The sequence below is a fragment of the Pseudomonas sp. MF6776 genome, assembly GCF_016613125.1.
GTDB lineage: Bacteria > Pseudomonadota > Gammaproteobacteria > Pseudomonadales > Pseudomonadaceae > Aquipseudomonas > Aquipseudomonas iridis.
The window spans coordinates 1-115108 of record NZ_JAENSQ010000004.1 but is presented as its reverse complement, the minus strand read 5'-3'; the positions used below and the strand labels follow the sequence as shown (position 1 = coordinate 115108).

The window sequence follows — 115108 nt, the reverse complement described above, 5'->3', positions numbered from 1 at the left end:
GCTCTTACATGGGAATGCGTTTCCTGTAGGAGCTGCCGAAGGCTGCGATCTTTTGCTTTCAAGGCCCAAAATTCAGGGGCCTTAGGGGTGTTCTAGGATTTTTGCTCTAAAATGACTGCTAGAAAGTCTTGAGTCATCAATGTGACTGTAGGGGCCGCTTTTGGCTCTAGTCGACCCTCGGCAAAGCTGCTACTCTCGGCGCGCTTTGTGACTTCTCGGCCTATATACAAGCCAGATTCACCAATACAAAACACACACCAATAATAATCGCATCAAATGCGGTGAAGAATTCGCGTTGCTGAGGAGTGGGCTTCCATGATCGAAGACTTTTGGAAGGATAAATACCCGGCTGGAATTGCTGCCGACATCAATCCAGACGAGTATCCGAACATTCAGGCAGTGTTGAAGCAATCCTGCCAACGCTTCGCCGACAAACCGGCTTTCAGCAACCTGGGCAAGACAATCACCTACGGTGAATTGTATGAATTGTCCGGCGCGTTTGCCGCGTATCTGCAACAGCATACCGATTTGCAGCCCGGTGATCGAATCGCCGTGCAACTGCCCAACGTTCTGCAATACCCGGTGGCCGTTTTCGGTGCCATCCGCGCCGGGCTGATCGTGGTCAACACCAACCCGCTGTACACCACGCGGGAAATGGAACACCAATTCAACGACTCCGGTGCCAAAGCGCTGGTGTGCCTGGCGAACATGGCGCACCTGGCCGAAGCCGTGGTGCCGAAAACCGGCGTCAAACACGTCATCGTCACCGAAGTCGCCGACCTGCTGTCGCCAATCAAGCGCTTGCTGATCAACAGCGTCATCAAGTACGTGAAGAAAATGGTCCCGGCTTATCACTTGCCAAAAGCCGTCAAGTTCAACGACGTGCTGAGCAAGGGCCAGGGTCAGCCTGTGGCAGAAGCCAACCCGCACAGCGGTGATGTGGCGGTGCTGCAATACACCGGCGGCACCACCGGCGTGGCCAAAGGCGCGATGCTGACCCACCGCAACCTCGTCGCCAACATGCTGCAATGCAAGGCGCTGATGGGTTCCAACCTTAATGAAGGTTGCGAGATCCTGATCACGCCGCTGCCGCTGTACCACATCTACGCGTTCACCTTTCATTGCATGGCGATGATGCTGATCGGCAACCACAACATCCTGATCAGCAACCCGCGCGACCTGCCGGCGATGGTCAAGGAACTGTCGAAGTGGAAGTTCAGCGGTTTCGTCGGCCTGAACACACTGTTCGTGGCGCTGTGCAACAACGAAGGTTTCCGCAAGCTGGATTTCTCGGCGCTGAAAGTCACCCTGTCCGGCGGCATGGCACTGCAACTGGCCGCTGCCGAACGCTGGAAAGCGGTCACCGGTTGTGCGATCTGCGAAGGTTACGGCATGACCGAAACCAGCCCGGTGGCCACGGTCAACCCGATCCAGCACATCCAGATCGGCACCATCGGTATTCCGGTGCCATCGACCCTGTGCAAAGTCATCGACGATGCCGGTGTCGAGCAGCCGCTGGGTGAAATTGGCGAGCTGTGCGTCAAGGGCCCGCAGGTGATGAAAGGTTACTGGCAGCGTCAGGACGCCACCGATGAAATGCTCGACAGTGACGGCTGGCTGAAGACCGGTGACATCGCGCTGATCCAGCCGGATGGCTACATGCGTATTGTCGATCGCAAGAAAGACATGATTCTGGTTTCCGGTTTCAACGTGTACCCGAACGAGCTGGAAGACGTGTTGGCAACCCTGCCGGGTGTGTTGCAGTGTGCAGCCATCGGTGTGCCGGACGAGAAGTCGGGCGAGGCGATCAAGATTTTCATCGTCGCCAAACCAGGCGTGACGCTGACCAAAGAACAGGTGATGGAGCACATGCGCGCCAACGTCACCGGTTACAAGGTGCCGCGCTCGGTGGAGTTCCGCGATGCGCTGCCGACCACCAACGTCGGCAAGATCCTGCGCCGCGAACTGCGCGACGAAGAGCTGAAGAAGATCAAGGCGAAAAACGCCGCGTAAACAAGAAGCCCCGCAGATGCGGGGCTTTTTGTTGGTGCAGACTGTAGGTGTGCGTTGCCTGTGATGGCGTCTTCGCGAGCAGGCTCGCTCCCACTTTTGACCGTATTTCAACTGACGGAGCGCGGTTGAATGTGGGAGCGAGCCTGCTCGCGAAGCTTTGGCTTTTTCTGTTACTGACGAAACGGCGCGAAATTCACGTTAGTCCCCGTCGGACGCATGTCCTGCAGATACGAATCCTTGTCCGCACTCAATTCCAGGCTCAACGCAGCCTTGCGCTTGCCTTCATTGCGAATCACCAGCCCTTCGAGCTTCTCACGCAGAAACACGGTCGGCACTTTCAGGTGCAGCAGTTCGTCGGTAGCCGGTGTGTGCATCAGCAGATGAATCCACTCGTACTGACCGACGGCCAGACGCGCCACCGGCAGGTCGAACCACCAGATGTTGCGGTTACGGTTCAGTTCGGCGAAGTGGCAGTTGTTGACGCCGAGCACGGCACCGCCCAGTTCCTGGTTTCTACGGGCAATGGCCAGCTTTTTATCGAGTTTCATAACATTCCTGCGGGATCGGTTCTCTGGCGCACGGCGCCCATAGGTGCGCATTCTCGGGGCTGGGCGAGTAAACATAAAGCCCAACCTGCACGCTGCGACGAAATGAGCCGCTAAAAATAAATGAAACTTGGCGCAAAAGCGGCCTGTCAATGATTACGTAATGACTTTCCCCTAACTGCACCAAGGAGAAACACCATGAGTAGCACAGGCGATAAAGTAAAAGGCATGGCCAACGAAGCAGTCGGCAACGTCAAGCAAGGCATCGGTAAAGCTACCGACAATGACAAAATGCAGGTCGAAGGCAAAATCCAAGAGAAGAAAGGCGAAGCCCAGCAAGCTGTTGGCAAAGCCAAAGACGCAGTGAAGAACACTGTCGACAAGGCGTGATCCGGCCTTGAACGAAAGACACGAGCGGCCATCCAAGGATGGCCGTTTTTGTGTCAAAAGCCTGCGGTTATCCTGCAAGGGTCGCCAAACAGGCTACCGTGATGTAAAAAACGGCCCCTGAGTCGCCACGACTTCAACCTGTATTGCGGCGAAAGGAGACGCGAATGATTTTTCCGGACATGAAAGGTCTGCCCCTGCACCGGGTGATGGTGCGCACGGTCACTGAATTCATCGACGACGAGATGTCGACCTACGCCTCGGCACTGGCCTACCAGATGCTGTTCTCGCTGTTCCCGTTCATCCTGTTTCTGATTGCCCTGATCGGTTTCCTGCACCTGCCGGACTTCTTCTCCTGGCTGCGCCTGCAGTCGGAGCTGGTGCTGCCGCCGCAAGCGCTGGAGCAGGTCAACCCGGTAATTGATCAGTTGCAGCAGTCCAAGGGCGGCTTGCTCTCGGTGGGTATCGTCATTGCCCTCTACACCGCGTCTGCCGGTGTGCGCCTGATGATGAGCGCAATGAACGCCGCTTATGATGTTGTCGAAGGCAGACCTGTCTGGAAGCGCTTCCCGTTGTCGATCGTCTACACCGTCGGCATTGCTGGCATGTTGCTGGTGGCGGCGGCGCTGATGGTGCTGGGGCCGCAGGTGATGGGCTGGATCGCCGCGCAGGTGGGGCTTGAGGAATTTATCGTCACCCTGTGGACCATCGCGCGCTGGCCGGTCATCGTGATTCTGATGATGGTCGCCGTGGCACTGATCTACTACGTGATGCCGGACGTCAAACAGGAATTTCGCTTCATCACGCCGGGTTCGGTATTGGCCGTGGTGGTGTGGATCATTGCCTCGTTGGGCTTTGCGTTTTACGTCAAAACCTTCGCCAACTACAACGCGATGTATGGCAGCATCGGGGCGATCATTGTGCTCTTGCTGTACTTCTACATTTCCGCTGCCGTGCTGCTGCTCGGCGCGGAGATGAATGCGGTGATCGAGCACATGTCGAGCGAAGGCAAGGACGCGGGCGAGAAAGTCCCCGGCGAACTCGATGAAACTCCCAAACAACACGTCTCGGGCCTGGGTCGCGATCACTCGATCAAGCCGGACACTGACGAAGCCAGATCATGATTCGTGAAATTCTTAAAATGGGCGACGAGCGCCTGCTGCGTATCGCCCCGCCGGTTCCGCCCGAAATGTTCGACAGCCCTGAGCTGTGGCAACTGATCGACGACATGTTCCAGACCATGGAAAGCGTCGGCGGTGTCGGCCTGGCCGCGCCGCAGGTCGGTGTCGATCTGCAACTGGTGATCTTCGGTTTCGAGCACAGCGAACGTTACCCGGACGCTGAAGCGGTACCGCAGACCATCCTGATCAATCCGCTGATAACGCCGCTGAATACGTTGACGGAAGAAGGTTTTGAAGGCTGCCTGTCAGTGCCCGGTTTACGGGGGGCGGTGGATCGCTTTCAGCTGATTCGCTACGAAGGCTTTGATCCGAAGGGCGAGCCGATTGTGCGGGTCGCTTCAGGTTTTCATGCACGGGTGGTGCAGCATGAATGCGACCATTTGATCGGCCGGTTGTACCCGTCGCGGATTACTGACTTCAGCAAGTTCGGTTTTACCGAAGTGATGTTCCCCGACCTTGATCCCGCAGCGGACGAATAAACCGAGTCCACAAATAATCCCCTGTGGGAGCGAGCCTGCTCGCGAATGCGGTGCATCAGTTGCAGAAACTGGTCTGACACACCGCTTTCGCGAGCAGGCTCGCTCCCACATTGGTTTTTATCCGCTTCAAGGGTTCAACCCCATCGCAATCATCGGTTTGCTCCGCGCATACCGGCTCAACCGTTCCGCCATCGCCTGGGGCAGGGCGGGGTCGACACTGAACCCGCGTCGCTCATAAAACCCGCGCAAATCCGGATGGCAGAATAGCCACACCGGCTCTGTTACATCCTTCACCGCAATGCTGATCAACTGCGCAGCAACCCCCTGCTCACGGCATTGCGGATCAACAAACAACCCCGTCAACCAACGCCCACCCGCCACCGGCCGCAGGCATAGCGCCGCAACAATGTCGCCACGTCGCGCCACCCACAGCTGCGCCTCGCGCACGGCTTTCATCGAAGATTGGTGGCGGCGGTAAAACTTGTTCATCAAGGGCCATAACGATTCGTCGAGCAGGCTGTACTGGGTGTCGGGCATGGGATCGGACTGGCGGTGGAGGAGGCGGCGATTATAAAAGAACGTGCGTCACTGGATAGGTGTATACCTGAGCCTACAGTCATGTGAGTGGAGTCATCATCATGTCCAAAGGTATGGATTCAAAGAAAGCCGCGAAGAAGAAACCGGCCAAGACCGCGATTGAGAAGCGAGCGGAGAAAAAAGCCAAGAAAGTAGACGTATTCGGTCACTGATCACGCCATTCGGGAGCCCGGTTCTCGGGCTCCTGCCTCTATCAGAAATAATTTGCCTATATCTCGCTTGCCATTGCACAAAAGCCTCCTGGAGGCTTTTTTTGTTTCTGGCTGAACCGATTTTTGTGCAAAAAATGCCAGATACTGGCCGACTAGTGGCCTTGCATCAGGCTTTGCGCTGGCTATGCTGACCCATAACTAACTATGTCGACCGTCGTGCCAGGCATGCCGAGTGCATAGGGTTAGTTCGTGATTCATGCTGCCAGAGTGCGCAACCCGAGGCACCGACACTGAACCAACAAGGAGCGTTATCTAAATGGACTTTCTTCAAAACGTTAGGGCTGGCCCTCAACCGGGCTATCAAGAGAAGGATGTCTTGATTAGAGCGTTGCTGCATGGACGCTCCGATTAATCATCATTTATCACCTGACAACTTCCTCCCGTGGAGGAATGCGTGTGCCTGTTCTGTGGAACGTAGTGGTGGATTCTGAAAGACCTGAACTTTCATCAAATCAAAAGAACGCGCGGAAGGTGATACAACCATGTTCAACCTACATCACAAGGCTGACCTGAAGGAAATCGAGCGCTTCAGCTGTGCCTTGACTGAAGCCAATGCCAAGTTGGCAGCGATCAGCCGTTCGATGGCGATGATCGAGTTCAGCCCCGATGGCATCGTTCTGGATGCCAATGAAAACTTCTGCAAGACCATGGGTTATGGCGCCGAAGAAGTGCGCGGCAAACATCACCGGATCTTTTGCGAAGAAGCGTTTTATCGCAGCGAGGAGTACGCGAAGTTATGGCGCGACCTGGCCCGGGGCGAGCCGATCAGCGGGACGTTCCTGCGTTTGGACAAGAGCGGCAAGGAGGTCTGGCTCGAAGCTAGTTACATGCCGGTCTATGGCCAGGACAAACAAGTAAAAAGTGTGATCAAAGTGGCGTCGGACATTACCGCGCGGATCAATAAGGAGCATGAAGAGGAAAGCATGCTGGCGGCGATTGGTCGCTCGATGGCGGTGATCGAGTTTACGCCGGAGGGCAATGTGATCACCGCCAACGAAAACTTTCTGAAGACCACGCAGTACACGCTCAACGAAGTCGTCGGCCACCATCACAGCATGTTCTGCCATCGGGCCGAAGCCGAGTCGGTGCAATACAAGGCATTCTGGGCCTCGCTCAATCGCGGCGAATATCACTCCCATCGCTTCGAGCGCAAAAACAAGTCCGGGCAGATGGTTTACCTCGAGGCTTCGTATAACCCGTTGTTCGACGCCAAGGGCCGCTTGTACAAAGTGGTCAAGTTCGCCAGCGACATCACCCATCAGATGACCACGTTGCAGAACGCCGCGGAATCGGCCCACAGCACTTCGGTGCAAAACGACGCCTGCGCGCAAAAAGGCTCACAGGTCGTGCAGCAAACGGTGCAGATCATTCAGGACATTTCCCGCGATCTCAACGAAGCGGCGGTCAGCATCGATGCGGTCAGCAAGCAATCGGACATCATCGGCACCATCGTTCAGACCATTCGCGGAATTGCCGATCAGACCAATTTGCTGGCGCTCAACGCGGCCATCGAAGCGGCGCGGGCCGGCGAACACGGGCGGGGTTTTGCGGTGGTCGCGGATGAGGTGCGCAGTCTTGCTGCTCGCACCAGTCAGGCGACGCTGGAGATTGTCGAGGTGGTGCGCAAGAACCATGATCTGTCGCTAAGCGCGGTATCGAGCATGCAATCGAGTCTGAGCCGCACCGGGCTTGGGGTTGAATTGGCGAACGAGGCGGGCGAGGTGATTCTGGAAATCCAGCAAGGCTCGCGGCATGTGGTAGATGCGATCAGCCAGTTCAATGAGACCCTGCAACTGAACTAGCACCGCATAAAAACTGTAGGAGCTGCGGCACGCTGCGATCTTTTGATCTTTAAATTCCAGATCAAAAGATCGCAGCGTGCCGCAGCTCCTACATCATGTTTCATGCTGCCTTGAGGTCAAAGTGCAGCAAGAAACTTGTCGCCTGTCCTTGACGTCACTGCAGTGGCTGACGATTTATGTCGCCGCCGCAGAATCCGGCAACGCCGAAGCAGGCAGACCAAACACCCGATCAAACAGCCAGTTGAAGGCAAACGTGTAGCAAGGGATGAAGATGATCAGCGCCAGATCCAGCAGGAAAGCCTGCACCAGGCTGATATTCATCCACCACGCGATCAACGGAATCAGGAACACGATCAACGTCAGTTGAAAACCGATTGCGTGGGCGATGCGTCGTTTTACGGTGCGGGTGCGTGATTGCTGACGACTTTCCCAGTGCTCGAACATCGAGGTATAGATGAAATTCCAGGTGACGGCGATGGTCGTGATGATCACCGCCAATGGCCCGGTGCTGCCCGGCGAGGTGCCCGACAACAGCGCAAGACCAAGGGCGGAAAAGGTCATGCCGATCACTTCGTAGAGCGACACATAGACCAGTTTGCGTTTGACGCCTTGCATGCAGATTTGCCTCTTTCTTGCCATTTGTTGGCCAGTGGGACTGGCGGAGACGGCGAAAGATAGCTTCAATAGGGCTGACAGAAAAAGTCAGAAGCTTTCAGTTCTATTGATAGGTTGATCCATTGAATTTCAACAGCGACAGCATTGAACTGTTCCTTGCGGTGATTGAACGCGGCTCGTTTTCCGCCGCCGCCCGCGCATTGGGCAAAGTCCCATCGGCCGTGAGCATGGGTATCGGCAACCTTGAGGCCGAACTGGGTTATTCGCTGTTTGATCGCAGCCATCGCGAACCGCAACCGACGGCAATGGCGCTTTCACTGGTCCCTCATGCCCGGCTGATCGCCGGGCAGCTCAAGCAACTGCAAGTACACGCGGTGGAGTTGTCATTGGGGCTGGAGAGCAAGTTGTCGATCGGCGTGGCTGCGGACATCGACCGTCGGCGTTTGCTGGCGGCGATCAAGGCTATTGCCGAGCGCCATCCGCTGCTCGACATCGAAGTACTGACGGCGCCGCAGGATGATGTGCTGGCGATGCTGCACAGCGGCCGCGTCAGTGTGTGTCTGGCGTTCGCCGGGTTGAGCATGAACGTGCTGGAGCGCTTTCAGTTTGTCGGCAGCGAACGGATGATCGCTACACTGGCGGCCGACAGTCCGCTACTGCAGGGCCAGGATCTGTTTCTGGAAGACCTGGTGCACGTACGGCAAATCTTCGTCGCCAGTCGTGACTTGCCGATCAGTGAGACGCGGCCATTGGTGGCTGAATCTCACTGGCGCACCGATACGCTGGAAACAGCGATGGAGATGGTCCAGGCGGGATTGGGCTGGGGCAATTTCCCGCTGTCGGTGGTGCAGTCGCGACTGGATGCCGGGCGTTTGAAACGGCTGAATTTTCGCAATATTGAAAATGGCCTGGTGCTGCCGGTGCACGCGGTTTGGCTCAAGAGCCAGCCGCTACAGAAAGGCGCATTGGCCCTCGTTGACCTGCTCAGTCACTAGAGACGGTGGAGATCCAATGTGGGAGCGAGCCTGCTCGCGAAAGCGCCGTGTCAGTCGTCAATTGCTTATCTGACACGACGCTTTCGCGAGCAGGCTCGCTCCCACCGGGATTGTAATTCAACCTTGAATTTTGCGAACACCACAAAACCTGTGGGAGCTGGCTTGCCAGCGATAGCGGTGTATCAGCCAGAAATGTATCGACTGACCGGACGCCATCGCTGGCAAGCCAGCTCCCACAGGAATTTCAGGGGTTATGTGCTTTCGCGGATCTTCAGTTCGAAGCCCATGTCTTCCACCGGCCGTGCCACCTTGTTCCCGGCCATCAACGTCAGCATCTGCTCCGCCGCGCGCCGGCCAATCGCCTCACGCGGTGTGTTGATGCTGCTCAGGCGCGGCACCATGTACTCGGACATCGGCAAGTCGTTGAAGCCCAGAATCGCCACTTGCTCAGGGATTTTGATGCCGTGGCGCAGCGCCTCCAGCAATGCGCCCTGTGCCAGATCATCGTTACCGAAGAAGATCGCATCGACATCCGGGTGCGCCGCGAGCAATTGCAGAAACAACTCGCCACCCAATCCCACTGACGAAGCGCGAGGCGTCAGCACTTCCAGATCCGGGTCATAACGCCCGGCCTTCTGTAACGCTTTGCGAAAACCTTCGCCACGCAACAACGTGCGCTGATCAAGTTGCGCACCGATGTAAGCCAGACGTTTGCGCCCTCGCGAGAGCAAATGCTCAGCCGCCGTTTCGCCGGCGCTGAGCTGGGAGAAGCCGACGCAATTCACTCCGGCGGCGCTGTCCAGTTCCATCATGTACACGCAGGGAATATTGCTGGCCTCGATCATCCGCCGCGAACTTTCGGTGCGATCAAACCCGGTCAGCAGAAACCCGCGCGGCTGATACGCCATGTAGTTGCGCAGCAGGTTTTCTTCTTCATCACGGGAGTAGTGGAAGTTACCGATCAGCACTTCAAAGCCTTTGGGCGTCAAAACCCGATGAATGGCTTCCAGCGTATCGATGAACAACAGGTTGGACAGTGACGGCACCAAAACCACCACCGAATGGCTCTGCGCCGAGGCCAGGGCACGGGCGGCAGGGTTGACCACGTAGTTGAGTTCGAGGGCGGCCTTGCGGACTTTGTCCACCAGTTCGGTGGCCACGGTGCTGACCCCGCGTAAGGCACGGGAAGCGGTAATCGGGCTGACGCCGGCAAGGCGAGCAACTTCATTAAGGGTGGGACGGCCGGTGGTGCGGGTATTTTTATCGTTTTTAGGAGTGGTCATCGGGCGGCTTGCCAAACAAAAATCAAGGCACTAAGGTAGCGCTGTCCTGATGCAGCTGCAAATGCGTAAGCGAGGTCCTGCCTGATCTTCGCTTTTTGGTGTTGGGAACAAACCTGCTGCAACCCAAAAAAACGACAAGAAGGCGTCGGCAACTTCTATCTGTGCACTAGAGTCATAGCTTGCAAAGGTAGCGCTGTCTGCGCGCTGAGGTGTTTCATGAATCATCCCATCACCGCCCTGGTCATCATGGGCGTTGCCGGTTGCGGCAAGACGTGCGTCAGCGAGGCCCTGTGCCAATTGAGCGGCGCCACTGCCATTGAAGGCGATACTTTCCATCCGGCCGCGAACATCGAAAAGATGAGCGCGGGGATCCCCCTGAACGACGACGACCGTGCCGGCTGGCTCGACAGCCTGTGCGAGGAGCTGCGTCGCGTTGACGCCTCGGGCCAGCGCCCGGTGCTGACCTGCTCGGCCCTCAAACACAGTTATCGTGAAGTTTTGCGCAGTGCTCTGCCGGGCCTGGGCTTCGTGTTCCTTGAATTGACCCCTGAAGTTGCCGCCGAGCGTGTGTCCCATCGTCCGGGCCACTTCATGCCGGCCACGCTGATCGAAAGCCAGTTCGCCACCCTCGAATCGCCCAAAGGCGAGCCGTTGACCCTGGCGTTGAACGCTTCGATCCACAGCGTCGAAGAACTGGCAGAGCAAGCTCACGTCTGGTGGCAGGCCAATGGCCTGAAACAGGCGGTATGAGTGTGTTCATGCAGACAGCGCTGTCCTTACGACTTCTGATTAACCCGCTTTAATAACAACAACAAACCAGGAGACACCCCCAATGTTTGGCATGTCCCACGACGCCTACCTGCTGCTTGATGCAGTGGTCACGGTGATCGGACTTATCATCCTGATCACCAAGTTCAAGATTCACCCTTTCATTGCCCTGACCATCGCCGCCGCATTCCTCGGCCTGACGTCCGGCATGCCGATCGGCACCATCATCAAAGCGTTCCAGGACGGCTTTGGTGGCGTGCTCGGTTTTGTCGGCATCATCCTCGCGCTGGGCACCATGCTCGGCAAAATGATGGCCGAGTCGGGCGGGGCAGATCAGATTGCCCAGACCCTGATTCGCGCGTTCGGCAAGGACAAAGTGCAGTGGGCAATGATGTTCGCCGCGTTCCTGGTGGGCATTCCGTTGTTCTTCGAAATCGGCTTCGTGCTGCTGATTCCGCTGGTGTTCATCGTTGCCCGCCGCACGGGCGTGTCGATCATCAAGATCGGTATCCCGTTGCTCGCCGGCCTGTCCGCCGTGCACGGTCTGGTGCCACCGCACCCGGGCCCGCTGCTGGCCATCGGCGTGTTCGGCGCTGACATCGGCAAGACCATTCTCTACGGTCTGATCGTTGCGCTGCCGACTGCAATCATTGCCGGGCCGATCTTCGGTACGTTCATCGCCAAGCACATTCCGGGTCACCCGAATCAGGAGCTGGTCGATCAACTGGCCCGCGAAAACGATACCGCTGTCCTGCCGAGCTTCAGCATCACCCTGATCACCGTGCTGCTGCCGGTGTTCCTGATGTTGCTGAAAACCTTCGCTGACGTGGCGTTGCCGGACGGTAACTTCTTCCGCACCTGGATGGACATGATCGGTCACCCGATCTCGGCACTGCTGCTGGCATTGCTGCTGTCGCTGTACACCTTTGGCTACAAGCAGGGCATCGGTTCCAACCAGATCCTCAAGTGGCTGGATGCGAGCCTGGCGCCAACCGCCGCGATCATCCTGATCATCGGTGCCGGCGGTGGCTTCAAGCAGATGCTGGTCACCAGCGGCGTGGGCGATGTGATCGGCCACATGGCGGTCAGCGCACAGATCTCGCCGATCCTGCTGGCATGGCTGGTGGCGGCGGTGATTCGTATTGCCACCGGTTCGGCAACTGTTGCGACCATCACTGGCGCGGGCATCGTGGTGCCGGTGGTCGGGATGGTTCCTGGCGTCAACCGTGAACTGCTGGTGCTGGCCACCGGTGCCGGTTCGTTGATCCTGTCCCACGTCAACGACGCCGGTTTCTGGCTGGTGAAGCAGTATTTCAACATGACCGTGGCCGAGACGTTCAAGACCTGGACGGCGATGGAAACCATCCTCTCGGTGGTCGCGTTGGGCTTTATCCTGCTGTTGTCGATGTTCGTTTAACAGCAAATGCCAAACACAAAAAAACCGCAGCGATGCGGTTTTTTTGTGGGTGATGATTCGTGACACAGACAAAACCAATGTGGGAGCGAGCCTGCTCGCGAATGCGATGTGTCAGTCGATATGGATTTCAGCTGACTCGACGCTTTCGCGAGCAGGCTCGCTCCCACAGGGAAGGTGTCAGGTGCTGGATTTCGGGGCTAACCCATCCGCCCGGAACATCCCGCGAATGCCGCGTACAGCCTGGCGAATGCGGTCCTGGTTTTCGATCAGCGCGAAGCGCACGTGATCATCGCCATACTCACCAAACCCCACCCCCGGCGAGACGCAAACCTTGGCCTCGGACAGCAGTTTCTTGGCGAATTCCAGCGAACCCAGATGCGCATAAGCCTCAGGGATTTTCGCCCAGACGTACATCGAAGCCTTCGGGTTTTCGACCATCCAGCCCAGTTCATGCAGGCCTTTGACCAGCACATTACGGCGCTGGCGATATTGCTCGGCGATGTCTTTCACGCACTGCTGATCGCCTTCCAGCGCAGCAATGGCGGCGACTTGCAGTGGGGTGAAAGTGCCGTAGTCGTGATAGCTCTTGATCCGCGCCAAGGCGTTGACCATTTCTGGATTGCCGACCATGAAACCGATGCGCCAACCGGCCATGTTGTAGCTCTTGGACAGGGTGAAAAACTCCACCGCGATGTCTTTGGCGCCCGGCACTTGCATGATCGACGGGGCTTTCCAGCCGTCGTAGACGATGTCGGCGTAAGCCAGATCGTGGATGACCAGCACGTCGTATTGCTTGGCGAGGGCGATCACCCGTTCGAAGAAATCCAGTTCCACGCACTGCGCAGTCGGGTTCGACGGGAAGCCGAGGATCATCATCTTCGGCTTCGGGATCGAGCCGCGAATCGCCCGTTCCAGTTCGTCGAAGAAGTCCACGCCCGGCACCAGCGGTACAGAACGCACCTGAGCGCCGGCAATTACCGCGCCGTAGATGTGAATCGGGTAGCTGGGGTTTGGCACCAGTACGGTGTCGCCCTGATCCAGGGTCGCCAGCATCAGATGCGCCAGGCCTTCCTTGGAACCGATGGTGACAATGGCTTCGCTTTCCGGGTCGATATCGACCTCGTAGCGTTGCTTGTACCAATTGGAAATCGCCCGACGCAGACGCGGAATGCCCTTGGACGTGGAATAACCGTGGGTGTCGTCACGCTGGGCGACTTGCACGAGTTTTTCGACAATGTGCGGCGGCGTGGCCCCGTCGGGGTTGCCCATGCTCAAGTCGATGATGTCTTCACCACGACGCCGCGCGGCCATCTTCAGCTCGGCGGTGATGTTGAAAACGTAAGGGGGGAGTCGATCTATGCGCGCAAAGCGGCGCGGCGAACCTTGTTCAGCCATTGTTGCCTCGGATAACGTAAGCGCCCGGAACCGTCCGAGCGACGCTGGTCACTGCGGTGACCTGTTGGCGAAGATAAGGGCTGCGATGGCAGACTGTCCAGCCTGCGCGTAAACAAATTTTTCCAAGGAAATCGGTTGATGGAATTCACCAGCGGCTTTTTGCTGAGCCTCTCGCTGTGCCTGGATATCGGCGTGGCCAACATCGCAATGATCACGCTGGCCATGCAGCGCGGTTATTTTCAGGGCTTCGCGCTGGGCCTCGGCACCTGTGTCGGCGATCTGATTTACGCGGTGCTGGCGCTCGCCGGGATGACCGTGTTGCTGCAATACGAAACCGTGCGCTGGGTGCTGTGGATCGGCGGTTCGGCACTGCTGATCTACTTTGCGGCGAAGATGATCTATTCGGCAATCCATCACGAGGCGCTACTGGCCGAGACGGCGGAGGTAGGGCAGAACTCTCATCGCAAGGAATTCTTGCGGGGGATCTTCCTCGCCATGTCCTCGCCGAGCGCGATTCTCTGGTTCGCTGCGGTAGGAGGCACGTTGATCGCCCGCTCGGGCGGGGGCGGGCCTTTGAGTTCGGCGTTGTTTCTCGGTGGGTTTCTGTGCGCCGGGCTGTTGTGGTCGGCCGGTTTGTGCTTCGCCGCAAGCCATGGTGGCAAGCTCCTGGGCGATAAGCTGCTGCGCTACTCCTATATGGCATCTGCAGCGATATTCTGCTATTTCGCGGTGTACGTGATCGTATCTGGCTACAACGAGTTTGTCGGGTCAGGTGCGGCCGAGGCCCTGCATACGCTCTGATGTTGCGAATCGGGTTTGGCTTCTATACTCCCAGCCGAACCCACTTTTTTCGTTCCAGGAGTCGAGTCATGGATGAGCAAACACGCGTCGAAGTGGCAGAACCTCGCTTCGAACATGGACAATTCCTGCTGATAGCAGGGCTTGGCGGACGATTTACTCAGGACACCACCGATGGCATCCCCGAGCTGTGGGAAAAATTCATCCCGCATCTGGGCAAGATTCCGGGACAAAAGAACGAAGTGACGTTCGGCGTCTGCTGCAATGCGGACGGCAAGGGTGGTTTCGAATACATCGCCGGGGTCGAGATCAGCAAACTCGATGACCTGCCGGATCAGTACCGTTGGATCGAAGTGCAACCGCAGGATTACGCGGTGTTCGAGCACAAAGGTTCACTGGATCAGTTGCCAGAGACCTTCCAGTACATCTGGAAAACCTGGCTGCCGCAGTCCGGACGCGAAGCCGCCGATGCGCCGGAGTTCGAACGCTACAGTGAGGATTTCAACCCCAAACTGCATACCGGCACGCTGGAAATCTGGCTGCCGCTCAAGGCCTGACGCACGTTGACTGGACGGATCGGCGATCCGTCCATCAACGCTTTCAGCCGCGCTTGCCCTTGCCCACACGTCGCGCCCGCAACAGGTCGATGCCCAGGGTTATAAAGCCGAATGTACTGATGCCCAACACCATCAACAGGCCGATTTCTACGCTGCTCATAAACGGTTTCCCCCAAGGGTAATCAGAGACACACCACAGAAATAGCCGCCCGCGAGGCGCAAGAAAAGCGCTTATACGCAGGCTTTACGCCGCCCGCGCGGATCGATATGCAGTCCTTATTCCTTTATGCTTTGCGCACTTTTCCCGCTGATTTCCGAGCTGCCATGAACACCGTTATCCGCAACGTCACCGCCACTGACCTGGATCGCTGCTACGCCATCGAAACCGTTGCCTACGAAGGCGATGAAGCCGCCACCCGCGAAAAGATCGCCACGCGCATTGCGACCTGGCCGGAAGGCTTCATCGTTGCCGAGGTCGATGGCGAGGTCGCCGGGTTCGTCAACTCGGGCGCGGCGTTCGATGTGCAGATGTCGGACGAGGCGTTCAAGGAACTGATCGGGCATGATCCGGCGGGGCCGAACGTGGTGATCATGTCGGTGGTGGTACACCCGGATTATCAGGGGCAGGGCCTGGCCAAGCGCTTGCTGGCCGAGTTCATCGAGCGCATGCGCGGGATGGATAAAGCGACGATTCATTTGATGTGCAAGGAAAAGCATATCCCGCTGTATGCCGGGTTCGGCTTTGCCTACATCAAACCGTCGGAGTCGGATCACGGCGGGATGGCGTGGCACGAGATGATTCTGACTCTGTAAATACTTCCCCCTATAGGAGCTGCCGAAGGCTGCGATCTTTTGATCTTGCTTGTAAAAAACACGATCAAAAGATCGCAGCCTTTGGCAGCTCCTACATGGAGGGGCGTGGTGCGTCAGTAAAGGCTATCGCGGACCCTGATCGGCGCTTCGCGGTCGTACGTGTCGGCGTCGAATTGCCCATCGTTCAGGCGTTTATGAAAGGCGCCAGCCGTGGGCAGTGCCGAGCGCGGCAGATGCGTTTCCGGGTTCCACGCGTCCGAGCGCACAAACGCTTTCGAACAATGGAAAAACGCCGCTTCCACCGTCACCAGCAAAACCGTTTTCGCCGGTTTGCCGTTCACCGCAAAACTCTCCAGCAACGTCGGATCAGCGCTGATGGTGGCCGTGCCGTTGACCCGCAGTGTCTCGCCAATCCCCGGAATGATGAACAGCAGCGACACCCGTGGATCGTGCAGCACATTGCGCAAGGTATCGATGCGGTTGTTGCCCGGGCGGTCCGGCAGGGCCAGCGTGCGTTCATCGACGATCCGCACAAACCCCGGGGCATCACCGCGCGGCGAATTGTCGAGACCATCGACACCCACCGAGCTGACGATCACCAGCGGCGAGACCCGCACCATCGCCTGATAGTCTTCGTTGAGAAAAGTGATCTGCTTGCGCACCGCACGTTCGTGCGGCAATCCGTAAATAGCTTCCAGTGCTTCGATTGAATCGATCATCGTGCATCCCCTCGATGACTTAAAAAAACAGACCCATGCGCCGCTCGTAACCGATTCGGCCCTTGTACGCTTCGCCGCTGTCGACGTAGCCGTGTTTGGCGTACAGCGCGATGGCAGCCTCGTTGTCGGCGTCCACCGACAGTTCCAGTCCCTTGATCTCCGGCCAGGCCTGGCGCGCAACCTCGGGCAACGCATGCAGACACGCCTTGCCGTAACCCTTGCCCTGCGCCCGGCGATCGACCTGCAACGCATGCAGCGTGGCGCTGTGTTCATCGGCCCATGCCGGTAACACCGGCGGACGCTTGAGCAGCAGGAACGCCACCGGCACCTCATCGGCCAGCAGTGCAAAACCCTTCACGCCAGGGCCGGGTTTCGACAGCAAGGTGTGCAGGGCGCCGTGGATGTCGCCGGAGAACTTGATTTGCTCGGGGTGGATTTCAATCGCCTCGACTTGCTCACGCTGCTGGGCGTTCAGGCTGTCGTACGGCACGAGTTGGGCTGACACGGGAATTTCCTTTTTCCTACAAAGATGAGCCTCGGATTCTAGCGACTTTGCTTCCTTCGGAATTTTTTTGTTTCGCCTGTCGATCTGCCGACGTGCCGAACGACTAAGGGTGTCTTTCCAACAAAAATCACGGAGAACACCATGAACGCACAAGCTGACATCCAAACTCTGATCAATACCTACCGCGACGCCGTCATGACCAAGGACGTGGAGAAAGTCATGGCGTTGTATGCCGATGACATCGTCTCGTTCGACGCGATCAAGGCCCTGCAATTCAAGGGCAAACCGGCCTACCGCGCGCATTGGGTGGACTGCATGCAAATGTGCCCCGGGCCGCACATCTTCGAGTTTCAGGAAGTCGTCATCGAAACCGCCGACAACATCGCCTTCGCCCACTGGGTCGCCAATTGCGGTGGTACCAACGAGAAGGGTGAAACCCAAAGTTGCTGGATGCGCGTCACCGCCTGCTATCGGCAGGTCGGCGGCGCGTGGCGGATTGCCCATGAACACTGGTCGGCACCGTTTGATCCGATGAGCGGCGCCACGCTGTTCGATGTGCAACCGTGATCTTCAGCCATAGTTGATCCGTTCGAATCAGGAGAGCGCCATGAAATATCTATGCCTGGTCTACAGCGATGAACGCCTGCTGCATTCGTCGCCCGACAGTCCCGAAGACGCTGAATGCTGGGCCTATGCCGAGTCGATTCAGGGCAGCGGGCGGATGGTTGCCGCCGAGGCGTTGGAGTCGGTGCAGACCGCCACCACGGTGCGAATGCGCAACGGCAAATTGTCGATCACCGATGGGCCGTTCGCCGAAACCAAGGAGCAACTGGCCGGCTTCTACCTGATCGACGCCAAGGATCTCAACGAAGCGATTCAGGTCGCCGGGAACATCCCGGCAGCCCGAGTGGGCAGCGTTGAAGTGCGCCCCGTGCGGCAGTTGAATGTCTGAGGTCGCGGCGCGGGTCGAGCAGGTGTATCGCGAAGACTCGCGGCGGATTCTGGCGACATTGATCCGCCTGCTCGGCGATTTTGACCTTGCCGAAGAAGCCTTGCACGAGGCGTTCTTCGTCGCGGTCGAGCGTTGGCAGTGTGACGGCGTGCCGGACAATCCGCGCACCTGGCTGGTGTCGACCGGGCGCTTCAAGGCAATCGACGTGCTACGCCGCCGTGCACGCTTCAAAGCCTCGCAGCCATTGTTGCTGGCGCAACTCGAAGAGCTCGAAGATGCCGACTGGAGCGACGAAGACGTGGAAGACGATCGCCTGCGGCTGATCTTCACCTGCTGTCACCCGGCGCTGGCGGCGGATGCGCAAGTGCCGCTGACCTTGCGTGAAGTCTGCGACCTCACCACCGAGGAAATCGCCCGCGCCTTTCTCTCGGCGCCGGCGGCCATTGCCCAGCGCATCGTGCGCGCAAAAGCCAAGATCCGTGACGCGAAAATCCCTTATCAAGTCCCCAGCCTGAGCGAACTGCCCGAGCGTCTGGACAGTGTGTTGCGGGTGATTTATCTGGTGTTTAACGAGGGCTATTCGGCGTCGATGGGTGCTGAGCTGACTCGCGAGGACCTGACCCGTGAAGCGATCCGGCTCGGGCGACTGCTGATGGAATTGTTGCCGGAGCCCGAGGTGATGGGGTTGCTGGCATTGATGCTGCTGCACGAGTCCCGGCGTCCGGCGCGCACTTCTCCCGATGGCGAATTGGTGCTGTTGGACGATCAGGATCGCTCGCAGTGGGATGCTGAGTTGATCGCTGAAGGTTGTGCGTTGGTGGAACGGGCGCTGACCACACGACGATTCGGGCCGTACTGTCTGCAAGCGGCGATTGCCGCCGTGCACGCCGAGGCGCCAACCGCCGAGGAAACCGATTGGCAGCAGATCGTCGGGCTGTATGACGTGCTGTTGCGGGCGATGCCTTCCCCGGTGATCGAGTTGAATCGCGCGGTGGCGGTAGCCAAACGAGATGGGGCGTTGGCGGGGTTGACGTTGATTGAAGAGATTCTGGATCGCGGCGAATTGCAGGACTACCACTTGGCGCATTCGGCGCGGGCGGAGTTTTGTCGGCAGTTGGGCCGGGTCGAGGAGGCGCGGGTGGCTTATTTGCGGGCGTTGGAGTTAACCCGGCAAGAGCCTGAACGGCGGTTCATCGAGGCGCGCTTAAACCAACTACCGACACCCAACCCCCTGTAGGAACTACCGAAGGATGCAATCTTTTGATGTTGATTTTCTTCAATCAACAACAAGATCAAAAGATCGCAGCCTTCGGCAGCTCCTACATGGGTTGCAACTGTAGGAGCTGCGGCACGCTGCGATCTTTTGATCTATTCCAGCATCTTGCTCAGCAACCAGCTCCCCGCCGGCCCCGGCGGATATAGCCGCGACCACAAGGCATCGACAAACACCGGTTTCGGCCAGCCGCGCACTGTCAGCTCCACCAGCGTGCCATTGCCGAAACGCCCCACCAGCCAGCGCGGCAACGGCGCCCAGCCGAAACCCATTTCGGCCATTTCCATCAGCATCAGATAACTCGGTGCCGACCACACCCGGCCCTTGGCGCGACTGTCGTAGGGATTGACGATCGTCGCCAGACGCAACTCGCGATGCTGCTCCAGGATTGGCTGGTCGACGTTTTCCAGTGTCGCCAGCGCATGTCCGCGACTGACGAACAGGGCGATATCGGTGCGCTCGGCCACAGTCGAGGTCACCAGGTCCGGCGGGTAATTGTCCTGCATCTCGGCAAACGCCAGATGCGCCCGACCGCGCTGCACCAGTTCGATCAAGTCATCGCATTCGGCAATCAGGCATTCGAGTTCCAGATCCGGATAGCGCTGTTCAAAACCGAACAGCGCCGCTTCGAAACGCGCGGATTGATAAGTGTCGGAAATCGCCACGGTCAATTTCGGCTCAACGCCTTGGGACAATTGCCGCGCGGTCATTTCCAGGCGACTGTTGGCCGTAAGAATCGCCTCGGCGCGTTGCAGCATGACGTGGCCGGCAGGCGTCAGCGTCGGTTTGCGGCTGCTGCGATCAAACAACACCAGGTCCAGATCAATCTCCAGACTCGCCACCGCCGCACTGATCGTCGACTGACTGCGCCCGAGTTTGCGCGCCGCCGCCGAAAACGATCCCTGGGTCGCCGCTTGGACGAATGCCAAAAGCACTTCTTGCGATGCCATGAACTATCGCCTTAATCGATGGTTATTGGTTTTGAAGTATCGATGCGAGGATGGATCATGGCAACCATCTTCACTCAAGGAGTCAGGCCATGACTGCCCAAAAATCCATCACTGAACGCATCTTCCAGGCTGTTGGTTTCGAATTGCTGGCGATTCTGATCTGCACGCCACTGCTGGCGTGGATCATGAAAAAACCGATGCTTGAAATGGGCGCGGTGACGGTGCTGATCGCGATGCTGGCGCTGGGCTGGAACGTGGTCTTCAACCGGTTTTTCGACCGCATGCTCGAGCGCATGAATGTTGCCCACAACGCCTGGGTGCGGGTCGTTCACGCCTTGCTGTTCGAGGGTGGTTTGATCGTGATGGGTGTGCCGCTGATTGCCTGGTGGCTGTCGGTCAGCCTGTGGCAGGCGTTCTTGCTGGACATCGGCGTGTTGCTGTTTTTTCTGCCGTACACCTATGTGTATCACTGGGGCTACGACGTACTGCGCGAGCGCTTCCTGATGCGCAACGCCTGCCAGGGCTAACCCTCATTTTCGTGTAGGAGCTACCGAAGGCTGCGATCTTTTGATTTTGATCTAAAAAAGATCAAAAGATCGCAGCCTTCGGCAGCTCCTGCAGTGGGATTATTTCGGTTAGAAGATCTGGGTGAACAGCCAGTAGAGGCTACCCGACAGCAGGATCGCCGCCGGCAGCGTCAGCACCCACGCCATCAGCAGATTACGGATAGTCCTCATCTGCAATCCACCGCCATTGGCGACCATAGTCCCGGCCACGCCCGAGGACAGGACATGCGTCGTCGAAACCGGCAAACCAAACGTGTCCGCTGCACCAATAGTCAGCATCGCCACGGTTTCCGCCGAGGCGCCTTGCGCGTAGGTCAGGTGGGTGTTGCCGATCTTCTCGCCCACCGTCACCACGATGCGTTTCCAGCCGACCATGGTGCCGAGCCCCAATGCGATAGCAACGGCGATCTTCACCCACAGCGGGATAAACCGCGTGGCGTTGTCGATCTGTTGCTTGAACAGTTGCAGCTTGCCTGCGGTGTCGGCGTCGAAGTTGCCGACCTTGTTCTTGTCCATCAGGCGAATCGATTCGCTGGCCAGGTACATGTCATTACGCACGTTGCCCATCGCCTCGGCCGGGACTTTCGCCAGCGAACCGTAGCCTTTGACTTCCTCGCCGATGTGCCCGGTGAGGGCGGCGAGGGCGGGGATCAGTTGCGGCGTGGCTTCCTTGCTGCGCACGTAATCCGAGAGGATCGGGCGCGGATCGGCAGGTGCCGGCTGCGGCGCACTTTTCACCAGGGCTTGTTGGGTGACTTGCGCCACGGCGGCGAACTGCAGCGATTGTTCTTCGGGCATGGTGCGGTTCAATGCATAGGCCATCGGCAAGGTGCCGACCAGAATCAGCATGATCAGGCCCATGCCTTTCTGGCCGTCGTTGGAGCCGTGGGCGAACGATACGCCGGTGCACGTCAGGATCAGCAGACCACGAATCCACCATGGCGGCGGGGTGTTGCCTTTCGGTGCCTTGTACAGCGCGCGGTTCTTCACGAATGCGCGCAATGCCAGCAGCAACAGCGCCGCACAACCGAAACCCACCAGCGGTGAAAGCAGCAACGCATAACCAATCTTGGTGGCCTGCGCCCAATCGACACCGCTGGTGCCGTCGCGGCCATGCATCAAGGCATTGGCCACGCCGACGCCGATGATCGAACCGATCAAAGTGTGCGACGACGAGGCCGGTAAACCCAGCCACCACGTGCCTAGGTTCCACAGGATCGCTGCGATCAACAGGGCGAAGATCATCGCGAAACCAGCAGACGAACCGACCTGCAGAATCAGCTCCACCGGCAGCAGTGCGATGATGCCGAATGCCACCGCACCGCTCGAAAGCAACACGCCGAGGAAGTTGAAGAACCCCGACCAGACCACCGCAACATTCGGCGGCAGCGAGTGGGTGTAGATCACCGTAGCCACGGCGTTGGCGGTGTCGTGGAAACCATTGACGAACTCAAAACCCAGCGCAATCACCAACGCCACGCCGAGTAGCAGAAATGGCGTCCAGGTGGTGACCGTCGTGCCGAGCTCCTGCACGTCGTGCATCAGACTGTAGGCGGTGAACAGCATCCCCATGGCCAGCACTGCGAAAAACAATACGTAAGTGAACGGGCTGGTTTTCTTGTCGAGGGAGGGCCTGCCGCTGGCGGCGGACGATGGGCTGGCGGTCAGGGAGGGAGTAGCCATGAGAGGACAATCCTGAGCGAGGGAAGGAATGTTGCCCATGATCGTTGCAGAATGTTACAGAGAGACTGCCTCAGGTCAGTGTTTGGATGAATCGCTGGAGGCAAAGTCAAAAGATCGCAGCCTTCGGCAGCTCCTGCAGTGGCAGTGTAGGAGCTGCCGAAGGCTGCGATCTTTTGATCTTAATAATCTCCACGCTTACGAAACGCCCACCGCCCCGCAATCACCGTAAACGTCGCCACCAGCGCGACCAGTATCCAGAACCCATGCGCGTCCTGCGACAGCGGCACGCCGCCGACATTCATCCCGAAGAAACCGGCAATGATGTTGATCGGCAGCGCCAGCACCGTCACCACGGTCAGGGTAAAGAGCGTGCGGTTGCTCTGTTCGTTGAGGTTGGCGGCGATTTCTTCCTGCAACAGTTTGATGCGCTCGCCGAGGGCCGTGAGGTCATTGATGATCAGCGCAAACTCCTCGGTGGATTTGCGCAGTTCCTTGACGTCCTCCTTCTGCAACCACGGCGGCGGGCGGTTGAGCAGGCGCAGTAACGAACCCGGCTCCAGTGCCAGCAGCCGTTGCAATCTCACCAGCACTCGGCGGTTGGCACCGAGTTCGGCGCGGTTGGTCGACAGGCGCGAGGAGAGCAACTCGTCTTCGACCGTATCAACGCTCATGCTGGTCTTGCGCACGATCTGCGTCAGCACTTCGCCCTGATCGCGCAGCAGGTGCACGAGCAATTCCGAGGGCGAACGAAAACGCTCGCCGGCCTTCACCGACGAGCGCAATTTATCCACCGAGTGCAGCGGTTGCAGGCGCGCACTGACGATCAGTTTGCTGCGCACGCACACCCACAACGTCGACACGTCCGACGACACCATGCTGCTGAGGTTGAACACCACATCGTTGACCACTGCCAGCAACGCCGAGTCAACGTGCTCGATGCGCGTCGAGCGCGAACCTTCGTGCAGTGCCTCGAAAAATTCTTCGGGTAATTGCAGATGGCTTTTCATCCAGCGTTCGCATGCCGCGTGGGCCAGGTTCAGATGCAGCCAGAGGAATTCGCCGCTGTCGTTGTCGTCTTGCAGGCAACGCAATGCAGTTGTCGAGTCGACTTCGCGACCCCGTTCGCCGGGCAGGAAACGAAAGCCGTAAAGCAAACCGAACAGGTCCGGATCGCGATGGCTGATATCGAGGCTGTGGTTCATGGAGGCTCGCTGCGAGGAGGGCGCTGGGCGGGATTTTCAGATTCACCTGTGCCGAATCATCGCAATGTCACATGACGTTTGTGTGATAGCTAAATGACGTCAAATCAAAGTGTTACCGGCGGTCGGGATTTGTTCAAGAAGCGCTCTGGCGCGCCGATCTCAGGTGAGTTAGGTTGCGCGCCACTGGCCGTTGGCCGAGGTTCGCCGACAGGGATGTCCAGCAATATTTCACGCCTTTTGCTGGCGTGCCTCATCCCTGTCCTGAGTATCTGCGATGCTGCAAAAATCCCTGAGAGCGCAAATTCTCGCCCTGCTGAGCGGCAGCCTGCTGGCGGTCTTGTTGATCGCGCTGGCGTGTTTCCATTTCCTCTCGAATGGCGTGCAAAGCTACAGCCAATTGATTGCCGGCCCGTTGCACACTTCGCAATTGATCGATGAAGCCAACCTGCAATTCAAGGTGCAGGTACAGGAATGGAAAAACGTCCTGCTGCGTGGCAAGCAGCCGGCGGATCTGGCCAAGTATTGGAGCCAGTTTGAAGATCGCCAACGCGATGTGCAGAGAATCCTCGGCGAACTGGCCAGCCAGAAAGGCATTGAGCCAAGCCTGAAAACCCGCATCGAACGCTTGCAGGAAGAGCATCGTCAGTTGGCAGGCGCCTACCAGAAGGGCCGTGATGCCTATGTCGCCGCGGGTGGCGATTCTGCTGTCGGCGACGCCGCTGTCAAAGGTGTCGATCGCGCTGCCAGCGATCAGATGAGCGAGCTGGTCGCCGAATTGCGCAAGCAGGGCACCGAGCAGTCGGCGCTGATCAGTGCTGATGCCGATCGCACCGTATGGCTGGGGCTGTTGGTGATGCTCGCTTCGGGTCTGTTGATCGGGCTGTTGAGCCTGTGGCTGGTCAACCGTAACCTGGTCGAACCGATCCGCAAACTCATCGACTACGTCACCCAACTGAGCCGCGGCAAACTGGCCGAGCGTGTGGTCAGCGACCGTCAGGATGAGCTGGGTAACCTCGCCGCCGCAGCCAATACCCTGCGCGACTTCCTCGCTGATACGTTCACCCGTTTGCAGCGCAGCGCCAGTGATCTGGACAGCGCCAGCGGCGAATTGAACGCCATCGCCACGACCATGGCCGGCGGCACCAACGAGCAGTTCAACCGCACCGACCAGGTGGCCACGGCGATGAACGAAATGTCCGCCACCGCCCAGGAAGTCGCGCGTCACGCCGCCGATGCCGCGCGAGCCGCCGACGATGCCGACCAGTCCGCCCAGCAGGGTGAAAAGGTCATGCAAAGCACCATTCACTCCATCACGCTGATGCGCAGCGAAATCGCCACCACCGCCACGGTCATTCGTCGTCTCGAAACCGACAGTGGCCGCATCGGTAAAGTGCTGGAAGTGATTCGCGGCATCGCCGAACAGACCAATCTGCTGGCGCTCAACGCTGCGATTGAAGCGGCGCGTGCCGGTGAGGCCGGACGCGGTTTTGCGGTGGTCGCTGACGAAGTGCGCAACCTGGCGCAGCGCACGGCGGAGTCGATCATCGAGATCAACCAGATCATTCAGAGTGTGCAGACTGGCGCGATAGACGCGGCGCAAGCCATCGATAGCGGCCAGACCCGCAGCGACGAAAGCGTTGAGCAAGTGACGCAGGCAGGCGCCATGCTGGAACGCATCACCCACGCGGTGGAAGCGATTCGCGACATGAACCGTCAGATCGCCACGGCCGCCGAAGAGCAGACTTCGGTCGCCGAGGACATCTCGCGCAACCTGACCGAAATCACCTCGATTGCCAGCACCAACCTGGACAACGTGCAGCGCACCGAAAGCGCCAGCCAGAATCTGCACGGCCTGTCCGGGCAACTCAACGAAGTCACCGCCCGCCTGAGCGCGTGACGCCATTTCCCCTCACCCTGGCCCTCTCCCGGGGGGAGGGGGGACGATCTTTCTTGCGACACATCATCCAGGCCAGACCCCAGACGTAAAAAAGCCGCACGATCTTTCAATCGTGCGGCTTTGGTTAAACGGTGTATCAAGTGTCTTGCTTGTTGCTCAACACTTTGCCGGTGGTGGCGTCGAAGTCGACATCGAACTCTCTGCCATCAGCCATTTTCAATTCAACTTCATACACGTAACCGTTGAAGTGGTTGTCCAGGTCAGTGTCAGTGATGGTTGCACCCGGATGCAGTTTCAATGCCTCGGCGTTCATCGACTCCAGCGACTTGATCTTGCCGGACTTGACCAACTCAGGGATCTCATCAACGCGAACATCAGCCTGAGCGATACCAGCGGTGAGGGTCAGGGCAGCAGCGGTAAACAGGGCAGTCAAAGTTTTCATCGGTTCGTTCCTTGGGTAAATCGTTTAAGTGGGCTCAGGTTAACCACCGCAACTTAACTCACCCTTAAAACCCCGCATCGTTCGCAGATTGCTCTTGTGGGAGCGAGCCTGCTCGCGATGCGGATACCTCGTTAACTGATCAGAACCCGTTGTTCTTCAACACCTGATCAACACTACCGGCCGCCGGGCGTTTGTAGAACTTCAACAGTTCACTGGCGCGGTTGGTGAAGATGCCGTCGACGCCTGCGGCCATGACTTTGTCGAAGTCCACCGGTTCATCGACCGTGTAGACATGCACCAGCATTCCTTGGTCGTGGGTGTACTGGTTCATCCACGGTTGCACCAGATCCGAATAGCTCTGGTCGCCCCCTTGGGTGAGCTTCGCCGAAGGGCCTGTGCCGATAGCGCCCTGAGCCTTGGCGTAATCAACCCATTTTTTAAATTCAGCTTCGGATTTCGGCTCCTGCTTGCCGTAGAAAGCGTTTTTGTCTTTCTCACCGGACTCGGCAAACGTCACCTTGGATTTCGGCTCGATGCTGCCTTCGCCGACCCACAGCAGCAGAATCTTCGGCACTTGCGGCATTTCCTTTTGCAGCAGTTCGAGGCTGTTTTTCTCGAAGGTCTGCAGAATCACCTTGCCTTTGCCCTGACCGACACCCAGCGCACTTTTCGCCAGTTTCGAGCCGGCCGGGCTGAGCCAGCCGCGATCCTGCAGTTTCTCCTTCAGGTCTTTTTCGAGGCCGGGGAACAACTGCGGCTCTTTGGTCTCGATGTACAGGCCCGGTTTGTGCTGCGGATTGGCTTGGGCGATGTCGATGACTTCATCGAGAGTGAGGATCTTCAGCCCGGCGTAGGACGGGCGCGCGCGGTCCGGGTATTTGGTGTTGTACCAGGTGCCGGCATCGAGGGTTTTCAGCTCGGCCATGGTGAAGGCGTTGGCCGGGCTGTCCTTGCGATCCGGGAATTTGCTGGCGACGTCGGTGGTGCGCTGCAGATTATCGTCGTGCAGCACGAACAACACGCCGTCCTTACTGCGTTGCAGGTCCATTTCCAGATAGTCGGCACCGAGGTCACGGGCTAGTTTATAGGCGGCAGCGGTGGATTCCGGTGCATCGAAGGACGCGCCACGGTGAGCGATTACCGCCGGGTGCGGGATGCCGTGAGCTCCAGCCACGGCGTTCGGATCGCTGTGCGTGGCGGCATGCGCCTGACTGAGGCCGAGCAACAGGCTCAGCATGAGGGCGCTTTTGGTGAAAGTGGCGGGCATGGTCGAGGTCCTTTCGCAGGGCATTTTAAAAGACGTACCTTTTAACAACTGAATCGATTGCATGCTATCGCCAGACCGACATAAACCTATTAAAAGCGATATTTCCTGCACTTTTGTGGTGCTGTTTGCAGTACGCTTGCCCTCGGCAGACGTCCCGGCAGAGGGCGCGCCGTTCAGTTGTCCTGCGTGTAAACCATCGATCAACATTTCGTGAGGTTTACCATGCGCATCACCTCCCAACTCATCTGCCAGGCGGCCGACGACCTCAAAGGCTTCGTTGGCCTCAACCGCAAGACCGGCCAGTACATTGTGCGTTTCAGCGAAGACTCATTCGGCATGGACGTGGCGGATGACGGCATTATCCCGACCAGCGAATTCGTCTGGGCCCCGATTTCGCCCACGACCATGACGTTGAAGCGTGAGCTGATTCAGCTGCTGCTGGATCAGAATATCGATGGCCGGATCAACATCACTGAGCCGTTGCGGGTGTATATGAGCAAACGTGAAGTGCCGGAGATTGAAGCGGTGCGGAGTTTGGTGCGGGGCTGAGGTTTTTGCTGTGGCTTTCAGGGCCCCATCGCTGGCAAGCCAGCTCCCACAGGTACGGCGTGATCTTCAGAGCGACACCTAACTTGTGGGAGCTGGCTTGCCAGCGATGGGGCCTGTGAGTACATCGCAATACTCACTGGCCAAATCGATATTCTCGCTCCACCCGACACCCCCGCGTATGAAACGCCGAATACCAGATCGACCGCCCACGTTGCTGAATAAATTCCGCACATCGTGGCCATTATGCGCTGGCCGGCCACATTGGACGATGAACCAGGGCAGGCCTTGCGTTTGCCCTGATCAGCGCTGTAGGTTCTGGCACACGTGAGCGTGCAATTCGCTGGTCAGGCCTTCGATGCGCTCCGTGAGGTTTTTCGTCATTTCGGTAAGGCGGGTGTTTTGTTCAAGCAACGCCAGCAATTGCGCGGAGTTCTTCGCCGCCTCAGCCTGACGTTCGGTATTGGCCTGTGCCAGCGCTTCACGGTGCTGCGCATCGGCGTCGGCCTGCGCTTTGTCGCGTGCGGCCTGACGGGTTTGTGCGAGCAGGATCAGTGGCGCGGCGTAGGCCGCCTGCAGGCTGAAGGCCAGGTTCAGCAGGATGAACGGGTAGACGTCGAATTGAGTCACGCCCCATACGTTGAGGCCGATCCACACCGCAACAATCAAGGTTTGCGCGCCAAGGAACAGCGGCGTGCCGAAGAACCGCGCAAAGGCTTCGGCGCGCAGGGCGAAGGCGTCGTTGCCGAAAGTCGTGTTCAGGTGGGCGTGGGGGCGGTGGAAGCGCAGGTGATCAATGGGGGCGGGGGATGTTTCCGTTTTTTCGTTATTCATGGTGTGCTCGGCAGGACTTCGGACGTGCCGTCACTATAGCTCTGCGTTGTGGCGGCCGGCCTCTTCGCGGGCAAGTCCGCACAGGTTCAGCAGTCGTACACAGCATGTGTGATTGACTCATTCCCTGTGGGAGCGGGCTTGCCCGCGAAGGTCGCGACTCGGTCTATCGCTCCTGCACGACCCTCAATTGGGCGCCCGCTCATTGGCAAACATGCTCACCGCCTGCACCGCTTCACTGGCGCCATCACGAATCTGCAAGATCACCGTACCCGCCTGATCCGCCAGTTCCACGCCCTGGGCCGCGCGATCGCGGGTGCCGTCCATGCTCTTGATCGCCTGGCGGGTTTCGCTCTGGATCAAACCGATCATGTTGGAAATTTCCGCTGTGGAGCCGCTGGTACGCGCCGCCAGTTGCCGCACTTCATCGGCCACCACCGCAAAACCACGGCCCTGTTCACCGGCGCGCGCCGCTTCGATGGCAGCGTTGAGCGCCAGCAAATTGGTCTGGTCGGCAATCCCGCGAATGGTGTTGACGATGGCCGTGATCTGCTCCGAGCGTTCACCCAGGTGGGCGATCAACGTCGAAGACGCGGCAATGTCTTCAGCAATTTCGCGCATTTCGCTGGCCGCTTGTTGAATGACCTGAGTGCCTTGTTCGGCGACTTTCCGCGTCTCGACCGAGATGTGATAGGCGGCGCTGGCACTGCGTGCGTCTTGCTCGTGCTGTTCGACCCTAGCGGTGACGTCCGAGGCGAATTTCACCACTTTGCACAAACGGCCGGAGGCGTCGTAAACCGGGTTGTAATTGGCCTCCAGCCAAACGGTCTGGCCGCGCTTGTCGATGCGTTCGAACTGGCCCTGAAAGAACTCCCCCTGATTCAACCGTCGCCAGAAATCCTGATACGCGCTGCTGTTGACCAATTCTGCGGTGCAGAACAAACGGTGATGTTTGCCCTTGAGCTCGGCGAGTGTGTAACCCATGCGCGTCAGAAAATTCTGGTTGGCCGTAATAATGCTGCCGTCGAGGTTGAATTCAATCACCGCCATCGCCCGGTCGATCGCCTGCAACTTGGCGTTGGCCTCGCTTTCCTGCTGCACCTTGGCCGTGACGTCCATCGCGTACTTGACCACTTTCACCACGTGTCCGGCGGCATCCTTGATCGGGTTGTAACTGGCTTCGAGCCAGACCGATTCGCCTTTGCTATTGATGCGTTCGAACGTGCCGGACTGAAATTCACCTCTTTTCAGGCGTGACCACAACTCGCTGTACTGAGCACTGCGGCCAAACTCAGGCGTGCAGAACAGACGATGGGGTTGGCCGATCGCTTGTTCGGCGCGGTAACCCATGGTTTTGAGGAAGTTGTCGTTGGCGCTCAACACCACTGCGTCGAGATCGAATTCGATCACCGCCATGGAGCGGTTGATTGCATCGAGCAGGCCGTTCTGTTGAGTGAGGGTCTGTTGAAGGTCGTCGAGGGCTGATTTGTGGCGATTGAAAAACATGGCGCATACCTGGAAGTAGGGGAAGACGGGGTTTTGTCCCTGTTTCCGCGGGGCAGACCAAGCTGAGGGTTATTGGCATTGGCTGCAAAGTGCCAGCATCCAGGCTGACCAATGAATCTTATACAGACTTATAGGTTCTGTACAAGAAACTGCTGCTTCGAAATTGTACGAACGTGCTCAGATGCCAAGCAGACTGGCGTCATTTGAGGCCGGATCGCTCATCGCCACGCCGATGGTGTTGCGGCCGGCATGCTTGGCTGTGTACAGCGCCTTGTCGGCGGCATCCAGCCAGACAATCGCATCGCAATACGAAGGCTGAAACTGCGCCAGACCGATACTGAGGCTGACCCGCAGTTGTGGCACATCGGGATGGCGATACTGATCCAGCGCCTGGCGTAGTTGCTCCATCAGTGCTTCAGCCTTGTACAACGGCAGGTTCGGCAGAATCACGCAGAACTCATCGCCGCCGTAGCGTCCGGCCGGTTCATTTTCGACCAGCAGACGTTTCAACTCGCGACTCAACTGTTGCAGCACGGCATCGCCGACGATATGCCCGTAGCTGTCATTGATGACCTTGAAATGATCAATGTCGATCAGCGCCACAATGGCTTGGCTGTTGTGCTGGTGACATTGTTGAAACTTCAGGTGCAGCACATCTTTCCAGGCCCCGTGATTGAGCAATCCGGTCAGGCTGTCAGTGCGGCTCAGGGCGCTGAGCGCGCGTTTGTGTTGGGCCAGTTTGATCGCCAGTTGGTAACAGACCATGCCCAGTGCCAGCGGATAAAGGGTCAGCATCGGCAAGCAGGCCAAGACCTGGATTTGCGTCATGATCGGGTTGAATTTGAAGCCCAGCAGCATTGCGCCGAGCAGCACGCCGGCCACTTGGGCGAGAGCGCCGAAGACGAACAGGCGACGGCCACCGGCCGCGACATTGTTCATGGTCATCATCGACAAGACGGTCACGGTGGCCAGCGGATTGAACTGGAAACACGCGACCCAGAAGCCGCCACACAGCGAGTCGTACAACAGGTTGCGGCGTTCGGCCTGATAGGGAAATGCCGAGTGGGTCGACATTTGATAGGCCACGTGCGGCCAGATAAATCCGTTGAACACCAACAGCGCCCATAGCCAGGTCGGCGTGCTCAGCGGATACAGCGCCGCGGCGACGCTGAAAAAACCGACACCCAGCCCAATGGCGCGTGGCAGGTAAATACGTCTGGAGAATGACAAGCCTTTGCCGCGTTGGTTTTCCATGATGTCCTGCGCCAGATCGCCCTGAAATACTTTGCAGTATTTTTATCGAATTGACCGTTCGTCGGTCATTGGCGGACATTGTCATTTATTCCAGCGGAAATAATCAGTGTCCTTTCGAGCCATTTGATTTGGGGTATGCGCAGGGGAGGGTCGATCTAGAGCTGATAGTGCGCCAGAAACATCTCCAGAGCCGATTCGGCCACGGTGTTCTGCATGGCCTCATCGAGCGGTGGCCGCCCCATGGAAATCTGTGGCCAAAAGCCGAACGACTTCAGCAGACCCTGCAACTGTTGCGCGGCAAAATCCGCATCAACGGCTTTCAACCGGCCATCTGCCTGGGCGGCACGAATCCATACCGTCAGGCCTTCTTCCCGCTCTCCCATGCGGGCCACCATGTTCTGCGCGCGTTCCGGGGAGTGAATGGTCGCGGCAATTGCCACGCGAGCCAGGCTCAGAAAATTGTCATCAGCCAACAATTGCAGTTTGGCCAACAACATCTGCCGCAACTGATCCCGCAGCGGCTGATCGGCTCGGTAAATGACCGACTGCTCGGCGCTGATCCGCGCCCACAACTGGTTGAGAATTTCGGCGAAAAGCTCTTCTTTGCTGGGGAAATGGTTGTACACCGTGCGCTTCGACACACCGGCAGTCGCCGCGATTTTGTCCATGCTGGTGATCTCGAAACCGTTGGCACGGAATTCAGCAATCGCCGCTTGGATGATGGCTTCGCGTTTGCGGTCGGTGAGGCGCTGTGGAGCTGTCATAAGTACGCTTCGGCAGGAAAAGGGTGAAGTTACACTTGGCAGTTTACTTGTCATCTCGTTTGATGCAACCTAGAAACTACACCGTCGAGTGTAATGTTGCGTTAATCCTCGCAACCTAAAAACAGACCGTTCGGCTAATGCGTGCGTGCTTTGGCCATTTATCGTCCCACCGAGGAAAACCGTGAATCGCGCGGGTTTTCTGGAGTCAATCAGTCATGGCCAATCCAGTTTCCGTTCCGGATAAAACATCCACGCCTGAAGCCTCTCGACAGGATCAGGGGCTGTTCCGCAATCATGCGCCGGTGCAACGCGAAGGTGTGCGCAAAATGCTGCGGATCATGTGGAACATGATTTTCCACAAACCGAGCAACACCCGACCTGCCGCGGCAATCCCGGTGCAACCCCTGACCCGTGAAGATCTGCTGGCAGCGCCAAACCACAGCGTCTTTCGCCTAGGTCACTCGACCCTATTGCTGAAGATGCAGGACAAATTCTGGATCACCGACCCGGTCTTCGCCGAACGCGCCTCGCCCGTGCAATGGGCCGGCCCGAAGCGTTTCCATCAACCACCGATCAGCCTCGACCAGTTGCCACCGATCGAGGCCGTGATCCTTTCGCACAACCACTACGACCACCTCGATTACGAGGCGGTGCTCAGGCTGGCGGTCAAAACCAATCTGTTCCTGACCCCGCTGGGCGTCGGCGACACGCTCATCAAGTGGGGCATCGACGCGAACAAGGTGCGCCAGTTCGACTGGTGGCAAGGTACTGAAATCGCCGGTGTCCGCTTCATCGCCACTCCGTCGCAGCACTTTTCCGGTCGTGGCCTGTTCGACGGCAACAGCACCTTGTGGGCGTCATGGGTGATGATCGACGGCGATACACGAATCTTCTTCAGCGGCGACAGCGGCTATTTCGACGGCTTCAAACGCATCGGCGAACAGTTCGGCCCGTTCGACCTGACATTGATGGAAACCGGCGCCTATAACGTCGAATGGCCCCACGTGCACATGCAACCCGAACAAACCCTGCAAGCCCACATCGACCTAAAGGGCCGCTGGCTGTTCCCGATCCACAACGGCACTTTCGATCTGGCGATGCATGCGTGGCATGAACCGTTCGACCGGATACTGGCGCTGGCCTGGGAGCGCAGCATTTCGATCACGACGCCGCAAATGGGGGAGGCGTTCAACATCAGTCAACCGCAGCGCGGCAATGCCTGGTGGTTGGGGATTGAAGGGGAGAGTGAGGGAGTTGTGCAAAACGCCTGATCCCCTTCAGTCGGTGCTGATGTTGATTTTCGTGGTGACGAGGAATCTATCTCGTCGCCACAAACCCTCACTCAGCCATCGCATATTCCCCATGCCCTGCTGATTCCGAAGCCATCGCGTTCAAACTCGCACTACGGCCCGGCGCAAACCCGGGAAAGAACACCAGCCCCCGCGACTCAAACCGGTAGGCCAATGCCAGGCGTGCCGCATCCGCCACTTCTTGCTGCGCTTCAAACCGTTGAATGTCGTCTACCGAAACTTCAGCCTCCCGCGATAGCTGTTCCACGCTCCAGCCCAGCATTACTCTGGCCTGCACGCAGTGCGTCGGGGTGAACTGGAAAAGGGCAATGCGTTCAAGGATGTGGTTCATCGCAAGAGAGGCCATGGTGTGCTCCGGGCTCAAGAGTGCTGATTGAAAATGTACTGTGTTTTTGTACAGTTGTTTTCGGTCGGGATCAAACGGATTTTTTGATTTTGCCTAATTTGCCGCCTCCAACCAGACGGACGGTGGCTGACCAAGGATGCGCCTGAACATCGTCGAAAACGCTGCGGGGCTTTCGTAGCCGAAGTCCAGGGCGATCCGAGTCACCGTTTCACCCGCCGCCAACCGTGCCAGTGCGAGCACCACGCAGGCTCTTTGCCGCCATTCGCTGAAGCTCATTCCGGTCTGCTGGCGAAACACTCTGTTGAAGGTGCGTAAGCTTATGTGTAACTGCTCGGCCCAATGTTGTGGCGACTGATGGGCGTTGGGCTGATGCAGAAAGTTCTGACACAGCGCGAGTAGTTTTCCGTCGTTCGGCAACGGAATGTGCAGGGGCAAAGGAGCACTGCGTGTAACTTCGTGCAGCAACAAATCGATCAGCAAACCGTCTCGCCCACTCGGGTCGTAGGCCTGCGGAACCTCCACCGCTTCCATGAGCAGATGGCGCATTAACGGTGACACGTCGATAACCTGACAGCGTTCGCCCAAATCAACCGCTCCCGGTTCGATGTACAAACTTCGGGTACTCACCCCAAGCATCAACACCTCATGCGCCACCCCCGGCGGAATCCACACCGCCCGTTGCGGCGGCACCACCCAGTTGCCGTCATGGGTGCTGACCTGCATCACTCCCGTCGCGCCGTAGAGCAATTGCGCTCGACGATGCGTATGAAATGGCAGTAGATGGCCGTGGGAATAATCCGTACCGATCGCCACCACCGGGCGCGGTGTGTCATCCAGCAAATTGATTGAAACATTGCGCATCGAACGGCACCCAGCGGTTGGCGTAAACACAAACATTATTGGCTGATTTGCTGAAGCAGGCCAAACCATGTCGCTCTATCGTCGACCGCTCCCCATCACCGGAAGACGCGTCATGTTCTACCTCCTGCTTACCCTCTTTGGCTGCCTGACCGGCATCACCGCCGTGCTCTTCGGCTTTGGTGGCGGCTTCGTCGTTGTACCGCTGCTGTACCGCATGCTCACCGCCAGTCACGGGGCCGACGACCCCATCGGCCAATCAGCGATGCACATTGCCGTCGCCACTTCGACCTGTGTGATGATCGTCAACGCTCTGATAGCCACCGACAAACACCGCCGCGTCGGCAATCTCATTCGGGATTACCTTTGGCCGTTGGGCGGGTTCATCGGATTGGGCGCGATCCTCGGCGCGATCGCCGCCGTTTGGGTCAGCGGCGAAGTCATCCGCTATGCGTTCATCGCCTACCTTGGCGTGACCATCGTTGATTGCCTGCTGCGACGCGGATTTCTCACACACGCTAAAGACGTAGTCCCACGCCGATTGGGCAGGATGGAAACGTCCGGCGGCGGTGTAGGCATTGGCGCCATCGCGACGTTTCTTGGCGTAGGAGGAAGCGTCATGACCGTGCCTCTCCTGCGCCGCAGCGGGTTAAGCATGTCCCAGGCGACGTCCATGGCCAATCCGCTGAGCGTGCCGGTGGCAGTGGCCGGGACCCTGACGTACATGGCGCTGGCCGGTTTCAGCGAGACAGATCTCGGGCCGTGTTTCATCGGATATGTGGATCTGCTGGCGTTTGCGCTGTTGACGGTGGGGTCGTTACTGGGGATTCGATTGGCGACGCGATGGATCGGGCGGATACCGGATCGGGTGCATGCGTGGGTTTATGTTGGATTGTTGATAGTCGTGATGCTGGGGATGCTGCTCAAGTAGAGCCTCGATTCCTGCGCGCATCCTCTGCATACTTCGCAGCCTCATTCATTCAGGGATCGACTCATGCTCAAGGGACTGCTGCGCCTGGCGCCATACGCCGCGGCGCTGTTCACACTGATTTCCACCGCCCATGCTGAAGATGGCCGACGCGTGTTCACCGGTATGTTGGGCAAGACGGCGATTGTGGTGGAGCTCAATACCACGCAGCCGGATGAGGTCACCGGCCGCTACTTCTATGAGAAGTATCACCGCGACCTGGCCCTCAGTGGCTCGCTGCAGGACAGTACGCTGAGTCTCGTCGAAGGCAATAACCGCTACGGTGACGACAAGCCATTGCCAACCTTGAAACTGCAAGAAACCACCGAAGGGTGGCAGGGCGAATGGCAAAATCCTCAGGGCAAGAGGCTTCCGGTAAAACTCACTGAGGCCAAACTTCCTGCGCCGAACTCAACAACTTTGCCGTTCATTGCCGCGCTGCCGAATGGCGAACCGTACGAGTACTTGCGCTTACAAGGGCTCAAACTCAAACCAGCGAAGAAAGAAAACTTCATGGGCTACGAACTGCAATGGTGGACGGAGCCTGAGACGAAGATTTCGCTGTTCAGCGTGGAATCCGGATTGTCGAAAGATGATCAACAACGAGTGAACCAGCAGTTGCTCGGACGCCTCTGGAATGAAGTCATCAGCTACCACAGCTGTCAGCTGCAAGGCGGAGAGCACGTTGAGTTCATGCAGCAGGCCGAACCTAAAATGATCTCGCCAGCCGTGGTCAGCTTGAACATATCCACCAGCTATTACTGCGGCGGCGCGCATCCGGATTTCGGTGATTCCCCGCTCAACATCGACGTTAAAACCGGCCACCCGTTGTCGCTCGAAGATGTGCTGTGGGTCGGTGAGGGCAAGCCACTTCTGCATGCCGAGCGCGACAGCCTGGGTGACAAACCTCTGAGCAAGGCCGAAAGTGACGCGCGTTATCAGTATGAAAGCAAAGAGCTGGTGCCATGGATCATCAAGCAACTCACCGCCCTGTACCCAACAGAAATGAAGAAGCCGACACAAGAAGACGACTGCGACTTCACGGATGAAAGCATCTGGGGTTCTTCGCCGTGGTTCTTCACCGAGAAGGGCTTATACCTGGGCGCCTACTTCGCTCGCGTACAACGCTCTTGCGATAGACCAGACTGGTCGATCCTGCCGTACTCCGTCGTCAAACAACACCCCGGTGCCGTCAAACTGCAACTGCCCCAAGGCTAACCGTCACTCCAGCCCCGGCGCTTCACGAATAATGAAGTGATCTAGGTTCTCGATATTGGCATTGAAGACCTCGAAAGGCTTTTCGGGGTTCTTCTTGCCCGGCACCTGCTTCAACTCCGGCGTCACACCATAGAAGAAACAGAACAACGCCTTGTCGCTATCAGCGGCGTGCTTGATCTCTTCCAGAAACGCCTTGCGCTTGCGGTAGTTGTCGATCAGCTTCTTGTTCAGATAAACACTGACCGCATACGGCTTCTTCTTACTGTCCTCCGGCTTCTTGAACCAGACCTTGTCTTCGAAATCGATCCGGAAACTGGCGCCGCTGTGAAAGTCTTCAATCTTCTTGATCCGCCCCCAGTAAATCAGCCCCTTGTTGTCCGTCAGATATTCAATCTTCTTGAAGAACGAACTGTACGGCGCCGAATGCTCACCGACCTTCAACGGCATCCGCTTGAGCAACTCCTTGTCCGCGAAGTTCGAAACAAAGCACTCCACCGGATGCGCGAAAACACTGGTCTTGTCCGGCGCCGACTCGCGACTTGCGGACTCTTTACCACTGTCCGCCGTCACTCGTACCGGATCATCGCGCAACACATCCGCAGCTCCCGCTGGCGCGACGGGCTTGCGCACATACTCACGCCGAGTCAGCAGCAACTCTGATGGGAAGTGTTCCTCACGACCCTCATCCGCCTCGCCATCTGCCGTCTCAACCCCCGACGCCGACGCCTTCAAACTCACATAAGGACAACCCACCACATGCTGCGTCGTGGGCAGATTCTTGAAGTGCGGCGTGCGCACGTAATTCACATTCTTGGCGTTGAACGTGCCCAACTCGTTGGAGGCCTCGAACGCAGAGCGACAGGCATCGTTGGGGCACTGGAAATGTTCTTTTGCGGAATCGAACGCCACCGTCTCGTCGAAATTGAGATCGCGAACGTCATAGATCGACAACTTGTCGTCGAGGCTGAGGCAGTAGGCGAGATCGAATTTCATGGTGGGGCTCGGATCCTTGAGTGGGGGAGGGTATTAATAGCGGGAGGTGGGGCGGGTTACCAGTAATGGATCTCGCCACCCAGCACCAACAGAACAGCCATAAAACCGAGATTGCCAAACAGGAAGGGCAGAATCGTAATGACGATTTGAATCACAACCGCGATTTTAAATCCAACGGACAAGCCATAACGCTTCCAATAGATGACATGCAACACCATCGTCAAAGCGTTGGCCACCCAGACGGCACCGATGGCCATGATTTCGTTTTTTTGGGCGATGCGCAGGGCCATCATCAGCAGGCCGAAAAAGATGATGAGGAATGAGACGACCAAGAGTCGGGAAGGGGTATTTTTGATTGAATTGTCTAAATGCTGCATGTGGTGTGTGCCCTTGAATTGGAGATGGTCGGATCTCCTGTGTCCTTCCTTATAGTTCCTTTGTAATCTTGGAATTATCGCTACCAGCGATGGCTCCATTCTCCCAACCTAAGGTGTATTGCTAGCAATGTTGAAGGCTGGGAAAATAGCGATCAGACTCGATCGCTATTTGAAAGCTCAATTAGTGGGGGGGTTAGGATTGTTGGAACTGTTTTTTAACTTGGCCGACTCGTACGTCAGTGCACGGGGATATAAAACGCCAAATACCACGGAAGCGATTTTGCTCGCTAGAAGGGGGGGGACCGCGTTTCCGACTTGGTGAAACTGTTTAGTCCTATTGCCTTGAAAGAAATAGTTATCAGGAAATGTCTGAAGTCGCGCTGCTTCCCTCACCGTAAGGCTTCGGCACTGTTTCGGATCGTAATGAATGAAGTAGTGGCCATCCTTAGATATATGGCTTGTTACTGTAGTTGCCGGTTGATTCTCCAATTGCACTCTGAAGCGATCGTTGAATTTGCCCGATTCCCAATTTTTATGGGCTGGAGCCAGGCCCGGAAGATTGAACTGCTGATGGCCTTTGGGGGAAACTTTATAAGCGCGCGCATAAACACTTGCGAACATGTATCTCTTCAAGTCCGAAGGCATGTGCCCACGAGCATCGTGGTTCAACCAATAGTCCAACTTTTCGTCACGATACCAGTGATCTAGCTTGTTTATACCTGTCTTGCCGTCATTTTTTCGACGTGGCACCCGGAGTGCGCCGACGTCATATAAAGAAGAAATTGTACTGTCTCGTGTAATTTTTAGTTCAGTTGCAAGCTTTGGGTCTGTAATGGAATCTACTTGACTCCTGAGTTCGTCCAGCTGATCTATAATGACTTTATACCAAGCCTCACTATTGTCTTGTTGTTTGGTAAGTCGGCTTCGAAGTTTTGGAAGATCATTGATTACGTGCTTGGTGGTGATTTGTTCTTCGAACGAAATACGTCCGTGATCAGGAATGCAACCCTGTTCGTCCAGCGCGATGCCGAGAAGAATCACTCGATGTCGTGCCTGAGGAATTCCATGCTCTTCAGCTTTAATAATGAATCCCCGAGGATCCACTTTTTCAATATCATCACCTGGATGGAAGGCCTGCCCAGTTACCAAAGAGCATATGCAGTATTTTTTTCCTGGAGATGCGTCGCCCAATGCTTTGTGCGGATCGGTGAGGTCTTGGAGAATCTGAGTAAAAATACCTTCTCCACCAACTTTGGAGGATAGGATCCCTTTAACGTTTTCCATTACGAAAACAGTAGGCTGTCGTTCTTTGATGATCCTGAGATATTCTTTGTACAGAAAATGACGATGATCATCCTCAGCGTTATAGTTCGCTTTGCCTTGGTTGCGAGATCGGCCAACGAGTGAGTATGCCTGGCACGGCGGACCACCGATAAGTACCCAAGGTCGGTTTACATCAAGTTTCTCTTCTAGTATTTGATCCAGCTCTAGATCACCTAGCTTTGACCCCAGAGTGATGCAGCGAGCTTCTGCTTCAGCTTCGAGCCATTGAGGCTCACTGGCGGCAGAAAATGGGCTCGGGCTGCGGCCATTGCAAAAATCATAATAGTCAGATAAATGATCTGGGTTTTTCAGCTTTAAAAGTCGGTAGAACGCTCTGAGTCTAAGAGTCTCACGGGCTACAGGATCCATCTCGGCAGAAACCACGATCTCAAACCGTTGTCCATTACCAGAGGATGCAAAGCCTTCGCCTAGGCCGCCAGGACCAGCGAAAAGGTCAACTATCTGGATAGGCTTCGAAGGCTCAGAGTCGCATTCGAAAGCGGGGTCTCGCTCTAACAGTAAATTCATTTGGGGTTCTGTCATGGACATCGTCAGTAAAGAAGTCAGGTCTCGCATGATGGCTACAATCCGTGGTAGCAACACATCTCCTGAGATGAAGGTCCGCAAGCTACTGCACAGGCATGGCTTTCGGTTTCGACTACATCCTAAGGAGCTCCCGGGTCGGCCAGATGTGGTGCTTCCACGTTATGGGCTTTGTATTTTTGTTCAAGGTTGCTTCTGGCACAGACATCCTGGATGTAGATATGCCACCACTCCCAAGACCCGAGAAGAGTTCTGGCGGGCAAAATTTGACCAGAACGTGAAGCGCGACCTTAGGAACAAATTCGAGCTTCTTCAGCGTGGCTGGCGGGTTTTCGAACTCTGGGAGTGTGGTATCCGAAGGCCCGAAGCAGAAATTAACTGGATTCCGGACGCGGTACGGGATTGTAATCAAAAAGACGTCTCATGGCCCACCTTTCCTGGCTAGAATGATCGATGAGCCAGATCTATCCAGCATTTAATTTCTCCTCATAGGGAGTGGAGGCGTCTGGGAGGAATATCCAGGTTTTCGCCTTTCCTTTAATTTAATCTCGTCGCAAATTTCAGTTTCTTATATAGCGGCTATGGGGATGTTTTTTAGAGTCAGTCGATTGCAAAACGTACAGTTCTTCGCTCTTCCTCTAGTAATCCGATGTTTTCTATTCGCTCAAGCAGATATCTTAATGCGTTCCGCTCGTTGGACGTCAGGCCAAACTCTGACTGTAGCAGTGAATGCAGCGCCGCATTAGATTTAGGAGAGAGTAAATTCCAACGTTTTGCCTCTTCTAATACTCTCGTCGCTGCTGCAATCAGCGTTGTGGCAGGTATGTCGTCGAGCTTAGATTTTTTTGAATTTATTATTTCAGTAATCTTTGATTCTTTGTTTGGCTTTATAGATGTTGTTGTGGGCGTTTCGAAAATCGTGTCAAAAAAAGTTGCTAGCTCATCGCCTGAAAGCTCATCCAGACATCTGATTTCATTCCTCACGCGAATTTTGAGCATCGCCTGCCGAGTCAGGCTTTCCATTGGCCCCTTGCCGTGATGTAAAGATGCTCGAACCCACGCTTCAGCTATTCCGAGAGCCAACATAGGATTAGCGCTCAAGCTAGGTCGCTCAGTGATCTGCACAAATGCGTCCTCGGTAAGTTTCTCAAGCAATGCCCACCGGTCGAGACTTGTCCGGCCTCTATCAAAAATTTTCCCACGCATCCAGAGTCTTTGAAACGTGTTGCGCACGCCGCCGAAATACCTTTCAGGCGAATCACCGAATCTCCAATTCACAATGTCTGGAGCCACAACAATTGCTATAAATGCCCATACATCATCTCTGAGGGCCTCCCCGCTTGCTAGAACTTGGTGATCCGCTAACCAAGCAGCGGTTTGCGCGTCAAAATTTGATAATCCAGTCCTCGTGGTCTTTTCGCCATATCCATTGTTTTTGGCGATGTGAAGAATGCCCGCGCGAATTTCTTCAAGTACATTTGAGGATATTGGGCTGCCACCAGTCGAAGTAAATCTCACAGCTTCCGGAAGCTCGCACGCATTAAATCCAGACCAGTGGTCGGGACCGTTGTGTAAATACTTATCCAACAAACGTTCTGCTGTTGGTGCAGGAAGCCTAGGTAACAAAATAATCAACTATTTATCTCCAAGATCTGCGAGTGCTACGAATGAAGCTCGAAATATGCCCGGTCTATTGTCGAATACGGATCTTATAAAGTTTTGGTCTTTGCCAGGCCACGCCTTTTTCAGCCATGACGATGCTTGCGCTGCCAAAGATCCGGGTTCGGGCGTGTTAAATAGGTCTTCCACTTCTGGATCTGTTATCAAACGCTCGCAGACCTGTCCCATCACATCGGCCATTAGCATTTGAATCATCATGGGATCTTCATCTTGAATCCTTTCGATAAAATCCGTGTTTGTCGAATTCAAGTAAAGCCGCATAGCCCCATGAAAATCGCGAGACCAATCACGCGGAGACCAGTGTAGGTACCAAGGGGCTGATGAAGAAAGCATGTCTCCAAGCAATACTTGCATATCTCCGATTTCAATTGGAAAACGGGGCTCCTCCCCTTCAAGTCTTATCCTAATGCGATCTGACCAGAGTAAATCTCCTGTACGTGAGGGAGAGAGAGTAGGAGGAGCAGATATCGGCGCAGCCAAGGCTATCCGTGTGCTGATATCGAGAACTGTTGAAAGTGCCTCGCCTGTTATTTCCAGATCAAATTCAACGAACCAAGCCTCTGCATTTAAAGTGAGATTTATACGGTTCAATATAAGTCGTGGTAGCCGACCTTGACCCGTACCAATACTAACTGTCGCAAAAAAAAAGAGGTCTCTCGGGTCAAGATTCAAATCTGCTGCGGCGATAGAAGGATCGATTGCTATCCGACGTCGCAGACGAATAAAGGACGCGGGATCCCAGTTCTGTAAATAATCTCCAGCTGGAACCCACACAGCTTCGTTGAGAGAAATTGACCACGAAGAAGCGATCACTGCTGATTCGGAAAGGGTCAAGAAAGGAAATGCGATACGGCTCACCGGCTACTCTCCGTCAGTACAGATGCATCGGCGACTACTGCACAATCGGATGGAATCTGCACCCGAATTTCGTACACTCCATCTGCGCCGCTAATAGTAAGTTCGTCCCCTTCTGCAAACTGGAGGCCGTCGGAGGAGCGAATTGACAATACTTTAGCGGAAGGCAGTGTAACATCCGACTCGATCGATCGACCTCCATCGACCGCGACAGCTGCAGTTATAGCTAGAACGCTTCCAGTACGGTTGAAGTTTTGACGGACTTCAGTTAAGAAAACTGCCACTACTCCATCTTCTGTAGCTTCTAATCGAAAGAAATTCGGAGCGCTAGCTCGAGCGCGGGAGGGCGTTACACTCCCTCTAGGCATACTGCTTCGTTTTTTTCCAGCACCGTCCCCGCTAACTCCTTCGAGTGCAGATCCCATACGCCCTGCTAGTTTAGCTAGTGGAGGACCCGACTGAGGGCGTGGTGTTCCTCCAGGCGAACCCAACCCCATATCTGATGCATGAGCGCGGAGGTCTCGAAGAGCAACGTTTACGAGTGTCTTTGGCATACCTTTCGGCAGATTTTCAGGGATCCAATCGTCATGAGCGGGTGGCTCTGACTCAGCAAACGCTAACTCAACATCCTTGTCATCGCTAGTGACGAAAACTCCAGCCCATTCAAGTCGTTCATCAGGCAAGGCTGTCCCCAAAAGATATTTAACAACAAGCCCCACGGGGCGCATGAGTGCAATATGCTGGGACGTTGCCGGGAATAAACTACCTTCTGCTACAAATGGTCGCCTAGATGATCTCAAACCCTTTTCAATGGCGAGCGTTCCAACCTTTATGTGAGATTTGGTTGCTGTGAGTGAGCGCACGTCATTACCTTTGCCAGAGCGCGCAGCACGCATTGCTTTTGAAAAAAGATCTAAAGGAGGAAAGTCTTCAGGTGCTGGAATGTTGATTTCTACTCCATCCAGCTCAACGCGTAGATCAAACTTATGTGAAGCTGGCGTGTCGCGCATCATCCTAGGCCAGAAGTTCCATAAGATGGCTTCAATAACTTTGTTGCCTATAGTTTTGAGGTCTTCGCCATCCGTCATGAAGTCTAGGATCATGATTGAAGTGCCAGTTTGATCATGGGCTCTGTCTGGCAATCCCAAGCCTGAGGCGAGAGCTTGAGCGTCCGTACCAGTCAGTGGATCCACTATTCCGTCCTCGGGATCCGGTAAACCCCACCAATGGCGCCCAGTGAAGCGTTGTGACATGGCCTTGTCCGAGACCTGGAAAGAAGAACCCACATGACAACCAATAATTCGGCGCCCCTCCAATCCGGCCGAATGTGGAAGTGTGTCTACGATGATGGTGCTGCAACAACTTGCACGATAGAGCGCTATTTTACCGAAGCCGTAAGTGCCGCCACCTTGCACCGTGTTTCTCGCTGCACCTATATTTCGCAGAAAATTTATAAACTGAGTGTCTTTAGTCCCTAATGGAATTCGGTCTGAACGGGTTGGACCACCAAGCCCTATGGTACGAAAATCGCAAATTTCCATCACGACAAGTTCTTTTTGTGAAAGCGAATTTCGAAGAGTTATACGTGACTGCTCAGACTCTGGTAGAGATGTCAAAACTTTTGATTTAAGTATTAATCGCTGACTTTCTGTAAGTCGACGAATTCTTATTTCAATCTTTGGGCCAATCCCAAGTTTTGCAGCGTCTGCGATATTTTGTAAGGCCTCACGAATTAATGTCTGGAGTGGGTCGAGTGTGGGTGCGCCAAGAAGTCGAAGGATATTATCGCCGATGTTTCCCGTTGAACCAAAAGGTTCCGAGAAAAGCTGCATAGGTTTTATAAACATCCACTGAGCTCCTTCTCGATCAGTCTATAAATCTCGTCCGTACGTAGGAAGTTCGAGGCGTAAGTTAGATCAACGGAATAGCTAATAGAGGAAATGCCTGCGTGTGCGACTCCGGCGGAGAGCATTGATGAGGTTAGCCGTGGAAAATCTTCTATGACTTCATAGAAAGATTCAGATTGTATTCGGAAAGAATCTCGATTCCAGCGAGGTTTATCGAAGTCCTCGCATCCAATTGCTTCGAGTAGACTTCGAAGCTTGGCAGGCTGATCTGCTTTCCTCAAAGCGCTTGCAGCTAAGTCGTGTATGCTGAGGCTTCCACCAAATACAGGCTCAAGTGTCAAATGCAAAAGATGCAGGCTCCCATCGGCAGGAAGTTCCAGCTGGTCGAGGCCGTTAATTTCAATAGTCCGATTTCCTGTCTTAATTGTCGACTTGACTTCTAGGGAGTTACTATTCCTACGAAAGTCATGCCTATCACCAGTTGGACCTCTCCATGCCCTCCATCCGGAAGCAGAAAGGTCCAGTAGTCGATTAAGTATTAGTAACTCTCCTACTAAGCCAACAACTACATTTGCGGAAACATCTTTTTTATCTGATTGCATCAGAAGGGTACGGAAGTCTTCGATAGTGGACTCGATCGCAGCAATGCAGCTAACGCCTGTGTCAACTCTGGCAAGCATTTCATCAACAAACTCAGCGAAAACCGTCTCTAGCTCTCTTGAAAGACAGACTAAATCAATGAATTTTACTGACTGCCCACTATGTTTAAAATAAGATACAGTTAGCGAAATAGCACCTTCTGCACCTAGGCGCGAAACCGTTTCGCGTTCGCTTAATGGAAGAAGAACTCGGGGTTCTTCATTCGAGCCCAACGCTAAACGTACCCTACCTGCTGGAGTAATGACATCGGTGGGGATAGTTCGAATTTCAAAATCATTGCCGATGTCGCTACCACTACGTAGCACTGCCCACATCTTTTTAGCGTTCATATGCAACTACTCACTTAACGCCAGCAGCTTCAACTTGGGAAGCTTCCTCTATAGCGATAGCCTCGATGTCTTCCGCAGAAAGTGCCTTCAACTCGACTGAAACGTAGCTACCGCTCTCGGTAACAGAACCTGGGAAAATGATTCCGTAAGCCAATACATCTTGGGCCGCGTTCAAAGTTCTGCGAGCTGTTCCTGACCTTGCTGGGTCGGATACTTTATCGATAACGTACAGTAGTAGAAGAGGCACTTCACCTACAGTTTCGCGCCTGAGTTCCTTCAGTTCATCCCAGCCGTGATCTCCTGCCGCAATCTCCGAGCAATCAGAAAGGATATCTTGTTTCGACATTAAGGCCTTGATATCGGCATCACCAGCACCGTCAAGTCTTGAGCGCTTAACCATAGTGATGTGCCCAGCACTGCCAAGCGTATCATCTGATAGTTGACCCGCCGTCGGCTCTATCAGAGCTATATTCCATTTGGTAAGTCTAATATCATTGCCACCAATGAACGGCAGAAGAATCTGGCGACTGAGATCAGCATGAGTAATGTGCGTTTCATATGTTTCTAAAAAACGTTGGATCGAAGATTTCGGAACATTTCGCCATACTCGCTTGTTTGCATCAGCGCTTTCATCTCGAAGCTGAAGTGCGTCGGCTCGACTGATTAGCTCGGCAGCAGCTCCCCAGTTTTTTCGAAGCTGTGTAGTGTTCGTATGTTCGAAGCGGAACGTCTGCCGGTGGGTTCCCCAATAGCTCACGGCACATCGACGAGCTGCTCGCATCTTCGTGGCTGCTGTGATAGCCATCCCGGGAATCGAGCGAATGCGAACGGCTATCTGCATCGGTGTCAATTCGCAGAGTCTGTATTGTTTAATATCGTCGCGTATTTCTTCTTCGATAGAGGCAAGTTCACGAAATCGTAGTTTCAGCGATTCTGGCATCCATATTCGAGGGAGATCTTCATAGCCGGGTCTGAAACCGAACCATCTACCCATCTGTAGAAGAGTATCGTACTGGTCCGCAGTACGTAGAAAAAAGCTGACCACCAGTCCTTCAAGAGTCAGCCCTCGGGCGAGAATGGATCCCCCCACAACGATGTATGTCTTTGGTGTTTTGGTGTAATCAATTCTGTCTTCACTTCCACCGTTCTCTATCGGAAATTCTAACGCTTCGAGTACTTTTGGCATGAGTTCAAAGATATGCTCAATGCTAACTGGAGTAGCATTAGTAATGTCGGCGGGTAGTCGACCTTTTTCTTCGATCCAAAGTTGCTCAAGTTGCTGTCCAATCGTACTGCTCTGGTCTAAGAGTCCTGCACGATTTATATCGATCCAGCCTTCTATTAAAGCTGATACACGTTCATGAGCTGTAACATAGGCTGAAGTGTGAACGAGCATTGTCATGTGCTTGGACGAATGGCCCCGAAATTGCCTTGCCGCGCAACATGCGAGAAAATAAAGGATAGATTTTTTGAGACTATCGGTCATTAGAGGGTGGAAATCATCCCTTTCTCGCATACTGCGGGGCTGGAGTAGTGCTATTTCTTCAGCCGGAATTTCCCGAATCATATCTAGGCCTTCTTCCTCGGGAAGCACATTTCCGGGGTCTGCGGGAGGCCTGCCGAACAGCCTTTCGGTTCCGAAGTATGATTTAGGTAAAGGAAGCGCGGTAATGAAATCTCGTGGATAGAGATCATCTAGCTGTTGACCATCTTGTCTATAAGGGTCGATGAGTACATTCGCGAATGGGGTCGCTGTGTAGCCCACATAAGTCACCGCAGGTAGGAGGGAGAGGATTTCTCGAATCCGTTCATTAATAACTGTGGTTTCTAACTCGCTACGTGCTGCGTTAACGCTAGCCTGATCACACTCGTCGTCAATGACGAGAATCCTTAGTTTACCGAGAACGGCTGGCATCGTTCTTTCTATAGCAAGTTTTAGTTGTCCAAGTGGCGAGACATTTTTTTTAATTACAGCCAGTTGTGCTTTGTCCGTGTGTGACAAGAAGCCACCCTGTGCCGGCGCCCGGAAATCTTTGTCTAGGTCGTTCGGTGTAAGGACCTGCCAATTTAGAGGGTTGCGAGAAACAAGATCATCAAAAAATCTTAACTGAGTTTGATATCTAAGTGTATTTGTCAGGCCTGCGAGCACGATTACGGTGTTGTATCCGGCGTCCAGAGCCTTCGCTATCGTAGCGGTCATGTTCGCAGTTTTTCCGGACTGTACGTATCCCAGAACTAAACCACGGCAAGAGAACTGCTGCTGGTTAGGACTTTCCAGAAGGGATACGACCTCGTTTGAAGCATCATTGATTCCCTCAACGTCATTTTCGTCCCAACCCTTGCTGTTGACGAGATATCCTCGCACTGCAGGCCAGTGGAGATCAGAAGGCTTTGGCCCAAAATACCATTGGGGGCGTTTCTGGATCACGGAATAGCGATGAAGGATTTCGATTTGTTCGAATTGAAGAGCTACCAGCGACTTCGCCTCTTCGATTTCAGCGTGAAGCATCATTGCCAAGCCGGGGCTTAGAGTATCTAGCTCTTGGCGTACGGACTCTACCGCTTCATCTAGGTTGGAAAACCTAGACATTGCCTGCGAAATTCGCTCATGTAACTTGTCAACTTGCGGTCCTGGCATGATGGCTCCATGATGTTGCATCTCAATGTTGTTGCAATGTACATCGCGCTTGCGGGTCGTGCAATTCAGCTATCGTAGACTTTAGATCTATTGATGCTAGAAAATCGTTTCGTTAGGAATATTCACCAAGGTTGGGTGGGGGGAGCCATCAAAGCGTTTTTGTTCAGCTAGGCTCATCGCCACTCCAAATTGCTAAAGATCAACATCGTCTCGTTGAAGGCGTTGTCATTTGCTGACGGTCATCTGACAACTCTATGGGGCGACCTTCACACACACTATGGAGCACTACATTTTGGGGAGTTGATGAGGGCGGAGCGCGTTAATTCTTATGTGAGTGATGTCGTAGCAACAGAAGAAAGGACTTGTCAGAAGGCAGTCCTCTTCTAAATTTCACTAGGTATTGGTCGACTGTTTTTTTCGGGGGAAGGAGGCTGTCACGTCGGAATGAAACGAGCCACCCATCTTCCAATAAAAAAGCCCCGATTAAATCGGGGCTTTTTGCTTTCTCGACTTGTCGACTCAGACCGCAACCGTCAAATCGTGGCGAGCGAGACTATTAGTTAGTCCCAGCTCAGAGCACCACCAGTTTGGTATTCGATCACACGAGTCTCAAAGAAATTCTTCTCTTTCTTCAAGTCCATAATCTCGCTCATCCAAGGGAACGGGTTAGTCGTCCCTGGATACTCTTCCTTCAAACCGATCTGCGACAAACGACGGTTAGCGATGAACTTCAGGTAGTCCTCCATCATTGCCGCGTTCATGCCCAGTACGCCGCGAGGCATGGTGTCGCGGGCGTATTCGATCTCCAGCTGCGTACCCTGCAGAATCATTTGGGTCGCTTCTTCCTTCATTTCGGCATCCCACAGGTGTGGGTTTTCGATTTTGATCTGGTTGATCACGTCGATGCCGAAGTTCAGGTGCATGGATTCGTCGCGCAGGATGTACTGGAACTGCTCGGCGACGCCGGTCATTTTGTTGCGGCGGCCCATGGAGAGGATCTGGGTGAAGCCGCAGTAGAAGAAGATGCCTTCCAGAACGCAGTAGTAAGCGATCAGGTTGCGCAGCAGCTCTTTGTCGGTTTCGACGGTGCCGGTTTCGAACTTCGGATCGGAGATCGAACGGGTGTATTTCAGGCCCCAGGTGGCTTTTTTCGCGACCGATGGGATCTCGTGGTACATGTTGAAGATCTCGCCTTCATCCATGGCCAGCGATTCGATGCAGTACTGGTAGGCGTGGGTGTGGATCGCCTCTTCGAAGGCCTGGCGCAGGATGTACTGGCGGCATTCCGGGTTGGTGATCAGGCGGTACACGGCCAGGACCAGGTTGTTGGCAACCAGCGAGTCGGCGGTGGAGAAGAAGCCGAGGTTGCGCATCACGATGCGGCGCTCGTCGTCGGTCAGGCCTTCCGGGTTTCTCCAGAGGGCGATGTCGGCGGTCATGTTGACTTCTTGCGGCATCCAGTGGTTTGCGCAACCGTCCAGGTACTTCTGCCAGGCCCAGTCGTACTTGAATGGCACGAGTTGGTTGAGGTCGGCGCGGCAGTTGATCATGCGCTTTTCGTCAACGGCGACGCGGGCGGAGGCGCCTTCGAGTTCGGCGAGGCCTTCGGCGACGTCGAGGGAGTTCAGTGCAGCCTTGGCGCGGGCCACGGCAGCCGAGTCACTGGCCGTTACGGCGCGTGCTTCGAGGGCGGCGGCACCGCCGGCGCTGTCGAGGCGGTCCATGTTGGCTTCGGTAGCGTGGCCGGCGTTGGCGCCTTTCACTGCTGCTACTTCACTGTCTTCTTTGTCGAATTCGTCCCAGCTCAGCATGACGTGTCGTCTCCTGCGTGAGGGCCTGTCGCCCGTGTGAAACCTGATGGTTGGTTTTTCACACGGCCATACAGACCGCGTTGGATCTAAAGGAATCGTTTTTTGCAGCAGCTAAGGCAGGCAATAAAACAGAATTTTGTTCGGGGTTCCGAGAGCCTCTGACGGGCGCAATCAGCGTTGGACGCTGCTGCGGGGCTTCAGACTGGCTTTTCATCCCTGTAAGGGAATATTGCTGTCCCGATTAGGGCGGCATTATAGGGAAAAAAACACGGCTGTGCTGAGGCGAATCCGCACATGGAGCGGTCGAGGAGGATGGTTTTTCGAGGAGAGTGAGGGTTTACAGGGCTTTGCCGGGGAAAGATTTTTTTTTGGAAAAATATCGCAGTTGTGGATTTGATCAAAAAACGTACAAAAAATCGCGTTTTTCACTACATCTAGTGTTTTGCAACCATTTTAAACGACTTCAGACACAACTGAGCCCGACCGAAGTCGGGCTGGAATCGACCCTCAATGTTGCGCAGAGCGGTTCAATTCGGTGCAGTCTCAATCCTCAATTGGTGCAGCCGTTGCCCATCACGCTATAGCGCAGGATGTGACGCTGGCCTTTGGAGTCGTTGTACTCCATTTTCGCCGGTACCACTTCGCAGACATTTGGAATCTCGCTCATGGATACAACGTTGGCGATGTCCAGGTGGGTCGAGTAGGTGTATTCCTCGATGATCGGTTGTTGCTGTGCGACATCAGTCGGGACCTCTTCTGCCATGGCGGTTACGCACAGACTGCTGAGGGCCAGAACCAATAAAGCTTTCATTTCAAAGTTACCTTTTTGAGGTCGAGTGGGGTCACGCAACCTTTTTGGGGTTGCGTGTGGAGCTTGAGTATTTGATGCATTACTTGGAGAGCTGGATTAACGGCCTTCGTGGGGGCTGTAACGTTGTTAATCGCGTTTGCCGTGTTGGCAAGGTGAATTTTAGGGAGGTAGGGCAGGGGTAAACAGAGCGGGTTTTGATAAACACTTTTGGCAGATTTGGTAACAATCGCTGGATGTCGTGTCTGCTGCGATGCGGTGTGTCTGATAGACCGAGTCGTCTGAATCGCTGGCAAGCCAGCTCCCACAGGGGGGGCGCGGTGATTTGGCTGAGCGGTGTAAGGCCTGCGCGAGGGGTATCTGGACGTTTTGTAGGGGCTTGTTACTACCATCGTCGAATGGTTCTATGGGCCCGGCCCCGTTACAACAGGGTCATACAAAAACAACTATTACACCGAGGTAGGAAAGATGAGTGCGGCTTCTCTGTATCCCGTTCGTCCCGAGGTTCTGGCTAACACGCTGACTGACGAGGCGACCTACAAAGCCATGTACCAGCAGTCGGTCGTCAACCCTGACGGTTTCTGGCGCGAGCAGGCCAAGCGTCTCGACTGGATCAAACCTTTCACCACGGTGAAGCAGACGTCGTTCGACGATCACCATGTCGACATCAAGTGGTTTGCCGATGGCACCTTGAACGTTTCCTACAACTGCCTCGACCGTCATCTGGCCGAGCGCGGCGATCAAGTCGCGATCATTTGGGAAGGTGATGATCCTTCCGAAAGCCGCAACATCACCTACCGCGAACTGCACGAACAAGTGTGCAAACTCGCCAACGCCCTGCGTGGTCAGGACGTACACCGCGGCGACGTGGTGACCATTTACATGCCGATGATTCCCGAAGCCGTGGTCGCCATGCTGGCCTGCACCCGGATCGGCGCGATTCACTCGGTCGTGTTCGGCGGTTTTTCGCCGGAAGCGCTGGCCGGTCGCATCATCGACTGCAAATCGAAAGTGGTGATCACCGCCGACGAAGGCATCCGTGCCGGCAAGAAAATCCCGCTCAAGGCTAACGTCGACGACGCGCTGACCAATCCGGAAACCAGCAGCATCCAGAAAGTCATCGTGTGCAAGCGCACCGGCGGCGAGATCAAGTGGAACCAGCATCGCGACATCTGGTACGAAGACCTGATGAAAGTGGCGGGCACCGTTTGCGCGCCGAAAGAGATGGGCGCTGAAGAAGCGCTGTTCATCCTTTATACCTCCGGCTCGACCGGCAAGCCGAAGGGCGTGCAACACACGACTGGCGGTTACTTGCTGTACGCGGCGATGACTCACGAGCGCGTGTTCGACTATCGCCCGGGCGAAGTTTACTGGTGCACCGCCGACGTCGGCTGGGTCACTGGTCACAGCTACATCGTCTACGGCCCGCTGGCCAATGGCGCGACCACGTTGCTGTTCGAAGGCGTGCCGAACTATCCGGACATCACCCGGGTGGCGAAGATCGTCGACAAGCACAAGGTCAACATCCTCTACACCGCGCCGACCGCGATCCGCGCGATGATGGCGTCGGGTCAGGCAGCCGTTGAAGGCGCTGATGGCAGCAGCCTGCGTCTGCTGGGGTCGGTGGGCGAGCCGATCAACCCGGAAGCCTGGGACTGGTACTACAAGAATGTCGGCAAGTCGCGTTGCCCGATCGTTGATACCTGGTGGCAGACCGAAACGGGCGGCAACATGATGAGCCCGCTGCCTGGGGCTCACGCGCTCAAGCCGGGTTCGGCGGCGCGTCCGTTCTTTGGTGTGGTGCCGGCGCTGGTCGACAACCTCGGTAACATTATTGAGGGCGAGGCCGAAGGCAATCTGGTGATTCTCGATTCGTGGCCGGGCCAGGCGCGTACGCTGTATGGCGACCATGACCGCTTCGTCGACACCTACTTCAAGACCTTCCGTGGCATGTACTTCACCGGTGACGGTGCGCGTCGTGATGCCGATGGTTACTACTGGATCACCGGGCGTGTCGACGACGTGCTCAACGTGTCTGGCCACCGCATGGGCACAGCCGAGATCGAAAGCGCCATGGTTGCCCACCCGAAAGTCGCTGAAGCAGCGGTGGTCGGTGTGCCGCACGACATCAAGGGGCAGGGCATTTATGTCTATGTCACGTTGATTGGCGGTGAAGAGCCAAGTGAGCAACTGCGTCTGGAATTGAAAAACTGGGTGCGCAAGGAGATCGGGCCGATCGCTTCGCCGGACGTGATCCAGTGGGCGCCGGGCTTGCCGAAGACGCGTTCGGGCAAGATCATGCGCCGGATTCTGCGCAAGATTGCTACGGCGGAATATGACGGGTTGGGCGATATTTCGACCCTGGCTGATCCGGGTGTGGTGCAGCATTTGATTGATACGCACAAGACCATGAATGTTGCATAAGTAGCAGGTCTGAAGAGAAGAAAGCCCTGTCCGGTGTATGCCGGGCGGGGCTTTTTTGTGTCTGGAGGTTTTGTTGTGGTTGGACTGGACCCTTCGCGAGCAGGCTCGCTCCCACAGTTTGACCGAGTACCTTCAGACAAAATGCAGATCCCTGTGGGAGCGAGCCTGCTCGCGAAGGCAATTTGTCAGACGCCGGGGTAGTCAGCTGTCAGTCCGCAAACCCACCCAACCAATAATTATCGATCTGCGCCGTAAGACATTTCCCACTGTTACCGGGCCAGATCCACGTAACCCAATATGTAACCGCTGGCGCCAAACCGGGGCATAGGGAAACGCATCGCCCCGTTTTAGAGCCTCAAACCCTCCAGTGAAAAATAAGACATAACGCTGCGCTTGCCGGATTAGAAGGGTTTGCGAATAATAGGCCCGCAATTTGCAGCATAGATCGGTTCACAATCGTTCGCTCTTGCATGAAAATGCGGGGCTGTCAATGTGCTCAAGCGGGTTTCTCTGTGCATCTGTAATTAGTTGTCGCATTGAAGAAATATCGGCTTCGGGCCTGTCGTTAGAATGCCGATCACCCGCTCATCGTGGCTGACGTTGAAACCTGCGACGGTTTCAATGGGAAATTTCCCACCGATGCAGCAACCGATTTCTCGATTCACCCATTCGCATATTGGGCTGTCGCTCACTCTGCCGTTTTTGCCCTTTACCGATGGAGTCCCAAGATGAAGAAACTTGTGCTGCTTGGCGCCCTGGCACTGTCCGTGCTGTCGCTGAATTCCTTCGCAGATGAAAAACCTCTGAAAATCGGTATCGAAGCGGCTTACCCTCCGTTCGCGTCGAAGTCGCCGGACGGCAACATCGTCGGTTTCGACTACGACATCGGCAACGCCCTGTGCGAGCAGATGCAGGTCAAGTGTGTGTGGGTCGAGCAAGAATTCGACGGTCTGATCCCGGCACTGAAAGTGCGCAAGATCGACGCGATCCTGTCGTCCATGTCGATCACTGATGATCGCAAGAAGTCTGTGGACTTCACCAACAAGTACTACAACACTCCGGCCCGCCTGGTCATGAAGGCCGGCACTCAGGTCAGCGAAGGTCTGGCTGAGCTCAAGGGCAAGAACATCGGCGTGCAACGTGGTTCGATCCACGAGCGTTTTGCCCGCGAAGTCCTGGCCCCACTGGGTGCCGAGATCAAGCCGTACGGTTCGCAGAACGAAATCTATCTGGACGTGGCCGCCGGTCGCCTCGACGGCACCGTGGCTGACGCGACCCTGCTGGATGACGGTTTCCTGAAAACCGACGCTGGCAAAGGTTTCGCCTTCGTTGGCCCGGCATTCACCGACGTCAAATACTTCGGCGACGGCGTAGGCATCGCAGTGCGCAAGGGCGACGCCCTGAAAGACAAGATCAACACCGCTATCACGGCTATCCGTGAAAACGGCAAATACAAAGCAATCCAGGACAAGTACTTCGCCTTCGATATCTACGGCAAGTAATACGTCTCTGCGACAAGTCCGAAATGGCGCAAGCAACAGGATCTCTGAGGTTTGCGCCATTTTTTCATCCCAACTTTCGAGGACCTGAATCATGTTGAAAGGCTACGGGGCTGTCATCCTCGATGGCGCATGGCTGACGCTTCAGCTCGCCTTGTCTTCCATGGCCCTGGCCATCGTTCTCGGGCTGATCGGTGTCGCGTTGCGCCTGTCGCCGGTGCGCTGGCTGGCCTGGCTGGGCGATCTGTATTCCACGGTGATCCGCGGCATTCCCGATCTGGTGTTGATCCTGCTGATCTTCTACGGTGGTCAGGACTTGCTCAACCGCGTCGCGCCGATGCTGGGCTATGACGATTACATCGATTTGAATCCGCTGGCCGCTGGTATCGGCACCCTCGGTTTCATCTTCGGTGCGTACCTGTCGGAAACGTTCCGTGGTGCGTTCATGGCCATTCCCAAAGGCCAGGCCGAGGCAGGCATGGCGTACGGCATGAGCAGTTTTCAGGTGTTCTTCCGGGTGATGGTGCCGCAGATGATCCGTCTGGCGATTCCGGGCTTCACCAACAACTGGCTGGTACTGACCAAGGCCACCGCGCTGATTTCCGTGGTCGGTCTGCAAGACATGATGTTCAAGGCCAAGCAGGCGGCTGATGCTACCCGCGAGCCTTTCACCTTCTTCCTTGCAGTGGCGGCGATGTACCTGGTCATCACCAGCGTTTCGTTGCTGATACTGCGTCAACTTGAGAAGCGCTACTCGGTAGGCGTAAGGGCGGCTGATCTATGATCTTCGACTACAACGTCATCTGGGAGGCTCTGCCGCTGTACTTCGGCGGCTTGGTGACCACCCTCAAATTGCTCGCGTTTTCGCTGTTTTTCGGTTTGCTGGCAGCGTTGCCACTGGGCCTGATGCGCGTCTCGAAGAACCCGGTCGTCAACGGCGCCGCGTGGCTCTACACCTACGTGATTCGCGGCACGCCGATGCTGGTGCAACTGTTTTTGATCTACTACGGTCTGGCGCAGTTCGAGGCAGTACGTGAAAGCTTCCTCTGGCCATGGCTGTCCAGCGCGACGTTCTGCGCGTGCCTGGCGTTCGCGGTCAACACCAGCGCCTACACCGCTGAAATCATTGCCGGCAGCCTCAAGGCCACGCCGAACGGTGAGATCGAAGCGGCCAAGGCCATGGGCATGTCGCGCTTCAAACTGTACAAACGCATCCTGTTGCCGTCGGCCCTGCGCCGGGCGCTGCCGCAGTACAGCAACGAAGTGATCATGATGCTGCAGACCACCAGTCTGGCGTCCATCGTGACCCTGATCGACATTACCGGTGCGGCCCGTACCGTCAACGCGCAGTTCTATCTGCCGTTCGAGGCGTACATCACCGCTGGCGTGTTCTACCTGTGCCTGACCTTCATTCTGGTGAAGCTGTTCAAGCTGGCCGAGCGCCGCTGGCTGAGTTACCTGGCCCCGCGGAAGCACTGATATGGAACGCATCGATCACGTATTACCGTGGAGCCATCTGGGCAGCGAGCGCAAGATTTCGGTGTTCCGTTTCGGCGGCGGCGAGCGCAAGGCCTACATTCAGGCCAGCCTGCACGCTGACGAATTGCCGGGCATGCGCACCGCCTGGGAGCTGAAAAAGCGCCTTGGCGAACTCGAAGCAAAAGGCTTGCTCAACGGCGTGATCGAGTTGGTCCCGGTGGCCAACCCGCTGGGGCTGGGGCAGTTGCTGCAAGGCAATCACCAGGGCCGTTTCGAGGCGGGCAGTGGCAAGAACTTCAACCGTGATTTCGTTGAGCTGAGCGCGCCGGTTGCGGCTGCTTTGGCCGACAGCCTCGGTGATGATCCACACGCCAACGTTCGCCTGATCCGTCAGGCGATGGCTGATCATCTGGCGGCGTTGCCTGCGGCGAGCAGCCAGTTGCAAGGCATGCAACGCGTCTTGCTCAGCCACGCCTGCAACGCTGATGTGGTGCTCGACTTGCACTGCGACGCCGAAGCCGCGCTGCACATGTACGCGCTGCCGCAGCACTGGCCGCAGTGGCGTTCGCTGGCAGCGCATCTGAACGTGAAAGTCGGTTTGCTGGCGGAAGATTCTGGCGGCAGCTCTTTCGACGAAGCGTGTTCGCTGCCGTGGTTGCGTCTGTCGCGGCAGTTCCCCGATGCGCAGATTCCATTGGCGTGCCTGGCAACGACCATTGAGCTGGGCGGTCAGGCCGACACTGGTCGCGCTGAAGCCCAGGCGTATGCTGAAGGCATTCTGGCGTTCCTCGCCGAGCAAGGTTTGATTACCGGCGAGTGGCCGAATGCGGCGCACGAAGCGTGCGAAGGCATGCCGTTTGAAGGCACGCAATTGCTGTTCGCGCCCCACCCGGGCGTGGTGAGTTTTCTGCGTAAACCCGGCGAGTGGGTTGAAGCCGGTGACGAGATTTTTGAAGTGATCGACCCTGTGTCCGATCGGGTCAGCACGGTGTGTGCTGGTACGTCCGGGGTGCTGTTTGCCATTGAACGGCTGCGCTATGCCCAACCCGGTTTCTGGCTGGCCAAGGTGGCGGGGCGCGAAGCGCTGCGTCACGGGCGCTTGCTCAACGACTGACTGACTGTTTTTGTGAGAACCGACCGCATGTACAAACTTGAAGTCCAAGACCTGCATAAACGCTATGGCAGTCACGAAGTGCTCAAGGGGGTTTCCCTGAAAGCGGCAGCCGGCGATGTGATCAGCATCATCGGCTCCAGTGGCTCCGGCAAAAGTACTTTCCTGCGCTGCATCAACCTGCTCGAGCAGCCGCACGCGGGCAAAATTCTGCTCAACAACGAAGAGCTGAAACTGGTCGCCAACAAGGACGGCGCGCTCAAAGCCGCTGATCCGAAACAGCTGCAACGCATGCGTTCGCGCCTGTCGATGGTGTTCCAGCATTTCAACCTGTGGTCGCACATGACCGCGCTGGAAAACATCATGGAAGCGCCGGTGCATGTGCTCGGCGTCTCCAAGGCCGAAGCCCGCGAGAAAGCCGAGCACTACCTGAACAAGGTTGGCGTGGCGCATCGCAAGGACGCGTTCCCGGGGCACATGTCCGGTGGCGAGCAGCAGCGTGTGGCGATTGCCCGAGCGCTGGCGATGGAACCGGAAGTGATGCTGTTCGACGAACCGACGTCGGCGCTCGACCCGGAACTGGTCGGCGACGTCTTGAAGGTGATGCAGGCGCTGGCTCAGGAAGGCCGCACCATGGTTGTCGTGACCCACGAAATGGGCTTCGCCCGTGAAGTGTCGAACCAGTTGGTGTTCCTGCACAAAGGTGTTGTTGAAGAGAGCGGTAACCCACGCGAAGTGCTGGTCAATCCGCAATCGGAACGTCTGCAGCAATTCCTGTCGGGTAGCCTCAAGTAAACGGGGCTGCCGATATGCACCGGAATAGTGCATGCTTCGCAGCCTGAAGGCTGGCTACAATTCCTGTGGGAGCTGGCTTGCCAGCGATAGCGGTGGGCCAGTTGGCATATCTGGTGCAGATACACCGCCATCGCTGGCAAGCCAGCTCCCAGAATGGATCTGCGCCGGTTTTGCGATTTACGTTCATTTACGGGCTAGCATTGGCCCATGCCTTCATCACCGTTGTTCGTTTCGGATCGCCCACCCATGACTGCCCATCGAATTGGTTTCCTGATTTGGCCCAGCACTAAAGCGTTGACGCTGGCGCTGGCGGAGGAGGCCTTGCGTGTTGCTCAGCGTGTGCATCCGGACGTGGTCTACGAACTGTCGTTCTTGAAGGCCGAGCCGCCGAGCGACGGCGCCTGGCAATTACCCGGCGAACCATGGGCCGGCAAGCTGGAAAACTTCCAGAAACTGTTTTTGGTCGCCGATGAGCCGCCGACTACCCTGGCCCCGGCACTCAGCAGTGCGCTCAAGCAACTGGTGCGTGCCGGTTGTGTGATCGGTGGTTTGTCCGCCGGTGTGTACCCCTTGGCGCAAATGGGTTTGCTCGACGGTTACCGCGCGGCGGTGCACTGGCGTTGGCAGGACGATTTCGCCGAGCGCTTTCCGAAGGTCATCGCTACCAGCCATCTGTTCGATTGGGATCGTGATCGCCTGACCGCGTGCGGCGGCATGTCCGTGCTTGATCTGCTGCTGGCATTGCTGGCCCGTGATCACGGTGCAGAGTTGGCCGGCGCCGTTTCGGAAGAACTGGTGGTCGAGCGCATCCGCGAGGGCGGCGAGCGTCAGCGCATTCCATTGCAGAATCGCCTCGGTTCCAGCCATCCAAAGCTCACGCAAGCCGTGTTGCTGATGGAAGCCAACATCGAAGAACCGCTGACCACCGACGAAATCGCCCAGCATGTGTGCGTGTCCCGTCGGCAGCTTGAGCGGATCTTCAAGCAATACCTCAACCGCGTGCCGAGCCAGTACTACCTGGAACTGCGCCTGAACAAGGCCCGGCAAATGTTGATGCAGACCAGCAAGTCGATCATCCAGATCGGCTTGTCGTGTGGCTTCTCCTCGGGGCCGCACTTCTCCAGCGCCTATCGCAATTTCTTCGGTGCCACGCCGCGGGAAGATCGCAACCAGCGGCGCAGCAGCAGCCCGTTTGAATTGTCGTCGGTGCCGTCAGAGCGCGGTTAACCGCCGCCGGTCATTCTGAAAGATCGGATGAGTCGATCGACATGACTGATCCTTCCGTTTCTGTGGAAATGGATGTCGACTCGGACGGCGTCGGAACTCGCTCTGTTTGTCGCTCTGCCAGTGCGGCATTTCTTCTGAGTCGATAACGTTCCACGCGTTGCTCACTTTGCGCGGATAGCGGATTAGCGCTGAAATCGAACTCGGTAGTGCTGGCGTTCCAGAAATTTTCCGGTAACTCGACAATCGCATTGTTGGAGAAATTGACGTACTCCAGGCGCTGCACGGGGAGCGTGAGCGGTGGTTCGCTGATGCCGGTGTTGCTCAGATCCAGCCAGGACAACTGCTCCAGGCGGCCGAGTTCAGGGGTGAGGCCTAGCGGGTTGTCTCTTAGAATCAGCGTGTTGAGATTGCTCCTCGTGGCCAGCACCTCAACGCTGGCCGGGGTCAGCGTGATGTGGCAGCCCGACAGTCTCAATGCTGTGAGTTTTTCCATGGACGTCACGACTGTTGCAATGTCGTTGAGCTGATAACCCTGAATCGCCAGCTTCTCTGCGTTAGGAAACAGCTTCAGAAACTCACCGAGACGCGACGGCGCGCCAGACCCGTTCAACAGGAAGACAGTGCGCACATGCGCGAAGTCTGCTGTAGGTGTGGGCAGGTCCCCCCTCACAGGGGCGTTGAAGTTGAATTCGAATTCGTTGTGCCCCTGTGCAACGATGCGGCGCCAGCAGTTTTCCAGGGTTTGCTTGAGCGACTGTCTGTTGGCCTGTTCCTCTCTCAGAGCGTCGCCCGTCAGTGGGCTGCGGTTGGCCGGATCCAGCGGTGTCTCATTGGCCCATAAATCGAGCTCGTTTGTCAGCGTGGCAAGCTCAGTGGTGCGGCGTACCAGTTCGGCATGACCATCAGCTAGCGTGCCGGGCAAACTGTAGACAAGTTCGTTGATTTGGCTGTCAGTCAAACTTGGGTAAAGCGTAAGGGCCAGTTCCCTGTCCGTGGCTTCGACCGGCACGCTGAATGTGTAGCCGCTGGTTTGGTAGCAGACTTTGATGCGTTCCCGCGCAGCTGCCGAGATCGGGTTGTCATGCAAGTCGATAATCTGGGCGACGTCGGCGGGGAGGTTGAGCAGTTCATCGGACAGTTCGCTGATGTTGTTCTCAGAGAGCATTACGTCCTCCAGAAGGGGCTGGCTGGAGAGTCCGGGCGGTACACGGTCGATCGAGGTTTTGGAGAGATCCAGAAATATCATTTCGGTCAGCGCCGAGACGTCTGGCGCTTCGACCAATGGGTTGTTGTGAAGATCCAGTGCCCTGAGTCGCGACAGTGAAGAGAGCGCAGCTTGCCCCTCGGCATCGAAGATGACGCCGCAACTACTCAGCACCAGCGATCTGAGCGTAGGCATTCGATTGAGCACCGGGGGAATCCGCCCCAAAGCGAATGTGCGCAGCTCCAAAGCCTGTAGCCTGCTGAAGCCGCTCAGAAAGCCATCAGACACTGTCAGCGCATCGTTGCCCAGCAAAGAGAGCTGGGCGACATGACTGAAATCAGCAGTCAGTGTCGGCATGTCGCCGATAAACCTGAGTTCGGCAGCGAAGATATTGGAGCGTACTTCAGTTTTTTCGACATGTCGGCTGCGCCAGAAAGTCTGCAACTCTCGACTGAAATTCGTCCGGGCAAAATGCTGGCTGGCTCTTTCGACCGCATCGATGAAACGACCCGTGCTCGGGTCGCGTGGGGGAATGCGTTCGGCCCACTCGGCGAGGTCGCTGATCATCGTCGCTATCTCGGCTTCCCAACGCAGCAGTTGAGCGCTGCCAGCCGCCAGCGAGCCGGGCAGGGAATAGATCATGTTGACGGCGCCTTTGGACTTCAGTGCTGGAAACAGTACCTTGGCTTTGGCGATATCGGCCGTATCGGGGAGCACTCCGAAATTGTTGAGGGCGTGGTAATGCCCCTTGATTCGATTGCGACTGGTCGCAGACAGCGGATTGCCCGCCAGGTTGATGCCATCGGCAAGGTCGGGAACAACCTCAAAAAAGGAGTCGGGCAGATCGACGATCCCGTTACCATCAAGCCTGACATCGCGCAGGTTGGGATGGTCAGCGAGACCTTCCGGCAAGCTGGAAATACCGGTATTGGAAAGGCGAAGATCATTGAGCAGCGGCATTGTCTCAACGTTAGGCGCGCCCCCCAGCGGGTTGTTGCGCAGATCAAGCAGCTCAAGTTCACTCAATGATTCCAGAACGCTCTGCCCGTCGGCTGTCAACGTAACGCCGCAGTTAATCAGCGACAGCTCCCTGAGCTCTTTCAGGCGAGTGAGGTTGTCTGGCATTTGACCCAGCGCGAAATCGCGCATTTCCACCACTTGCGCGTAGGGGAAGAGCTCTAGAAAACCACCGACTTCGGTGATGCCCGGATTGCCGGTGAAATCCACCGTCAAAACGTGACTGAAGTCGACCGTCAGCCTTGGCATATCTCCCGAAAAAGCTAGGTTCGCTTCAAAGAAGTCGTTACGCGTGTCGGTGCCGTCCGAGCGGCTTTCCCAGAGTCGTAAAATCTGCTCGCGAAAGTCCTCTCGCGCCCGGAAGTCATTGAGAAAATCCATGGGCGGGCGAGCTTCGCCGGTCACCGGGTGATGCGTCGAGCCTTGGGTAGTCCACGCAGAGAGATCCGCCCTCAGGGTTTCGCGCTCCGCTTGCCAGTGTTGCAATTGAATCCTGCCCTCTGCCAGGGTGCCGGGCAGGGAGTAGATCATGTTGCTCGCATCCTGCGCGTCGAGTGACGGAAACAGCTCTCTGGCGAGTTCGACATCGGCGGTGTCTGCTGACACTTCGAAGTCATGACTGGTCTTGCGGAAGTAGGTTTTTATCCGGTTACGCGATTCGGTTGAAAGCGGGTTCTCAGCAAAGTCGAATCCTCGTGTATGGTCCAGCGGTAGCTTGAACAGCGCTTCTGGCAACTGCGTGATGAAGTTGTCGCGCAGAACCGCGATGTGCAGTTCGGGAAGATCGAGCAGCCTGGGCGGGAGTTCGTTGATGCCGGTCAGGGACAGATCGATGCTCCTGAGCATGGGCAAAAGATTCAAATCAAACAGGGAGCCTAATGGGTTGTCGCTCAGCTCCAGGATCTCGATCTGATTCATCTTCACCAAGGCTGCCTGGTTTTCAGGCGTGAGTACGAAGCCGCAGCTCTTGAGCTCCAGTGCGCAGAGCCGGGGCAGGTCGAGGGTTGGCAGAAGACCCGGCTCCAGATCAAAAAAACGCAGTTCCAGAATGGTCAGACTCTTGAACCGTTGCAGGAACGGTGACAACGCCGTAATGCTCTTGTTGCCGTTAAACGTCAATCGGGTCACATGGCTGAAGTCTGCGCTGAGCACGGGCATGTCCCCCATGAACTCGAGGGTCGCCACCAGATGGCTGTCTCTGGCGCCGGGCTGGCGAGGCGACCTGTTGCGCCAGAAGTGCTCCATCTTTTCGGCGAAGTCCTCCCTCGCCAGATGCTCACTTACCTGTTCGTTGTGATTCAAGCGTTGGCCACTGGAAGCCGAGTGCTCCGGGATCCGGGTTTTCCATTGAGCAAGATCAGTGCGTAACTGCGTGACCTCTGCCTCCCAGTTGGCGAGTTGGCTTCGGCCTTCGGCCAGTGAGCCGGGCAACTTGTAGAGCAGGTCATTCGCTTGCTCAGCGCTCAGTGCTGGAAACAGTTCGGTGGCGCGATGAATATCCGCCTGCTCGATCGTCACCCCGAAATTTCTCTGCGTTCGGTTGAAGAGGGTCTTGACCGACTCCCGAGTGGCGGCGGATAGCGGGTTGTTGGTAAAGCTCAGCTGCCCGGTCAAATAGTGCGATGACGTCAGCAACTCTTCGGGGATTTCAGTGATCTGGTTGTCGTCGAACTTGCCGGTAAACAGGTTTGGATGGTCGAGCAATCCCGGGGGCGTGGTGGAGATGCCGGTATTGTCGAGGTTGAGGTAGTGCAACGCAGGCAGGGTGCTGATGTCGGGCGGCACGCCCAGCGGGTTGTCTTGCAAATCAAGGATCGAAAGCTGTTCCATGGGTGGGAAGCCAGCGGAGTCCGCGGTCGAAAGCCTTATGCCGCAGTTGCGCAGCGCCAGATGCTGCAGGTTTGGCATGTTGGCAAAGCTCTGCGGTAAATCGGGCACGTTCAGGTCATGCATGTCGAGGTAGCGCAGGGACGGGAAATACTGCAGAAAACGCTCAACACCGCGTGTACCGGCGCTGCCCTTGAAGGACAGCATGGTGACATGGCTGAAATCGGCATGCAGCGTCGGCAGTTCTCCCGCCACCGGCTCCAGAATCTGCAGCATGTAGGTGTCGGCCCCTCCTGGTTCTCTACGCCAGCAACCCTCTACGGCTTTTTTGAACAGCGCACGGTTCTGCGCGGCGGCCCGGCGCTGGATGTCCGTCAGTGCTACCCCGGTGTCCGGGTCATTCACAGGCGCCTCGTTCTTCCAGCGCCGCAGATCATCCTTGAGTTGGCTGAATTCCGTCCGCAAGCGCGACAGTTCATTGCTCAGCCCGGCTCGATCATGCTGAAACCGGGTTGCGAATGCCCGTGCATCTTCAGGGGTAAAGGTCGGAAAAATCGCCCGTACCCGTTCTACATCCGTTGCTGCGGCATCCGGCGCGCCGAAGGAATAAGCCGCATTAATCCCGGCGCCGCCACCACGGCCACCGCGCCCCACAAGCCGCAGCGTGTCCACGGTCGGTTCCGGGATCGGCGCAGGAGAAATCGCGAGGCGCAACTCGCTTCGCTCCATTGGCCGTTTGCGGATCGCTGTCTTGAGGTTGTCGCCCTGACCGATCTGGATACTCAGGTTTTGGCGTTCGCTATCGGGCAGGGCGTAGAGAATGCCGGAGTACAAGTCGGTCGCTGAATGCAGTTCCTGACCTCGCTCGTCATAGGGTTGATAAGTGCCGTCGCTTTGCCGCACCAGGACTTTTTGAACGGGCGCCTCCACGCTTCCGGTGCTGCCGACTAATCGTCCTTCGTAATGCCCGTCACGAATCTCCAGTCGCACCTCACCGCTCCAGCCGGGCAGACGTTTAAGGCTGTGCAGTGCCAGGGTGTCGGTATCCGGACTGTTGACCGAGTCCAGCTCCAGCCCCTCGTAAGCGCGGGTGACACGCAGCTCCTGATTGGCCAGTTGCATGAGCGCCTGTTGGCGCGGGGGCAACTGACCTTCGCTGATCTGCACCAGCTCTTCTCCGGTCGCGGTGCCGAGCAGTTCGCGCGTGACGCTGGCGGGCAATCCTGAATCGTGTTGTGCGAGCAGGTTGGCCAGCGGATCGTCATTGCGCTGAAGGGCGTCGTAGCGGGATTCGAAGATTGAAGTTCGCTGCTGTGTGGCGATCTCTGCCAGCTGCTGTCTCAACTTCTGGCTTCGCACATCCAGCGCCAGCGTCGGACCGGCGAACGACTCGCCGAGCAGGGCCTTGGCTTGCTGCTCATCGAAGGAGGAGAGCAGGGTCTTGAGCAGGTCGCCGTCCTTGAGGCTGCCTTGGGCAAGGGTTGTCAGCGGCAGGCTCTCATCGCTGGACGACTGCCAGACGAGTTCGCCCTCAGGGTCGAGCAGGCGCAAGCGCTGGCCCTTCGGCCAACGACCCTGTTCGGTCAACAGTTGTAACTGCAAAACAGGATCGGCGCGCAAATACGCCTCGGGCGATTCGCTGTGTAAATCATCGGCAAAGCGTTGCAGGTCCTGATCGATCCTGAAGCGCTGGATGCTGTCCGCCAGCAGCGGCGGAACAATTTCCTGATCGACGTGCATGGTGCGCAGCACTTCTTCGTCGAGGCCGCTGACCTGCAGGATCGTTTCTCGTTGGGCGGCTGAAAACGACTCGACCGAATGGCCGATGCGGCGCAGCGCCGTCGGTCTGTCCCACGTCAGTGGTTGTTCGATTTCGCTGTGCCAGGCGCCTTCGCCGTTATGGCGAACCCAGGGTTGATAGGCGTCGGCCTGGGTCGGGTGGGCAATCCGGTATTCACCGGCATCGGGTGTTTCGCTCACGGCAAAATGCGCGTCATCAAGGGGCAGCAGTTGACGGCCCTCATGTGCGTGCAGGCCCAGTTCATTCGGTGCGGAATTTGCCGCGGGAGACGCTGTGTGCTCGTACCGTGCCAGGTTCGGCTCCCAGTATTTGGTCTGGCCGCCGGGCATTTGCACAGGTTTGAAACGGTCGATGAACTCGACGATTTCCGTGGGCAGGACTTTGCGGAACTCACCGGCGCCAATCGCCCCGCCGATGGCGAAAATGCCTAACTGCACCAGTGATTCGAGGGTGCCCATCAGGTAGGTGAACGCTTCGGTGGTTCGGCCTTGCGCCCAGGCAATGATCCCCTCGAACACTTCGTCGAGCAGTTGATAAGCCATGTAAGCCATCATCAGTTCGCCGAGGCCGGGCACGAATGGCGCGATGATGAACGCGACCGTCTGCAGGATCGTCGAGACAATGTTGACGACCGAGTCCCAGAACGCCCAGCGCACTTTCTGATCAACCGTTGCCGTGGGCACTGCGATGATCGCCGCATCATTGAGGATCTTGTTCAACTTGCTCTGGTAGAGGTGCTGCCACAGTGGAGCGTTGATCGGCGTGACGGTCAGTTGCAGTTTGGGCTGCTCAAGTGGGGTCTCGCGCCAGGGCGGCTCGCTGCTGCCGGCGACCGGTTCGTGCCATTTTATCCCGCTCAGGCGTGCGTTCAGCGTGGCGAAGAACACGCCGCGCTGTTCGAGATTGACGAACCGGCTGAAGAATTTCTGGTAATCACTGGAGCGCAGTTGTCGCGTCAGTTCGGTGTACATCTCGGCGGGCGAGGCATATTCCTTGACCGGATGCTCCGGGTCATCCGGTATGTAGGCCACAACGCGCGCCGACGTTCGCGGCTCGAGCAACTCGGGCGCAAAGACGACGATGCCGGTCAGGGGCGTTTCCAGCATCGACAGGTCCTGGCATTTCAATGCTGGCCGATCACCTGGCGCAGCCGGTGCTGCATCGAGCAGTGCTTCGATCCGCAGGAAATAGTCCTCGCTGATGTCACCGCTCATCCGTGCCCATTGCAGCGCGGCCTGCATCGCGGCCTTCTGGCTCGCGTCGATTTTGTGTCGCAGCACCGCCGCTGCAACGGGATGGGTGGAGCCAAGGGCTTCCCGCAGGTAGGTCTGGTATCGGGCGCCGATATCCAGCTCGCGGCACAGTTTGGTGAACGCCACGATGCTCAGCCTGGCCTTGAGCGAGGGCAGGGTTTCAAACTGCCCTCTGGCGTCGGGTTGGGTGATGAAGGTCGACTCGGGTTCGTAGGCGTCGTCTTCGGTCTCGGCGAGTTCGAAGTTGTGCAGTGCGGCATCCAGCAACGAGACCGTCCAGGCGCGCGCCCCGGTTTTGATTGGGAACCACGGCGTCTTCGCGGGAATATAAAGGCGCACGAACGTGGTCCTGACATCTACATCCAGATCGAATTTCTCCTTCAGCTCTGCCTTGAGCAGCGGTTCGGCGAAGGCGCTGGCGTCCTGCAGGTGTTCAAGGCGTTTCTCAACATCGTTTTGCGCGCGCCAATGCGTGGCGTTCAGCGCCATGAGGGCTTGATGCCTGACGTCCGGTTGCGTCTTCAGTTTTGGCGGCAGGAAAGGAGCCTGGCGCCCAAAGGCTTGACGCCTGGCGGCCGAAGCGGTGCCGAGCCAGTCAGGGATGCCTGCTATGAGCGGGTGGAAGTGGGCGTCATGTATGTCGTCATAGGGTGGTTTGGGGAGCTTGGCAGATTGCCGATCTGGGATTGGGTGCATAGGGACCGTTCCTTGGTCTGGAAAGGCCCCAGCAAATCAGAGTCATGCGATGGCGGTGCGGTACATATATATACCGCTGGCACCGGGTTGAATTGATATCCTCACGGGCCTGCCGCAAATCGGCGGCGGCAGTTTAAACTGCGCCTTTGCGACGTTATTTGTCGCATTGCCGTAAACCCGGAAAAATCCGGGGTTGGCGCTATAAGAAGTTGTCGCCTGGCGGCAAGGCCGGGCCGATAACTGTCCTTACAATCCCCCCATCGCTCGCCAGTTTCCGGCGGGTGGCCCTCATCAGGAGACTCCGATGTCCGTTGAGCACGCTGCGGTACAACGCGCCGATTTCGACCAGGTTATGGTTCCCAACTACGCGCCTGCCGCTTTCATTCCGGTGCGTGGCGCCGGTTCCCGCGTCTGGGATCAGGCCGGCCGCGAGCTGATCGACTTCGCCGGCGGTATCGCCGTCAACGTATTGGGTCATGCGCATCCGGCGCTGGTCGGTGCCTTGACCGAGCAAGCGAACAAGCTGTGGCACGTTTCCAACGTGTTCACTAACGAGCCAGCCCTGCGCCTGGCGCACAAGCTGATCGACGCCACGTTCGCCGAGCGCGTGTTCTTCTGCAACTCCGGCGCTGAAGCCAACGAGGCCGCGTTCAAGCTGGCCCGTCGTGTTGCATTCGACCGTTTTGGCAGCGAGAAATACGAAATCATTGCTGCGCTGAACAGCTTCCACGGCCGTACCCTGTTCACCGTCAACGTCGGTGGCCAGTCGAAGTACTCCGACGGTTTCGGTCCGAAAATCACCGGTATTACCCACGTTCCGTACAACGATCTGGCTGCCCTCAAAGCCGCCGTTTCCGACAAGACCTGTGCGGTCGTGCTGGAACCGATTCAGGGCGAGGGCGGCGTGCTGCCGGCCGAGTTGGCTTATCTGCAAGGTGCGCGCGAGTTGTGCGATGCGAATGACGCGCTGCTGGTGTTCGACGAAGTGCAAACCGGCATGGGCCGTAGCGGCAAGCTGTTCGCCTACCAGCATTACGGCGTGACCCCGGACATCCTGACCAGCGCCAAGAGCCTGGGCGGCGGTTTCCCGATCGCAGCGATGTTGACCACCGAAGCGTTGGCCAAACATCTGGTCGTCGGCACCCACGGCACCACTTACGGCGGCAACCCGCTGGCGTGCGCGGTGGCAGAAGCGGTGATCGACGTGATCAACACCCCTGAGGTGCTGAACGGCGTCAATGCCAAGCACGACAAGTTCAAGACCCGTCTGCAGCAGATCGGCGAGAAGTACGGCCTGTTCACTCAGGTGCGTGGCCTCGGTCTGTTGATCGGTTGCGTGCTGAGCGATGCCTGGAAAGGCAAGGCCAAGGACATCTTCAACGCCGCTGAACAAGAAGGCCTGATGATTCTGCAAGCCGGCCCGGACGTGATCCGTTTCGCCCCGAGTCTGGTGGTGGAAGATGCCGATATCGATGCCGGTCTCGACCGCTTTGAACGTGCCGCAGCGAAGTTGACGCAAGCCTGATAGACCCTTCGGCGCCCGAACTTCTCGGGCGTCGATCAAAATTTTTGATACCGGGCGAATTCCATTGTGGGAGCGAGCCTGCTCGCGAAGAGGGCGTGTCAGTCAACATTTTTGCTGACAGATAGACCGCTTTCGCGAGCAGGCTCGCTCCCACAATATCCGGTGTTTTTTTCAGTAAATTTTAAGAGAAAGGAGTGACACCATGCTGGTGATGCGCCCCGCGCAAATGGCTGATCTGGGCGAGGTACAGCGTCTGGCTGCGGACAGCCCGATTGGTGTCACTTCCTTGCCGGATGACGTGGAACGTCTGAGCGACAAGATCGCGGCGAGCGAAGCCTCGTTCTCTGCCGAAGTGAGCTTCAACGGTGAAGAGAGTTACTTCTTCGTTCTCGAAGACACCGCCACCGGCAAACTGGTCGGCTGCTCGGCCATCGTTGCTTCGGCCGGTTATTCGGAACCGTTCTACAGCTTTCGCAACGAAACCTTCGTCCACGCTTCCCGCGAGCTGAAGATTCACAACAAGATCCACGTGCTTTCGCAGTGCCACGACCTGACCGGTAACAGCTTGCTGACCAGTTTTTACGTGCAGCGCGAGTTGGTCGGGTCGCCGTGGTCGGAGCTCAACTCCCGTGGTCGCTTGCTGTTCGTTGCCAGCCACCCGGAGCGTTTCGCCGATTCGGTGGTGACCGAGATCGTCGGTTACAGCGATGAGAATGGCGACTCGCCATTCTGGGATGCCATCGGTCGCAACTTCTTCGACCTCAACTACGCTGCGGCTGAACGCCTGTGTGGCCTGAAAAGCCGTACGTTCCTCGCCGAACTGATGCCGCATTACCCGATCTACGTGCCGCTGCTGCCGGATTCCGCCCAAGAGGCGATGGGCCAGGTGCACCCGCGTGCGCAGATCACCTTCGACATCCTGATGCGCGAAGGCTTCGAGACCGATCACTACATCGACATCTTCGACGGTGGCCCGACCCTGCATGCGCGCGTTTCGGGGATCCGTTCGATCGCCCAGAGCCGCGTCGTGCCGGTAAAGATCGGCGAGCCGGTCAAAGGTGCCGGGCGTCAGTATCTGGTGGCTAACGCGCAGCTGCAGGATTACCGCGCCGTGTTGCTCGAGCTGGATTACGCGCCGGGCAAACCGGTGACTCTGGATCTGGAAGCGGCCGAAGCCCTGGGCGTCGGTGAAGGTGCCAGCGTGCGCCTGGTGGCGGTTTAACGCCTTAGCGAGTTTTACGGGTGGCCGCAGGCGGCCCGTTTGAGGAGATAGCATGATTGTTCGTCCCGTACGCAGCAGCGATTTAGACGCGCTGATCGACCTGGCCCGCAGCACCGGCACCGGCCTGACCACGTTGCCGGCCAACGAAGAGCGCCTGACCCACCGGGTTGGCTGGGCCGAGAAGACCTTTCGCGGCGAAGCCGGCCGTGGCGATGCGGACTACCTGTTCGTGCTCGAAGACGACGACGGTCGCGTGGTGGGGATTTCCGCCATTGCCGGCGCGGTCGGTCTGCGTGAGCCCTGGTACAACTTCCGTGTCGGCCTGACCGTCAGCGCTTCGCAAGAGCTGAACATCTATCGCGAGATTCCGACGCTGTTCCTGGCCAACGACCTGACCGGCAATTCCGAGCTGTGCTCGCTGTTCCTGCACGCCGATTACCGCAACGGCCTCAACGGTCGCATGCTGTCCAAGGCGCGGATGCTGTTCATCGCCGAGTTCCCGGAGCTGTTCGGTAACAAGATCATTGCCGAGATGCGCGGCGTGTCCGATGAAGCCGGCCGTTCGCCGTTCTGGGAAAGCCTGGGGCGTCACTTCTTCAAGATGGAATTCAGCCAGGCCGATTACCTCACCGGTGTCGGCAACAAGGCATTCATTGCTGAACTGATGCCGAAATTCCCTCTGTACACCTGCTTCCTGTCGGAAGACGCGCGCAGTGTGATCGGCCAGGTTCACCCGGACACCGAACCGGCGCTGGCGATGCTCAAGAGCGAAGGCTTCAGCTACCAGGGTTACGTCGACATCTTCGACGCCGGCCCGGGGATTGAATGCGAGACCAGCAAGATCCGCGCGGTGCGTGACAGCGAAGCGTTGGTGCTGGCCATTGGTACGCCGGGCGATGACGCTACGCCGTTCATCATCCATAACCGCAAACGCGAAGATTGCCGCATCACTGCCGCGCCGGCCCGTTTGGCTGCCGGCACGCTGGTGGTCGATTCGCAGACTGCCAAACGTCTTCAACTTAACGCAGGCGACCAGGTTCGCGCCGTGGCGTTGTCCGCTGCTCGGGAGTCGAAATAATGAATTCGCTATACATCGCAGGTGAGTGGCTGGCCGGTCAGGGCGAAGCCTTTCAATCGCTGAACCCGGTGACCCAGCAAGTGCTGTGGTCGGGGGAGGGCGCTACCGCCGCTCAGGTTGAGTCGGCGGTGCAGGCTGCGCGTCAGGCGTTTCCGGGTTGGGCGCGTCGTACGCTGGAGGAGCGCATCAGCGTTCTTGAAGCCTTTGCCGCCGCGCTGAAAAACCACGCTGACGAACTGGCTCGCACCATCGGTGAAGAGACCGGCAAACCGTTGTGGGAAGCCGCGACCGAAGTCACCAGCATGGTCAACAAGATCGCGATTTCGGTGCAGAGCTACCGCGAACGCACAGGCGAGAAGAGCGGCCCATTGGGCGACGCCACCGCCGTGTTGCGCCACAAGCCGCACGGCGTGGTGGCGGTGTTCGGCCCCTACAACTTCCCGGGTCACTTGCCGAACGGCCACATCGTGCCGGCGCTGCTGGCCGGTAACAGCGTGCTGTTCAAGCCAAGCGAATTGACGCCGAAAGTCGCCGAGCTGACGGTCAAGTGCTGGATCGAAGCCGGCCTGCCCGCAGGCGTGTTGAACCTGCTGCAAGGCGCTCGCGAAACCGGCATCGCGCTGGCCGCGAATGCCGGTATCGACGGTCTGTTCTTCACCGGTTCGAGCCGTACCGGCAATCATCTGCACCAGCAATTTGCCGGACGTCCGGACAAGATTCTGGCTCTGGAAATGGGTGGCAACAATCCGCTGGTGGTCGATCAGGTTGCTGATCTGGATGCGGCGGTTTACACGATCATTCAGTCGGCGTTCATTTCTGCCGGCCAGCGCTGCACCTGCGCCCGTCGTCTGCTGGTGCCGCAAGGCGCGTGGGGCGACAGCCTGCTCAAGCGACTGGTTGAAGTGAGTGCGACCATTGAAGTCGGTGCATTCGATCAGCAACCAGCGCCTTTCATGGGTTCGGTGATTTCCTTGGGTGCTGCGAAAGCGCTGATGGATGCTCAAGAACATTTGCTGGCCAACGGTGCCGTATCGCTGCTGGAAATGACTCAGCCGCAAGCGCAAGCCGCACTGCTGACGCCGGGCATTGTTGATGTGACCGCGGTTGCCGAGCGTCCGGACGAAGAACTGTTCGGCCCGTTGCTGCAAGTGATTCGTTACGCCGATTTCGCAGCGGCAATCAGCGAAGCAAACGACACCGCTTACGGCTTGGCCGCAGGTTTGTTGTCGGATTCTGAAGATCGGTATCAGCAGTTCTGGCTGGAAAGCCGTGCCGGTATCGTCAACTGGAACAAGCAACTGACGGGCGCTGCGAGCAGCGCACCGTTCGGCGGTGTGGGTGCCTCTGGCAACCATCGCGCCAGCGCCTACTACGCGGCAGATTATTGCGCGTACCCGGTGGCGTCGCTGGAAACGCCGAGCCTGGTGATGCCTGCCACCCTGACACCCGGCGTGAAGATGGCGTGATGCCTATTCGCGAGCAGGCTCGCTCCCACATTGGAATGCATTTCCCTGTGGGAGCGAGCCTGCTCGCGAAGGCCGCGCCTCGGTCGCACTGAACAGTTAGTTACTGAAGCCTATAACAACAGATTCTCGTGGAGCCTCGCTGATGAAATCCTATGAAGTCAATTTTGACGGTCTAGTGGGGCCGACTCATAACTACGGCGGTCTGTCCTACGGCAACGTCGCGTCCCAGAGCAACAGCCAGCAATCCTCGAACCCGAAGGAAGCCGCGCTGCAAGGTCTGGCAAAAATGAAAGCGTTGATGGAAATGGGCTTTCAGCAAGGCGTACTGGCACCGCAGGAACGTCCGGACGTGGCCGCACTGCGCCGTCTGGGTTTCAGTGGCACCGACGCTCAGGTGATCGAGCGTGCCGCCAAAGAAGCGATGCCGCTGCTGGTTGCCAGTTGCTCGGCATCGAGCATGTGGGTGGCCAACGCCGCCACCGTCAGCCCGAGCGCCGATACCGCTGACGGTCGTGTGCATTTCACCGCCGCCAACCTCAACTGCAAGTACCACCGCAGCATCGAGCACCCGACCACCAGCCGCGTACTCGGCGCGATGTTCGCCAATCAGCAGCACTTCGCCCATCACGCGGCGCTGCCGGCAGTGGCGCAGTTCGGTGACGAAGGCGCGGCCAACCACACGCGTTTCTGCCGTGAATACGGTGAAGCCGGTGTCGAGTTTTTCGTGTTCGGTCGCAGTGCCTTCGACAACCGCTACCCGGCGCCGCAGAAGTACCCGGCGCGCCAGACTCTGGAAGCGTCGCAAGCTGTTGCGCGTCTGCACGGTCTGCGTGACGAAGGCGTGGTTTACGCGCAGCAGAATCCTGGCGTGATCGATCAGGGCGTTTTCCATAACGACGTGATTGCGGTGGGTAACGGCGAAGCACTGTTCTATCACGAGGACGCGTTCCTCGACACCGAGCAGATGCTGGCCGAGTTGCAAGGCAAGCTCGCCAGGGTCGGCGGCAATTTCCAGTCGATCTGTGTGCCGCGTTCGGCGGTAACCGTGGATGACGCGGTGCGTTCGTACCTGTTCAACAGTCAGCTGCTGTCGCGTCCTGATGGCTCGATGCTGTTGATCGTGCCGCAAGAGTGCCAGGCCAACGAGCGCGTGTGGAATTACCTGCAAGGCCTGACCAGCTCCGGCGGCCTGATCCGCGAAGTGAAGGTGTTCGACCTCAAGCAGAGCATGCAGAACGGCGGTGGCCCGGCGTGCCTGCGACTGCGCGTCGCGCTCAACGAAACCGAACTGGCGGCGGTCAACCCAGGGGTTATCATGACGGCCCCGTTGTACGGTTCGTTGACCGCATGGGTTGAAAAGCACTACCGCGACCGCCTGAGCGAAACTGATCTGGCGGACCCGCAATTGCTGCTTGAATGCCGGACGGCACTGGATGAACTGACGCAAATCCTTAAACTGGGCGCGGTTTATCCATTCCAGATCAATTGATGGCCGGCGCGTCGCCTGAACGCGGCGCGCGGCTTGTCTTCACAAGAGAGTAAAAACATGAGCGATTCCCTGCGGCTGATCCTTGAAGACACCGACGGCAAGCAACTGGAAACTTCCTGCACCCGCGTCGCGGTCATGTGGCAAGGCAAAGAGCTGTGGATCCAGCAGGACGGCCGAGGCCAGCTGTTGATCGGCGTAGACGTCGAAGAAGGCGATGCCGAGTACGCCAACCTGCTGTTGCGCCCATTGGCGACTAATCTGGTAAGTCTGCAACTGGAAATGGAACCGGCCGAAGTCGGCGACGACGAAGATCACGTGCACGGCCCGGATTGCAACCACGACCACTAAGGAAACCGCTCTATGCTCGCTCTCGGCAAACTGCTTGAACTGACCCTCGCCGGCCGCGAACCGGCGGAGAAGACTCAACTGACTGTCGAAGGCGTGCGCATGCGCTGGTTGAGCGAGGGCGCGCTGGAAGTCCGGCCTCCCGAAGCTCGCGACAATGGCCTGGATCTGCTGCTCTCGGCAGGCATCCATGGCAACGAAACAGCGCCGATCGAGTTGCTTGATCGGCTGCTGCATGACATCGCTCGCGGCGATCTGAAGCCGCGCGCACGCATTCTGTTCCTGTTCGGCAACCCCGAGGCGATTCGCAAAGGCGAGCGCTTTATCGAACAGGACGTCAATCGGCTGTTCAACGGCCGTCACGAGCAAAGCAGCGGCAGCGAAGCGCTGCGTGCCTGTGAGCTGGAGCGGTTGGCGGCGGTTTTCTTCAGTCAGCCGGATCGCCAGCGTTTGCACTACGACCTGCACACAGCGATTCGTGGCTCGAAGATCGAGCAGTTCGCCTTGTATCCGTGGAAGGAAGGTCGCCAGCATTCACGTCTCGAACTGGCGCGTCTGCGCGCGGCCGGGATGGAGGCGGTGTTGCTGCAAAACAAGCCATCGATCGTGTTCAGCTCGTACACCTACGACAAGCTCGGTGCCGAGTCTTTCACGCTGGAACTGGGCAAGGCGCGGCCGTTCGGGCAGAACGACGGGGTCAACGTATCGTTGCTGGAAACGCGTCTGAAACAGATCATCGAAGGCAACGAACCGGAGCAGACCACGCAAGAATTGGACGGTTTGCAGTTGTTTAGCGTGTCGCGGGAAATCATCAAGCACAGCGACGCGTTCCGCCTGAACCTGCCGGCGGACGTTGAAAACTTTTCGGAGCTGGAAGTGGGTTATGTACTGGCTGAGGATCTGGCCAATACCCGCTGGATCATCGAAGAGCCGGGCGCGCGGATCATCTTTCCCAATCCCAAGGTCAAGAACGGCTTGCGCGCTGGCATCCTGATCGTCCCGGCCACTGACGAAAACCTCGCCTGATAACGATCTCTAAATCAGCACAAACCGATGTGGGAGCGAGCCTGCTCGCGAAAGCGATCCATCAGTCAATTAATCGTTGGCTGACAGTCCGTCTTCGCGAGCAGGCTCGCTCCCACATTTGATTTCAGTGAGGACCGACGTTACACCGCCAGAGCGCGCGGCTCGCTACGGCGCAGCGCACGAACCTTTTGCAGTGTATCCGCACACGTCTTCGCCGCTTCCTGACCCTTGTGCACAAAGTGCTCGAAGAAGAACTTCTGATGTTCTTCGCCGGCATGGAAGTGGTGCGGGGTGAGAGACACCGAGAACACCGGCACTTCGGTTTCCAGCTGAACCTGCATCAGGCCGCTGACGACCGACTGGGCGACGAACTCATGACGATAGATCCCGCCGTCCACCACCAGGGCTGCCGCAACGATACCGGCATAGCGACCGGTTTTGGCCAGCAGCTTGGCGTGCAGGGGCATTTCAAAGGCACCGCCGACTTCAAAGAAGTCGATGTCCGATTCCTGATACCCCTGGGCAAGCATTTCGGTGACAAAGCCTTTACGGCTCTGGTCAACGATTTCCTTGTGCCAGCAGGCCTGGATGAACGCGACGCGCTCGCCGTGAGGGTGTTTGCTTTTGCTGTCGATAGCGGTGGGTTGCATGTTCTGACTCCTGTTTGTGTGAAAAACAGGGCGTTATGAATCGAAAGGGATTCAAGGGTGCGCACGCTGGCACGAATGCACGCGGACGGCCCTCTGGCGTTAATCCCGTTCTCTCTTCATCCGGACTATGACCGTCGGCCCCGGGATCACACCGGGTCTGCTGACCTTGCCGTCGACCACCGGTCAAAACCGTGTTCGTCGCCAAGCGCTCGCGGGCTATGCGCATTGCGCGCAATTACCGCCGGTGGGGAATTGCACCCCGCCCTGAGAACGTTTTTGCCGCCCCTTTTTGGGCGACGCAGCGTTTTTAACACAGATTGTGAGTCCGTGCATTGCGCCTATCTGATGATTGTTATCGAGTTTTTTAAACGCTCTCGTGGTGTTTTCCTGCGCCAAGGGTTGATTAATCGAGGCGATGACCGCAGTAATTCACCTTCGTAAAGGGATTTCCCCTGCTGACTTGAGGCCAGGTTCATGAGCGTTATCGATCTTCGCAGCGACACCGTCACCCAACCGACCCCCGCCATGCTCGACGCGATGACCGCGGCAGATACCGGTGACGACGTTTATGGCGAAGATCCGACGGTCAATCGTCTGGAAGCGGAACTGGCAAAACGGCTGGGTTTCGCTGCTGCGTTGTTTGTGCCGACGGGCACTATGAGCAACCTGCTGGGGTTGATGGCGCATTGCGAGCGCGGTGACGAATACATCGTCGGCCAACAGGCGCACACCTATAAGTACGAGGGCGGCGGTGCGGCAGTGCTCGGTTCGATTCAGCCGCAGCCGCTGGAAGTTCAGGCTGACGGTTCGCTGGATCTTGCGCAGGTCGCGGCGGCGATCAAGCCTGATGACTTCCACTTCGCCCGGACCCGGCTGCTGGCGCTGGAAAACACCATGCAAGGTAAAGTGTTGCCCCTGGAGTATCTGGCCCGCGCGCGTAAATTCACCCAGGACAACGGTCTGCAACTGCACCTGGACGGCGCGCGCCTGTATAACGCGGCGGTCAAATTGGGCGTTGATGCCCTGGAAATCACCCAGCACTTCGACTCAGTGTCGGTGTGCCTGTCCAAAGGCCTTGGCGCGCCGGTTGGCTCGGTGTTATGTGGTTCGGTCGAGCTGATCGGCAAGGCTCGGCGCCTGCGCAAAATGGTCGGCGGCGGCATGCGTCAGGCCGGATTGCTGGCGGCGGCGGGGCTGTATGCGCTGGATCACAACGTCGAGCGTCTGGCCGAGGATCACGCCAACGCGCAATTTCTCGCCGAAGGCGTGCGTAGCGCCGGTTTCAGCGTCGAGCAGGTGCAGACCAATATGGTTTATGTGCAGATGGGCGACAAAGCTGAAGCGTTCAAGGCATTTGCCGCCGAGCGCGGGATCAAATTGAGCGCCGCGGCACGTCTGCGCATGGTCACGCACATGGACGTCAATCACTCGCAAATCGAACGAGTGATCGCGACATTCGTCGAGTTTTCACGCAAGTGACAGCGTTACCCGTCCAATTGACCGTTTCTATCGTATAAACACGCTGTACCCCGCGCGCAGGGCCGATATAATGCGGCCCTTTGCCGTCGCTTCGTCTGTTGACGTTTCGAACAGGCCTTTGGCCGCAGCCTCCGTGGAAGAACCTAATGAAAAGCGCAGAAATCCGTGAAGCCTTCCTTCGCTTCTTCGAAGAGCAAGGCCACACCCGTGTAGCCTCCAGCTCTTTGATTCCGGGCAACGACCCAACCCTGCTGTTCACTAACGCGGGGATGAACCAGTTCAAGGACTGCTTCCTGGGCCAGGAAAAACGTGCGTACACCCGTGCAACCAGCAGCCAGAAATGCGTGCGTGCCGGTGGCAAGAACAGCGACCTGGAAAACGTCGGTTATACCGCTCGTCACCACACGTTCTTCGAAATGCTCGGCAACTTCAGCTTCGGTGACTATTTCAAGAAAGACGCGATCACCTTCGCGTGGACTTTCCTGACCGGCGTGCTGCAATTGCCGAAGGAAAAACTCTGGGTCACCGTCTACGCCTCGGACGACGAAGCGTATGACATCTGGACCCAGGAAATCGGTGTGCCGGTCGAGCGCATGATCCGCATCGGCGACAACAAAGGCGCGCCTTACGCGTCCGACAACTTCTGGACCATGGGTGATACCGGCCCATGCGGCCCTTGCACCGAGATTTTCTACGATCACGGCGACCACATCTGGGGCGGCCCACCGGGTTCGCCGGAAGAAGACGGCGACCGTTACATCGAGATCTGGAACAACGTGTTCATGCAGTTCAACCGCACCGCCGATGGCGTGTTGCATCCGTTGCCAGCGCCGTCGGTCGATACCGGCATGGGCCTGGAGCGGATCAGTGCGGTGATGCAGCACGTCAATTCCAACTACGACATTGACCTGTTCAAGAACCTGCTAAAGGCTTCGGCTGAAGCGATAGGCTGCGAAAATGGCGATCAGTCTTCGCTGAAAGTTGTTTCCGACCACATCCGTTCGTGCGGTTTCCTGATTGCCGACGGCGTGCTGCCGTCCAACGAAGGTCGCGGCTACGTGCTGCGCCGGATCATCCGTCGCGCCTGCCGTCACGGCAACAAACTGGGCGCCACCGGCAGCTTCTTCTACAAGATTGTCGCGGCGCTGGTTGCCGAAATGGGCGAAGCGTTCCCTGAACTGAAGAAGCAGCAGAGCAACATCGAGCGCGTCCTCAAGGCCGAAGAAGAGCAGTTCTCCAAGACTCTGGAGCACGGCCTGAAGATTCTCGAACAGGATCTGCTGGAACTCAAAGGCACCGTAGTGCCGGGCGACGTGGTGTTCAAGCTCTACGACACCTACGGTTTCCCGATGGACCTGACCGCGGACATCGCCCGCGAGCGCAGCCTGACCGTCGACGAAGCCGGCTTCGAGCGTGAAATGGAAGCTCAGCGCGTCCGTGCACGTTCGGCCAGCTCGTTCGGTCTGGACTACAACACGTTGGTTAAAGTTGACGTGGCCACCGAGTTCACCGGCTACGCCGCCACCAGCGGTTCGGCCAAAATCGTGGCCATCTATAAAGAAGGCCAGTCGGTCGACGTACTGAGTGAAGGCGAAGAGGGCGTGATCGTTCTCAATCAGACGCCTTTCTACGCCGAATCCGGCGGCCAGATCGGCGACTGCGGTTTCCTTCAGGCCGGCAACGCACGTTTCGATGTGCGCGACACCACCAAGACTGGCGGCGCGTTCCTGCACCACGGCGTGTTGGCGTCGGGCAGCCTGATCATCGGCGCGCCGGTTGAAACCCATGTTGATGCCGAAGTGCGTCACGCCACTGCGCTCAACCACTCGGCGACGCACTTGCTGCACGCCGCATTGCGTCAGGTGCTGGGCGAACACGTTCAACAGAAAGGCTCATTGGTCGACAGTCAGCGCCTGCGCTTCGACTTCAGCCACTTTGAAGCGATCAAGCCTGAGCAGATAAAAGCACTGGAAGACATCGTCAACGCCGAGATTCGCAAGAACTCCGCAGTTGAAACTGAAGAAACCGACATCGAAACCGCCAAGAATAAAGGTGCGATGGCGCTGTTCGGCGAGAAATACGGCGACAACGTGCGCGTGCTGAGCATGGGCGGCAATTTCTCCGTCGAGCTGTGTGGCGGTATCCACGCCAACCGTACCGGCGACATCGGCCTGCTGAAAATCATCAGCGAAGGCGGTGTGGCATCGGGCGTGCGTCGTATCGAGGCAGTCACCGGTGCAGCCGCACTGGCCTACTTGAACGCTGCGGAAGAACAACTCAAGGAAGCGGCCAGCCTGGTCAAGGGCAGCCGTGACAATCTGATCGACAAGCTGTCGGCTGTGCTGGAGCGCAACCGTCTGCTGGAGAAGCAACTCGAGCAGTTGCAGGCCAAGGCTGCCAGCGCTGCGGGCGACGATCTGTCGGCTTCGGCACTGGATGTCAAAGGCGTGAAGGTATTGGCCGTGCGTCTCGACGGTCAGGACGCCAAGGCGCTGCTGGCGCTGGTCGATCAGCTGAAAAACAAACTCGGCCGCGCAGTGATCCTGCTCGGCAGTGTCCATGAGGAAAAGGTCGTTCTGGTTGCAGGCGTAACCAAGGACCTGACTGGCCAACTCAAAGCCGGTGATTTGATGAAACAGGCTGCTGCGGCAGTGGGCGGGAAGGGCGGTGGTCGTCCGGACATGGCGCAGGGCGGCGGTGTCGACGCCGGCGCGCTGGATGGCGCACTGGCGCTGACCGTCCCATTCGTCGAGCAGGGTTTATAAGACGGCCCGCCGGGCCCGCAGTCTAGTGGCGGGTCCGGTGGCTGTTCGAGAAATTATTGGGCGCCCTTCATGGGCTGAGGCGGCTTTGAAATGGCTTTGATCGTACAGAAATTTGGAGGCACCTCGGTCGGTACTGTCGAGAGAATCGAGCAGGTCGCCGACAAGGTTAAGAAGTTCCGTGATGCCGGCGATGACCTGGTGGTTGTGCTGTCTGCAATGAGCGGCGAAACCAACCGTCTGATCGATCTGGCCAAGCAAATCAGTGGTGACGGTCAACCGGTTCCGCGTGAGTTGGACGTGATTGTCTCCACCGGTGAGCAGGTGACGATTGCCCTGTTGGCCATGGCGCTGATCAAGCGCGGTGTGCCGGCGGTGTCGTACACCGGTAATCAGGTGCGGATCCTGACCGACAGCGCACACAATAAAGCGCGTATCTTGCAGATTGATGACCAGAAGATTCGCGGTGATCTGAAGGCAGGCCGCGTTGTTGTTGTCGCCGGATTCCAGGGTGTCGACGAGCACGGCAATATCACCACGCTGGGGCGTGGCGGTTCGGACACCACCGGCGTGGCATTGGCTGCAGCGCTGAAAGCCGATGAATGCCAGATCTACACCGATGTCGATGGTGTCTACACCACCGACCCGCGTGTCGTGCCGGTCGCTCAGCGTCTGGACAAGATCACCTTCGAAGAGATGCTGGAAATGGCCAGCCTCGGTTCCAAGGTGTTGCAGATCCGTGCGGTGGAATTCGCCGGCAAGTACAACGTACCGCTGCGCGTACTGCACAGCTTCAAAGAGGGTCCGGGCACCCTCATTACTATTGATGAAGAGGAAACCATGGAACAGCCGATCATTTCCGGCATCGCTTTCAATCGCGATGAAGCCAAGCTGACCATCCGTGGCGTGCCAGACACCCCGGGTGTGGCGTTCAAGATTCTCGGCCCGATCAGTGCCGCGAACATCGAAGTCGACATGATCGTGCAGAACGTTGCGCACGATAACACCACCGACTTCACCTTCACCGTGCACCGCAATGACTTCCAGGCCGCACAGACCGTGCTGGAAAACACCGCTCGCGAGATCGGTGCCCGTGAAGTGGTTGGCGACATCAAGATTGCCAAGGTCTCGATCGTTGGCGTCGGCATGCGTTCCCACGCAGGTGTGGCCAGCCGCATGTTCGAATCGCTGGCGAAAGAAAGCATCAACATCCAGATGATCTCGACGTCGGAAATCAAGGTTTCCGTGGTAATTGAAGAGAAGTACCTGGAACTGGCCGTGCGCGCCCTGCACACGGCTTTCGAACTGGATGCTCCGGCCCGCCAGGGCGAGTAATTCCGCTTCTTGAAGGGCGCGGTCTGACCGCGCCCTTTATTTTTTGAATGGCGCGAGCCCTGATCTGTTCTTTTGCTCGCGCTGGTCAATACTCAGGCATGTAGGGCTACGATCGCTCTGGTTGTAGGTCGGGTGCCTTTTTTTTGCAGACTGTTGTCCCTGAACTGAATTGCGTAAGGAGAAAGGTATGTTGATTCTGACTCGTCGGTGCGCAGAAAGCCTGATTATCGGTGATGGCGAAATCACCGTGACCGTGCTCGGCGTTAAAGGAAATCAAGTGCGTATCGGCGTCAACGCCCCGAAAGAGGTTGCCGTGCACCGTGAAGAAATTTACCTGCGTATAAAGAAAGAGAAGGACGAAGAACCAAGCCATTAATTTTTATCGATTTTTATGTTTGCAAACGGGGAAGAAGCTGGTTAATATACGCCCCGTGTTGCGGAGAGCTGGCCGAGTGGCCGAAGGCGCTCCCCTGCTAAGGGAGTACACCTCAAAAGGGTGTCGGGGGTTCGAATCCCCCGTTCTCCGCCATTATTTGCTTAGTACGTCGTAATCTGGCTTTTTCGGTAAGTTGTTGAAATTACTAGAAAAAGTGGTTGGAATAGAGATTAGACGGGCTATAATGCGGCGCAACAAATGCACTCGTAGCTCAGCTGGATAGAGTACTCGGCTACGAACCGAGCGGTCACAGGTTCGAATCCTGTCGAGTGCACCATTTAAGAGTCAGTTACAGCAATGTAAGTGACTTGCTTCAACCAGGTGTGATCTGGTCTAAAAAACACAAATGCACTCGTAGCTCAGCTGGATAGAGTACTCGGCTACGAACCGAGCGGTCACAGGTTCGAATCCTGTCGAGTGCACCATTTAAGAGTTAGTTGCAGCAATGTAAGTAACTTGGTTTCAGCCAGTTGTGGTCTGGTCTAAAAACACAAAATGCACTCGTAGCTCAGCTGGATAGAGTACTCGGCTACGAACCGAGCGGTCACAGGTTCGAATCCTGTCGAGTGCACCATATACCGAAAAGCCCGCGTTTAACGCGGGCTTTTTGCTGTCCGGGATTTGGCTTTTGCCTTCACGCAGCCTCTCTCATCAAAATCGACTTGAGCACTTCGGCCTCGTTTGAGGTCGTATCGATAGCTTGTCGTCGACGTCCGAATATTCACCTTGTCCGGTTTGCCGAGCGCGCTTTCTACATCCTGCTGACTCATGCCGGCAATCACGCGTCGATTGATGATTGCTTCGCGGCGTTGTCTGGCGTCGATCAGATTTCCGCATTTGTCTTGTGTGTGGCCAACGATGCCCGGTTCGCGGCCCCTGTTTTTCATACCGGATATTTCTTCGTGGTTGTGCTCCGGCATGATTGCCACGACTGATCCGGGGAGGTAGGGGTTAACCTCCTGAACTGAAAGTTTTTCACCGTTCGCGCAACTCATCGACGTGAACGTGATGCTGCCGTCGGGGGCTTCGCAGCGATGGAGGCTGGTTGCAGCGCCGGCAGGCGGTAGGAAGAGCAGGCTGGTCAGTACAAAAAGGGATGTTTTCGATGGCATTCGACGTCCTCCATGACGATCTCCGTTCAAGGGTAGTCGCTACAATCTTCCCTGCCGGTGTGTTTTCTTTTCAGGATGAGTCGTCGCACTTACATGGATCAGGATGGCGCTCAGGTTTGTCTCGCAAGCGCTTGTTTCAGCCACGATTTTTTAGCGTGTTAAACCGTTAGGCGGTGTATCATTGCGCCCGTCAGCCCCGCCGGGGCTTATGGAAAACCTCCATGGACTTACCCAGTAGCTACTCAGTACCCCGTTTTTCCAATCATGAATTGACTGATTGATCCTTCCGGCGTGCCCCGCTGCTGGGAGTGGAGTTCGCCTATGTCTGAAATCGAAGTAAAGAAAACACAGGAAAGCCTGCAGGACCGCCTGGCTCAGGTCGTCGAGTTGCTGCAGCGCCAACGGGTCGTCGAAGACCTGACTCACCGCCAGGAAGGCGCGCATCACGACCGGGTGGAAAACCTGGTTCACCGGCAAAATCTGGTCGAGCTGCAACGCAAGCTCGATGATCTGCACTCCGCCGACGTCGCCTACATACTTGAAGCCTTGCCGCTGGACGATCGTCTTACGCTTTGGCAGCTGGTCAAGGCCGATCGCGACGGCGACATTCTTCTCGAAGTATCCGATTCCGTCCGTGAAACGCTGATCGCCGACATGGACGATCACGAGCTCCTGGCCGCCGCCAAGGACATGGACGCCGACGAACTTGCTGACCTGGCCTCCGAGCTGCCGCGAGACGTCGTTCATGGGCTGATGGAGAGCCTGGATAACCAGCAGCGCGAGCGTGTGCGTTCGGCCCTGTCTTATGACGAGGATCAGGTCGGTGCGCTGATGGACTTCGAGATGGTGACTATCCGTGAGGATGTCAGCCTTGAAGTGGTTCTGCGGTACCTGCGCCGTCTAAAGGAGCTGCCGGGGCATACTGACAAGCTGTTCGTGGTCGATTACGACGGCGTGCTCAAAGGCGTGCTTCCGATCAAGCGATTGCTGGTCAATGATCCGGAAAAGCAGGTTGCCGAGGTGATGGCCAGCGATCCGGTGAGTTTCCACCCCGACGAAGACGCCTACGACGCCGCACAGGCGTTCGAACGTTACGACTTGATCTCCGCCCCTGTGGTCGACAAGACCGGCAAGCTGATCGGTCGTCTGACCATCGACGAGATGGTCGACCTGATTCGTGAAGAGAGCGAAAGCGAAGTTCTCAACATGGCTGGTCTGCGTGAAGAGGAAGACATCTTCGCCTCCGTGTGGAAATCACTGCGCAACCGTTGGGCATGGTTGGCGATCAACTTGATCACCGCGTTCGTCGCCTCTCGAGTGATTGGTTTGTTCGAAGGCTCGATCGAGAAGCTGGTAGCGCTCGCGGCGCTGATGCCGATTGTGGCGGGTATCGGCGGCAACTCGGGTAATCAGACGATCACCATGATTGTGCGAGCCATGGCGCTGGATCAGGTGAGCACCGGCAACACTTCACGGTTGATGCGTAAAGAGTTGGCAGTCGGGCTGATCAACGGCCTGGTCTGGGGTGGGGTGATTGGCGTAGTCGCTTACCTGCTTTATGGCAGTTGGTCGCTGGGCGTGGTGATGACGGCGGCGATGACGCTCAATCTGTTGCTCGCTGCACTCATGGGTGTATTAATTCCCATGACCTTGGCGAAGATGGGCCGCGACCCCGCAATGGGTGCGAGTGTGATGATCACTGCAGTAACGGACAGTGGCGGCTTCTTCATTTTCCTGGGGCTGGCAACAATCTTCCTGCTCTGATCTGCTGCAATTAAACAGCCCGCTAAATTGGCGGGCTTTTTTATGTCTGCGAAAACTGCCAAGCCAAATTCCGGGCAAAAAAAAGCCAGCAATAACGCTGGCTTGAGATGTTCGATAGGGCTCAGGACGCGTCTGCGGCCATTTCGGCGTCGTGTGCAATCAAGGACACCAGTGCGTTCTGTTGGCGGTGAGACAGCTGGCGGAAGCGTTGCAGCAGTTCGCGTTCGTGCAACGACAGCTCAGGGCTGTCCAGGCGCATGCTCAGTTCTTCGCCCAATGCACCTTCCTGAATAAGACTCTGCTCAAGGCGCGCAATGATTTCAGAGTTCATGCTGCGATGATGATTGCGAGCCACCTCGGCAATGCGTTCACGCATTCCGTCTGGCAGACGTACGACAAACTTGTCAGCCGTACGGCTGGAATAAATTGCCTGTTTCAATGGGCGCATATATTTAACCGGTTAGTTCAGGGGAGCGGTTCTCGGGATTGGCCGCAGGATGTGTGGTAGGACACGCATTTGCGCCAAATGGTTCAACCTGAATTGTTAAGAGGCCCGCATCATGCCTCAAAATTGCCGGATCATTGGCGTCAATTCTGTGACAAATATTGATCCGGATAAAGGCTTAATGCCAGCACCAATTATCAGAAATGCGGACTGGTTTGAAAACTTTGTCCTGAGTCGCATTGCTGCTCGCTTCCTGACGCACACCAGTTGATGTCCAAAGACGTCAGACGGTGCATGCTATGTGGCTTTCGATCCTTGTCCCTTATCTATACAGGATAGTGGCATTTTGCCGATTTACTAGCGCTGAAGCATGCCGGAGGGCGTTTTCGAGATGGATGGCAGGCTTATTTATCTGATGGGACCGTCCGGTTCCGGCAAAGACAGCTTGATTGAGGCTGCACGTGAGCCATTGCGCGCGCTCGGCTGCGAAGTGATACGCCGGGTGATAACGCGATCGGCCGAATCGGTAGGCGAGGATGCGATTGGCGTGACGCCGCAAGAGTTCGAGAGACGTCAGCGCGCAGGAGACTTTTCCCTGGCGTGGCAGGCAAATGGCCTTGCCTATGGCATTCCTGCACAAATGGATCAATGGCTCAAGGATGGGCGGCACGTGCTGGTAAACGGCTCTCGCGCCAACCTTCGGCAAGCCCTGGAGTGCTATCCGACGCTGTTACCGGTTTTGCTGACAGTCAAGGATGAGGTATTGCGTGAGCGTCTGCTCAGACGTGGTCGTGAGACGTCTGAGCAAATTGATGCGAGGCTTGCCCGCAACGCTCTGTTCAAGGACAGGCGATCAACTGACGAGGTTGTTTACCTGATAGACAACTCGGGTGACCTGGCTGACGCGGTCAGCCATTTACTGGACTTGGTCCGACTCAGCGCAGAACCGGATCAAACTTGAATTTGCGCCCGGCCACCAGTGCCAATACGAACAACACCGCAAATACGCCACAGCCAACCAGAGGCAGGGTGATTTCGGTTTCCTCGAACAGCGAAAAATGCAAAACGCCACTGACTAAGGCGAGGATCAGAAATCCTGCAGCTGACTTGGACATGCTGTACTCCTGAAGATATTTCAAAAAACCAGACGTTCGGTAGCGTGAGCTGGCAATGCCTGCTCAGGCTCGCTGACCGTCTGTGGGACGACACTGTGCTGATCGCTCAACACCGCTAACTGCGGCGCTTTTTGCACCTGCAAGTAATGCGGCATGCGTTGAGCCATCGATTCTGGCGCAGCTCGCTCCGGGATGAAGTGAAAACCCATCAAAACCGCGAATGCAATTGCGTTTGCAAGCAAGAGAGTGCTGTTCATGGGACGGTGCTCCGGTTGTTCTTCTATGGAACAGACAAAGCAGCCGTCGTGCCAACAGTCTAACCGCTGTTAAGTCCTTTAAAAACAAGGATTTGAGCGGGTTTGTCGGATGTTGCGGGTTGCAATCTGCAATGCTGGCATTTTGCAGTAGTGCAAAATGCACGGTAAAGCTTCCCGCAACATTGCGAGGCGCCTGCCTACACTCAAAAAGCCCTACGGATGACATGACAAATCGGGGCCCGGCCGTTAACATGCACGCCGTCCGTCGCGCAGCGACAACTCAGTGTCTCAGTAGCTCAATTGGATAGAGCATCCCCCTCCTAAGGGGAAGGTTGGCAGTTCGAACCTGCCCTGGGACACCATATATTCAGGCCTTCTGGCCACTCCTCTGCCAGCCGCGTTCCCTGCGATAGCAGCGCGGCAGCAGCAGGATAAAATAAAGCCCCTTTCAGAATGATCTGGAAGGGGCTTTTTCGTATTCACGGTTTAAGGATGTTGCCAATGGATGGCGTGAAAATACTCTTCATCGTTTCGCTTGGATGTTTATCGCTGATGCAACCGTCGCGGTCCTTTGCAGATGATGTCAGCGGGAAGAACCTCTATTCCCAGCGGTGCGCCATGTGCCACGGGACAGATCTCAAAGCAACAGGGCCATTGGCTGATAGAAGCAACCCACCCACGCCTGATCTGACAACATCCGCTTTCAAACAACGACTGAAGGCTTATCCGGGCGTTATCGTGTCCTCAATAATTCTTCGCCCAAACGGGGATTTGATCCCACGGACCTTGCAAGAGAATGGTGTAAAACTGGCGCCGCACGTTTGGACGGTTAAGGATTTTCGCGATTTGAATCAGTACATGAGTGGTGTGATTTCGAAGAGCCGATGATTTCAGATGAAACAAAGCCCCGCGCAGTATTAACTGCGTGGGCTTTTTCATGCTCGCAAGACTGCGGATTAATTCGCCGCGCCACCGTCGGCTTTGCCAATTGAGGTGCTGACTTCAGTTATGTGTCGCCGTCCGTAAACTTCGTAACTGCGCACATCACCATCAGCGTCCGGCTTGCGCAATGCGAGTTGTGCGAACAAACCATTCTTTTCGCTGTAACTGCCGAACCAGTTGATCAACGCGCCGATATAACAGTCATTGGCAATGACGACAGGCAGGTCTGCCACCTTTTCGATGTAGTAGGACGCCGGGCCGTAGCTGTAGTAGTCGTTTTCGCCGGGTCCGGTTGGCGGAATAGGGCAGAGCGGCTCTTTTGGATTGGCAACGGTTTTATCTGCGCTGGCCAGCGCTTGATTAAGCGTTCGGCGCAAATCGGGTTCCAATTCAAACGTGCTCTTGCCATCGTCCAGGTGTTGGAGGCTTGGTGCGTCCAGGTCGTAGCGATAACGAACCGTTACCGTAGGTACCTGTACGTTGATTTTCAGCGGGTTAAGTAAGTAGAGCCTGTCAGCGCCGTACTCGCTGTCTCGGTAAGCCGCATATGTTTTGCCGCGCAGGCTTATCCAGTCCACCGATTGGTTGGCGCCGCGATCGTTGATGGAGAACAGCGAGCTTTCTGCCTCAACCGATCGTTTGACGAAGTGTTCACCATCGCGGCGCCAGGTCTCCACGTAAGTGAACAGACCGGTGCCCCCTGCATAGGTGTTCACAATCAGATCGCGCTGCCCGTCGCCATCCAGATCTTGCAGAGTGTAAGAGGTCAGGCCGGTTTCGGCGGCTTCACTGATTTTGGAAGCGGTCAGCGCTCGCCATTCATTTACAGAAACGCCTTTTGGTCGCGATGTCGGAAAGTGCGTTATCGAAGAATCGTCTTCGCTGGGCTCGCCGGAAAATCCGCCGGAGGGCGTTTTAACAGCAAGCGCTGCAAGTGCCCGTTCCAGAGCAAACTCGGGATCATGTTTGATGGCGGCCTGAATCTTCTCTTGCAGATCTTTCAGCGCTTGGCTATCGAGGTCATTCGGTTGATAGGCCGTCGCCACTCGCCATGTTGCATTAAGCACTTGCAGGCGCTCGCGATAGTGCTGATCCAGGCATGTAACGTCTTCAACGCATCCGTTGCGCGCTTTCAACCAAAGCCGCTGAGTACGCTTGAGCTCGGGTCGTGCCTCGATAGAAGCCTTCATCAACCCCCGATAAACCGTCCCCATCTGCGCATCCAGTTCATACAAACCTTTATTCGCGCAGATAGTGTTTTCAACGGCATTCGCCGCTTTGCTGCAGTCCATTGCGTTCGCCATTGCCTGCTGGAGAAACAGCAGCGCACAGGCGGACACGATGTAGCGTCCTTTGATGTACACGAAGTAAGCCTTGTAGTGGAAGTTGTGCAGGTGCGCAGAGTAATCGCAGTGCGAGGAATGTTGTAGCACCCGCTTCAGGGAACGCGACTTCTGGCCGATAACCCAAACGGTGACTTCAGACTTGCGTGAAAACGCTTGATAGCATTTTGCCGGCAGTTATCATCTGCGCGCCTGAAATCGTCCTTGGTTCATCTACTTCAATTGCCTGGAAATCCTCGATGCTGTCGTATCACCAAAAGCGTTTTCTGATCGTCGATGATTTCTCGGATTTTCGCAGTTCCGTGCGTTCGATGTTGCGCGAGCTGGGCGTCAAGGACGTGGACACGGCAGACAGCGGCGAGCAGGCGCTGAAGATGTGTGCGCAGAAGTCTTATGATTTCATCCTGCAGGATTTTCACCTCGGCGACGGTAGAAAGAACGGCCAGCAAGTCCTCGAAGACTTGATGGTGGAAAAGCTCATCAGCCATGAAGCGGTGTTCGTCATGGTGACCGCCGAGACCAGTCAGGCGATGGTGCTCAGTGCTCTTGAGCATGAGCCGGATGCCTACCTGACCAAACCGTTCAACCGCTCGGGTCTGGCTCAGCGCCTTGAGCGTCTGGAGCAGCGCAAGACGTTGCTCAAGCCGATTCTGCAAGCGCTCGATCGTGGCAAACCGGTCGAGGTGCTCAATGCCTGCATCGCCCTGTGCAAGCAGGACATCCGCTATTCGCCGCTGTGCCTGCGTTACCGCGCCGATGCGCTGCGCGATCTGAATCAGAACGAAGCGCTGGAGCGTTTGTACGACGGCATCATTGCTGATCGGCCGCTGCCTTGGGCATTCGCCGGGCTGGGCAAGTTGTTGTTCAAGCGTGGCCAGGTTGCCCAAGCCAAAGGCGTTTACGAGAAAGCCCTGAAAGCGTTCCCGCTGATGCCGTCGCTGTATGACGGCATGGCCGATGTGCTGGTTGCCGAGGGCGATACCAAAGGCGCGCAGCGGGTGCTGGAAGAGGCGATCCGGTTATCGCCACTGGCAGTGCGTCGACAGGCGTTGCTGGGCAAACTGGCGATGGCCAACGAAGATTTCGACACCGCCTCGCGCGCTTATCGTCAGGCCGTGGCGCAAGGCGCGCAGTCGCGATTCAAGGACGCGGAAAGTAACCTCGGCCTGGCCCACGCATTGATCAGCAAGGGCAGCGAGCGCGGTCTCGACACCCGCACGCGGCTTGAGATCAACACCACGCTCAGCGCGGTGGCCAAAGAGAACCCGAGCGATCCGGGCCTGCAGATCCGGGCGCGTCTGATGAAGGCCACCAGTCTGCTGCTCAACGATGCTGAAACCGCTGACAAGCTTACCGAGCAGGCAATGATGCGCCTCGACGGCATGGAGCAGTTCATGAGTCCGGAGGCAGCGTTGCTGGTCGCCAAGCAGTTGCAGATGCTCGGTCAGGCCGAGGCGGGTAACTCGATGCTCAAGAGCTGTGCGGAAATCTACGGCGACGATCCGGCGGTGATGAAAGACATCGCCAAGCTCACCGATGACCCGACGATCCTCAGTTCCAGTAACGCCGCCGCCGACCTCAACCGTCAGGGTGTGCGCGTGTACAAGACCGGCAATCTGGTGGAGGCCCGCGAGGTGTTCCGCAAGGCGCTGAAGATGCAACCGAAGAACATCAGTATTGCGCTGAACATGGCCCAGTCGCTGCTGCACGGCACCGACACCAGTGTGCCGTCGGCGGAGCTGGAAGAATGTCGGGCCTGCCTGAAAATGGTCGGCCTGATGCCCGACACCGACGCGCGTCATGCGCGTTATCAGAAGCTGAAAAGCAAGGCGTTTGGCGAATGAACCAAGACGAGCAGGCTCTCGATTTTTCCACGGTGATTGCCTCCACCGTCCACGACATGAAGAACTCGCTGGCCATGCTCATGCAGGCCCACAGCCAATGGCTGGCGCGTCTGCCGCAAGGACAACGCGAAGGCACGGAGCAGGGCGTGATCGACTTCGAGTTCGCCCACCTCAACGGCATGCTGGTGCAACTGCTCGGGCTGTATAAGCTCGGCGTCAACCAGATGCCGTTGCAGCCGGCGTACCACGAGCTCGATGATTTCATCGAGGCGCAACTGGCGGCGCATCAAGAGGTGTTTGCCAGTCGCGGGATCATCGCGACCTACGAAGTTGATCCGTTGAGCCCGCTGGGCTTCTTCGACCGTGAATTGGTCGCTTCGGTGCTGGGCAACTGCATCAACAACGCCATCCGATACGCCCGGGAGTCGTTGCTGATCACCGTCAGTGACGAGGCCGGGCAATTGGTAATCAGCATCAACGATGACGGCGACGGTTATCCGGCCCAGATGCTCGAGCGTCAGGCCGACTACGTGCAGGGCATCAATCACAGCAGCGGCAGCACCGGGTTGGGCCTGTATTTCGCCAATCGAATTGCGGCGTTGCATCAGCGCAACGGCGTTGAAGGGCGCACCGAAATCGGCAATGGCGGGCCGCTGGGTGGCGGGGTTTTCAGTCTTTATCTACCGTGACGCGGGATTTTGTTTGACGCTGCTTGATATTGCGAACAGCCGGAGCCTATTTTGTACGGGTCGCCGTTCGCGGCTCGCAAAATAACAAGGATTGCGTCATGACAACCGATGGCCAGCGTTCACTCGCACAGCGACTGACGGGCATTGATGAGATTGAATGTGTCACGCCGGATTTGAACGGCGTACCACGGGGCAAGGTAATGACTGCCGAGGGTTTCCTCGAAGGGCGGCGTTTGCAGTTGGCCCGGGGTGTGTTGCTGCAATGCATCATGGGCGGATATCCGCCGGCGCGGTTTTACGGCAGCGATGACGGCGATCTGGCGCTGATTGCCGAGCCAGGCCAGATTCATCGCTTGCCGTGGAGCGACGAACCGCGTGCCCTGGCGATTTGCGATGCTGATGAGCTGACCGGCGAAAGCTCCAACCTGTCGACCCGCGGCCAGCTCAAGGCAGTCATCGCCCGTTACGCGGCGCGCGGCCTGGCACCGGTGGTGGCGACCGAGCTGGAGTTCTTCGTGTTCGCGCCTAACACCGATCCAACCCAACCGTTTCGCCCGCCAGTCGGCCTCGATGGTCGCCGCGAGGACGGTTTGTCGGCGTTCAGCGTCAGCTCCAATAACGGTCTGCGGCCGTTCTTCAGCGAAGTGTACAAATGCATGGCGGCCCTTGGTTTGCCGCGCGATACCTTCATGCATGAAATGGGCGTCAGCCAGTTCGAGATCAACCTGCTGCATGGTGACCCGCTGCTGTTGGCCGACCAGACGTTCCTGTTCAAGCATCTGCTCAAAGAAGTCGCGCTCAAGCACGGCTTGACCGTGGTGTGCATGGCCAAGCCGCTGGCGCACACGCCGGGCAGCTCGATGCATATTCACCAGAGCGTCGTCGACATCGCTACGGGCAAAAACGTCTTCAGTGACAATCACGGCGAGCCGACCGCGATGTTCCGCCACTTCATCGGTGGGCAGCAGGCGGGGATGGCCGACTTCACAGCACTGTTTGCACCGAATGTGAATTCGTACCAGCGTCTGTGCCATCCGTACGCGTCGCCGAACAATGCTTGCTGGTCGCACGATAACCGTGCGGCCGGGTTGCGGATTCCGGCCAGTGCGCCGGTCGCTCGTCGGGTGGAAAACCGTTTGCCGGGCGCCGATGCCAACCCCTATCTGGCGATCGCCGCCAGTCTGGCCGCCGGTTTGCATGGCATCGAGCATGAGCTTGAGCCGAGCGAAGCGATCCAGGGCGAGTTCGAGGTGCCGGACAATCTTTCGCTGCCGTGTACCTTGCACGCCGCGCTCGAGCGTCTGAAGCGTAGTCAATTGGCGAGGGAACTGTTTGGACAGGAGTTCATCGAAGGCTACATCGCTTCGAAGACCATGGAACTGACCAGCTTCTTTGATGAAATAACTCCCTGGGAACGGCGTGTTCTAGCAGCCCAGGCCTGACGTACCATCGTCACCGGGCTATCGTTCTGGTAGCCCGATCTTTACTGCAAGGAGCCGCTCGGAACGCCGATGCGCCAAATCTGGAAATCCTTTCGAGCGCTGTATTTCGCCTCGCTGATGATGTTGATCGGCTCGGGCCTTTTGTCTACGTATCTGGCGTTGCGCCTGGCGGCCGAGAATGTCGACGGACTGTGGGTCGGTGCGCTGATGGCGGCCAACTATTTCGGTCTCGTGCTGGGCGGCAAGATCGGCCACCGGTTGATCGCCCGGGTCGGCCATATCCGGGCGTATTCAGCGTGTGCCGGGATCGTCGGTGCGGCGGTCCTTGGCCACGGCATGGTCGATTGGTTGCCGGCGTGGCTGGTGCTGCGGACCATCGTCGGTCTGGGCATGATGTGCCAATACATGGTGATCGAGAGCTGGCTCAATGAGCAGGCCGATGCCAATCAACGTGGGCTGGTGTTCAGCGGCTACATGATTGCTTCGTACCTGGGGCTGGTGCTCGGTCAGCTGATTCTGGTCATGCACCCGGGGCTGGGTCTGGAACTGCTGATGCTGGTCGCGCTGTGCTTTGCCCTGTGTCTGGTGCCGGTGACGCTGACCCGGCGGATTCACCCGGCGCCACTTCACCCGGCACCGATGGAGCCGCGCTTCTTTATCAAGCGCGTGCCGCAGTCGTTGAGCACGGTGCTCGGTGCGGGATTGATCATCGGCGCGTTCTACGGTCTGGCACCGTTGTATGCGTCGCAGCAGGGGCTGTCGACCGAGCAGGTCGGTCTGTTCATGGGTAGCTGCATCTTCGCCGGATTGCTGGTGCAGTGGCCATTGGGCTGGCTGTCTGATCGTTATGACCGTGCGTTGCTGATCCGTTGCTTCGCCGGCTTCCTTGCGGTGGCGGCGTTGCCATTGGCGATCTTGCCGCAGGTGCCGCTGGAGGTGCTGTTCGTGGTCGGCTTCCTCTGTTCGCTGGTGCAGTTCTGTCTGTATCCGTTGGCGGTGGCGTTTTCCAACGACCACGTCGAGGGGGATCGGCGTGTGTCGCTGACGGCGATGCTGCTGGTCACTTACGGTGTTGGTGCGAGTATCGGGCCGTTGCTGGCGGGGGTGCTGATGAAGTTTCTCGGCAGCCAGAGCCTGTATGCGTTCTTCAGCTTCTTTGCGCTGGTGCTGGTGTGGCGAATCCGCCCGAAAGCCGTGACCAATCTGCATCAGGTCGACGACGCGCCGCTGCATCACGTGGCAATGCCGGACAGCATGTCGAGTTCGCCGCTGGTTGCTGCGCTTGATCCGCGAGTGGATGAGCAGGTGGTGCAGGAGCAGATGCAGAATCCGGTGCCGCCGGAACCAGAGCCCGATCCAGCGCCGGAACCAGAGCCTGAAAAAGAACCAGAGCCTGAGCCAGCAACAAGCCCGGATGAGGACAGCGACAGACCCACGCCGGATATCAGTGGCGCCAGACCTTGAAAATCGGTCGTGCATAAAAAAGGGCAGTCCCTTCAAGGACTGCCCTTTTTATTTGCGCGTACGACTCACATATCGTCTTTGTCGAAACGCCGTGCTTCACGTTGCAACTGATAGACGAAACGCTCGACGTTGCGCGCGGCCGGGCCACTGATGTTGTGGAAGCGCAAGCCGGCGAAGGTGATGTTGAGTTTTTCTTCGAAGTGCAGATAGCGCAGTTCGACGGAAATCGGCTGATTGCCGAACAGTGGCGGGGCGATCATGCGGTCGTAGACTTGGCCCAGTTGCAGCCGGTCAGTGATGTCGCCTTCGAAGCGCAGCTTGCACCCGGTAGCGGAAATATCCAGCAGTTTGCCTTGGATCGGCGCCTTGAGCTTTTCGCCACCCAGTTCAACGCTGACCAGATCGGTCAGTTTCAGTGCTGCGCGAAACGCGTTGCGGCGCTGGTGGTAAACCACTTCGCTCGGCAGCTCGCCGGTGTAAAAGCGGTCGCCGTCGGATTCTTCGATGTTCAGCGTACCGTTGCATTCCCAGGCGATGCGCACACCATCATGGAAGCCTTCAACCCTGAACGGTTCGCCGGCGAGCAGAAAGCGTTCGCCGTCGCGCGGGATCATTTCATCGAGGGTAATCGAGGCGCTATCGCGGTCGACTTTGATCAGGTAGCTCTGGAAGCGCTGGCTGCGTTCATGGAACGTGATGATCAGCGGGTCGTGACTGTCTTGCAGTTGACGCAGGTTGCTGGAGATTTCCAGTGGCGTGGTGAGCACCTTAGGGGGCTGCGGAGCATCATCCGCGCTTAGGGCGTTTGGCACGTTCTCTCAATCTCCAGACAAAATTTGACGATGAATGGCCAGCATTTTGCCAGCATGTTCCGCGTGTTGATAGTGCAGGCACATCGAATGGCTCACGCCTGGCTGAAGGTGCGCGGCTTGACGGGTCTGGCGAAAGTGCCGCTCGCGTCATACAGCGCTGGCGGTTCGCCCCCGGTGAGGATTTTCAACTGATTGGACGTCGCGGCCTGCTGGATCTGGATCGACTGGCCGTTTTTGGCGTTGGCTGCCTGACACTGGCTGATGAGGTCAGTGAGGGCATCGCCCTGCGTCATCAACTGCTCGCCAATGCTCGACTGGCTGGCCAGTTGCTCGAGCCCTGTACGGTCAGTCGGCAGGTTCAGGCTGGCGAGGATTTCGCTGCGCTTGCGGCCATGCTGTTCAAGCAGAATGATCAATGCCTGTTTGCGCGCCAGAATTTCTTCCAGCAAGGGCATGTCGCGACCGTGCAAAGCGAGGGCCTCGGTTTGCAGTAACTCCAGCAATTGTTGAGCTGGAGCAAAGTCGTCGTTGATCAGTTGCAGTAAATTAGTGTCGTGCATGGCTGGCCTTGGGTTTTAAGCGTCCAAAAGCCTGGCGCAGGCGAAGGCCTAGCGCTGGGCTTCGAAGTTGAGCAGTTTGCTGGCTACACGGTTGCTGTCGACTTTATAGCTGCCATCGGCAATCGCGGCTTTCAACTCGGCCACACGGGCTTTGTCGACAGCAGGTTGATCGCGCAGCTTGTCAGTGACCTTCTGCAACTGTTGAGCCTCATTGCTGAGGTGTACCGATTCCCCACTTTTAGCGGTACTGGCCGATTCGGCCGGGGTATTCAGCGGCGCGGAGGTGCCGTTTTCGGCGGTTTCCTTGGCGTTGCTGGTACGCGTACTGCCCGTAAGTGACGAGGAGCTGTTCAAACGGCTGAAATCGATGACCATGATAAAAACCTCTGGGAATTTGGACGCTTGCCATGTTTTCGGCTATCCCCTGGAAAACTTTAGGCCCATTTGCGAATGAGTCTGCATGCGCCGGCGCGTGTCCTGCTGCGGCACAGTTTAGGGAAGCGACGGGGTCCGCGCCAGTTTTCTCACGAGGGCTTCTACATGGCGACTTCCACTTGGCCCGGCGCGGTGACTTGCGCCTTGATGACCCGTTGCGAGTTGAGGTTTTTCACCCGGATCTGTTCTCTCAAGCCGCCATTGGCCAGGGCTTCACCGGGCATGCGCACGGCGAGCGTGCCGCTGCGGGCGATGATGACCACTTGATCGCCCTTGCGCACAACTTCCGCCTGTTCCAGATGCACCAGCGTAATGACCTGATCGGCTACCGTTGGTCGGGTTAATTTCTGCCCGATCGCTTCGTCTACCGACGTCAAAAAACCTTGGTTGATTGTGCTGACGTCGCGCTCGCGCAATGTCACGTCCTGAGGCTCGATAATTCCGGCGCGCTTGAGTGGCCGGGTAGTGGTCACAATCTCGCGAAACAGGCGGACTTGAGCGGGTACGAACACGGTCCAGGGGGATGCGCCCTCACAGCGAATCTTGACCGTTACCCGGCCCAAAGGACGTGCCGGACTCTCCAGTGAGGCTGTCAATTCCTTGTCGCACATGGGCATGCGCATGCGGGGATCCAGCTGGTTCACTTCGATTTCGTAGCGGCCTTCCGTTTGACTGGTTGCCAGATAGTCTTCTACGGTGAACTCAAGAAAGCCCTGAGTGACGCCGATAAGCATGTCAGGCATGGTAACCGCATCAGCAATGGCAGGGCTGCCAGCGAAACAGCAGCAAATGGCGGACACCGCGCAAAGCCCTCTGCGGAGGGAAGATGTCAGGCGTCGGAAAAATGTCGTTTGAGCGTTCATACGAGTTAAAAAGCAAGCGCCGTGCCGTTTAGCAATGAATGTGCGTCGCAACAACACTTGGCGTTGGTTTAGGAGTCTGGCATGGCTGGTGTAATGGATTCGGTGAACCAGCGCACGCAACTGGTAGGGCAGAATCGCCTGGAGCTGTTGTTGTTCCGTCTCGACGGTCAGCAGCTCTACGGGATCAACGTGTTCAAGGTTCGGGAAGTGCTGCAATGCCCTTCGCTGACGTTGATGCCCAAGTCCAGTCCTGTCGTGTGCGGGGTGGCAAGTATTCGGGGGGCGACCATTCCGATCCTTGATCTGGCAATGGCGACCGGCTCCGGTGCGTTGAAAGACAAGAAAAACCCGTTCGTGATCATCACGGAGTACAACACCAAGACCCAGGGTTTCCTGGTCCGCTCGGTGGAGCGCATCGTCAACATGAACTGGGAAGAGATTCATCCGCCGCCCAAAGGCACGGGTCGCGATCATTACCTGACCGCTGTGACTCGGGTGGACAATCAGTTAGTCGAAATCATCGACGTCGAGAAAGTGCTGGCGGAAGTCGCACCGACGCCGGAAGCGATTTCGGTCGGCGTGGTCGATGTCGAGACCCAGACCAAAGCGTTGTCGCTGCGAGTGCTGACGGTCGATGACTCGTCGGTGGCACGCAAGCAGGTCTCGCGGTGTCTGCAGACGGTCGGCGTTGAAGTCGTGGCGTTGAACGACGGCAAGCAGGCGCTGGATTACCTGCGCAAGCTGGTCGACGAGGGCAAGAAGCCGGAAGAAGAGTTCCTGATGATGATCTCCGACATTGAGATGCCGGAGATGGACGGGTACACCCTGACGGCGGAAATCCGCAGCGACCCACGCATGCAAAAGCTTCATATCATCCTGCATACTTCGTTGTCGGGAGTGTTCAATCAGGCGATGGTCAAGAAAGTCGGTGCCGATGACTTTTTGGCCAAATTCCGTCCTGATGACCTGGCATCCCGGGTAGTCGACCGGATCAAAGCAGCAGATATCAGCTAGGGGCCTTCTGCCCCTGGCGGTCAACACGATTTAAGAGGCGGCATCATTGTCTACGGGTAATTTGGATTTCGAACAGTTCCGGGTATTTCTGGAAAAAGCCTGTGGCATTTTGCTCGGTGAAAACAAGCAGTACCTGGTCTCGAGCCGTCTCAACAAACTGATGGAAGTGCAAGGCATCAAGTCACTGGGTGAGCTGGTTCAGCGCATCCAGACCCAGCCGCGCAGCGGTTTGCGCGAACAGGTGGTCGATGCCATGACGACCAACGAAACCCTGTGGTTTCGTGACACCTATCCGTTTGAAGTCTTGAAGAACAAGGTGCTGCCCGAAGCCATCAAGGCCAGTCCCAACCAGCGTCTGCGGATCTGGTCGGCGGCATGCTCGTCGGGCCAGGAACCGTACTCGCTGTCGATGTCGATCGACGAGTTCGAGCGCAGTAACCTTGGTCAGTTGAAGATGGGCGTACAAATCGTTGCCACGGACTTGTCCGGTCTCATGCTGAACAACTGCAAGACCGGCGAGTACGACAGCCTGGCGATCGGTCGCGGTTTGTCCGCCGAGCGCTTGCAGCGTTATTTCGACCCGAAAGGGCCGGGTCGCTGGGTGATCAAGGCGCCGATCAAGAGCCGGGTGGAATTCCGCTCGTTCAACTTGCTCGACAGCTATGCAGCGCTGGGCAAGTTCGACATCGTGTTCTGCCGCAACGTGTTGATCTACTTCTCTGCCGAAGTGAAGAAAGACATCCTGTTGCGCATTCACAGCACGTTGAAGCCGGGCGGTTATCTGTTCCTCGGCGCTTCCGAAGCGCTGAACGGTTTGCCGGATCATTACCAGATGGTTCAGTGCAGCCCGGGGATCATTTACCAGGCGAAGTAACTGGCATCGGCAACACAAGAACGGGAGTCCTCAGGGGCTCCCGTTTTTTTGTGCCTGGCGTTTAATCCGAAATCACCGCAAAACCCTGTGGGAGCGAGCCTGCTCGCGAAAGCGGTTTCCCAATCAGCATCATTGGTGGCTGACCCACCGCCTTCGCAAGCAGGCTCGCTCCCACATTTGCTCTCTAGTGTTCTTGAGGGCAGGGGCAAGCGGCAGAAAAGCGGCATCTGGCGGAAACCGGTTGCCGCTTTTCTGGCATTGCCGCTTTGCCGATAGCCCGCAAGGCCCCGGTTTATGGGGGTTTCTCGCCTTGGCACGCAGCTTGCTAAAGCTCAGTTACGAAAAACCGGTCACCTGAAGGTTCCCGACATGAGCATCAGCTTCGATAAAGCGCTCGGCATTCACGAAAAGGCTTTGGGCTTCCGCGCCCAACGCGCCGAAGTGCTGGCCAACAACATCGCCAACGCCGATACCCCGAACTACAAGGCTCGGGATCTGGACTTCTCCAAAGTGCTGGAAGCACAGACCGAGAAAACCAAAAGCGGCGGCCACTTCGCCCTGAACATGACCAATAGCCGTCACATCGAGGCTGAAGGCGTGGGCAATGGCGACGAATCGCTGCTGTATCGCACGCCGATGCAACCGTCGATTGACCAGAACACCGTTGACGCTCAACTGGAACAGTCCAACTACGCGGAAAACGCCGTGGGCTTCCAGGCCAGCTTCACCCTGCTCAACAGCAAATTCAAAGGGCTGGTTTCAGCCCTGCGCGGAGAGTAATTCATGTCCCTGTCCAGCGTTTTCAACATTGCCGGCAGCGGCATGAGCGCACAAACCACGCGTCTGAACACCGTGGCATCGAACATCGCCAACGCCGAGACCGTCTCGTCGAGCATCGACCAGACCTACCGTGCCCGTCACCCGGTATTCGCCACCATGTTCCAGGGTGGCCAGAGTGGCGGCAGCAACTCGCTGTTCCAGAACCAGGACGCTGCGGGTCAAGGCGTGCAGGTGCTGGGAGTCGTCGAAGACCAGAGCAACCTCGAAGCGCGCTACGAGCCGAATCATCCGGCTGCCGATGGCAAGGGCTACGTCTACTACCCGAACGTCAACGTGGTGGAAGAAATGGCTGACATGATTTCCGCGAGCCGGTCCTTCCAGACCAACGCCGAAATGATGAACACCGCCAAAACCATGATGCAGAAAGTACTGACCCTCGGTCAGTAATAAGGTGCGACTGCCATGAGCGTTACCGATACCACCAATAACCTCAGCATGAAAGACATCCTGGCGAACTCCTCGAAGAAGACGAGCAGCACTACTTCGGGCGGCATCGCTTCGGCCACCAACAGCGCCACCGGTGGCCAGGCCTTGGGCAAGGATGCGTTTCTGCAACTGCTGGTTACCCAGCTGAAAAACCAGAACCCGCTTGATCCGCAGGACAACAGTGCGTTCGTTGCACAGTTGGCGCAGTTCAGCAGCCTGGAAGGCATTACCACGCTCAACAGCACCGTTAGCGGGCTGGCCGGCAACTACAACTCTTCGCAAGCGTTGCAGGCGTCGTCTCTGGTTGGGCGCAACGTAATTGTGCAGACCAACACCGCACAGCTCGACGATCCGACCAAAGGCCTGACCGGTTCGGTAACCGTGCCATCGTCCATCGCGGGCGGCATCGTGACCATCACCGACAAGGACGGCAAAACGGTGCGCACCATCGACCTGGGCAGCCGCGCCGCTGGCGCCGCCAGTTTCACGTGGGATGGCAAGGATACCAGCGGCACCGTGGTGCCCGTCGGTACCTACACCTTCAAGGCCAACGCACCGATCAACGGCGCCGCGACGGACCTGGCGACTTACCTGCCAGCCACAGTCAACAGCGTGACGATCAGCCAGACCGGTGGCGAGCTGATGCTCAACCTGGCCGGCAAGGGCTCCGTCGCCCTGTCCAAAGTACAAACCATTGGTATATAGAGCCGACTAACCGGCACAAAGGAGTGGAATATGTCTTTCAATATCGGCCTTAGCGGTCTCTATGCAGCCAACAAACAACTGGACGTGACCGGCAACAACATCGCCAACGTCGCGACTGCCGGTTTCAAATCTTCCCGTGCAGAGTTTGAAGACGTCTATTCGGCGACCAAGCTGGGCAGCGGTAGCAAGGTCATCGGTAACGGTGTGCGCCTGGCCAACGTTTCGCAGCAGTTCACCCAGGGTGACATCAACAACACCGGTAACGTGTTGGACATGGGCATCAACGGCTCGGGTTTCTTCACCATGAGCAATAACGGCTCCATCTCCTATACCCGTGCCGGTACGTTCAAAGTCGACAATGCCGGTTTCATCACCAACACCGATTACACCTCGCGTCTGCAAGGTTACGGTGTGGATGCCAACGGCAAGATCATCAACGGTGTGTTGACCGATCTGAAAATCGACACCTCGAACCTGGCGCCGAAGTCAACTTCGGCCGTTGGGTCGAGCATCAACTTGAACTCTTCGTCCCCCGTGATCGTTGATACTGGCGCCAACGCCGTCATATTCGATCCGTCCAAGGTCGAGACTTACACCAAGTCGTTCAGCACCCCGATCTATGATACGCAAGGCAACAAGCACGACATGGATCAGTATGTGGTGAAGACGGGCGAAAATACCTGGAAGGTGTACACGTTGGTCGACGGTCGTAACCCGGATGCAACGGGTAGCGATCCAAAAACCACTCCGCCAGTGGCATCGACCCTGACCTTTGACTCTGCAGGCAAGTTGACTCAGGTCAGCACACCAAACCCGGCAGATCCGGCCAATCCGATCATCAGCAGCGACCTGAAGATGACAGGCTGGGTGCCGGGCAATGTGATCAACGGTAACTTTGTTCCTAACGGCGCAGCAGCAAACCCGGCGGGTGTGACCATTTCGATGGCCAAGACCACCCAGTACAACGCGGACAACTCGCGTACGATCCCGACTCAGGATGGTTACGCCACTGGCCAGATCACCAATCTGACCATCGACGGCACCGGTACGCTGTTTGCCAACTTCAGTAACAACCAAAGCAAAGCCATCGGCCAGGTTGCATTGGCCAGTTTCACTAACGAGCAGGGTTTGCAGGCTATCGGTGGTACTAGCTGGAAAGAAACCTTTGCTTCGGGTATCCCGGGTTACGACGCTCCGGAAACCGGTACTCTGGGTTCCATTCAGTCCAACTCGCTGGAAGAGTCGAACGTTAACCTGACCAATGAGCTGGTTGATCTGATCAAGGGTCAATCGAACTATCAGGCGAACGCGAAAACGATTTCGACTCAGAGCACGATCATGCAGACCATTATTCAGATGGCTTGATTCTGGGTTTTTGGCTGTAAAGAGAGCCCCTCTTTTTGAGGGGCTTTTTTGTGGGTGGCGTTTTTGGGGGCGGGGGATATCCGTTGCTGCGATGATGGCTGCTTGAGGTTGTGCCCTGACGTCGGGGCCACTTTGGCAAGCGCCGGAGTGCCGGCCCAGTCCAAAGTAACCAAAGGTCTGTGCCCTCACGTTCGGCCATCTCCCGAGGAGGAGGGAGCGGACTTGTGGGCTATTCAGAGCTTGAACTTGACTCGGTACTCACCCGGTATATCTCTCCAAATCACCACGGTCAGTCCCCTCTCCCTCGGGGAGAGGGCTAGGGTGAGGGGCTTTTGATCTTTTGCCCCTTCAGCACACCGAGCGAAGGCGATGCCCCCAACCCCAAAAAAACAAAACCCCCGACAAACCAGAAGTCTGTCGGGGGTTCTCATTCAGGCGCCTTTCGACACCTGAACATGCTCAGCTTATTGGCAAGCTTCGCAATCCGGCTCGTCAATCGCGCAAGCCTTTGGCACTGGAGCAGGACCGGCCGGAGCTGCCAGGACCGAATCTTCACCGTGGTTACCGCCGCTGGAAACAGCGTTCAGCTTGCCGGTGTTGATGGTCGACTTCTCGGTGCTGGTCGCGGCCAGGGCACGGAGGTAGTAGGTGGTTTTCAGACCACGGTACCAAGCCATGCGGTAGGTCACGTCAAGCTTCTTGCCCGATGCGCCGGCGATGTACAGGTTCAGCGACTGGGCCTGGTCGATCCACTTCTGACGACGGCTGGCCGCGTCAACGATCCACTTGGTGTCCACTTCGAACGCGGTAGCGTAGAGCTCTTTGAGTTCTTGCGGGATGCGCTCGATCTGCTGAACCGAACCGTCGTAGTACTTCAGGTCGTTGATCATGACCGAGTCCCACAGACCGCGAGCCTTGAGGTCGCGAACCAGGTACGGGTTGATCACGGTGAATTCGCCCGACAGGTTCGATTTCACGTACAGGTTCTGGTAGGTCGGTTCGATCGACTGCGATACGCCGGTGATGTTGGCGATGGTTGCGGTCGGTGCGATGGCCATGATGTTGGAGTTACGAATGCCTTTCTGTACACGGGCGCGAACCGGTGCCCAGTCCAGGGATTCGTTCAGGTCAACGTCGATGTACTTCTGGCCGCGTTGTTCGATCAGGATCTGTTGCGAATCCAGCGGCAGGATGCCTTTGGACCACAGCGAACCCTGGAACGTCTCGTAAGCGCCGCGCTCGTCAGCCAGGTCGCAAGAAGCCTGGATGGCGTAGTAGCTGACCGCTTCCATCGACTTGTCGGCGAACTCGACAGCAGCGTCGGAGCCGTAGGCGATGTGCTGCAGGTACAAAGCGTCCTGGAAGCCCATGATGCCCAGACCTACCGGACGGTGGCGGAAGTTGGAGTTCTTCGCCTGCGGTACCGAGTAGTAGTTGATGTCGATCACGTTATCGAGCATGCGCACGGCGGTGTTCACGGTGCGTTGCAGTTTAACGGTGTCCAGCTTGCCGTCGACGATGTGGTTCGGCAGGTTGATCGAGCCCAGGTTGCAGACCGCGATCTCGTCCTTGTTGGTGTTCAAGGTGATCTCGGTGCACAGGTTCGAGCTGTGAACCACGCCGACGTGCTGCTGCGGGCTACGCAGGTTGCACGGGTCTTTGAAGGTCAGCCATGGGTGGCCGGTTTCGAAGAGCATGGACAGCATTTTGCGCCACAGGTCTTTGGCCTGGATGGTCTTGAACAGCTTGATCTTGCCCGGGTACTGGGACAGGGCTTCGTAGTATTCGTAACGCTCTTCGAACGCCTTGCCGGTCAGGTCGTGCAGATCCGGTACTTCGGATGGCGAGAACAGGGTCCACGGGCCGTCATCGAAGACGCGCTTCATGAACAGGTCAGGGATCCAGTTGGCAGTGTTCATGTCGTGGGTACGACGACGATCATCACCGGTGTTCTTGCGCAGCTCGATGAACTCTTCGATGTCCATGTGCCAGGTTTCCAGGTAAGCACACACAGCGCCTTTGCGCTTGCCACCCTGGTTAACGGCTACAGCGGTGTCGTTCACGACTTTGAGGAACGGAACCACGCCTTGCGACTTGCCGTTGGTGCCTTTGATGTACGAACCCAGCGCACGGACCGGAGTCCAGTCGTTGCCCAGGCCGCCAGCAAATTTCGACAACATGGCGTTGTCGTGAATCGCGTGGTAAATGCCCGACAGGTCATCCGGCACGGTGGTCAGGTAGCAGCTCGACAGCTGAGGACGCAGGGTACCGGCGTTGAACAGGGTCGGAGTCGAAGCCATGTAGTCGAACGAGGACAACAGGTTGTAGAACTCGATCGCACGGTCTTCTTTGTTCTTCTCTTCGATCGCCAGGCCCATGGCCACGCGCATGAAGAAGATCTGCGGCAGTTCGAAACGCACGCCATCCTTGTGGATGAAGTAGCGGTCGTACAGGGTCTGCAGGCCCAGGTAGGTGAATTGCTGATCGCGCTCGTGGTTGATCGCCTTGCCCAGTTTTTCCAGGTCGAAGGTGGCCAGCACAGGGTTCAGCAGTTCGAACTCGATACCTTTGGCGATGTAAGCCGGCAGGGCCTTGGCGTACAGGTCGGCCATTTCGTGGTGAGTGGCGCTCTCGGCCACTTCCAGGAAGTTCAGGCCTTCGGCACGCAGGGTGTCCATCAGCAGGCGGGCGGTCACGAACGAGTAGTTCGGCTCGCGCTCGACCAGCGTACGGGCGGTCATCACCAGGGCGGTGTTGACGTCGGTCAGGGCCACGCCGTCGTACAGGTTTTTCAGGGTTTCGCGCTGGATCAGGTCGCCGTCGACTTCAGCCAGGCCTTCGCAGGCTTCGGTGACGATGGTGTTCAAGCGACCCATGTCCAGCGGCGCCAGGCTGCCGTCGGCACGGGTGATGCGGATCGACGGATGCGCATTGACGGCTTCTTCGGCCGGGGCGTGGGCAGCGCGTTCTTTCGAACGACCGTCGCGGTAGATCACGTAGTCGCGAGCGACTTTCTGCTCACCGGCACGCATCAGGGCCAGTTCGACCTGGTCCTGGATTTCTTCGATGTGGATGGTGCCGCCCGAAGGCATGCGACGCTTGAAGGTCGCGGTGACCTGTTCGGTCAGGCGGGCAACGGTGTCGTGGATTCGCGACGAAGCGGCAGCGGTGCCGCCCTCAACTGCGAGAAACGCTTTGGTGATAGCGACGGTGATCTTGTCATCGGTGTAAGGAACGACAGTGCCATTACGCTTGATCACGCGCAGTTGACCAGGCGCGGTGGCTGCCAGATCCGAATTCGAATCAGCGGCCTGCGGCAAGGTGCCCTGCGGGTTCTCGCGAGTTGTGTCGGTTTGCATGAGGGATTGTCTCCACATTCTCTATGTTTGTTTGGGCACCATCATGGTGCTCACCGTTCTGTCCCGAAGCACTACAACCGACGAGAGTCGGCATTCACAACTTCGGAGCAGTAGGAAAAAGGCTACGACGCCGCATCCTTGCCGAAGTTTTTGGTTGCGAGCACAGGCTCGAACCGGATTCCTTTCGGATGACAGTAATGACTGCAACACCCATACCGTTTTGCCCGTTCGGGGCTATAAAAACGGTGCCATCCGCCAGTGCGGTTTGGTCTTCGAAAAACTTGCTGCGTTCAAGCTGAAACTCGCCATAAATCGCTTGAGTTTCAGCTCTGAAATGTGGTTGGCCTTTTAAGGCGAAAACCCTACATGTAGGGTCTCTGTTTTCGCTGCGCTACAAGATAATGCGTTTTAAGGGGTGTTGCAACGTACGGACTGTGGATAAACCTGTGCGTAAATTGTGTAAGAAACCTGGAATTCCCGTGTAGGCCGCGAACCTGCTGACCTAGACCGTTTGTCACTGTTTTTCCGCCGACAAAATCGCTTCAGCGGTTTTTTAAGGGCGCGAACCCTATCACAAAATCTGGCCTTGTCCGAACGCATTTACCGACTTGTGTTCTGGCTGTACGCCGTTTATACAATCGGCCCATGCAGAGGCATTCTTATCCTCCCAGGACATGACAAATGAACGGGAGGATTCAGAAAAATGTAGGACCGTGCCTGGCAGGGCATCGCCTTCCTTCTATTAATAAAAACAGCAAGCAGAGGTCACCGGTGGAGCAACAAGCCTTTCAGATATTGATAGTCGAGGATGATCAACGTCTGGCCGAACTCACTCGGGACTACTTGCAAGCCAATGGATTGCGCGTGGAGATCGAAGGCAACGGCGCGCTGGCGGCGGCGCGGATCATCGCCGAGCAGCCGGATCTGGTAATCCTCGATCTGATGCTCCCCGGTGAAGATGGCCTGACGATCTGCCGCAAGGTGCGCGACCGTTATGACGGGCCCATCCTGATGCTGACCGCGCGCACCGACGATGCCGACCAGATCCAGGGGCTTGACCTCGGCGCCGACGATTACGTGTGCAAACCGGTGCGTCCGCGACTGTTGCTGGCACGCATTCAGGCATTGCTGCGACGCAGTGACACACCCGAGCCGAGCGCGGAAAAAAGCCGTCGCCTGCAATTCGGTCCGCTGGTGGTCGACAACGCATTGCGCGAGGCCTGGCTGAGCGACAACGGCATCGAGCTGACCAGCGCCGAATTCGACCTGCTTTGGCTGCTGGTGTCCAACGCCGGGCGCATCCTGTCGCGGGAGGAAATCTTCACTGCGCTGCGTGGCATCGGTTACGACGGCCAGGACCGTTCGATCGATGTGCGTATCTCGCGCATCCGCCCGAAAATCGGTGATGACCCCGATCACCCACGCCTGATCAAGACCATCCGCAGCAAAGGCTATCTGTTTGTCCCTGAAGCCTGCGTAGACCTGACGCTGTGAACTCGATCTTTCTGCGCATCTACGGCGGCATGTGCGCAGCGCTGATTCTTGTGGCGGTGCTCGGGGTATTGGCGCTGAACCTGCTCAATCAGGTGCGCAGCGAGCAATATCGCGAGCGTCTGGCCCACGGCACGTTCTCGCTGATGGCTGACAACCTGCAGCCGATGAACGAAACCGAGCGCCATCGTGCGCTGCTGGTGTGGGAGCGACTGCTGGGGATTCCGCTGACCCTGAAGACATTTGCCGAAACCGATCTCGATTTGTCTCAGCGGGCCCGGGTGCAGCGCGGGCAGGCGCTGGTCGAACAGACCGGGCCGCACGCGGCGAAAGTTTATCGACTGGTCAGCGACAAGGAGCAAATCGTCCTCACCGGCGAAGTGCAACAGATCAGCGAGCAACTGGCCCGGGCGACGATTTATCTGCTGGCTGATGAGCTGGTGCGCGTGCCAGTGGCCGAACAACCGAAACGGCTGGCGCAGATAAAGAAAGACAAGGGTTTTGGTTTTGACCTGCGGCTGGTCACGATCAGTGACGCCGACATGGACGAAGACCAGAGCCGGCGCGTGTCCGAGGGCGATACGGTGATGGCGCTGGGCAAGGGCGGCGATTCGATCCGTGTCTTTGCCGGCATGGTCGGCACGCCATGGGTGCTGGAAATCGGCCCGTTGTATCAGATGAATCCGTACCCGCCGGAGTGGCTGGTGCTGATCGCCGCGCTCGGTCTGAGTTTGATCGGCCTCATCGTTTATCTATTGGTGCGTCAGTTGGAGCGGCGTTTGCGCGGTCTCGAAGCAGCGGCCACGCGCATCGCCAAGGGCAGCCTGGAAACCCGCGTGCCGGCGCGCGGTGCCGACTCGGTCGGGCGCCTGGCCTCGGCGTTCAATGGCATGGCCGAGCACTTGCAGCAGTTGCTGGCGATCCAGCGCGAACTGGTGCGCGCGGTGTCTCACGAATTGCGCACGCCGGTGGCGCGCCTGCGTTTCGGTCTGGAGATGATCGGCTCGGCGACCACCCCGCAAGCACTGGAAAAGTACCGTGAAGGCATGGATCACGACATTGAGGACCTCGATAAGCTGGTCGACGAAATGCTCACCTACGCGCGGCTGGAGCAGGGTTCGCCGGCGCTGACGTTTCAGCGCATTGACCTCGACGCGTTGGTTGATCAGGTGATCGAAGAGCTGGCGCCGTTGCGCGCCGAGGTCACGGTGCAGCGTGGGTTGTGCCTGTCGGCTGCCGACAACGATGATGCCTGGGTCGAGGCTGAGCCTCGGTATCTGCACCGCGCCCTGCAGAATCTGGTGGGTAACGCGATGCGCCACGCGCACTCGAAGGTCACGGTGAGTTATCAGGTCGGGCAATTGCGTTGTCGGGTTGATATCGAAGATGACGGGCCGGGTGTACCGGAAGTGGCGTGGGAACGGATTTTCACGCCGTTTCTACGTCTGGACGACAGTCGCACACGGGCGTCGGGCGGGCATGGCTTGGGGTTATCGATTGTGCGGCGGATCATCCACTGGCATGACGGCCGGGCGATCATTGGCAAAAGCAAAAGCCTGGGTGGAGCTTGCTTTAGCCTGAGTTGGCCGAGGAATCAGGAACGCCGCTGAGTCTTGAGCTGGCCGGGCTTGCCAGCGATGAGGGCCCATCAGGCAATAATGATCTCAGGCCTTGATGCTGACCAGGCTCAACAACTGACCATCCTGCACCCCGAACTGGGCATCCAGCTCCGTGCCGTTGCGCCACTCAGCCGACAGATCGGTCAACAAGCGCAACCGGACGGATCCCGCCTCGGTCCACTCCAGCACCTCGGCGTGCTCAAAGTAAAAGCGTTTCTGCACGATCGGGTAGAGCGCCTTGAACAAACTCTCTTTCACCGAAAACGTCAGTGTCACCCACAGGGCCGTTTGATCCGGCGATGCCGCAGCCATGCGCTGCATTTCCGGCGCGGTCAGAATTTCTCCGGCCAGGCGCTCGGCGCGTTCGCGGTTGAGCAGGTTTTCCAGGTCCATGCCCAAACCGCGCCAATGCTGCTTGTTGGCGACAATCGCCGCCGCGCGCCCGGTGCTGTGGGTGATCGAGCCGCAGATGTGCGCCGGCCAGACTGGCGCGCGATCTTCGCCAATTGGCGGAACCACGCCGCTGCCCTGAAGTTGCTGCAACGCCGCGCGGGCGCAGATGCGCCCCGCTAGAAACTCCGCCTGCCGCTTGGCCACCGAACGCTGAATACTCGGCGGCGGCTCGATGGCGCTGCGCTGGAAGTCATTGCCAAGCAGTTGTGACGGATCGAAATGCGTGCTGAGCAGCACCGTGTCGGGCAATACCGTCGGCAACGGCCAGTGAGCATCGAGCGGGGTGCAACAGGCGGGGAGGGCTGGAATTGGATTCATGACGGGCATTTTGCCGGTTAGTCGGGACAAGGTCGAGATCAGTGGCGCGGCTTTCGCGAGCAGGCTCGCTCCCACAGAGAATTAGTCATCAACGCAGATTCAATGTGGGAGCGAGCCTGCTCGCGAAGGCCGCGCCGCGGTCTTTCAGGTCAGCCAAATATTTTTTGGAAGAACGCTTTCATGTCCGCCCAGGATTTTTCATCGGCGGCTTTGTTGTAGCCGATATCCGGGCCACCGTGCTCGCCATGACTCAAGCGATCAGCATCCGGATTGCTGAAGCCATGCTTGGCACCCTCAAGGCTGACAAATTTATAGTCAGCGCCAGCCTTGTCCATTTCTGCTTTGAAGGCGCTGACGTTGTCCGGTGTGACCATGCTGTCGAGCGCGCCATGTTCCACCAGGATTTTCGCTTTCACACTGCCAGGCGTGGCCGGGGTTTTGGTTGCCAGTGCGCCATGGAAACTCACCACACCCGCCAACGGCACACCCTGACGCGCCGCGTTCAACACCACCGCACCGCCAAAGCAGTAACCGATGGCCGCCAGTTTGTTCACGTCGGTCTGTGGCTGTTTCTTCAGCAAATCCAGCCCGGCTTCGAAACGCTTGCTGGCGGCCGCCGCGTCCGCGGTCGCTGCCTGCATGAACGCCATCGCATCTTTCGGGTGCTCGGTGTTCTTGCCTTCGCCGTACATATCGATCGCCAGCGCGCTGTAACCGAGTTCGGCCAGATCCCGCGCGCGGCGCTTGGCGTAATCGTTCAGGCCCCACCACTCATGCACAACGACGATCCCCGGACGCTTGCCTTTGATGGCGTCGTCGTAGGCGTAGTAACCGAGCAGCTTGGTGCCGTCGGCGCTCTGGTAGGGGATTTCCTCAGTCTTGATCGCAGCCTGGGTGAGGCTGCTGACAGCGAGCAACGTGAGGGCGAGGAACAGGCGCATGGTCGGTCTCCTTATTGATAAGTGGTCAAAACAGCCTAGTCGATTTGGTTCAGGTCAGGTTCAGAGAGCGTTCAGGGTCGGTACAGGGGAGGGGCAGTAATCTTGCGCCATACCCAAACAGCACTGTGAAAGAGGAAATACCATGACTCGTTTAAACAAACTGCTGCTGGCATTTACCGTAATGAGCGCCAGCATCGCGGCCCATGCCGACACCACTTCCAACTTCGCTGGCCTGACTTTCGGCCAGACGAGCGACAAGATCAAAAAGTCCCACGCACTGAACGATAACCTTGATCACCCGAACGCCACTGGCGCGATCGACGGCAACAACACCTACGGCGTACGCCTCGGTCAGCAAAACTCGCAAGGTCGCTACTACGCCACCTACGACAATGTGTCCGGTTCGCACAATGGCATTAAACTGCGTCAGGAAAACCTGCTGGGCAGCTACGATCTGTTCTACCCGGTGGGCAGCAGCACCAAACTGTTCGGCGGCGCGACGGCGGGTCTGACCAAGCTGACTCAGGAATCCCCAGGCTTTAGCCGTGACAGCGACATCGGCTATGCAGTCGGCGGCCAGTTCGGTGTGATGCAGCAAGTTTCGCAAAACACGTCGGTGGAACTCGGTTACCGTTACCTGCGCAGCAATGCCAGCACCGAGATGAGCGAACGTGGTGGCAGCAAGCAAGGCTCGCTGGACCTGACCAGCAGCGCGCAGACGTACTTGTCGGCCAACTACTTTTTCTAAGAAGTTGCCGCCAGGCTAAATGTGGGAGCGAGCCTGCTGGCGAAGCGATGTGTCAGTCGACAATCTTCATTGACTGATCCACCGACTTCGCGAGCGGGCTCGCTCCCACAGGTGTGTTTTTGGAGATTTCTGATTTGCCCGGGAGAGCGTCATGAAGCTATTGGTCGTCGAAGATGAAGCGCTGTTGCGCCATCACCTGCAAACCCGCCTGACGGAGAGCGGTCACGTGGTTGAGTCCGTGGCCAATGCCGAAGAGGCGCTGTACCAGACCGGCCAGTTCAACTTTGACCTGGCGGTGATCGATCTCGGTCTGCCGGGTATGGGCGGTCTCGACCTGATTCGTCAGTTGCGTTCAGGCGGCAAGACCTTTCTGATCCTCATTCTCACCGCGCGCGGTAACTGGCAGGACAAGGTCGAAGGCCTCGCCGCCGGCGCCGATGATTACGTGGTCAAACCGTTCCAGTTCGAAGAACTCGACGCGCGCCTGAATGCCTTGCTGCGCCGTTCCAGCGGCTTCACCCAGTCGACCATCGTTGCCGGCCCGCTGTTGCTTGATCTCAATCGCAAACAGGCGAGCCTCGATGAGCAACCGCTGGCGCTGACCGCCTACGAATACCGCATCCTCGAATACCTCATGCGCCACCACCAGCAAGTGGTGCCCAAGGATCGCTTGATGGAGCAGCTCTATCCGGACGACGACGAGCGCGATCCAAATGTGATCGAAGTGCTGGTCGGCCGCTTGCGCCGCAAACTCGAAGGCCCGGCCGGGTTCAAGCCGATCGATACCGTGCGTGGCCTCGGTTACCTGTTCAATGAGCGCTGCACTTGATTCGTTCCCTTCGCGTTCGGCTGATGCTCGCCGCCACCACATTGGCGGTGTTGTTCATGCTTGCCCTGCTGCCGGCGATGCAAGGCGCATTCAGCCTTGCCTTGCAGGATTCGATCGAGCAACGCCTGGCTTCGGACGTCACCACGCTGATCTCTGCCGCGCGCGTTGAAAACGGGCGATTGATGATGCCGTCGCAGTTGCCCGACGAGCGTTTCAACCTCACCGACTTCCGTTTGCTCGGTTACATCTATGACCGTGAAGGGCACTTGGTCTGGCGTTCCAGAGCGACTCAGGAAGAACAGATCAACTACAAGCCGCGTTACGACGGACTCGGCAATGAGTTCGCGCGGATACGCGAAGCCAATGGTCAGGAGTTCTTCGTTTACGACGTTGAAGTCAAACTGCTCGGCGGCAAAAGTGCGGCGTTCAGCATCGTCGCCCTGCAACCGGTGCGCGAGTACGAAACCACCCTCGAAGGCCTGCGCGAAAATCTCTATCTGGGCTTCGGCGCAGCCTTGCTGGTGCTGTTGGCTCTGTTGTGGATCGGCCTGACCTGGGGCCTGAAAGCCCTGCGCCAACTCAGTCAGGAGCTCGACGAAATCGAAACCGGCACTCGCGAAAGTCTCACCGAACAACACCCGCGCGAACTGCTGCGCCTGACAGGCTCGCTGAACCGCTTGCTGCTGAGCGAGCGTCAGCAGCGCAGCCGTTATCGCGATTCTCTGGATGATTTGGCGCACAGCCTGAAAACGCCGTTGGCGGTGTTGCAAGGCGTCAGTGAGGACATGGCTCAGCGACCTAAAGACGTCGATCAGGCCTGGGTTCTGCAAAGTCAGATTGAGCGCATGAGTCAGCAGATCAGTTATCAGCTGCAGCGGGCGAGCTTGCGTAAAAGTGGGCTGGTGCGGCATCAGGTGCGGTTGCGTCCGGTGCTGCAAAGTCTGTGCGATACGTTGGACAAGGTGTATCGCGACAAGTGTGTGCGGGTGGTGTTTGATCTGCCGGAGCATTGTTATGTGCCGATCGAGCAGGGCGCCTTGCTGGAGATGATGGGGAATTTGCTGGAGAACGCTTATCGGCTTTGTCTGGGTGAGGTGCGCATCAGTGTGCGTGAGAGCCTGGCAGGGATTGAGTTGTGTGTTGAGGATGATGGGCCGGGGGTGCCGCCGGATCAGCGGGCGCGGATTCTGGAACGTGGTGAGCGCCTGGATCGGCAGCATCCGGGGCAGGGGATCGGGTTGGCGGTGGTGAAGGATATTATTGAGAGCTATAACGCCAAACTCGCGCTGGGCGATTCGCCGATGGGGGGGGCGGCGTTCAGGATTCACTTTCCTGCGGTTTGAGTTTTGACCGGGGTTTTGGGGTTGGTTTTGGTTTTGGGGTTGGGGTGTATATCCGTTGCTGCGGTTATGGCGGCTTAGGGTTTCGCCCTTACGGCGAGTCACTTTTTCCAGACGCCGGGGTGCCGGCCCAGCGAAAAAATAACCCAAAAGGCTTTGCCCTGACGTTCGGCCCACTCGCTGGGGCTCGGGGTTCCTTCGCTCCGGGATCCATCCGGGGCATCGATTCCGGTTTGCTTCGCTGCACCTCCTTTCGATGTCTTCCCCGGATGAACCCCTACACTCAGCCTGCCGACGGGCCTTTTAGATCAAGATCAACAGCTGCACTCGAGCTAACGCTCATTGTGTTGAGTGGTGGAGAGGCCGGGCGGTGTACGCTTTGCATTGAGTTCAAAATTGTGGGAGCTGGCTTGCCCGCGATGGCGGGCTGACAGTCGGCAGTTTCTTGCGTGTACTCGGCTCAAGTGTAGGAGCTGCCGGAGGCTGCGATCTTTTGATTCTGATCTTTGTGGTGCTTTTCTGGATGCGAGCCCGGTTCGATATACCGCAGGTGCATACCCTCGCCCAAACACTTCTGTCAGTCCCTCAAAACTGCATCAATCAACGCTGAAGTCCGGCGCTTGGCGGGAGGCGGCTTCTAGATCCAGCAGTCCTTGTCCGTAGGCTTCGCTGTTGCCGTAAATGCCCGTCCGGTTGGCGGTGGCCAGCAAGTGCGCGCGTACTTGTTGTGGCGTGAGTTGGGGATAACGACTTTGCAGCGCTGCCATGGCGCCACTGACCAGTGCGGCGGCTGGAGATGTGCCGGCAGTCTGCACGTATTGACCATACTTGTTGGTGGTCAACAGACCTTGGTCAGCACCTGAGTCGCCACCCGGTACGGCGATGCACCAGGCTGCTGCCACGCCGCAGTAGTTGGATTTGGCATTGATGGCGCTGCCATCGTTTTTCAGTGCAACCACGGCGATCCAGCCTTTTTCAAGTTCTGGCAGGGCGAGCGGCAAGCCAGGTTCGGCCAAGGGTTCTCGTTTCAATTCGTTACCGGTCGGGAAGACAAATACCGCGCCGTCCTGAACCAGTTTTCGGGCGGTTGCCAGCGATTCCGGCATGACCTGCTTGTAGCGTGCTTCATTGATCTCGGTCGCCGGGATGGCATTGGCCCACGAGTTATTGAGGATCAGTGCGCCTTTGTCGAAACCGGCCTGCCAGGATTGGGCAATCTCGCTGTCGAAGAAAAACGGCTCATTGTCGTCACCGAAACGAAACGGAATCAGCTGTGCGTTGAACGCGACGCCGTGCATACCCTGGTCGTCCTTGTTGGCGGCGAGAATGCCCGCCATCTGGGTGCCGTGACCGATTCGGTCAAAGGTGCCGACCCGGTTTTCGACATGATCAAACCCCGGATCACGCAGCCGTCCCTGAAATTCCGGCACGTTGCTGTTCAATCCCGAGTCGATCAATGCGACGGCCACGCCCTGACCGGTGCCGCCACGGGCATATAGAGATGAAGCATGAATGATCGCCAGGCCTTTCTGGGCTTGATATTCCGGCGTCTCGAACGGCGTCGGATCGATAGCGGGCTGTACGGGGTTTGTCAGGCATCCGGTTAACAGCAGCGGCAGCGCAAGCGCGGGGATGATTGAGATATTGGCCCTGAATTCAACACATAAGTGCAACGCTCACCCCTGTATGCACTTCGTACGGCGTCTTCCAGCCCAAGCGCTTGCGCGGGCGTAGATTGATCCTCGCTACTGTCCGATTGACGGCTTCGACGGTCAG

The 115108-nt window shown here is 57.4% G+C and carries 100 protein-coding genes, 5 tRNA genes, 2 pseudogenes and 1 riboswitch; of the genes and pseudogenes, 63 read left to right on the top strand and 44 right to left on the bottom strand.

Annotation, left to right across the window (positions count from 1 at the left end; genetic code table 11):
• Positions 1-315: 315 nt before the first annotated feature.
• Positions 316-2013, top strand: a complete 1698-nt coding sequence (fadD1, locus tag JJD74_RS05980) for a long-chain-fatty-acid--CoA ligase FadD1 (protein WP_200612261.1) — start codon at positions 316-318, stop codon at positions 2011-2013.
• A 170-nt stretch (positions 2014-2183) separates the two neighbouring features.
• On the opposite strand, the gene JJD74_RS05975 is transcribed toward fadD1, so the two are convergent.
• Complete coding sequence (locus JJD74_RS05975; protein ID WP_042560592.1) at positions 2184-2561, bottom strand: hypothetical protein; 378 nt, start codon at positions 2559-2561, stop codon at positions 2184-2186.
• A gap of 195 nt (positions 2562-2756) precedes the next feature.
• Here JJD74_RS05975 and JJD74_RS05970 point away from each other — a divergent pair, with 195 nt between their 5' ends.
• The 3 genes from JJD74_RS05970 (at position 2757) to def (ending at position 4605) form a co-directional block, all read left to right on the top strand.
• Positions 2757-2948 carry a CsbD family protein gene (locus JJD74_RS05970; protein WP_042560591.1) on the top strand — a complete coding sequence of 64 codons (192 nt, stop codon included), beginning with the start codon at positions 2757-2759 and terminating at the stop codon, positions 2946-2948.
• A gap of 164 nt (positions 2949-3112) precedes the next feature.
• Positions 3113-4069 carry a YihY/virulence factor BrkB family protein gene (locus tag JJD74_RS05965; protein ID WP_200612258.1) on the top strand — a complete coding sequence of 319 codons (957 nt, stop codon included), beginning with the start codon at positions 3113-3115 and terminating at the stop codon, positions 4067-4069.
• Positions 4066-4605 (top strand): peptide deformylase, encoded by a 540-nt coding sequence (def, locus tag JJD74_RS05960; RefSeq protein WP_042560589.1) that lies wholly within the window; start codon positions 4066-4068, stop codon positions 4603-4605. Before JJD74_RS05965 ends, def begins: the two co-directional genes overlap by 4 nt.
• A 126-nt stretch (positions 4606-4731) precedes the next feature.
• Here def and JJD74_RS05955 read toward each other — a convergent pair whose 3' ends face one another.
• The gene (locus JJD74_RS05955) at positions 4732-5142 is read right to left on the bottom strand and encodes a GNAT family N-acetyltransferase (protein ID WP_042560588.1); all 411 of its coding nucleotides are present in this window, start codon (positions 5140-5142) and stop codon (positions 4732-4734) included.
• A 754-nt stretch (positions 5143-5896) separates the two neighbouring features.
• Between JJD74_RS05955 and JJD74_RS31360 the strand changes: the two are divergent.
• Positions 5897-6673 (top strand): annotated as a pseudogene (locus JJD74_RS31360) (PAS domain-containing protein); the annotation flags it as partial.
• Positions 6674-6676: 3 nt separating this feature from the next.
• Positions 6677-7216 carry a methyl-accepting chemotaxis protein gene (locus JJD74_RS31355; protein ID WP_224787096.1) on the top strand — a complete coding sequence of 180 codons (540 nt, stop codon included), beginning with the start codon at positions 6677-6679 and terminating at the stop codon, positions 7214-7216.
• Between the two features lie 174 nt (positions 7217-7390).
• Here JJD74_RS31355 and JJD74_RS05945 read toward each other — a convergent pair whose 3' ends face one another.
• Positions 7391-7831 (bottom strand): PACE efflux transporter, encoded by a 441-nt coding sequence (locus tag JJD74_RS05945; RefSeq protein WP_042560586.1) that lies wholly within the window; start codon positions 7829-7831, stop codon positions 7391-7393.
• Between the two features lie 122 nt (positions 7832-7953).
• On the opposite strand from JJD74_RS05945, the gene JJD74_RS05940 reads away from it, so the two are divergent.
• Positions 7954-8826, top strand: a complete 873-nt coding sequence (locus JJD74_RS05940; RefSeq protein ID WP_200612253.1) for a LysR family transcriptional regulator — start codon at positions 7954-7956, stop codon at positions 8824-8826.
• Positions 8827-9077: 251 nt separating this feature from the next.
• Here JJD74_RS05940 and JJD74_RS05935 read toward each other — a convergent pair whose 3' ends face one another.
• The gene (locus JJD74_RS05935) at positions 9078-10109 is read right to left on the bottom strand and encodes a LacI family DNA-binding transcriptional regulator (protein WP_200612250.1); all 1032 of its coding nucleotides are present in this window, start codon (positions 10107-10109) and stop codon (positions 9078-9080) included.
• 216 nt (positions 10110-10325) lie between these two features.
• On the opposite strand from JJD74_RS05935, the gene JJD74_RS05930 reads away from it, so the two are divergent.
• Together JJD74_RS05930 and JJD74_RS05925 are read left to right on the top strand one after the other, a co-directional pair.
• Positions 10326-10859 carry a gluconokinase gene (locus JJD74_RS05930; protein WP_200612247.1) on the top strand — a complete coding sequence of 178 codons (534 nt, stop codon included), beginning with the start codon at positions 10326-10328 and terminating at the stop codon, positions 10857-10859.
• Between the two features lie 82 nt (positions 10860-10941).
• Positions 10942-12294 (top strand): GntT/GntP/DsdX family permease, encoded by a 1353-nt coding sequence (locus JJD74_RS05925; protein ID WP_042560582.1) that lies wholly within the window; start codon positions 10942-10944, stop codon positions 12292-12294.
• Between the two features lie 177 nt (positions 12295-12471).
• On the opposite strand, the gene alaC is transcribed toward JJD74_RS05925, so the two are convergent.
• The gene (gene alaC, locus JJD74_RS05920) at positions 12472-13689 is read right to left on the bottom strand and encodes an alanine transaminase (protein WP_200612246.1); all 1218 of its coding nucleotides are present in this window, start codon (positions 13687-13689) and stop codon (positions 12472-12474) included.
• A 138-nt stretch (positions 13690-13827) separates the two neighbouring features.
• On the opposite strand from alaC, the gene JJD74_RS05915 reads away from it, so the two are divergent.
• From JJD74_RS05915 to JJD74_RS05905, 3 genes are all read left to right on the top strand, one after another.
• Positions 13828-14490, top strand: coding sequence for a LysE family translocator (locus JJD74_RS05915; RefSeq protein WP_042560580.1), 663 nt, complete (start codon positions 13828-13830; stop codon positions 14488-14490).
• Between the two features lie 68 nt (positions 14491-14558).
• Entirely contained in the window at positions 14559-15044 is a 486-nt protein-coding gene (locus JJD74_RS05910; RefSeq protein WP_042560579.1) for a GyrI-like domain-containing protein, read from the top strand.
• 324 nt (positions 15045-15368) lie between these two features.
• Positions 15369-15857 carry a GNAT family N-acetyltransferase gene (locus JJD74_RS05905; RefSeq protein WP_200612244.1) on the top strand — a complete coding sequence of 163 codons (489 nt, stop codon included), beginning with the start codon at positions 15369-15371 and terminating at the stop codon, positions 15855-15857.
• Positions 15858-15970: 113 nt separating this feature from the next.
• Here the strand turns inward: JJD74_RS05905 and JJD74_RS05900 are convergent, their stop codons facing one another.
• Positions 15971-16576: a pyridoxamine 5'-phosphate oxidase family protein gene (locus JJD74_RS05900; protein WP_042560577.1), complete on the bottom strand. Its 606-nt coding sequence runs from the start codon at positions 16574-16576 to the stop codon at positions 15971-15973.
• 19 nt (positions 16577-16595) lie between these two features.
• Positions 16596-17081, bottom strand: coding sequence for a GNAT family N-acetyltransferase (locus tag JJD74_RS05895; protein ID WP_042560576.1), 486 nt, complete (start codon positions 17079-17081; stop codon positions 16596-16598).
• 141 nt (positions 17082-17222) lie between these two features.
• Here JJD74_RS05895 and JJD74_RS05890 point away from each other — a divergent pair, with 141 nt between their 5' ends.
• From JJD74_RS05890 to JJD74_RS05880, 3 genes are read left to right on the top strand one after another with little or no spacing between them, the layout of a single operon-like run.
• Positions 17223-17648 (top strand): YybH family protein, encoded by a 426-nt coding sequence (locus JJD74_RS05890; protein ID WP_200612235.1) that lies wholly within the window; start codon positions 17223-17225, stop codon positions 17646-17648.
• A 40-nt stretch (positions 17649-17688) separates the two neighbouring features.
• Positions 17689-18033, top strand: coding sequence for a YciI family protein (locus tag JJD74_RS05885; RefSeq protein WP_008081988.1), 345 nt, complete (start codon positions 17689-17691; stop codon positions 18031-18033).
• Positions 18026-19270 carry an RNA polymerase sigma factor gene (locus tag JJD74_RS05880; RefSeq protein WP_200612216.1) on the top strand — a complete coding sequence of 415 codons (1245 nt, stop codon included), beginning with the start codon at positions 18026-18028 and terminating at the stop codon, positions 19268-19270. The genes JJD74_RS05885 and JJD74_RS05880 overlap by 8 nt, the downstream gene beginning before the upstream one ends.
• 131 nt (positions 19271-19401) lie before the next feature.
• Here the strand turns inward: JJD74_RS05880 and JJD74_RS05875 are convergent, their stop codons facing one another.
• Positions 19402-20256 (bottom strand): LysR family transcriptional regulator, encoded by an 855-nt coding sequence (locus JJD74_RS05875; protein WP_042560573.1) that lies wholly within the window; start codon positions 20254-20256, stop codon positions 19402-19404.
• An 89-nt stretch (positions 20257-20345) separates the two neighbouring features.
• Here JJD74_RS05875 and JJD74_RS05870 point away from each other — a divergent pair, with 89 nt between their 5' ends.
• Positions 20346-20783, top strand: a complete 438-nt coding sequence (locus JJD74_RS05870; protein ID WP_150616117.1) for a multidrug/biocide efflux PACE transporter — start codon at positions 20346-20348, stop codon at positions 20781-20783.
• 108 nt (positions 20784-20891) lie between these two features.
• Here the strand turns inward: JJD74_RS05870 and JJD74_RS05865 are convergent, their stop codons facing one another.
• Together JJD74_RS05865 and JJD74_RS05860 are read right to left on the bottom strand one after the other, a co-directional pair.
• Complete coding sequence (locus JJD74_RS05865) at positions 20892-22394, bottom strand: inorganic phosphate transporter (RefSeq protein ID WP_442793278.1); 1503 nt, start codon at positions 22392-22394, stop codon at positions 20892-20894.
• Between the two features lie 290 nt (positions 22395-22684).
• Complete coding sequence (locus tag JJD74_RS05860) at positions 22685-23707, bottom strand: transporter (RefSeq protein WP_042560570.1); 1023 nt, start codon at positions 23705-23707, stop codon at positions 22685-22687.
• Between the two features lie 274 nt (positions 23708-23981).
• Between JJD74_RS05860 and JJD74_RS05855 the strand changes: the two genes are divergently transcribed.
• A complete protein-coding gene (locus tag JJD74_RS05855) occupies positions 23982-25604 on the top strand; it encodes a methyl-accepting chemotaxis protein (protein ID WP_200612209.1) in 1623 nt (540 codons plus the stop codon).
• A gap of 136 nt (positions 25605-25740) precedes the next feature.
• On the opposite strand, the gene JJD74_RS05850 is transcribed toward JJD74_RS05855, so the two are convergent.
• Both JJD74_RS05850 and JJD74_RS05845 read right to left on the bottom strand, forming a co-directional pair.
• Entirely contained in the window at positions 25741-26046 is a 306-nt protein-coding gene (locus JJD74_RS05850; RefSeq protein ID WP_042560568.1) for a PepSY domain-containing protein, read from the bottom strand.
• A gap of 139 nt (positions 26047-26185) precedes the next feature.
• Positions 26186-27313 carry a glycerophosphodiester phosphodiesterase gene (locus tag JJD74_RS05845; protein ID WP_047299575.1) on the bottom strand — a complete coding sequence of 376 codons (1128 nt, stop codon included), beginning with the start codon at positions 27311-27313 and terminating at the stop codon, positions 26186-26188.
• Positions 27314-27535: 222 nt separating this feature from the next.
• On the opposite strand from JJD74_RS05845, the gene JJD74_RS05840 reads away from it, so the two are divergent.
• Positions 27536-27862 (top strand): DUF2025 family protein, encoded by a 327-nt coding sequence (locus JJD74_RS05840; RefSeq protein WP_042560566.1) that lies wholly within the window; start codon positions 27536-27538, stop codon positions 27860-27862.
• Positions 27863-28162: 300 nt separating this feature from the next.
• Here JJD74_RS05840 and JJD74_RS05835 read toward each other — a convergent pair whose 3' ends face one another.
• From JJD74_RS05835 to JJD74_RS05820, 4 genes are all read right to left on the bottom strand, one after another.
• Positions 28163-28693: a DUF1003 domain-containing protein gene (locus JJD74_RS05835; RefSeq protein WP_200612206.1), complete on the bottom strand. Its 531-nt coding sequence runs from the start codon at positions 28691-28693 to the stop codon at positions 28163-28165.
• 183 nt (positions 28694-28876) lie between these two features.
• Positions 28877-30196, bottom strand: coding sequence for a methyl-accepting chemotaxis protein (locus JJD74_RS05830; RefSeq protein ID WP_200612204.1), 1320 nt, complete (start codon positions 30194-30196; stop codon positions 28877-28879).
• A 177-nt stretch (positions 30197-30373) separates the two neighbouring features.
• Positions 30374-31450, bottom strand: a complete 1077-nt coding sequence (locus JJD74_RS05825) for a diguanylate cyclase (protein WP_200612201.1) — start codon at positions 31448-31450, stop codon at positions 30374-30376.
• A 155-nt stretch (positions 31451-31605) separates the two neighbouring features.
• Positions 31606-32214, bottom strand: a complete 609-nt coding sequence (locus JJD74_RS05820) for a TetR/AcrR family transcriptional regulator (RefSeq protein ID WP_042560562.1) — start codon at positions 32212-32214, stop codon at positions 31606-31608.
• 215 nt (positions 32215-32429) lie between these two features.
• Between JJD74_RS05820 and JJD74_RS05815 the strand changes: the two genes are divergently transcribed.
• Positions 32430-33485, top strand: a complete 1056-nt coding sequence (locus tag JJD74_RS05815) for an MBL fold metallo-hydrolase (RefSeq protein ID WP_115146167.1) — start codon at positions 32430-32432, stop codon at positions 33483-33485.
• 67 nt (positions 33486-33552) lie between these two features.
• Here the strand turns inward: JJD74_RS05815 and JJD74_RS05810 are convergent, their stop codons facing one another.
• Entirely contained in the window at positions 33553-33870 is a 318-nt protein-coding gene (locus JJD74_RS05810) for an XRE family transcriptional regulator (protein WP_200612190.1), read from the bottom strand.
• A gap of 93 nt (positions 33871-33963) precedes the next feature.
• Positions 33964-34731 (bottom strand): AraC family transcriptional regulator, encoded by a 768-nt coding sequence (locus tag JJD74_RS05805; protein WP_115146169.1) that lies wholly within the window; start codon positions 34729-34731, stop codon positions 33964-33966.
• A gap of 112 nt (positions 34732-34843) precedes the next feature.
• Here JJD74_RS05805 and JJD74_RS05800 point away from each other — a divergent pair, with 112 nt between their 5' ends.
• The gene (locus JJD74_RS05800) at positions 34844-35659 is read left to right on the top strand and encodes a sulfite exporter TauE/SafE family protein (protein ID WP_200612187.1); all 816 of its coding nucleotides are present in this window, start codon (positions 34844-34846) and stop codon (positions 35657-35659) included.
• Positions 35660-35722: 63 nt separating this feature from the next.
• The gene (locus JJD74_RS05795) at positions 35723-36913 is read left to right on the top strand and encodes a hypothetical protein (RefSeq protein WP_200612184.1); all 1191 of its coding nucleotides are present in this window, start codon (positions 35723-35725) and stop codon (positions 36911-36913) included.
• A gap of 3 nt (positions 36914-36916) precedes the next feature.
• On the opposite strand, the gene JJD74_RS05790 is transcribed toward JJD74_RS05795, so the two are convergent.
• The 3 genes from JJD74_RS05790 to JJD74_RS05780 all read right to left on the bottom strand — a co-directional run bounded on the left by JJD74_RS05790 (position 36917) and on the right by JJD74_RS05780 (position 40182).
• On the bottom strand, positions 36917-37906 hold the full coding sequence (locus tag JJD74_RS05790) for a hypothetical protein (protein ID WP_200612182.1): 990 nt from the start codon (positions 37904-37906) through the stop codon (positions 36917-36919).
• A gap of 56 nt (positions 37907-37962) precedes the next feature.
• The gene (locus tag JJD74_RS05785) at positions 37963-38283 is read right to left on the bottom strand and encodes a hypothetical protein (RefSeq protein ID WP_200612180.1); all 321 of its coding nucleotides are present in this window, start codon (positions 38281-38283) and stop codon (positions 37963-37965) included.
• 177 nt (positions 38284-38460) lie between these two features.
• Positions 38461-40182 carry a DNA cytosine methyltransferase gene (locus tag JJD74_RS05780; RefSeq protein WP_325166956.1) on the bottom strand — a complete coding sequence of 574 codons (1722 nt, stop codon included), beginning with the start codon at positions 40180-40182 and terminating at the stop codon, positions 38461-38463.
• Between JJD74_RS05780 and JJD74_RS05775 the strand changes: the two genes are divergently transcribed.
• On the top strand, positions 40148-40594 hold the full coding sequence (locus JJD74_RS05775) for a very short patch repair endonuclease (RefSeq protein ID WP_200612176.1): 447 nt from the start codon (positions 40148-40150) through the stop codon (positions 40592-40594). The genes JJD74_RS05780 and JJD74_RS05775 overlap by 35 nt on opposite strands.
• A 155-nt stretch (positions 40595-40749) precedes the next feature.
• Here the strand turns inward: JJD74_RS05775 and JJD74_RS05770 are convergent, their stop codons facing one another.
• The 7 genes from JJD74_RS05770 to JJD74_RS05740 all read right to left on the bottom strand — a co-directional run bounded on the left by JJD74_RS05770 (position 40750) and on the right by JJD74_RS05740 (position 50780).
• Positions 40750-41784, bottom strand: a complete 1035-nt coding sequence (locus tag JJD74_RS05770; RefSeq protein WP_200612164.1) for a hypothetical protein — start codon at positions 41782-41784, stop codon at positions 40750-40752.
• Complete coding sequence (locus tag JJD74_RS05765; RefSeq protein WP_200612161.1) at positions 41785-42687, bottom strand: hypothetical protein; 903 nt, start codon at positions 42685-42687, stop codon at positions 41785-41787.
• Positions 42684-44531 carry a hypothetical protein gene (locus tag JJD74_RS05760; protein WP_200612158.1) on the bottom strand — a complete coding sequence of 616 codons (1848 nt, stop codon included), beginning with the start codon at positions 44529-44531 and terminating at the stop codon, positions 42684-42686. The genes JJD74_RS05765 and JJD74_RS05760 overlap by 4 nt, the downstream gene beginning before the upstream one ends.
• Positions 44522-45520 carry a PD-(D/E)XK motif protein gene (locus JJD74_RS05755; protein ID WP_200612155.1) on the bottom strand — a complete coding sequence of 333 codons (999 nt, stop codon included), beginning with the start codon at positions 45518-45520 and terminating at the stop codon, positions 44522-44524. Before JJD74_RS05755 ends, JJD74_RS05760 begins: the two co-directional genes overlap by 10 nt.
• A 10-nt stretch (positions 45521-45530) precedes the next feature.
• The gene (locus tag JJD74_RS05750) at positions 45531-48158 is read right to left on the bottom strand and encodes a Z1 domain-containing protein (RefSeq protein ID WP_200612152.1); all 2628 of its coding nucleotides are present in this window, start codon (positions 48156-48158) and stop codon (positions 45531-45533) included.
• A gap of 560 nt (positions 48159-48718) precedes the next feature.
• Positions 48719-49969, bottom strand: coding sequence for a ribonucleotide-diphosphate reductase subunit beta (locus tag JJD74_RS05745; RefSeq protein WP_042560552.1), 1251 nt, complete (start codon positions 49967-49969; stop codon positions 48719-48721).
• 550 nt (positions 49970-50519) lie between these two features.
• Complete coding sequence (locus JJD74_RS05740; protein ID WP_200612149.1) at positions 50520-50780, bottom strand: DUF2790 domain-containing protein; 261 nt, start codon at positions 50778-50780, stop codon at positions 50520-50522.
• A gap of 465 nt (positions 50781-51245) precedes the next feature.
• Between JJD74_RS05740 and acs the strand changes: the two genes are divergently transcribed.
• From acs to argR, 7 genes are all read left to right on the top strand, one after another.
• On the top strand, positions 51246-53201 hold the full coding sequence (acs, locus tag JJD74_RS05735) for an acetate--CoA ligase (protein WP_200612146.1): 1956 nt from the start codon (positions 51246-51248) through the stop codon (positions 53199-53201).
• A 728-nt stretch (positions 53202-53929) separates the two neighbouring features.
• Positions 53930-54703 carry an ABC transporter substrate-binding protein gene (locus JJD74_RS05730; RefSeq protein ID WP_200612143.1) on the top strand — a complete coding sequence of 258 codons (774 nt, stop codon included), beginning with the start codon at positions 53930-53932 and terminating at the stop codon, positions 54701-54703.
• A 91-nt stretch (positions 54704-54794) separates the two neighbouring features.
• Positions 54795-55484: an ABC transporter permease gene (locus JJD74_RS05725; protein ID WP_007912702.1), complete on the top strand. Its 690-nt coding sequence runs from the start codon at positions 54795-54797 to the stop codon at positions 55482-55484.
• Positions 55481-56179 (top strand): ABC transporter permease, encoded by a 699-nt coding sequence (locus tag JJD74_RS05720; protein ID WP_042560548.1) that lies wholly within the window; start codon positions 55481-55483, stop codon positions 56177-56179. Before JJD74_RS05725 ends, JJD74_RS05720 begins: the two co-directional genes overlap by 4 nt.
• Position 56180: 1 nt before the next feature.
• Positions 56181-57293 carry a M14 family metallopeptidase gene (locus JJD74_RS05715; RefSeq protein WP_115146177.1) on the top strand — a complete coding sequence of 371 codons (1113 nt, stop codon included), beginning with the start codon at positions 56181-56183 and terminating at the stop codon, positions 57291-57293.
• A gap of 27 nt (positions 57294-57320) precedes the next feature.
• Positions 57321-58085: an ABC transporter ATP-binding protein gene (locus JJD74_RS05710; protein WP_003227281.1), complete on the top strand. Its 765-nt coding sequence runs from the start codon at positions 57321-57323 to the stop codon at positions 58083-58085.
• Positions 58086-58331: 246 nt separating this feature from the next.
• Complete coding sequence (gene argR / locus JJD74_RS05705; RefSeq protein WP_200612140.1) at positions 58332-59312, top strand: transcriptional regulator ArgR; 981 nt, start codon at positions 58332-58334, stop codon at positions 59310-59312.
• A gap of 10 nt (positions 59313-59322) precedes the next feature.
• On the opposite strand, the gene JJD74_RS05700 is transcribed toward argR, so the two are convergent.
• Entirely contained in the window at positions 59323-67110 is a 7788-nt protein-coding gene (locus JJD74_RS05700; protein WP_200612129.1) for a leucine-rich repeat domain-containing protein, read from the bottom strand.
• 304 nt (positions 67111-67414) lie between these two features.
• Here JJD74_RS05700 and JJD74_RS05695 point away from each other — a divergent pair, with 304 nt between their 5' ends.
• From JJD74_RS05695 to astE, 7 genes are all read left to right on the top strand, one after another.
• Positions 67415-68635: an aspartate aminotransferase family protein gene (locus JJD74_RS05695; protein ID WP_047302712.1), complete on the top strand. Its 1221-nt coding sequence runs from the start codon at positions 67415-67417 to the stop codon at positions 68633-68635.
• Positions 68636-68837: 202 nt separating this feature from the next.
• Positions 68838-69857, top strand: coding sequence for an arginine/ornithine succinyltransferase subunit alpha (aruF, locus tag JJD74_RS05690; protein WP_042560545.1), 1020 nt, complete (start codon positions 68838-68840; stop codon positions 69855-69857).
• Positions 69858-69909: 52 nt separating this feature from the next.
• Complete coding sequence (gene astA, locus JJD74_RS05685) at positions 69910-70935, top strand: arginine N-succinyltransferase (RefSeq protein ID WP_042560544.1); 1026 nt, start codon at positions 69910-69912, stop codon at positions 70933-70935.
• Positions 70932-72401, top strand: a complete 1470-nt coding sequence (gene astD / locus JJD74_RS05680; protein ID WP_200612504.1) for a succinylglutamate-semialdehyde dehydrogenase — start codon at positions 70932-70934, stop codon at positions 72399-72401. The genes astA and astD overlap by 4 nt, the downstream gene beginning before the upstream one ends.
• A 142-nt stretch (positions 72402-72543) precedes the next feature.
• Entirely contained in the window at positions 72544-73890 is a 1347-nt protein-coding gene (gene astB / locus JJD74_RS05675; RefSeq protein WP_042560542.1) for an N-succinylarginine dihydrolase, read from the top strand.
• A gap of 57 nt (positions 73891-73947) precedes the next feature.
• Positions 73948-74238: a topoisomerase II gene (locus JJD74_RS05670; RefSeq protein ID WP_200612112.1), complete on the top strand. Its 291-nt coding sequence runs from the start codon at positions 73948-73950 to the stop codon at positions 74236-74238.
• Between the two features lie 12 nt (positions 74239-74250).
• Entirely contained in the window at positions 74251-75261 is a 1011-nt protein-coding gene (gene astE, locus JJD74_RS05665; RefSeq protein WP_047302694.1) for a succinylglutamate desuccinylase, read from the top strand.
• Positions 75262-75401: 140 nt separating this feature from the next.
• Here astE and JJD74_RS05660 read toward each other — a convergent pair whose 3' ends face one another.
• Positions 75402-75911, bottom strand: coding sequence for a 6,7-dimethyl-8-ribityllumazine synthase (locus JJD74_RS05660; RefSeq protein WP_115146184.1), 510 nt, complete (start codon positions 75909-75911; stop codon positions 75402-75404).
• A 103-nt stretch (positions 75912-76014) separates the two neighbouring features.
• Positions 76015-76187: riboswitch (FMN riboswitch) on the bottom strand.
• 198 nt (positions 76188-76385) lie between these two features.
• Here JJD74_RS05660 and ltaE point away from each other — a divergent pair.
• The 8 genes from ltaE to JJD74_RS05620 all read left to right on the top strand — a co-directional run bounded on the left by ltaE (position 76386) and on the right by JJD74_RS05620 (position 82497).
• Positions 76386-77390 (top strand): low-specificity L-threonine aldolase, encoded by a 1005-nt coding sequence (gene ltaE, locus JJD74_RS05655; RefSeq protein WP_200612110.1) that lies wholly within the window; start codon positions 76386-76388, stop codon positions 77388-77390.
• Positions 77391-77536: 146 nt separating this feature from the next.
• Positions 77537-80155, top strand: a complete 2619-nt coding sequence (gene alaS, locus JJD74_RS05650; protein ID WP_042560537.1) for an alanine--tRNA ligase — start codon at positions 77537-77539, stop codon at positions 80153-80155.
• A 90-nt stretch (positions 80156-80245) separates the two neighbouring features.
• Complete coding sequence (locus JJD74_RS05645) at positions 80246-81487, top strand: aspartate kinase (protein ID WP_042560536.1); 1242 nt, start codon at positions 80246-80248, stop codon at positions 81485-81487.
• Between the two features lie 187 nt (positions 81488-81674).
• Positions 81675-81863, top strand: coding sequence for a carbon storage regulator CsrA (csrA, locus tag JJD74_RS05640; protein ID WP_002554426.1), 189 nt, complete (start codon positions 81675-81677; stop codon positions 81861-81863).
• Positions 81864-81925: 62 nt separating this feature from the next.
• Positions 81926-82016: transfer RNA gene (locus tag JJD74_RS05635), tRNA-Ser, on the top strand.
• Positions 82017-82123: 107 nt separating this feature from the next.
• A tRNA-Arg gene (locus tag JJD74_RS05630) sits at positions 82124-82200 on the top strand.
• Positions 82201-82271: 71 nt separating this feature from the next.
• Positions 82272-82348 (top strand) — tRNA-Arg (locus JJD74_RS05625).
• A 72-nt stretch (positions 82349-82420) separates the two neighbouring features.
• Positions 82421-82497 (top strand) — tRNA-Arg (locus JJD74_RS05620).
• A gap of 19 nt (positions 82498-82516) precedes the next feature.
• Here JJD74_RS05620 and JJD74_RS05615 read toward each other — a convergent pair.
• The gene (locus JJD74_RS05615) at positions 82517-83035 is read right to left on the bottom strand and encodes a cell envelope protein SmpA (RefSeq protein WP_200612100.1); all 519 of its coding nucleotides are present in this window, start codon (positions 83033-83035) and stop codon (positions 82517-82519) included.
• Between the two features lie 321 nt (positions 83036-83356).
• Here JJD74_RS05615 and mgtE point away from each other — a divergent pair, with 321 nt between their 5' ends.
• Positions 83357-84799, top strand: a complete 1443-nt coding sequence (mgtE, locus tag JJD74_RS05610; protein ID WP_042560534.1) for a magnesium transporter — start codon at positions 83357-83359, stop codon at positions 84797-84799.
• Between the two features lie 121 nt (positions 84800-84920).
• Here mgtE and JJD74_RS05605 read toward each other — a convergent pair whose 3' ends face one another.
• A complete protein-coding gene (locus tag JJD74_RS05605) occupies positions 84921-85247 on the bottom strand; it encodes an Arc family DNA-binding protein (RefSeq protein WP_003178899.1) in 327 nt (108 codons plus the stop codon).
• A gap of 388 nt (positions 85248-85635) precedes the next feature.
• Between JJD74_RS05605 and phnN the strand changes: the two genes are divergently transcribed.
• Complete coding sequence (gene phnN, locus JJD74_RS05600; RefSeq protein WP_042562179.1) at positions 85636-86205, top strand: phosphonate metabolism protein/1,5-bisphosphokinase (PRPP-forming) PhnN; 570 nt, start codon at positions 85636-85638, stop codon at positions 86203-86205.
• Here the strand turns inward: phnN and JJD74_RS05595 are convergent.
• Positions 86180-86359 (bottom strand): PA3371 family protein, encoded by a 180-nt coding sequence (locus JJD74_RS05595; RefSeq protein WP_042560533.1) that lies wholly within the window; start codon positions 86357-86359, stop codon positions 86180-86182. The genes phnN and JJD74_RS05595 overlap by 26 nt on opposite strands.
• 20 nt (positions 86360-86379) lie before the next feature.
• Positions 86380-86616, bottom strand: a complete 237-nt coding sequence (locus tag JJD74_RS05590) for a hypothetical protein (RefSeq protein WP_200612097.1) — start codon at positions 86614-86616, stop codon at positions 86380-86382.
• 285 nt (positions 86617-86901) lie between these two features.
• Here JJD74_RS05590 and JJD74_RS05585 point away from each other — a divergent pair.
• Both JJD74_RS05585 and JJD74_RS05580 read left to right on the top strand, forming a co-directional pair.
• Positions 86902-86978: transfer RNA gene (locus JJD74_RS05585), tRNA-Arg, on the top strand.
• Positions 86979-87117: 139 nt separating this feature from the next.
• Positions 87118-87504: a c-type cytochrome gene (locus JJD74_RS05580; protein WP_042560531.1), complete on the top strand. Its 387-nt coding sequence runs from the start codon at positions 87118-87120 to the stop codon at positions 87502-87504.
• A 68-nt stretch (positions 87505-87572) separates the two neighbouring features.
• Here the strand turns inward: JJD74_RS05580 and JJD74_RS05575 are convergent, their stop codons facing one another.
• Positions 87573-88922 (bottom strand): lysozyme inhibitor LprI family protein, encoded by a 1350-nt coding sequence (locus JJD74_RS05575; RefSeq protein ID WP_200612094.1) that lies wholly within the window; start codon positions 88920-88922, stop codon positions 87573-87575.
• A 218-nt stretch (positions 88923-89140) separates the two neighbouring features.
• Between JJD74_RS05575 and JJD74_RS05570 the strand changes: the two genes are divergently transcribed.
• The 4 genes from JJD74_RS05570 to JJD74_RS05555 all read left to right on the top strand — a co-directional run bounded on the left by JJD74_RS05570 (position 89141) and on the right by JJD74_RS05555 (position 94340).
• Positions 89141-90745, top strand: coding sequence for a tetratricopeptide repeat-containing response regulator (locus JJD74_RS05570; RefSeq protein ID WP_200612080.1), 1605 nt, complete (start codon positions 89141-89143; stop codon positions 90743-90745).
• Positions 90742-91434, top strand: a complete 693-nt coding sequence (locus tag JJD74_RS05565) for a sensor histidine kinase (protein WP_042560528.1) — start codon at positions 90742-90744, stop codon at positions 91432-91434. The genes JJD74_RS05570 and JJD74_RS05565 overlap by 4 nt, the downstream gene beginning before the upstream one ends.
• 200 nt (positions 91435-91634) lie before the next feature.
• Positions 91635-92876 carry a glutamine synthetase family protein gene (locus JJD74_RS05560; RefSeq protein WP_196304175.1) on the top strand — a complete coding sequence of 414 codons (1242 nt, stop codon included), beginning with the start codon at positions 91635-91637 and terminating at the stop codon, positions 92874-92876.
• Between the two features lie 69 nt (positions 92877-92945).
• Positions 92946-94340 carry an MFS transporter gene (locus JJD74_RS05555; RefSeq protein ID WP_042560526.1) on the top strand — a complete coding sequence of 465 codons (1395 nt, stop codon included), beginning with the start codon at positions 92946-92948 and terminating at the stop codon, positions 94338-94340.
• A 65-nt stretch (positions 94341-94405) separates the two neighbouring features.
• On the opposite strand, the gene JJD74_RS05550 is transcribed toward JJD74_RS05555, so the two are convergent.
• The 4 genes from JJD74_RS05550 to flgA form a co-directional block, all read right to left on the bottom strand.
• Positions 94406-95152: a flagellar brake protein gene (locus JJD74_RS05550; protein WP_115146191.1), complete on the bottom strand. Its 747-nt coding sequence runs from the start codon at positions 95150-95152 to the stop codon at positions 94406-94408.
• Between the two features lie 92 nt (positions 95153-95244).
• On the bottom strand, positions 95245-95712 hold the full coding sequence (locus JJD74_RS05545) for a flagella synthesis protein FlgN (protein WP_042560524.1): 468 nt from the start codon (positions 95710-95712) through the stop codon (positions 95245-95247).
• A 48-nt stretch (positions 95713-95760) separates the two neighbouring features.
• Positions 95761-96087 carry a flagellar biosynthesis anti-sigma factor FlgM gene (flgM, locus tag JJD74_RS05540; RefSeq protein WP_042560523.1) on the bottom strand — a complete coding sequence of 109 codons (327 nt, stop codon included), beginning with the start codon at positions 96085-96087 and terminating at the stop codon, positions 95761-95763.
• 161 nt (positions 96088-96248) lie between these two features.
• On the bottom strand, positions 96249-97010 hold the full coding sequence (flgA, locus tag JJD74_RS05535) for a flagellar basal body P-ring formation chaperone FlgA (protein ID WP_115146192.1): 762 nt from the start codon (positions 97008-97010) through the stop codon (positions 96249-96251).
• Between the two features lie 81 nt (positions 97011-97091).
• Here flgA and JJD74_RS05530 point away from each other — a divergent pair, with 81 nt between their 5' ends.
• From JJD74_RS05530 to flgE, 6 genes are all read left to right on the top strand, one after another.
• Positions 97092-98024: a chemotaxis protein CheV gene (locus JJD74_RS05530; RefSeq protein ID WP_042560522.1), complete on the top strand. Its 933-nt coding sequence runs from the start codon at positions 97092-97094 to the stop codon at positions 98022-98024.
• Positions 98025-98070: 46 nt separating this feature from the next.
• Positions 98071-98898, top strand: coding sequence for a protein-glutamate O-methyltransferase CheR (gene cheR, locus JJD74_RS05525; RefSeq protein ID WP_042560521.1), 828 nt, complete (start codon positions 98071-98073; stop codon positions 98896-98898).
• A gap of 369 nt (positions 98899-99267) precedes the next feature.
• Complete coding sequence (flgB, locus tag JJD74_RS05520; protein ID WP_200612078.1) at positions 99268-99678, top strand: flagellar basal body rod protein FlgB; 411 nt, start codon at positions 99268-99270, stop codon at positions 99676-99678.
• Between the two features lie 3 nt (positions 99679-99681).
• A complete protein-coding gene (gene flgC, locus JJD74_RS05515) occupies positions 99682-100125 on the top strand; it encodes a flagellar basal body rod protein FlgC (RefSeq protein ID WP_042560519.1) in 444 nt (147 codons plus the stop codon).
• A 15-nt stretch (positions 100126-100140) separates the two neighbouring features.
• A complete protein-coding gene (gene flgD / locus JJD74_RS05510; RefSeq protein ID WP_200612075.1) occupies positions 100141-100869 on the top strand; it encodes a flagellar hook assembly protein FlgD in 729 nt (242 codons plus the stop codon).
• Positions 100870-100899: 30 nt separating this feature from the next.
• Entirely contained in the window at positions 100900-102234 is a 1335-nt protein-coding gene (flgE, locus tag JJD74_RS05505; RefSeq protein ID WP_200612072.1) for a flagellar hook protein FlgE, read from the top strand.
• A gap of 464 nt (positions 102235-102698) precedes the next feature.
• Here flgE and JJD74_RS05500 read toward each other — a convergent pair whose 3' ends face one another.
• Positions 102699-105593, bottom strand: coding sequence for a ribonucleoside-diphosphate reductase subunit alpha (locus JJD74_RS05500; RefSeq protein WP_042560516.1), 2895 nt, complete (start codon positions 105591-105593; stop codon positions 102699-102701).
• Positions 105594-106364: 771 nt separating this feature from the next.
• Between JJD74_RS05500 and JJD74_RS05495 the strand changes: the two genes are divergently transcribed.
• Positions 106365-107087: a response regulator gene (locus tag JJD74_RS05495; RefSeq protein WP_042560515.1), complete on the top strand. Its 723-nt coding sequence runs from the start codon at positions 106365-106367 to the stop codon at positions 107085-107087.
• Positions 107084-108694, top strand: coding sequence for an ATP-binding protein (locus tag JJD74_RS05490; protein WP_042560514.1), 1611 nt, complete (start codon positions 107084-107086; stop codon positions 108692-108694). The genes JJD74_RS05495 and JJD74_RS05490 overlap by 4 nt, the downstream gene beginning before the upstream one ends.
• A gap of 54 nt (positions 108695-108748) precedes the next feature.
• Here the strand turns inward: JJD74_RS05490 and JJD74_RS05485 are convergent, their stop codons facing one another.
• Together JJD74_RS05485 and JJD74_RS05480 are read right to left on the bottom strand one after the other, a co-directional pair.
• Positions 108749-109474 (bottom strand): 4'-phosphopantetheinyl transferase family protein, encoded by a 726-nt coding sequence (locus JJD74_RS05485; protein ID WP_200612069.1) that lies wholly within the window; start codon positions 109472-109474, stop codon positions 108749-108751.
• A gap of 149 nt (positions 109475-109623) precedes the next feature.
• Entirely contained in the window at positions 109624-110415 is a 792-nt protein-coding gene (locus tag JJD74_RS05480) for a dienelactone hydrolase family protein (RefSeq protein WP_047302675.1), read from the bottom strand.
• A 142-nt stretch (positions 110416-110557) separates the two neighbouring features.
• Between JJD74_RS05480 and JJD74_RS05475 the strand changes: the two genes are divergently transcribed.
• The 3 genes from JJD74_RS05475 to JJD74_RS05465 all read left to right on the top strand — a co-directional run bounded on the left by JJD74_RS05475 (position 110558) and on the right by JJD74_RS05465 (position 113335).
• Positions 110558-111163, top strand: coding sequence for a membrane protein (locus JJD74_RS05475; protein ID WP_042560511.1), 606 nt, complete (start codon positions 110558-110560; stop codon positions 111161-111163).
• A gap of 151 nt (positions 111164-111314) precedes the next feature.
• Positions 111315-111992, top strand: coding sequence for a response regulator transcription factor (locus JJD74_RS05470; protein ID WP_200612067.1), 678 nt, complete (start codon positions 111315-111317; stop codon positions 111990-111992).
• Positions 111989-113335 (top strand): ATP-binding protein, encoded by a 1347-nt coding sequence (locus tag JJD74_RS05465; protein WP_200612064.1) that lies wholly within the window; start codon positions 111989-111991, stop codon positions 113333-113335. The genes JJD74_RS05470 and JJD74_RS05465 overlap by 4 nt, the downstream gene beginning before the upstream one ends.
• A gap of 593 nt (positions 113336-113928) precedes the next feature.
• Here JJD74_RS05465 and JJD74_RS05460 read toward each other — a convergent pair.
• Both JJD74_RS05460 and JJD74_RS05455 read right to left on the bottom strand, forming a co-directional pair.
• Positions 113929-115005 carry a S8 family peptidase gene (locus tag JJD74_RS05460; RefSeq protein WP_234451665.1) on the bottom strand — a complete coding sequence of 359 codons (1077 nt, stop codon included), beginning with the start codon at positions 115003-115005 and terminating at the stop codon, positions 113929-113931.
• Positions 114989-115108: pseudogene (locus tag JJD74_RS05455) on the bottom strand (IS30 family transposase); the annotation flags it as partial. The pseudogene JJD74_RS05455 and the gene JJD74_RS05460, both read right to left, overlap by 17 nt.

Bases quoted from the DNA above. Each gene is read 5' to 3' on its own strand.
- fadD1 (WP_200612261.1), top strand. From the start codon at position 316: ATGATCGAAGACTTTTGGAAGGATAAATACCCGGCTGGAATTGCTGCC.
- JJD74_RS05975 (WP_042560592.1), bottom strand. From the start codon at position 2,561: ATGAAACTCGATAAAAAGCTGGCCATTGCCCGTAGAAACCAGGAACTG.
- JJD74_RS05970 (WP_042560591.1), top strand. From the start codon at position 2,757: ATGAGTAGCACAGGCGATAAAGTAAAAGGCATGGCCAACGAAGCAGTC.
- JJD74_RS05965 (WP_200612258.1), top strand. From the start codon at position 3,113: ATGATTTTTCCGGACATGAAAGGTCTGCCCCTGCACCGGGTGATGGTG.
- def (WP_042560589.1), top strand. From the start codon at position 4,066: ATGATTCGTGAAATTCTTAAAATGGGCGACGAGCGCCTGCTGCGTATC.
- JJD74_RS05955 (WP_042560588.1), bottom strand. From the start codon at position 5,142: ATGCCCGACACCCAGTACAGCCTGCTCGACGAATCGTTATGGCCCTTG.
- JJD74_RS31355 (WP_224787096.1), top strand. From the start codon at position 6,677: ATGACCACGTTGCAGAACGCCGCGGAATCGGCCCACAGCACTTCGGTG.
- JJD74_RS05945 (WP_042560586.1), bottom strand. From the start codon at position 7,831: ATGCAAGGCGTCAAACGCAAACTGGTCTATGTGTCGCTCTACGAAGTG.
- JJD74_RS05935 (WP_200612250.1), bottom strand. From the start codon at position 10,109: ATGACCACTCCTAAAAACGATAAAAATACCCGCACCACCGGCCGTCCC.
- JJD74_RS05930 (WP_200612247.1), top strand. From the start codon at position 10,326: ATGAATCATCCCATCACCGCCCTGGTCATCATGGGCGTTGCCGGTTGC.
- JJD74_RS05925 (WP_042560582.1), top strand. From the start codon at position 10,942: ATGTTTGGCATGTCCCACGACGCCTACCTGCTGCTTGATGCAGTGGTC.
- alaC (WP_200612246.1), bottom strand. From the start codon at position 13,689: ATGGCTGAACAAGGTTCGCCGCGCCGCTTTGCGCGCATAGATCGACTC.
- JJD74_RS05915 (WP_042560580.1), top strand. From the start codon at position 13,828: ATGGAATTCACCAGCGGCTTTTTGCTGAGCCTCTCGCTGTGCCTGGAT.
- JJD74_RS05910 (WP_042560579.1), top strand. From the start codon at position 14,559: ATGGATGAGCAAACACGCGTCGAAGTGGCAGAACCTCGCTTCGAACAT.
- JJD74_RS05905 (WP_200612244.1), top strand. From the start codon at position 15,369: ATGAACACCGTTATCCGCAACGTCACCGCCACTGACCTGGATCGCTGC.
- JJD74_RS05900 (WP_042560577.1), bottom strand. From the start codon at position 16,576: ATGATCGATTCAATCGAAGCACTGGAAGCTATTTACGGATTGCCGCAC.
- JJD74_RS05890 (WP_200612235.1), top strand. From the start codon at position 17,223: ATGAACGCACAAGCTGACATCCAAACTCTGATCAATACCTACCGCGAC.
- JJD74_RS05885 (WP_008081988.1), top strand. From the start codon at position 17,689: ATGAAATATCTATGCCTGGTCTACAGCGATGAACGCCTGCTGCATTCG.
- JJD74_RS05880 (WP_200612216.1), top strand. From the start codon at position 18,026: ATGTCTGAGGTCGCGGCGCGGGTCGAGCAGGTGTATCGCGAAGACTCG.
- JJD74_RS05875 (WP_042560573.1), bottom strand. From the start codon at position 20,256: ATGGCATCGCAAGAAGTGCTTTTGGCATTCGTCCAAGCGGCGACCCAG.
- JJD74_RS05870 (WP_150616117.1), top strand. From the start codon at position 20,346: ATGACTGCCCAAAAATCCATCACTGAACGCATCTTCCAGGCTGTTGGT.
- JJD74_RS05865 (WP_442793278.1), bottom strand. From the start codon at position 22,394: ATGGGGATGCTGTTCACCGCCTACAGTCTGATGCACGACGTGCAGGAG.
- JJD74_RS05860 (WP_042560570.1), bottom strand. From the start codon at position 23,707: ATGAACCACAGCCTCGATATCAGCCATCGCGATCCGGACCTGTTCGGT.
- JJD74_RS05855 (WP_200612209.1), top strand. From the start codon at position 23,982: ATGCTGCAAAAATCCCTGAGAGCGCAAATTCTCGCCCTGCTGAGCGGC.
- JJD74_RS05850 (WP_042560568.1), bottom strand. From the start codon at position 26,046: ATGAAAACTTTGACTGCCCTGTTTACCGCTGCTGCCCTGACCCTCACC.
- JJD74_RS05845 (WP_047299575.1), bottom strand. From the start codon at position 27,313: ATGCCCGCCACTTTCACCAAAAGCGCCCTCATGCTGAGCCTGTTGCTC.
- JJD74_RS05840 (WP_042560566.1), top strand. From the start codon at position 27,536: ATGCGCATCACCTCCCAACTCATCTGCCAGGCGGCCGACGACCTCAAA.
- JJD74_RS05835 (WP_200612206.1), bottom strand. From the start codon at position 28,693: ATGAATAACGAAAAAACGGAAACATCCCCCGCCCCCATTGATCACCTG.
- JJD74_RS05830 (WP_200612204.1), bottom strand. From the start codon at position 30,196: ATGTTTTTCAATCGCCACAAATCAGCCCTCGACGACCTTCAACAGACC.
- JJD74_RS05825 (WP_200612201.1), bottom strand. From the start codon at position 31,450: ATGGAAAACCAACGCGGCAAAGGCTTGTCATTCTCCAGACGTATTTAC.
- JJD74_RS05820 (WP_042560562.1), bottom strand. From the start codon at position 32,214: ATGACAGCTCCACAGCGCCTCACCGACCGCAAACGCGAAGCCATCATC.
- JJD74_RS05815 (WP_115146167.1), top strand. From the start codon at position 32,430: ATGGCCAATCCAGTTTCCGTTCCGGATAAAACATCCACGCCTGAAGCC.
- JJD74_RS05810 (WP_200612190.1), bottom strand. From the start codon at position 33,870: ATGGCCTCTCTTGCGATGAACCACATCCTTGAACGCATTGCCCTTTTC.
- JJD74_RS05805 (WP_115146169.1), bottom strand. From the start codon at position 34,731: ATGCGCAATGTTTCAATCAATTTGCTGGATGACACACCGCGCCCGGTG.
- JJD74_RS05800 (WP_200612187.1), top strand. From the start codon at position 34,844: ATGTTCTACCTCCTGCTTACCCTCTTTGGCTGCCTGACCGGCATCACC.
- JJD74_RS05795 (WP_200612184.1), top strand. From the start codon at position 35,723: ATGCTCAAGGGACTGCTGCGCCTGGCGCCATACGCCGCGGCGCTGTTC.
- JJD74_RS05790 (WP_200612182.1), bottom strand. From the start codon at position 37,906: ATGAAATTCGATCTCGCCTACTGCCTCAGCCTCGACGACAAGTTGTCG.
- JJD74_RS05785 (WP_200612180.1), bottom strand. From the start codon at position 38,283: ATGCAGCATTTAGACAATTCAATCAAAAATACCCCTTCCCGACTCTTG.
- JJD74_RS05775 (WP_200612176.1), top strand. From the start codon at position 40,148: ATGGACATCGTCAGTAAAGAAGTCAGGTCTCGCATGATGGCTACAATC.
- JJD74_RS05780 (WP_325166956.1), bottom strand. From the start codon at position 40,182: ATGCGAGACCTGACTTCTTTACTGACGATGTCCATGACAGAACCCCAA.
- JJD74_RS05760 (WP_200612158.1), bottom strand. From the start codon at position 44,531: ATGTTTATAAAACCTATGCAGCTTTTCTCGGAACCTTTTGGTTCAACG.
- JJD74_RS05755 (WP_200612155.1), bottom strand. From the start codon at position 45,520: ATGAACGCTAAAAAGATGTGGGCAGTGCTACGTAGTGGTAGCGACATC.
- JJD74_RS05750 (WP_200612152.1), bottom strand. From the start codon at position 48,158: ATGCCAGGACCGCAAGTTGACAAGTTACATGAGCGAATTTCGCAGGCA.
- JJD74_RS05745 (WP_042560552.1), bottom strand. From the start codon at position 49,969: ATGCTGAGCTGGGACGAATTCGACAAAGAAGACAGTGAAGTAGCAGCA.
- JJD74_RS05740 (WP_200612149.1), bottom strand. From the start codon at position 50,780: ATGAAAGCTTTATTGGTTCTGGCCCTCAGCAGTCTGTGCGTAACCGCC.
- acs (WP_200612146.1), top strand. From the start codon at position 51,246: ATGAGTGCGGCTTCTCTGTATCCCGTTCGTCCCGAGGTTCTGGCTAAC.
- JJD74_RS05730 (WP_200612143.1), top strand. From the start codon at position 53,930: ATGAAGAAACTTGTGCTGCTTGGCGCCCTGGCACTGTCCGTGCTGTCG.
- JJD74_RS05725 (WP_007912702.1), top strand. From the start codon at position 54,795: ATGTTGAAAGGCTACGGGGCTGTCATCCTCGATGGCGCATGGCTGACG.
- JJD74_RS05720 (WP_042560548.1), top strand. From the start codon at position 55,481: ATGATCTTCGACTACAACGTCATCTGGGAGGCTCTGCCGCTGTACTTC.
- JJD74_RS05715 (WP_115146177.1), top strand. From the start codon at position 56,181: ATGGAACGCATCGATCACGTATTACCGTGGAGCCATCTGGGCAGCGAG.
- JJD74_RS05710 (WP_003227281.1), top strand. From the start codon at position 57,321: ATGTACAAACTTGAAGTCCAAGACCTGCATAAACGCTATGGCAGTCAC.
- argR (WP_200612140.1), top strand. From the start codon at position 58,332: ATGACTGCCCATCGAATTGGTTTCCTGATTTGGCCCAGCACTAAAGCG.
- JJD74_RS05700 (WP_200612129.1), bottom strand. From the start codon at position 67,110: ATGCACCCAATCCCAGATCGGCAATCTGCCAAGCTCCCCAAACCACCC.
- JJD74_RS05695 (WP_047302712.1), top strand. From the start codon at position 67,415: ATGTCCGTTGAGCACGCTGCGGTACAACGCGCCGATTTCGACCAGGTT.
- aruF (WP_042560545.1), top strand. From the start codon at position 68,838: ATGCTGGTGATGCGCCCCGCGCAAATGGCTGATCTGGGCGAGGTACAG.
- astA (WP_042560544.1), top strand. From the start codon at position 69,910: ATGATTGTTCGTCCCGTACGCAGCAGCGATTTAGACGCGCTGATCGAC.
- astB (WP_042560542.1), top strand. From the start codon at position 72,544: ATGAAATCCTATGAAGTCAATTTTGACGGTCTAGTGGGGCCGACTCAT.
- JJD74_RS05670 (WP_200612112.1), top strand. From the start codon at position 73,948: ATGAGCGATTCCCTGCGGCTGATCCTTGAAGACACCGACGGCAAGCAA.
- astE (WP_047302694.1), top strand. From the start codon at position 74,251: ATGCTCGCTCTCGGCAAACTGCTTGAACTGACCCTCGCCGGCCGCGAA.
- JJD74_RS05660 (WP_115146184.1), bottom strand. From the start codon at position 75,911: ATGCAACCCACCGCTATCGACAGCAAAAGCAAACACCCTCACGGCGAG.
- ltaE (WP_200612110.1), top strand. From the start codon at position 76,386: ATGAGCGTTATCGATCTTCGCAGCGACACCGTCACCCAACCGACCCCC.
- alaS (WP_042560537.1), top strand. From the start codon at position 77,537: ATGAAAAGCGCAGAAATCCGTGAAGCCTTCCTTCGCTTCTTCGAAGAG.
- JJD74_RS05645 (WP_042560536.1), top strand. From the start codon at position 80,246: ATGGCTTTGATCGTACAGAAATTTGGAGGCACCTCGGTCGGTACTGTC.
- csrA (WP_002554426.1), top strand. From the start codon at position 81,675: ATGTTGATTCTGACTCGTCGGTGCGCAGAAAGCCTGATTATCGGTGAT.
- JJD74_RS05615 (WP_200612100.1), bottom strand. From the start codon at position 83,035: ATGCCATCGAAAACATCCCTTTTTGTACTGACCAGCCTGCTCTTCCTA.
- mgtE (WP_042560534.1), top strand. From the start codon at position 83,357: ATGTCTGAAATCGAAGTAAAGAAAACACAGGAAAGCCTGCAGGACCGC.
- JJD74_RS05605 (WP_003178899.1), bottom strand. From the start codon at position 85,247: ATGCGCCCATTGAAACAGGCAATTTATTCCAGCCGTACGGCTGACAAG.
- phnN (WP_042562179.1), top strand. From the start codon at position 85,636: ATGGATGGCAGGCTTATTTATCTGATGGGACCGTCCGGTTCCGGCAAA.
- JJD74_RS05595 (WP_042560533.1), bottom strand. From the start codon at position 86,359: ATGTCCAAGTCAGCTGCAGGATTTCTGATCCTCGCCTTAGTCAGTGGC.
- JJD74_RS05590 (WP_200612097.1), bottom strand. From the start codon at position 86,616: ATGAACAGCACTCTCTTGCTTGCAAACGCAATTGCATTCGCGGTTTTG.
- JJD74_RS05580 (WP_042560531.1), top strand. From the start codon at position 87,118: ATGGATGGCGTGAAAATACTCTTCATCGTTTCGCTTGGATGTTTATCG.
- JJD74_RS05570 (WP_200612080.1), top strand. From the start codon at position 89,141: ATGCTGTCGTATCACCAAAAGCGTTTTCTGATCGTCGATGATTTCTCG.
- JJD74_RS05565 (WP_042560528.1), top strand. From the start codon at position 90,742: ATGAACCAAGACGAGCAGGCTCTCGATTTTTCCACGGTGATTGCCTCC.
- JJD74_RS05560 (WP_196304175.1), top strand. From the start codon at position 91,635: ATGACTGCCGAGGGTTTCCTCGAAGGGCGGCGTTTGCAGTTGGCCCGG.
- JJD74_RS05555 (WP_042560526.1), top strand. From the start codon at position 92,946: ATGCGCCAAATCTGGAAATCCTTTCGAGCGCTGTATTTCGCCTCGCTG.
- JJD74_RS05545 (WP_042560524.1), bottom strand. From the start codon at position 95,712: ATGCACGACACTAATTTACTGCAACTGATCAACGACGACTTTGCTCCA.
- flgM (WP_042560523.1), bottom strand. From the start codon at position 96,087: ATGGTCATCGATTTCAGCCGTTTGAACAGCTCCTCGTCACTTACGGGC.
- flgA (WP_115146192.1), bottom strand. From the start codon at position 97,010: ATGAACGCTCAAACGACATTTTTCCGACGCCTGACATCTTCCCTCCGC.
- JJD74_RS05530 (WP_042560522.1), top strand. From the start codon at position 97,092: ATGGCTGGTGTAATGGATTCGGTGAACCAGCGCACGCAACTGGTAGGG.
- flgB (WP_200612078.1), top strand. From the start codon at position 99,268: ATGAGCATCAGCTTCGATAAAGCGCTCGGCATTCACGAAAAGGCTTTG.
- flgC (WP_042560519.1), top strand. From the start codon at position 99,682: ATGTCCCTGTCCAGCGTTTTCAACATTGCCGGCAGCGGCATGAGCGCA.
- flgD (WP_200612075.1), top strand. From the start codon at position 100,141: ATGAGCGTTACCGATACCACCAATAACCTCAGCATGAAAGACATCCTG.
- flgE (WP_200612072.1), top strand. From the start codon at position 100,900: ATGTCTTTCAATATCGGCCTTAGCGGTCTCTATGCAGCCAACAAACAA.
- JJD74_RS05500 (WP_042560516.1), bottom strand. From the start codon at position 105,593: ATGCAAACCGACACAACTCGCGAGAACCCGCAGGGCACCTTGCCGCAG.
- JJD74_RS05485 (WP_200612069.1), bottom strand. From the start codon at position 109,474: ATGAATCCAATTCCAGCCCTCCCCGCCTGTTGCACCCCGCTCGATGCT.
- JJD74_RS05480 (WP_047302675.1), bottom strand. From the start codon at position 110,415: ATGCGCCTGTTCCTCGCCCTCACGTTGCTCGCTGTCAGCAGCCTCACC.
- JJD74_RS05475 (WP_042560511.1), top strand. From the start codon at position 110,558: ATGACTCGTTTAAACAAACTGCTGCTGGCATTTACCGTAATGAGCGCC.
- JJD74_RS05470 (WP_200612067.1), top strand. From the start codon at position 111,315: ATGAAGCTATTGGTCGTCGAAGATGAAGCGCTGTTGCGCCATCACCTG.